This is a genomic window from Mesorhizobium vachelliae (assembly GCF_033977325.1).
GTDB lineage: Bacteria > Pseudomonadota > Alphaproteobacteria > Rhizobiales > Rhizobiaceae > Mesorhizobium > Mesorhizobium vachelliae.
Window position 1 is genome coordinate 55,024 of record NZ_JAVIIR010000003.1, and the last position, 110,639, is coordinate 165,662.

The 110,639-nt window shown below is 64.8% G+C and carries 111 protein-coding genes, 1 tRNA gene and 1 pseudogene (1 of these 113 running past the window's edge); 61 read left to right on the forward strand and 52 right to left on the reverse strand.

Going from position 1 to position 110,639, the window contains the following annotated elements:
• Positions 1-262: 262 nt before the first annotated feature.
• Genes RFM41_RS07065 through RFM41_RS07075 form a run of 3 tightly spaced genes read right to left on the reverse strand, consistent with a single transcriptional unit; the run spans position 263 to position 4,101 of the window.
• Positions 263-1,231 carry a substrate-binding domain-containing protein gene (locus tag RFM41_RS07065; protein WP_320247973.1) on the reverse strand — a complete coding sequence of 323 codons (969 nt, stop codon included), beginning with the start codon at positions 1,229-1,231 and terminating at the stop codon, positions 263-265.
• Between the two features lie 18 nt (positions 1,232-1,249).
• Positions 1,250-2,545 (reverse strand): ABC transporter permease, encoded by a 1,296-nt coding sequence (locus tag RFM41_RS07070; RefSeq protein ID WP_320247972.1) that lies wholly within the window; start codon positions 2,543-2,545, stop codon positions 1,250-1,252.
• Entirely contained in the window at positions 2,542-4,101 is a 1,560-nt protein-coding gene (locus tag RFM41_RS07075; RefSeq protein WP_430691521.1) for a sugar ABC transporter ATP-binding protein, read from the reverse strand. Before RFM41_RS07075 ends, RFM41_RS07070 begins: the two co-directional genes overlap by 4 nt.
• Positions 4,102-4,340: 239 nt before the next feature.
• On the opposite strand from RFM41_RS07075, the gene RFM41_RS07080 reads away from it, so the two are divergent.
• Together RFM41_RS07080 and RFM41_RS07085 are read left to right on the forward strand one after the other, a co-directional pair.
• A complete protein-coding gene (locus RFM41_RS07080) occupies positions 4,341-5,360 on the forward strand; it encodes a LacI family DNA-binding transcriptional regulator (RefSeq protein ID WP_320247970.1) in 1,020 nt (339 codons plus the stop codon).
• A gap of 124 nt (positions 5,361-5,484) precedes the next feature.
• The gene (locus RFM41_RS07085; protein ID WP_320247968.1) at positions 5,485-6,105 is read left to right on the forward strand and encodes a L,D-transpeptidase; all 621 of its coding nucleotides are present in this window, start codon (positions 5,485-5,487) and stop codon (positions 6,103-6,105) included.
• Here the strand turns inward: RFM41_RS07085 and RFM41_RS07090 are convergent.
• The 4 genes from RFM41_RS07090 to RFM41_RS07105 all read right to left on the reverse strand — a co-directional run bounded on the left by RFM41_RS07090 (position 6,098) and on the right by RFM41_RS07105 (position 10,073).
• Positions 6,098-6,904, reverse strand: coding sequence for an inositol monophosphatase family protein (locus RFM41_RS07090; protein ID WP_320247967.1), 807 nt, complete (start codon positions 6,902-6,904; stop codon positions 6,098-6,100). The genes RFM41_RS07085 and RFM41_RS07090 overlap by 8 nt on opposite strands.
• A 72-nt stretch (positions 6,905-6,976) precedes the next feature.
• Positions 6,977-7,975, reverse strand: coding sequence for an LLM class flavin-dependent oxidoreductase (locus tag RFM41_RS07095; protein ID WP_320247966.1), 999 nt, complete (start codon positions 7,973-7,975; stop codon positions 6,977-6,979).
• Positions 7,976-7,978: 3 nt separating this feature from the next.
• The gene (locus tag RFM41_RS07100; RefSeq protein WP_320247964.1) at positions 7,979-8,815 is read right to left on the reverse strand and encodes an arylamine N-acetyltransferase family protein; all 837 of its coding nucleotides are present in this window, start codon (positions 8,813-8,815) and stop codon (positions 7,979-7,981) included.
• Positions 8,816-8,903: 88 nt separating this feature from the next.
• Entirely contained in the window at positions 8,904-10,073 is a 1,170-nt protein-coding gene (locus RFM41_RS07105) for an AI-2E family transporter (RefSeq protein WP_320247963.1), read from the reverse strand.
• 242 nt (positions 10,074-10,315) lie between these two features.
• On the opposite strand from RFM41_RS07105, the gene RFM41_RS07110 reads away from it, so the two are divergent.
• The gene (locus RFM41_RS07110; RefSeq protein WP_320247961.1) at positions 10,316-10,879 is read left to right on the forward strand and encodes a carboxymuconolactone decarboxylase family protein; all 564 of its coding nucleotides are present in this window, start codon (positions 10,316-10,318) and stop codon (positions 10,877-10,879) included.
• A gap of 165 nt (positions 10,880-11,044) precedes the next feature.
• The gene (locus RFM41_RS07115) at positions 11,045-11,845 is read left to right on the forward strand and encodes a helix-turn-helix domain-containing protein (protein WP_430691520.1); all 801 of its coding nucleotides are present in this window, start codon (positions 11,045-11,047) and stop codon (positions 11,843-11,845) included.
• Between the two features lie 35 nt (positions 11,846-11,880).
• Here the strand turns inward: RFM41_RS07115 and RFM41_RS07120 are convergent, their stop codons facing one another.
• On the reverse strand, positions 11,881-12,930 hold the full coding sequence (locus RFM41_RS07120) for an LLM class flavin-dependent oxidoreductase (RefSeq protein ID WP_320247960.1): 1,050 nt from the start codon (positions 12,928-12,930) through the stop codon (positions 11,881-11,883).
• Between the two features lie 229 nt (positions 12,931-13,159).
• Between RFM41_RS07120 and RFM41_RS07125 the strand changes: the two genes are divergently transcribed.
• Positions 13,160-13,588, forward strand: a complete 429-nt coding sequence (locus tag RFM41_RS07125; RefSeq protein WP_320247958.1) for a DUF6481 family protein — start codon at positions 13,160-13,162, stop codon at positions 13,586-13,588.
• Positions 13,589-13,689: 101 nt separating this feature from the next.
• Here the strand turns inward: RFM41_RS07125 and sugE are convergent, their stop codons facing one another.
• Both sugE and RFM41_RS07135 read right to left on the reverse strand, forming a co-directional pair.
• A complete protein-coding gene (gene sugE / locus RFM41_RS07130; RefSeq protein WP_128258652.1) occupies positions 13,690-14,004 on the reverse strand; it encodes a quaternary ammonium compound efflux SMR transporter SugE in 315 nt (104 codons plus the stop codon).
• 194 nt (positions 14,005-14,198) lie between these two features.
• On the reverse strand, positions 14,199-14,324 hold the full coding sequence (locus tag RFM41_RS07135) for a hypothetical protein (RefSeq protein WP_095819016.1): 126 nt from the start codon (positions 14,322-14,324) through the stop codon (positions 14,199-14,201).
• 211 nt (positions 14,325-14,535) lie between these two features.
• Here RFM41_RS07135 and RFM41_RS07140 point away from each other — a divergent pair, with 211 nt between their 5' ends.
• On the forward strand, positions 14,536-15,486 hold the full coding sequence (locus tag RFM41_RS07140; protein WP_320247954.1) for a cation diffusion facilitator family transporter: 951 nt from the start codon (positions 14,536-14,538) through the stop codon (positions 15,484-15,486).
• 34 nt (positions 15,487-15,520) lie between these two features.
• Positions 15,521-15,924, forward strand: a pseudogene (locus RFM41_RS07145) (GFA family protein).
• 252 nt (positions 15,925-16,176) lie between these two features.
• Here the strand turns inward: RFM41_RS07145 and RFM41_RS07150 are convergent.
• A complete protein-coding gene (locus RFM41_RS07150) occupies positions 16,177-16,500 on the reverse strand; it encodes a hypothetical protein (protein ID WP_320247952.1) in 324 nt (107 codons plus the stop codon).
• Between the two features lie 179 nt (positions 16,501-16,679).
• Between RFM41_RS07150 and mbfA the strand changes: the two genes are divergently transcribed.
• On the forward strand, positions 16,680-17,663 hold the full coding sequence (gene mbfA, locus RFM41_RS07155; RefSeq protein ID WP_320247950.1) for an iron exporter MbfA: 984 nt from the start codon (positions 16,680-16,682) through the stop codon (positions 17,661-17,663).
• A 184-nt stretch (positions 17,664-17,847) separates the two neighbouring features.
• Here mbfA and RFM41_RS07160 read toward each other — a convergent pair whose 3' ends face one another.
• Both RFM41_RS07160 and RFM41_RS07165 read right to left on the reverse strand, forming a co-directional pair.
• On the reverse strand, positions 17,848-18,192 hold the full coding sequence (locus RFM41_RS07160; RefSeq protein WP_320247948.1) for an antibiotic biosynthesis monooxygenase family protein: 345 nt from the start codon (positions 18,190-18,192) through the stop codon (positions 17,848-17,850).
• On the reverse strand, positions 18,189-18,557 hold the full coding sequence (locus RFM41_RS07165) for an NIPSNAP family protein (protein WP_320247946.1): 369 nt from the start codon (positions 18,555-18,557) through the stop codon (positions 18,189-18,191). The genes RFM41_RS07160 and RFM41_RS07165 overlap by 4 nt, the downstream gene beginning before the upstream one ends.
• A gap of 169 nt (positions 18,558-18,726) precedes the next feature.
• On the opposite strand from RFM41_RS07165, the gene RFM41_RS07170 reads away from it, so the two are divergent.
• Positions 18,727-19,401 carry an ArsR/SmtB family transcription factor gene (locus RFM41_RS07170; RefSeq protein WP_320247944.1) on the forward strand — a complete coding sequence of 225 codons (675 nt, stop codon included), beginning with the start codon at positions 18,727-18,729 and terminating at the stop codon, positions 19,399-19,401.
• 350 nt (positions 19,402-19,751) lie between these two features.
• On the opposite strand, the gene ligD is transcribed toward RFM41_RS07170, so the two are convergent.
• Together ligD and ku are read right to left on the reverse strand one after the other, a co-directional pair.
• Complete coding sequence (gene ligD, locus RFM41_RS07175; protein ID WP_320247942.1) at positions 19,752-22,253, reverse strand: DNA ligase D; 2,502 nt, start codon at positions 22,251-22,253, stop codon at positions 19,752-19,754.
• Positions 22,254-22,265: 12 nt separating this feature from the next.
• The gene (gene ku, locus RFM41_RS07180) at positions 22,266-23,132 is read right to left on the reverse strand and encodes a non-homologous end joining protein Ku (RefSeq protein WP_320247940.1); all 867 of its coding nucleotides are present in this window, start codon (positions 23,130-23,132) and stop codon (positions 22,266-22,268) included.
• A 372-nt stretch (positions 23,133-23,504) separates the two neighbouring features.
• Here ku and RFM41_RS07185 point away from each other — a divergent pair, with 372 nt between their 5' ends.
• The 6 genes from RFM41_RS07185 (at position 23,505) to RFM41_RS07210 (ending at position 27,778) form a co-directional block, all read left to right on the forward strand.
• Positions 23,505-23,651, forward strand: coding sequence for a hypothetical protein (locus RFM41_RS07185; protein WP_108702809.1), 147 nt, complete (start codon positions 23,505-23,507; stop codon positions 23,649-23,651).
• Between the two features lies 1 nt (position 23,652).
• A complete protein-coding gene (locus RFM41_RS07190) occupies positions 23,653-23,778 on the forward strand; it encodes a hypothetical protein (protein WP_263649576.1) in 126 nt (41 codons plus the stop codon).
• Positions 23,779-23,829: 51 nt separating this feature from the next.
• Positions 23,830-24,276, forward strand: a complete 447-nt coding sequence (locus RFM41_RS07195; protein WP_320247937.1) for a thiol-disulfide oxidoreductase DCC family protein — start codon at positions 23,830-23,832, stop codon at positions 24,274-24,276.
• Positions 24,277-24,298: 22 nt separating this feature from the next.
• Positions 24,299-26,023: a saccharopine dehydrogenase family protein gene (locus RFM41_RS07200; RefSeq protein WP_320247936.1), complete on the forward strand. Its 1,725-nt coding sequence runs from the start codon at positions 24,299-24,301 to the stop codon at positions 26,021-26,023.
• A gap of 129 nt (positions 26,024-26,152) precedes the next feature.
• Complete coding sequence (locus tag RFM41_RS07205) at positions 26,153-26,524, forward strand: YciI family protein (protein ID WP_320247934.1); 372 nt, start codon at positions 26,153-26,155, stop codon at positions 26,522-26,524.
• 6 nt (positions 26,525-26,530) lie between these two features.
• Positions 26,531-27,778: an RNA polymerase sigma factor gene (locus RFM41_RS07210; protein WP_320247932.1), complete on the forward strand. Its 1,248-nt coding sequence runs from the start codon at positions 26,531-26,533 to the stop codon at positions 27,776-27,778.
• An 8-nt stretch (positions 27,779-27,786) separates the two neighbouring features.
• Here RFM41_RS07210 and RFM41_RS07215 read toward each other — a convergent pair whose 3' ends face one another.
• The 6 genes from RFM41_RS07215 to hrcA form a co-directional block, all read right to left on the reverse strand.
• Positions 27,787-28,410 carry a glutathione S-transferase family protein gene (locus tag RFM41_RS07215; protein ID WP_320247930.1) on the reverse strand — a complete coding sequence of 208 codons (624 nt, stop codon included), beginning with the start codon at positions 28,408-28,410 and terminating at the stop codon, positions 27,787-27,789.
• A 340-nt stretch (positions 28,411-28,750) separates the two neighbouring features.
• The gene (gene cysK, locus RFM41_RS07220; protein WP_320247928.1) at positions 28,751-29,731 is read right to left on the reverse strand and encodes a cysteine synthase A; all 981 of its coding nucleotides are present in this window, start codon (positions 29,729-29,731) and stop codon (positions 28,751-28,753) included.
• A gap of 189 nt (positions 29,732-29,920) precedes the next feature.
• A complete protein-coding gene (locus RFM41_RS07225; protein ID WP_320247926.1) occupies positions 29,921-30,538 on the reverse strand; it encodes a LysE family translocator in 618 nt (205 codons plus the stop codon).
• A 265-nt stretch (positions 30,539-30,803) separates the two neighbouring features.
• Entirely contained in the window at positions 30,804-32,138 is a 1,335-nt protein-coding gene (locus RFM41_RS07230; protein WP_320247925.1) for a PQQ-dependent sugar dehydrogenase, read from the reverse strand.
• A 102-nt stretch (positions 32,139-32,240) separates the two neighbouring features.
• On the reverse strand, positions 32,241-32,438 hold the full coding sequence (locus tag RFM41_RS07235) for a hypothetical protein (RefSeq protein ID WP_320247923.1): 198 nt from the start codon (positions 32,436-32,438) through the stop codon (positions 32,241-32,243).
• Positions 32,439-32,462: 24 nt separating this feature from the next.
• Positions 32,463-33,560 carry a heat-inducible transcriptional repressor HrcA gene (gene hrcA / locus RFM41_RS07240; RefSeq protein ID WP_320247922.1) on the reverse strand — a complete coding sequence of 366 codons (1,098 nt, stop codon included), beginning with the start codon at positions 33,558-33,560 and terminating at the stop codon, positions 32,463-32,465.
• A 197-nt stretch (positions 33,561-33,757) separates the two neighbouring features.
• On the opposite strand from hrcA, the gene rph reads away from it, so the two are divergent.
• The 4 genes from rph (at position 33,758) to hemW (ending at position 36,899) form a co-directional block, all read left to right on the forward strand.
• Complete coding sequence (gene rph / locus RFM41_RS07245) at positions 33,758-34,474, forward strand: ribonuclease PH (RefSeq protein WP_320247921.1); 717 nt, start codon at positions 33,758-33,760, stop codon at positions 34,472-34,474.
• 183 nt (positions 34,475-34,657) lie between these two features.
• On the forward strand, positions 34,658-35,068 hold the full coding sequence (locus RFM41_RS07250) for a VOC family protein (protein WP_320247919.1): 411 nt from the start codon (positions 34,658-34,660) through the stop codon (positions 35,066-35,068).
• On the forward strand, positions 35,068-35,730 hold the full coding sequence (gene rdgB / locus RFM41_RS07255; protein WP_320247917.1) for an RdgB/HAM1 family non-canonical purine NTP pyrophosphatase: 663 nt from the start codon (positions 35,068-35,070) through the stop codon (positions 35,728-35,730). The genes RFM41_RS07250 and rdgB overlap by 1 nt, the downstream gene beginning before the upstream one ends.
• Entirely contained in the window at positions 35,727-36,899 is a 1,173-nt protein-coding gene (gene hemW / locus RFM41_RS07260; RefSeq protein WP_320247914.1) for a radical SAM family heme chaperone HemW, read from the forward strand. Before rdgB ends, hemW begins: the two co-directional genes overlap by 4 nt.
• A gap of 245 nt (positions 36,900-37,144) precedes the next feature.
• Here the strand turns inward: hemW and RFM41_RS07265 are convergent, their stop codons facing one another.
• Complete coding sequence (locus tag RFM41_RS07265; RefSeq protein ID WP_320247912.1) at positions 37,145-37,333, reverse strand: hypothetical protein; 189 nt, start codon at positions 37,331-37,333, stop codon at positions 37,145-37,147.
• Between the two features lie 160 nt (positions 37,334-37,493).
• Between RFM41_RS07265 and rsmI the strand changes: the two genes are divergently transcribed.
• Complete coding sequence (rsmI, locus tag RFM41_RS07270; protein ID WP_320247910.1) at positions 37,494-38,384, forward strand: 16S rRNA (cytidine(1402)-2'-O)-methyltransferase; 891 nt, start codon at positions 37,494-37,496, stop codon at positions 38,382-38,384.
• Between the two features lie 51 nt (positions 38,385-38,435).
• A complete protein-coding gene (locus RFM41_RS07275) occupies positions 38,436-38,813 on the forward strand; it encodes a YraN family protein (RefSeq protein WP_320247909.1) in 378 nt (125 codons plus the stop codon).
• Positions 38,814-39,035: 222 nt separating this feature from the next.
• Here the strand turns inward: RFM41_RS07275 and RFM41_RS07280 are convergent, their stop codons facing one another.
• A complete protein-coding gene (locus RFM41_RS07280; protein ID WP_320247907.1) occupies positions 39,036-39,842 on the reverse strand; it encodes an undecaprenyl-diphosphate phosphatase in 807 nt (268 codons plus the stop codon).
• A gap of 318 nt (positions 39,843-40,160) precedes the next feature.
• On the opposite strand from RFM41_RS07280, the gene RFM41_RS07285 reads away from it, so the two are divergent.
• From RFM41_RS07285 to RFM41_RS07325, 9 genes are all read left to right on the forward strand, one after another.
• On the forward strand, positions 40,161-40,853 hold the full coding sequence (locus RFM41_RS07285) for a glutathione S-transferase family protein (protein ID WP_040986376.1): 693 nt from the start codon (positions 40,161-40,163) through the stop codon (positions 40,851-40,853).
• A complete protein-coding gene (gene queG / locus RFM41_RS07290; RefSeq protein WP_320247904.1) occupies positions 40,834-41,985 on the forward strand; it encodes a tRNA epoxyqueuosine(34) reductase QueG in 1,152 nt (383 codons plus the stop codon). The genes RFM41_RS07285 and queG overlap by 20 nt, the downstream gene beginning before the upstream one ends.
• Positions 41,986-41,998: 13 nt before the next feature.
• Entirely contained in the window at positions 41,999-42,901 is a 903-nt protein-coding gene (locus tag RFM41_RS07295; RefSeq protein WP_320247903.1) for an SDR family oxidoreductase, read from the forward strand.
• Positions 42,902-43,143: 242 nt separating this feature from the next.
• The gene (gene mepA, locus RFM41_RS07300) at positions 43,144-44,226 is read left to right on the forward strand and encodes a penicillin-insensitive murein endopeptidase (RefSeq protein WP_320247901.1); all 1,083 of its coding nucleotides are present in this window, start codon (positions 43,144-43,146) and stop codon (positions 44,224-44,226) included.
• 211 nt (positions 44,227-44,437) lie between these two features.
• Positions 44,438-45,457 (forward strand): glucokinase, encoded by a 1,020-nt coding sequence (locus tag RFM41_RS07305; protein WP_320247899.1) that lies wholly within the window; start codon positions 44,438-44,440, stop codon positions 45,455-45,457.
• Positions 45,458-45,589: 132 nt separating this feature from the next.
• The gene (locus RFM41_RS07310) at positions 45,590-47,461 is read left to right on the forward strand and encodes an ABC transporter ATP-binding protein (RefSeq protein ID WP_320247898.1); all 1,872 of its coding nucleotides are present in this window, start codon (positions 45,590-45,592) and stop codon (positions 47,459-47,461) included.
• Entirely contained in the window at positions 47,458-48,279 is an 822-nt protein-coding gene (gene dapB, locus RFM41_RS07315; protein ID WP_320247896.1) for a 4-hydroxy-tetrahydrodipicolinate reductase, read from the forward strand. Before RFM41_RS07310 ends, dapB begins: the two co-directional genes overlap by 4 nt.
• Positions 48,280-48,356: 77 nt before the next feature.
• Entirely contained in the window at positions 48,357-48,977 is a 621-nt protein-coding gene (locus tag RFM41_RS07320) for a 2,3-bisphosphoglycerate-dependent phosphoglycerate mutase (RefSeq protein WP_320247894.1), read from the forward strand.
• A gap of 132 nt (positions 48,978-49,109) precedes the next feature.
• Positions 49,110-49,194: transfer RNA gene (locus tag RFM41_RS07325), tRNA-Leu, on the forward strand.
• A 209-nt stretch (positions 49,195-49,403) separates the two neighbouring features.
• Here the strand turns inward: RFM41_RS07325 and RFM41_RS07330 are convergent.
• The 7 genes from RFM41_RS07330 to RFM41_RS07360 all read right to left on the reverse strand — a co-directional run bounded on the left by RFM41_RS07330 (position 49,404) and on the right by RFM41_RS07360 (position 57,190).
• Positions 49,404-50,138, reverse strand: coding sequence for a GNAT family N-acetyltransferase (locus tag RFM41_RS07330; RefSeq protein ID WP_320247892.1), 735 nt, complete (start codon positions 50,136-50,138; stop codon positions 49,404-49,406).
• Between the two features lie 117 nt (positions 50,139-50,255).
• Complete coding sequence (locus RFM41_RS07335; RefSeq protein WP_320319257.1) at positions 50,256-50,438, reverse strand: hypothetical protein; 183 nt, start codon at positions 50,436-50,438, stop codon at positions 50,256-50,258.
• A 223-nt stretch (positions 50,439-50,661) separates the two neighbouring features.
• Positions 50,662-51,417, reverse strand: coding sequence for a maleate cis-trans isomerase family protein (locus RFM41_RS07340; protein ID WP_320247888.1), 756 nt, complete (start codon positions 51,415-51,417; stop codon positions 50,662-50,664).
• 107 nt (positions 51,418-51,524) lie between these two features.
• Positions 51,525-52,766, reverse strand: coding sequence for a D-amino acid dehydrogenase (locus RFM41_RS07345; protein WP_320247886.1), 1,242 nt, complete (start codon positions 52,764-52,766; stop codon positions 51,525-51,527).
• A gap of 130 nt (positions 52,767-52,896) precedes the next feature.
• Positions 52,897-54,066, reverse strand: a complete 1,170-nt coding sequence (locus RFM41_RS07350) for a trans-sulfuration enzyme family protein (RefSeq protein ID WP_320247884.1) — start codon at positions 54,064-54,066, stop codon at positions 52,897-52,899.
• Positions 54,063-55,499: a pyridoxal-phosphate dependent enzyme gene (locus tag RFM41_RS07355; protein ID WP_320247882.1), complete on the reverse strand. Its 1,437-nt coding sequence runs from the start codon at positions 55,497-55,499 to the stop codon at positions 54,063-54,065. The genes RFM41_RS07350 and RFM41_RS07355 overlap by 4 nt, the downstream gene beginning before the upstream one ends.
• A gap of 350 nt (positions 55,500-55,849) precedes the next feature.
• Positions 55,850-57,190 (reverse strand): FAD/NAD(P)-binding protein, encoded by a 1,341-nt coding sequence (locus RFM41_RS07360; RefSeq protein WP_320247880.1) that lies wholly within the window; start codon positions 57,188-57,190, stop codon positions 55,850-55,852.
• Positions 57,191-57,890: 700 nt separating this feature from the next.
• Here RFM41_RS07360 and tauA point away from each other — a divergent pair.
• From tauA to RFM41_RS07400, 8 genes are all read left to right on the forward strand, one after another.
• Positions 57,891-58,904: a taurine ABC transporter substrate-binding protein gene (tauA, locus tag RFM41_RS07365; RefSeq protein WP_320247879.1), complete on the forward strand. Its 1,014-nt coding sequence runs from the start codon at positions 57,891-57,893 to the stop codon at positions 58,902-58,904.
• A gap of 211 nt (positions 58,905-59,115) precedes the next feature.
• Entirely contained in the window at positions 59,116-59,889 is a 774-nt protein-coding gene (locus RFM41_RS07370; RefSeq protein ID WP_320247878.1) for a taurine ABC transporter ATP-binding protein, read from the forward strand.
• Positions 59,886-60,746, forward strand: a complete 861-nt coding sequence (locus RFM41_RS07375; protein WP_320247876.1) for an ABC transporter permease subunit — start codon at positions 59,886-59,888, stop codon at positions 60,744-60,746. Before RFM41_RS07370 ends, RFM41_RS07375 begins: the two co-directional genes overlap by 4 nt.
• Positions 60,747-60,768: 22 nt before the next feature.
• On the forward strand, positions 60,769-60,954 hold the full coding sequence (locus RFM41_RS07380; protein WP_320247874.1) for a hypothetical protein: 186 nt from the start codon (positions 60,769-60,771) through the stop codon (positions 60,952-60,954).
• A gap of 186 nt (positions 60,955-61,140) precedes the next feature.
• Positions 61,141-62,112: a sulfonate ABC transporter substrate-binding protein gene (locus RFM41_RS07385; protein ID WP_320247873.1), complete on the forward strand. Its 972-nt coding sequence runs from the start codon at positions 61,141-61,143 to the stop codon at positions 62,110-62,112.
• A 76-nt stretch (positions 62,113-62,188) separates the two neighbouring features.
• Positions 62,189-63,346: an FMNH2-dependent alkanesulfonate monooxygenase gene (ssuD, locus tag RFM41_RS07390; protein ID WP_320247872.1), complete on the forward strand. Its 1,158-nt coding sequence runs from the start codon at positions 62,189-62,191 to the stop codon at positions 63,344-63,346.
• A complete protein-coding gene (locus RFM41_RS07395; protein ID WP_320247871.1) occupies positions 63,343-64,122 on the forward strand; it encodes an ABC transporter permease subunit in 780 nt (259 codons plus the stop codon). Before ssuD ends, RFM41_RS07395 begins: the two co-directional genes overlap by 4 nt.
• A gap of 8 nt (positions 64,123-64,130) precedes the next feature.
• The gene (locus RFM41_RS07400) at positions 64,131-64,931 is read left to right on the forward strand and encodes an ABC transporter ATP-binding protein (protein ID WP_320247869.1); all 801 of its coding nucleotides are present in this window, start codon (positions 64,131-64,133) and stop codon (positions 64,929-64,931) included.
• A gap of 45 nt (positions 64,932-64,976) precedes the next feature.
• On the opposite strand, the gene RFM41_RS07405 is transcribed toward RFM41_RS07400, so the two are convergent.
• Complete coding sequence (locus RFM41_RS07405; RefSeq protein WP_320247867.1) at positions 64,977-65,162, reverse strand: hypothetical protein; 186 nt, start codon at positions 65,160-65,162, stop codon at positions 64,977-64,979.
• Positions 65,163-65,472: 310 nt separating this feature from the next.
• Here RFM41_RS07405 and RFM41_RS07410 point away from each other — a divergent pair, with 310 nt between their 5' ends.
• The 4 genes from RFM41_RS07410 (at position 65,473) to RFM41_RS07425 (ending at position 68,657) form a co-directional block, all read left to right on the forward strand.
• On the forward strand, positions 65,473-65,832 hold the full coding sequence (locus RFM41_RS07410) for a septal ring lytic transglycosylase RlpA family protein (protein WP_320247865.1): 360 nt from the start codon (positions 65,473-65,475) through the stop codon (positions 65,830-65,832).
• Positions 65,833-66,175: 343 nt separating this feature from the next.
• Positions 66,176-67,453 (forward strand): polyhydroxyalkanoate depolymerase, encoded by a 1,278-nt coding sequence (locus RFM41_RS07415; RefSeq protein ID WP_320247864.1) that lies wholly within the window; start codon positions 66,176-66,178, stop codon positions 67,451-67,453.
• Positions 67,454-67,651: 198 nt separating this feature from the next.
• Positions 67,652-68,269: a transglutaminase-like cysteine peptidase gene (locus tag RFM41_RS07420; RefSeq protein ID WP_320247862.1), complete on the forward strand. Its 618-nt coding sequence runs from the start codon at positions 67,652-67,654 to the stop codon at positions 68,267-68,269.
• Positions 68,270-68,417: 148 nt separating this feature from the next.
• The gene (locus tag RFM41_RS07425; protein WP_320247860.1) at positions 68,418-68,657 is read left to right on the forward strand and encodes a hypothetical protein; all 240 of its coding nucleotides are present in this window, start codon (positions 68,418-68,420) and stop codon (positions 68,655-68,657) included.
• Between the two features lie 198 nt (positions 68,658-68,855).
• On the opposite strand, the gene RFM41_RS07430 is transcribed toward RFM41_RS07425, so the two are convergent.
• From RFM41_RS07430 to RFM41_RS07445, 4 genes are all read right to left on the reverse strand, one after another.
• The gene (locus RFM41_RS07430) at positions 68,856-69,218 is read right to left on the reverse strand and encodes a helix-turn-helix domain-containing protein (RefSeq protein WP_320247858.1); all 363 of its coding nucleotides are present in this window, start codon (positions 69,216-69,218) and stop codon (positions 68,856-68,858) included.
• A 112-nt stretch (positions 69,219-69,330) separates the two neighbouring features.
• Entirely contained in the window at positions 69,331-69,855 is a 525-nt protein-coding gene (locus RFM41_RS07435; protein WP_320247856.1) for a Smr/MutS family protein, read from the reverse strand.
• Positions 69,852-70,955: a murein transglycosylase A gene (mltA, locus tag RFM41_RS07440; RefSeq protein WP_320247854.1), complete on the reverse strand. Its 1,104-nt coding sequence runs from the start codon at positions 70,953-70,955 to the stop codon at positions 69,852-69,854. Before mltA ends, RFM41_RS07435 begins: the two co-directional genes overlap by 4 nt.
• Before the next feature lie 22 nt (positions 70,956-70,977).
• Positions 70,978-71,685: a Tim44/TimA family putative adaptor protein gene (locus RFM41_RS07445; RefSeq protein ID WP_320247853.1), complete on the reverse strand. Its 708-nt coding sequence runs from the start codon at positions 71,683-71,685 to the stop codon at positions 70,978-70,980.
• A gap of 204 nt (positions 71,686-71,889) precedes the next feature.
• Here RFM41_RS07445 and RFM41_RS07450 point away from each other — a divergent pair, with 204 nt between their 5' ends.
• Both RFM41_RS07450 and secB read left to right on the forward strand, forming a co-directional pair.
• Complete coding sequence (locus RFM41_RS07450) at positions 71,890-72,384, forward strand: FxsA family protein (protein WP_320247851.1); 495 nt, start codon at positions 71,890-71,892, stop codon at positions 72,382-72,384.
• 223 nt (positions 72,385-72,607) lie between these two features.
• A complete protein-coding gene (secB, locus tag RFM41_RS07455; protein WP_320247849.1) occupies positions 72,608-73,111 on the forward strand; it encodes a protein-export chaperone SecB in 504 nt (167 codons plus the stop codon).
• 367 nt (positions 73,112-73,478) lie between these two features.
• On the opposite strand, the gene dnaQ is transcribed toward secB, so the two are convergent.
• The 5 genes from dnaQ to RFM41_RS07480 form a co-directional block, all read right to left on the reverse strand.
• A complete protein-coding gene (dnaQ, locus tag RFM41_RS07460; RefSeq protein WP_320247847.1) occupies positions 73,479-74,183 on the reverse strand; it encodes a DNA polymerase III subunit epsilon in 705 nt (234 codons plus the stop codon).
• Between the two features lie 74 nt (positions 74,184-74,257).
• Positions 74,258-74,863 (reverse strand): dephospho-CoA kinase, encoded by a 606-nt coding sequence (gene coaE / locus RFM41_RS07465; RefSeq protein ID WP_320247845.1) that lies wholly within the window; start codon positions 74,861-74,863, stop codon positions 74,258-74,260.
• On the reverse strand, positions 74,863-75,696 hold the full coding sequence (locus RFM41_RS07470) for a shikimate dehydrogenase (protein WP_320247844.1): 834 nt from the start codon (positions 75,694-75,696) through the stop codon (positions 74,863-74,865). Before RFM41_RS07470 ends, coaE begins: the two co-directional genes overlap by 1 nt.
• Complete coding sequence (locus RFM41_RS07475) at positions 75,689-76,288, reverse strand: Maf-like protein (protein ID WP_320247843.1); 600 nt, start codon at positions 76,286-76,288, stop codon at positions 75,689-75,691. Before RFM41_RS07475 ends, RFM41_RS07470 begins: the two co-directional genes overlap by 8 nt.
• A 40-nt stretch (positions 76,289-76,328) precedes the next feature.
• A complete protein-coding gene (locus RFM41_RS07480) occupies positions 76,329-77,150 on the reverse strand; it encodes a pyruvate, water dikinase regulatory protein (protein ID WP_127237233.1) in 822 nt (273 codons plus the stop codon).
• A 401-nt stretch (positions 77,151-77,551) separates the two neighbouring features.
• On the opposite strand from RFM41_RS07480, the gene hemE reads away from it, so the two are divergent.
• From hemE to rho, 3 genes are all read left to right on the forward strand, one after another.
• Complete coding sequence (gene hemE / locus RFM41_RS07485) at positions 77,552-78,580, forward strand: uroporphyrinogen decarboxylase (RefSeq protein ID WP_320247840.1); 1,029 nt, start codon at positions 77,552-77,554, stop codon at positions 78,578-78,580.
• Positions 78,577-79,131 carry a protoporphyrinogen oxidase HemJ gene (gene hemJ / locus RFM41_RS07490; RefSeq protein ID WP_320247837.1) on the forward strand — a complete coding sequence of 185 codons (555 nt, stop codon included), beginning with the start codon at positions 78,577-78,579 and terminating at the stop codon, positions 79,129-79,131. The genes hemE and hemJ overlap by 4 nt, the downstream gene beginning before the upstream one ends.
• A gap of 253 nt (positions 79,132-79,384) precedes the next feature.
• Complete coding sequence (gene rho / locus RFM41_RS07495; protein WP_127230347.1) at positions 79,385-80,650, forward strand: transcription termination factor Rho; 1,266 nt, start codon at positions 79,385-79,387, stop codon at positions 80,648-80,650.
• Between the two features lie 82 nt (positions 80,651-80,732).
• Here rho and RFM41_RS07500 read toward each other — a convergent pair whose 3' ends face one another.
• The gene (locus tag RFM41_RS07500) at positions 80,733-82,748 is read right to left on the reverse strand and encodes a thioredoxin domain-containing protein (RefSeq protein ID WP_320247831.1); all 2,016 of its coding nucleotides are present in this window, start codon (positions 82,746-82,748) and stop codon (positions 80,733-80,735) included.
• A gap of 133 nt (positions 82,749-82,881) precedes the next feature.
• Between RFM41_RS07500 and mnmE the strand changes: the two genes are divergently transcribed.
• From mnmE to RFM41_RS07535, 7 genes are all read left to right on the forward strand, one after another.
• The gene (mnmE, locus tag RFM41_RS07505; RefSeq protein ID WP_320247829.1) at positions 82,882-84,189 is read left to right on the forward strand and encodes a tRNA uridine-5-carboxymethylaminomethyl(34) synthesis GTPase MnmE; all 1,308 of its coding nucleotides are present in this window, start codon (positions 82,882-82,884) and stop codon (positions 84,187-84,189) included.
• A 157-nt stretch (positions 84,190-84,346) separates the two neighbouring features.
• On the forward strand, positions 84,347-86,221 hold the full coding sequence (mnmG, locus tag RFM41_RS07510; RefSeq protein ID WP_320247827.1) for a tRNA uridine-5-carboxymethylaminomethyl(34) synthesis enzyme MnmG: 1,875 nt from the start codon (positions 84,347-84,349) through the stop codon (positions 86,219-86,221).
• Positions 86,218-86,859, forward strand: coding sequence for a 16S rRNA (guanine(527)-N(7))-methyltransferase RsmG (gene rsmG / locus RFM41_RS07515; RefSeq protein ID WP_320247825.1), 642 nt, complete (start codon positions 86,218-86,220; stop codon positions 86,857-86,859). Before mnmG ends, rsmG begins: the two co-directional genes overlap by 4 nt.
• Before the next feature lie 17 nt (positions 86,860-86,876).
• Positions 86,877-87,674, forward strand: a complete 798-nt coding sequence (locus RFM41_RS07520) for a ParA family protein (RefSeq protein ID WP_320247823.1) — start codon at positions 86,877-86,879, stop codon at positions 87,672-87,674.
• A 62-nt stretch (positions 87,675-87,736) separates the two neighbouring features.
• A complete protein-coding gene (locus RFM41_RS07525; RefSeq protein ID WP_320247822.1) occupies positions 87,737-88,630 on the forward strand; it encodes a ParB/RepB/Spo0J family partition protein in 894 nt (297 codons plus the stop codon).
• A 601-nt stretch (positions 88,631-89,231) separates the two neighbouring features.
• Positions 89,232-89,858, forward strand: a complete 627-nt coding sequence (locus tag RFM41_RS07530) for a DUF1326 domain-containing protein (RefSeq protein ID WP_320247820.1) — start codon at positions 89,232-89,234, stop codon at positions 89,856-89,858.
• A 31-nt stretch (positions 89,859-89,889) separates the two neighbouring features.
• Positions 89,890-90,672: a DUF2182 domain-containing protein gene (locus RFM41_RS07535; RefSeq protein ID WP_320247819.1), complete on the forward strand. Its 783-nt coding sequence runs from the start codon at positions 89,890-89,892 to the stop codon at positions 90,670-90,672.
• 92 nt (positions 90,673-90,764) lie between these two features.
• On the opposite strand, the gene holA is transcribed toward RFM41_RS07535, so the two are convergent.
• Positions 90,765-91,811, reverse strand: a complete 1,047-nt coding sequence (gene holA / locus RFM41_RS07540; RefSeq protein ID WP_320247818.1) for a DNA polymerase III subunit delta — start codon at positions 91,809-91,811, stop codon at positions 90,765-90,767.
• Positions 91,812-92,155: 344 nt separating this feature from the next.
• Between holA and RFM41_RS07545 the strand changes: the two genes are divergently transcribed.
• From RFM41_RS07545 to RFM41_RS07565, 5 genes are all read left to right on the forward strand, one after another.
• The gene (locus RFM41_RS07545) at positions 92,156-93,388 is read left to right on the forward strand and encodes a 3-methyl-2-oxobutanoate dehydrogenase (2-methylpropanoyl-transferring) subunit alpha (protein ID WP_320247816.1); all 1,233 of its coding nucleotides are present in this window, start codon (positions 92,156-92,158) and stop codon (positions 93,386-93,388) included.
• A gap of 2 nt (positions 93,389-93,390) precedes the next feature.
• Positions 93,391-94,404, forward strand: a complete 1,014-nt coding sequence (locus RFM41_RS07550) for an alpha-ketoacid dehydrogenase subunit beta (RefSeq protein ID WP_320247814.1) — start codon at positions 93,391-93,393, stop codon at positions 94,402-94,404.
• Positions 94,405-94,419: 15 nt separating this feature from the next.
• The gene (locus tag RFM41_RS07555) at positions 94,420-95,715 is read left to right on the forward strand and encodes a dihydrolipoamide acetyltransferase family protein (RefSeq protein WP_320247812.1); all 1,296 of its coding nucleotides are present in this window, start codon (positions 94,420-94,422) and stop codon (positions 95,713-95,715) included.
• A 235-nt stretch (positions 95,716-95,950) separates the two neighbouring features.
• Positions 95,951-97,348: a dihydrolipoyl dehydrogenase gene (lpdA, locus tag RFM41_RS07560; RefSeq protein ID WP_320247810.1), complete on the forward strand. Its 1,398-nt coding sequence runs from the start codon at positions 95,951-95,953 to the stop codon at positions 97,346-97,348.
• 288 nt (positions 97,349-97,636) lie between these two features.
• On the forward strand, positions 97,637-98,500 hold the full coding sequence (locus RFM41_RS07565) for a glycosyltransferase (RefSeq protein ID WP_320247809.1): 864 nt from the start codon (positions 97,637-97,639) through the stop codon (positions 98,498-98,500).
• 160 nt (positions 98,501-98,660) lie between these two features.
• Here RFM41_RS07565 and RFM41_RS07570 read toward each other — a convergent pair whose 3' ends face one another.
• Positions 98,661-99,770: a saccharopine dehydrogenase family protein gene (locus RFM41_RS07570; RefSeq protein WP_320247808.1), complete on the reverse strand. Its 1,110-nt coding sequence runs from the start codon at positions 99,768-99,770 to the stop codon at positions 98,661-98,663.
• A gap of 123 nt (positions 99,771-99,893) precedes the next feature.
• Between RFM41_RS07570 and RFM41_RS07575 the strand changes: the two genes are divergently transcribed.
• Positions 99,894-100,322, forward strand: a complete 429-nt coding sequence (locus tag RFM41_RS07575; RefSeq protein ID WP_320247806.1) for an Lrp/AsnC family transcriptional regulator — start codon at positions 99,894-99,896, stop codon at positions 100,320-100,322.
• A 225-nt stretch (positions 100,323-100,547) separates the two neighbouring features.
• Here the strand turns inward: RFM41_RS07575 and RFM41_RS07580 are convergent, their stop codons facing one another.
• Genes RFM41_RS07580 through RFM41_RS07600 form a run of 5 tightly spaced genes read right to left on the reverse strand, consistent with a single transcriptional unit; the run spans position 100,548 to position 106,753 of the window.
• Positions 100,548-102,575 (reverse strand): aldo/keto reductase, encoded by a 2,028-nt coding sequence (locus RFM41_RS07580; protein ID WP_320247804.1) that lies wholly within the window; start codon positions 102,573-102,575, stop codon positions 100,548-100,550.
• A gap of 58 nt (positions 102,576-102,633) precedes the next feature.
• Complete coding sequence (locus RFM41_RS07585; RefSeq protein ID WP_320247803.1) at positions 102,634-103,719, reverse strand: ABC transporter ATP-binding protein; 1,086 nt, start codon at positions 103,717-103,719, stop codon at positions 102,634-102,636.
• A gap of 11 nt (positions 103,720-103,730) precedes the next feature.
• Positions 103,731-104,567: a carbohydrate ABC transporter permease gene (locus RFM41_RS07590; RefSeq protein WP_320247802.1), complete on the reverse strand. Its 837-nt coding sequence runs from the start codon at positions 104,565-104,567 to the stop codon at positions 103,731-103,733.
• Positions 104,564-105,424, reverse strand: a complete 861-nt coding sequence (locus RFM41_RS07595) for a carbohydrate ABC transporter permease (RefSeq protein WP_320247801.1) — start codon at positions 105,422-105,424, stop codon at positions 104,564-104,566. Before RFM41_RS07595 ends, RFM41_RS07590 begins: the two co-directional genes overlap by 4 nt.
• Positions 105,425-105,484: 60 nt before the next feature.
• The gene (locus tag RFM41_RS07600; RefSeq protein ID WP_320247799.1) at positions 105,485-106,753 is read right to left on the reverse strand and encodes an ABC transporter substrate-binding protein; all 1,269 of its coding nucleotides are present in this window, start codon (positions 106,751-106,753) and stop codon (positions 105,485-105,487) included.
• A 106-nt stretch (positions 106,754-106,859) separates the two neighbouring features.
• On the opposite strand from RFM41_RS07600, the gene RFM41_RS07605 reads away from it, so the two are divergent.
• Positions 106,860-107,729 (forward strand): helix-turn-helix domain-containing protein, encoded by an 870-nt coding sequence (locus RFM41_RS07605; RefSeq protein ID WP_320248085.1) that lies wholly within the window; start codon positions 106,860-106,862, stop codon positions 107,727-107,729.
• 55 nt (positions 107,730-107,784) lie between these two features.
• Here the strand turns inward: RFM41_RS07605 and RFM41_RS07610 are convergent, their stop codons facing one another.
• The 4 genes from RFM41_RS07610 to RFM41_RS07625 all read right to left on the reverse strand — a co-directional run.
• A complete protein-coding gene (locus RFM41_RS07610; RefSeq protein WP_320247797.1) occupies positions 107,785-108,039 on the reverse strand; it encodes a DUF1344 domain-containing protein in 255 nt (84 codons plus the stop codon).
• Between the two features lie 156 nt (positions 108,040-108,195).
• Positions 108,196-109,575 carry a sensor histidine kinase gene (locus tag RFM41_RS07615; protein WP_320247796.1) on the reverse strand — a complete coding sequence of 460 codons (1,380 nt, stop codon included), beginning with the start codon at positions 109,573-109,575 and terminating at the stop codon, positions 108,196-108,198.
• A gap of 159 nt (positions 109,576-109,734) precedes the next feature.
• A complete protein-coding gene (locus RFM41_RS07620) occupies positions 109,735-110,412 on the reverse strand; it encodes a winged helix-turn-helix domain-containing protein (protein ID WP_320247795.1) in 678 nt (225 codons plus the stop codon).
• Between the two features lie 199 nt (positions 110,413-110,611).
• Positions 110,612-110,639, reverse strand: the final stretch of a protein-coding gene (locus tag RFM41_RS07625; RefSeq protein WP_320247791.1) for a COG4705 family protein. Its footprint extends 770 nt past the window's final position; only the last 28 of its 798 coding nucleotides appear in the window; its start codon lies beyond the right edge, outside the window; it ends in the stop codon at positions 110,612-110,614.

Genomic DNA, 110,639 nt, shown 5'->3' on the forward strand with positions numbered 1-110,639 from the left:
GGTAAGGGCCGGGAAGCGATCCCCCGCGCTTTGCGGCGGGAGCGGCGCGAGATCGCGCTATCGCATTGTTCCGGATCGCTTTTTTAGGAGAGGCGCCGTTGAGGGCGCGCGGATATGCCCTCCGGGACGTGCAAGACTTGCCCCAGCGGACGTGACTTTCGGTCGCGAAAGAACCGGAAATCCGTGTCGCCGCCATGGTTTTGGGAGCCCGGCGCTCGGGAAAAACCCTGCCGGGCGCGTGGCCCGGCAGGGTTGCAGGCTTTTAGAGCCCGTTGTCCTTGAGGATCTTGGCCGCATTCTCCTTGGTGACCTTTTCCGTCGGCAGCGTGATGGTCTTCTCGACCTTCTCGCCTTTGAGGAACTTGATCGCCTGGCGCAGGCCCTCGGCGCCCGGCGTCACATAGGTGAAGGTCGCCGTCAGCTCGCCCTTGTTCACCATCTGCACGCCTTCGTTGGGCAGGCCGTCGATGCCGATGAACTTGATGTCCTTCTCGCGCCCGACGTCCTTGGCCGCGAGATAGGCGCCATAGGCCATCGGATCGTTGTGGCCGTAGACGAGATCGATCTTCTCATTGGTCTTCAGCGCGTTGGCCATGATGTTATAGGCCTGGTCCTGCTTCCAGTCGCCCGACTGCTGGTCGAGCAGGTACTTGATGCCCGGCTCCTTGTCGGTGAACTCGTGGAAGCCGTCATGGCGGTCATGCGCCGGCTGCGTGCCCATGCCGCCCCAGATCTCGACGACGTTGCCGGCGGCCTTGCCCTTGCCGCCCAGGAGCTCGACGGCATATTCGCCCGCCGCCCGGCCGATCAGCTTGTTGTCGCCGCCGACGAACTGGGTGAAGTCCTTGGTGTCGACATTGCGGTCGAGCACGAAGACCGGGATCTTGGCGTCGATCGCCTGCTGCACCACGCCGGTGAGGCCGGCCGATTCCTTCGGCGACACCAGCAGCGCGTCGACCTCCTGGCGGATCAGGTTCTCGACATCGGCGACCTGCTTCTCGGTCTTGTCCTCGCCGTCGGTGATGATCAGCTCGACTTCCGGGTGCTTGGCGGCTTCGGCGATGATGTCCTTATTGAACTGGGCGCGCCAGGGTTCGATGGTCGTCACCTGAGAGAAGCCGATCTTCCACTTCTTGTCCTGGGCAAAGGCGTGGCCACTGGAAAAGAGAGCGGTCGTCGTCAGAAGTGCCGCCGCGAAGGTGGCGAGCTTCAGCATATCACGTCGTTTCATGGTCCTGTTTCCTCCGGATTATAGAGACGAGGTCTCCTGTGACGGCCGTTTTGCCGCGGCCGTTTCCTTTTGCGCCGTCCGTCCGCCGGGCAGGCGCAGATAGCTGAGAAAATCGCCGGCGTTGCGCTCCTGCACGAGCACGGTGCCGATGATGATCGCCCCCTTCAGCACCAGCTGAAGGTTCGAATTGATGTTGTGCAGCTGCAGGATGTTGGACAGCAGCCCGAAGATCAGCACGCCGCAGAAGGTGCCGATCAGGCTGCCGCGGCCGCCCATCAGGCTGGTGCCGCCGATGACCACGGCGGCGATGGCGTCGAGCTCCAGCCCGGCGCCGGCATCCGGCTTGCCTTGCCGGTATTGCGCGACGTAAAGCACCGCCGCGATGCCGGCGAGCAGGCCGGACACGGCGTAGGTGGCGATCTTGACGCGCCCGGCGGCGATGCCGGAGAGCCGGGCCGCCTCCTCGTTGCCGCCGATGGCGTAGACATAGCGGCCGAAGGGCGTGAAGCGCAGCACCGCGCCGTAGATCACGACCGCGCCGAGGAAGAAGAGGCCGGGCATCGGCACGACCCCGAACACCAGCGAGCGCAGTATCTCGAAGTCGGCGGTGGCGTTGGAGCCGGTATAGACCGGCAGCACCGCGTTGTTCTGGCCGGCGGTCAGCCGGGCGATGCCGAGCGCCGTCACCATCATCGCCAGCGTCACGATGAAGGGCTGCAGGCGGCCGGCGACGATGATGAAGCCGTTGATGGTGCCGAACAGGAGGCCGACGCAAGGCGCGACCAGCAGCACGCCGAGCACGCCGAACTTGGTCTCGACCTGCGGCAGCAGGTACCATAGCGAAAGGCAGCACAGCACCACGCCGACGACGCCCGGGATGACCAGCCCGCGCGCCTTGTCCAACCGCACCTCGCGGCCGGCTTGCGCGCCGGCGCGGGATTTCTCGATGTTGAGCAGGATGAAGCGCGTGGCGAGCGCGCCGAGGCAGAGAGCCACCAGCGCGGTCGTCGGCACGCCGAGTGCTGCCGACGGCGTGACGCCCGGCACTGTGAGCAGCATGGCGCAGACAACCGAGCAGATCGCCATCAGCGAGCCGACGGAAAGATCGATGCCGCCGGTCAGGATCACCGCCGTCATGCCGGTGGCGATGAGGCCGGTGGTCGACACCTGACGCAGCACGTCGAGCAGGTTGCCGTAAGACAGGAAGATATTGTTGCCCTTGGAGCTGATCGGCGAGCCGAACACGCCAATCAGGAAGATGGCGATCAGCCCCCAGTAAAGCTTGGTGCGGGAGAGAAGGCTGATGAGGCTCATACGGCAGGTCTCGCGGTCCGTCTTGGCGCGGCAAGCCGCATGATCGCTTCCTCGCTGGCATCGGCGCGGGATAGGATTCCGCGCTGGCGGCCTTCCGCCATGACCAGGATGCGGTCGGCCAGATGCAGGAGCTCGGGCAGTTCCGAGCTGATCACGGCGATCGCCAGCCCATCGCCGGCCAGCTTGAAGATGAGGTCGTAGATTTCGCGCTTGGCGCCGACATCGATGCCGCGCGTCGGCTCGTCGAGCAGAAGCACGCGCGGCCGCGTCGCCAGCCATTTGCCGATCACCACCTTCTGCTGGTTGCCACCCGACAGCGTGCCGGCGGCCTGCTCGATGCTTCCGCAGCGAATGCCGAGCGCGCTCACCGCCTCGCGCGCCAGGCCCTGCTCGCCCGAACGCGAGCGCAGGCCGAAGCGCGCCAGCGCGCCGACCAAGGGCAGCGCGACATTGTCGGTGATCGAGGCCTTGAGATGCAGGCCTTGCGTCTTGCGGTCCTCGGTGACCAAAGCGATGCCGAGCCGGCGGGCCTCGCGCGGCGAGCCGATCTCGACCGGCACGCCGTCGAGCTTGATCTCGCCGCCGGTGCGGCCATCGCTGGAGCCGAAAATCGCCTCCAGGATTTCGGTGCGGCCGGAACCCAGCAGCCCGCCTATGCCGAGAATCTCGCCGGCGCAAAGGTCGAAGCTGACGTCCTCGATCACCGTGCGCCAGCAATGCCGGTCCGGCTTCGACAGCGACAGGTCCCTGACCGAGAGCGCTATCCGGCCGCTGGGGCCGCGTTCGTGATCGGAGGAAGCCAGAAGGTCGCGGCCGACCATGGCCGAGATGATGGCGTCTTCGTTCAGTGCCGCCATGTCCTCGGTCAACACATGGCGCCCGTCGCGCAGCACCGTCACCCGGCTTGCCAGATGCATGACCTCGTCGATGCGGTGCGAGATGTAGACAATCGCGACGCCGCTAGCGGCGAGCTGGCGGATGATGCGGAACAGCCGCTCGCATTCGGCCGGCGACAGCGCCGAGGTCGGCTCGTCCATGATCAGGATGCGTGCCGACTTCGACAGCGCCTTGGCGATCTCGACCAGCTGCTGCTCGCCGACCCTCAGCGTGCCGACGCGTGCCTCCGGATCGAGCTCGATGCCGAGACGCTGCAGCAGCGCTTTTGCCGCGCGGCTGCTCGCCTTGCGGTCGACGACCAGCCCGGCGATCAGCTTTTCGCGGCCGAGGAAGATATTGTCGGCGACGCTGAGCTCGGGAACGAGGTTGAGCTCTTGATGGATGATGGCGATGCCGGCGTCCTCGGCGTCGCGGACGCCGGTGAAACGAACCGGCCTTCCGTCGACGGCAACAGTGCCCTCGTAATCCGTATAGACGCCCGAGAGGATCTTCATCAGCGTCGACTTGCCGGCGCCGTTCTCGCCCATCAGCGCATGCACCTCGCCGCCTCTGAGGTCCAGGCTCACATCGGACAGCGCGGTGATGCCGCCAAACCGCTTGGAAATGCCGGTCGCGCCCAGGACGACGGTTGGACCGTCGGCCGCCATGTTTTCCGTCATGATGGAGCCAGCGCGCTGCATGGCAAAGGACGGCCTCCCTCCGTCGTCTTCGATTGGTCGAACGCTAATCTAAACGTTTCGAATGTGTCAAGCGCCTATCTGTTAACTGAGGATTGATGCATTTCAATTCTTGCGAAAAATGGCGGCTTTACGTAGGTTCTGTCGAATAGGGGCGGCTAAACGTTTCGAAAATGACGGTGTCAGGGCGGAAAAAACAGCGGAAATCCACGGCGCCGACCATGCTGCACGTAGCCGAGGCGGCGCGCGTGTCGGTGGCCACCGTGTCGGCATTGCTGAACGGCACGGCAACCGTCAGTCCCGAGCTCACGCAACGCATCGAGCAGGCGATCCGCGACATCGGCTACAAGCGCAATGCCATTGCCCGCAGCCTGAAGATGGGCACCACCCGCACCATCGGGCTCACCGTGCCGCACATCACCAACCCGTTCTTCACCGATGTCGTCTCGGTCATCCAGCAGGCGTTCGACCGCGCCGGCTATGCCGTCATGCTGTGCTGCACCGACGAGGACTTGAACACGCAGGACGAACAGATCCGGCTTTTGCTCGACCGCATGGTCGACGGGCTGATCGTGGCGCGCGTCGGCGACGGCGGCATCCTGAAGGGCATCGTCGAGGACGCCAATGTGCCGGTGGTGCTGCTCGATCGTCTCTGCGAAGGCGTCGACACCGACGCGGTGGTGCTGGACAACCAGCGCGCCGTGTTCGACGCCGTCACCTATCTGATCCACCTTGGTCACCGCCGCATCGGCTACATCACCGGCACCTCCGACATATCGCCCATGCACGACCGCATGATCGGCTACCGAGAGGCGCTGCAGGCGGCCGGCCTGCCGGTGGCGGAAGAGCTCATACGCTCCGGCAATTTCCACGAGATCGACGGCTACAACGCCACCATGCAGCTCTTGTCGCTGCACGACCGGCCGAGCGCGATCTTCTCGGCGAACAATCCGATGGTGATCGGCACCATGAAGGCGATCCGCGACATCGGCCTCAGCTGTCCCGAGGACATTTCGGTCGCCTGTTTCGACGATTTTCCGTGGTCGGACGTGTTCGTGCCGCAGCTGACCACCGTGGCGCAGCCGGTGCAGGCGATCGGCGAGCAGGCGGCGAACCTCCTCCTCGACCGGCTGGCCGGCAATCGGGATGCGCCGCCGCGCAAGCTTGTGCTGAAGGGCCGGCTGATGATCCGCAATTCCTGCCGTCCGCTGGGCGCGCTCGCGCAGAGCGTCAGCGCGTAGCCGGGGCGCCGCGCCGGCCGACGATCAGCCGACCGGGACCACGGAAACCTTGGCAACCGAAGCATCCGGGATTAGGAATATGACGAGATGCGGCTGATCGCCGGCACGAGCGCCGGCTTGAGGCATGCGCGCGCAATCGGTCCTGATCGGGGTATTTGCCGGGATGCTCGCATTCTGCGGCTGCACCACCGGCGGTGCATTGCAGACTTCTCCCTCTGCCTATGGCGGCATCACCGACGCCGGTTTCCGCATCCCGCCGGTTCCGATCTACAAGGTCGACCAGAAGTTCCGTCGGCAGACGGTGGCTTACGCGACCGACGAAGCGCCCGGGACCATCATTGTCGATACAGGGGCGAAGTTCCTGTACTATGTGCTGGGAGATGGCCAGGCGATGCGCTACGGCATCGGCGTTGGCAAAGCGGGCTTCGAGTGGCATGGCACTGCGCATGTTGCGAGGAAGCGCGAATGGCCGGATTGGACGGCGCCGTCCCAGATGATCGTGCGTGAGCGCGATAAAGGCCACGTCATACCGGCCCATATGGAGGCCGGACTTATGAATCCGCTCGGGGCGCGGGCGCTTTATCTCTTCAACGAGAAGGGTGACACCGGATATCGCCTGCACGGCAGCCCCGAATGGTGGTCCATCGGCAAAGCCGTGTCGGCGGGCTGCATTCGCCTGATGAACCAGGACGTCATCGATCTCTACGACCGCGCCGATATCGGCACCAAGGTGATCGTTATGTAGACGCGGCGTTTCCGAAGGCTCCCGTGCAAAGCATGCGCAGCTTCGGGAAGATGTTCCTGCCGCCTGCGATCACTTGCGTTCCCTGGCGGATGACGGTCTTGGGGTCAGGCTTCAGCACCGTGCCGCCGGCCTCTTCGACCAGCAGCATGCCGGCCAGGCAATCCCAGGCGTTCATGTGCTCCTCGAGATAGCCGAGCAGCCGTCCGGACGCCGCATAGGCAAGCATCAGCGCTCCTGAAGCATTGCGGTAGAAGACGCCGCCCTCGCCCAATATCAAGGTGATGAGAATGACGACATTCTTGGTCGAGGCGCGGTTGGAGAGACCGGTGCCTACCGAGCCCTCGGACAACGACGCCGCATTGCTGGTCTTGATCGGCTTGCCGTTTAGGAAGGCGCCGCCGCCAAGGCGGGCGTAGAACGTCTCGTCGGTCGAGGGTTCGTGGATGACGCCGACCACCGTCTCGCCGTTCCTGGCACAGGCGATCACCACGCACCAGGCGGGAATGCCGCGCACGAAATTGGCGGTACCGTCGATCGGATCGATCACCCAGACATGACCGGTTGTGCCGGTGACCGCCGCATGCTCCTCGCCGACGATGCCGTCTTGCGGATAAGCTTCGGCGATCGCGGCGCGGATGAACAGCTCGACCTCGCGGTCGGCCTCGGAAACCAGGTCCTGATGGCCCTTGCTCTCGATGGTCAGATTGTCGAGGTCGCGAAAATATTTGAGCCCCAGCTCGCCGGCGCGCTGCGCCAGGTCGATGGCAAAATGCATGCGGTCGTCGAGGTCATGGGTCACGGGCAGGCTCGCGCTTGGGCAGGGAAGCCTGCCCTTACCAGACCAATATGTCAGGCAAAAGCCATGGCGCCGTCAGGCCGCCTTCGACATCGATTTGTGCACCTCGGCGAGGATCTCGAAGGAACGCACGCGCGCCGCGTGGTCGAAGCACTGCGCCGTCACCATCAACTCGTCGGCGCCGGTGCGGCGGATGAAGGCGTCGATGCCCTGGCGCACGGTATCCGGCGAGCCGACCACGGCGCAGGACAGCGCCTGGGCAAGCATGGTCTTCGCGACGGAATCGAGATCGCGGTCGTAATTCTCGACCGGCGGCGGCAATTGTCCAGGCCGGCCGCTGCGCAGATTGACGAAGGCCTGCTGCAGCGAGCTGAACAGAAGCTTGGCCTCGGCGTCCGTCGGTGCGGCAAAGACATTGAGGCCGAGCATCACATAGGGCTTGTCGAGCTGCGCGGAGGGCTGGAAGCGCGTGCGGTAGACCTCCAGCGCGTGGTCGAGCTCGGCCGGCGCGAAATGCGAGGCAAACGCATAGGGCAGGCCGAGCAATGCGGCGAGCTGCGCGCCATAGAGGCTGGAGCCAAGGATCCAGACCGGCACGCTCTGGCCTTCGCCGGGCACGGCGCGGATGCGCTGTCCCTCCTCGGCCGGCTGGAAGTAGCCCATCAGCTCGACCACGTCCTGCGGGAAATTGTCGGCGCTTTCGAGGTTGCGCCGCAGCGCCCGCGCGGTCAGCATGTCGGTGCCCGGCGCGCGGCCGAGGCCGAGGTCGATGCGGCCGGGGAAAAGCGCGGCCAGCGTGCCGAACTGCTCGGCGATCACCAGCGGCGCATGGTTGGGCAGCATGATGCCGCCGGCGCCGACGCGGATCGACTTGGTGCCGCCGGCGACATGGGCGATCACGACGGATGTCGCCGCGCTCGCAATGCCCGGCATGTTGTGGTGCTCGGCCAGCCAATAGCGCCGGTAGCCCAGGCGCTCGGCATGGCGGGCGAGGTCGAGCGAATTGGCAAGCGACTGCGAGGCGGTGCTGCCTTGCGCGATCGGCGACAGGTCGAGAACCGAAAGGTCCGTCATTGGTCAGGTCTCCACGATGCGTTTTTCCCGCAGCCTCGCCTCGAAGGCGGCGCGGTCGGGAATGACGATGGCGAGCTGGTTCTCCAGCACGTCGGCGAGCTCGGCGGCCGTCGGGATCTCGCGCTGCTCGCTGCGGCCGCCGACATGATGCGTCGACAGCCGGTTGTTGCGCAGCGCATGGCGCCGGTCGGGCAAAGCGAGCGCGGCCACCAGCGTCGACAGAAAATGCGAGCTTGGATGCGTCGAGAGGAAATGGCTGGCGACCCCGTAGTCGACCTCATAGGCCCGGCTCATGTCGAAACGGTAGAGCGTGCGCCAATCGCTGCCGACATCGGTGCCGCCGATGTCGGCCTGCAGGCGGAATTGTCCGCCGGTCTCGACGAGGCGGAAGGTTTCGTGCGGCGTCCGCTGCTCCAGCCCGGGTTCCAGAAGCAGCGGCGCCGTCAGCGTCAGGCCGCCGAAGCCGACATCGGCAATATAAGCGCGGCCGCCAAGCTCGATGCGCAGCAGCATATGGCTGCGCGCGGTGACAGCGTCATTCGGCTGGCCCCAGAGCACGCGGGCGGCAAGTCCGCCCACGGTGAAGCCCAGCGCCTTGAGCGCGTGCATGAAGATCAGATTGTGCTCGAAGCAATAGCCGCCACGACCCTGGCGAAAAATCTTGTCCTGCAGCGAAGCGACGTCGAGGCCGACCGAAACGCCCATCAAGGCATCGATGTTCTCGAACGGGATCGCCCGCGGGTGGACGGCGTGCAGCGCCTGCAGCGTGGCGAGCGAGGCGTCGGTCGGTCCGCCGTAACCGATGCGGGCAAAATAGCCATCGAGATCGAAGTCGCTCATTCAGGGACAGGTCCGGCTTGACCGGTCCGATATAGGCACTGGTCCCCGGTGTCGCAAACAATGGCCAAGGTTTGGGATTGGGCCAGCGTCAGGGCGTGGATTTGTGATTGTTTTCGGCGGGCTCGTCCTCGATGGCCATGGACTGTTGCGCCGCCAGGAAGTTGCCTACCGGGCTCAGGCTTTCGAAATGGTCGCAGAAAACCTTGATGACGACCAGCAGCGGCACCGCCATCAGCGCGCCGACGAAGCCCCACAGCCATGACCAGAAGGCGATGGCGATGAAGATCGCCACGGCATTGATCTCAAGGCGCCGCCCGACCACCGTCGGCGTCACGAACTGGCCTTCGACGACGTCGCACAACAGCACGAAGGCCGGCGCCAGCAGCGCATAGGCGATCGTGTCAAAGCTGATCAGGGCCATGATCGCAACGAGCACGATGGTCATCAGCGCGCCGACATAAGGCAGGAAATTGAGCAATGCCGCCGTCACGCCCCAGACCAGCGGGTTGGGCATGCCGAGCCCCCAGAGGCCCAGCCCGATCACCGTGCCCAAGCCGGCATTGATGATGGAGACCGTGAGCAGATAGTGCGAGATCTCGCGCTCGACGTCATAGACGACACGCAGCGCCCGCTTCTTCCGGGTCATGCTGGCGAAGGACTGGACGATCTTCTCATAGAACAGCGTGCCGGAGGCGAGCAGGAACAGCGACAGCACGAAGACGATGGTGATCGAGGTGCCGGCTTCCAGGATGTTGCTGGCCGCCGTGGACAGGATGCCGGACGGCGCGATCGCGACCTTCTGCACTCCCGGCTCCTGCGAGGTCTCGGTCAGCGCTTCCAGCTGATGCGCGAGATCCATCACCCGTTCGAGCGGCCGCCTGAACGGCGCCAGCCGTTCTGTCAGCTGCTGGCCGATCGAATAGGAGTTGTTGATGAGGTCGATGACCGGGCCGCTGAGCAGATAGCCGGCGGCGACGAAAATGAAGATCGACAGCAGCACCAGCAGCGTCGCCGAAGCAACCTCCGGGATGCCGCGCTTGCGCAGAAAACGCACGATCGGCGTCAGCGTCAGCGCCAGCAGGAAGGCGAGCACCACAGGCATGAAGAAGGCACGGGCGAAATAGAGCGCTGCGATCGTCATCAGAATGAAGATACCGATAACCAGCGACCGCATCAGGCGCATATCCGCCCGCGCCTCGGCGCGCGTGTCAGGGCTTTCGGCAACGCTCGCGCCCGAAGCGATCGGTTCGGCTTTCATCGGTTCCCCTTGCGGGCCCGCCACCCGGCAATGCATGGCAGGCGTCCGTTCGAAACGCGGGAGTTCCGGGCAAGGTTCCATGAGCCGGCTCATCGCTCATGCGGCCGCTATTACATGACGTGTAATTGAGCGGCCGGATCGGCCGGGCCTAATACGGACAGGCTTTCACGACGACAGAGCGAGAAAGCCGCGCGGCGAGAGCCTCGTCCGCGATCAATCCGATTTTGCAAGAGGACGTTACAATGCAAAGGTTCAACCTTCAGACGATCGGGTCGGCGCCCGAAAAATCCAGGCCTGCGCTCAAGGCATTGGAAGAGAAGTTCGGCTTTCTTCCGAACGTCATGGCGACGATGGCCAACAATCCGGTGCTTCTCAACGGGTTCGTCGCTGCCTTCGGCAGCTTTCACGGCGGCAGCTTCGACGAGATCGAGAAGCAGGTGCTGCTGCTGACCAACGCAGTCACCATCAAGTGCCCCTGGACCGTTGCCGCGCATTCGACATTCGCCATCGAGGATGGGATCGCCGAAAGCGAGGTCAACGCGATCCGCCAGGGCAGGCTGCCGAAGGACCCGAAATACGCCGCGCTGTCGGCGCTGACGAAGGCGTTGATCGAGAAAAAGGGAAACGTCGGCGATGCCGACATCGATGCGTTCACCGCGGCGGGTTATTCGAAGGCTCAGATTCTGGAAGTGGTGACCGGCGTCGGCGTTTCGACGATGGCGGCGACCACGACCAACATGGCGGGCACGCCGATCGAGGAGCGCTTCCGGGCGCAGGCCTGGTCTCCGGTCGCCGTGGCGGCCTGAGAGGCGTAAAAACAGAGACCTGGAGCACGACGCACTTCAGGGTGTTTGACGGCGCACGGATCGGCGACATCACTGCGCCGTCAAAACTTGGGCCGGGTTGAAGCGTATCGCGGCGACGATGCGCGAGGATTATGGATCATGAAACCGTCAAACCTCAGGACAGGCATGACGCCCGATCTGGGTGTGCTCTTGCGCTATTGGCGCGATTTGCGCGGCACAAGCCAGCTCGACCTGTCGCTTGATACCGGCATCTCCCAGCGGCAGATCAGCTTCATCGAAAGCGGCCGCAGCGTTCCGAACCGTGAGACCTTGATGGCCATCGCCCGGGCGCTCGACGTGCCTTTACGCGAGCGCAACACATTGCTGCTCGCCGCCGGCTATGCGCCGATGTTTTCCGAAAGCGCGTGGGACTCCGTGGAAATGAAAAACGTGACCGATGCCCTGAAGCGTATCTTGCGGCAGCACGAGCCCTTTCCGGCGGTGGTGATGGATCGCTACTGGAACGTGCTCATGGCCAATGACTCCGCGCCACGCTTTTTCGGCCGCTTCATCGACATGTCCGCCCGCCATGCACCGCGCAACATGTTGCATCTGATGTTCGATCCGAAGGGCATGCGTCCGTTCATTGCCAATTGGCCCGATGTCGCCAGGAGCCTGTTCGAGCGCATCTATCGCGAATCGATCGGCCGCGTTCTCGACGAGAAGACGAAGACGCTACTGGCGGAATTGCTCGCCTATCCGGATGTGAAAAGCGAGTGGAAAAATCCCGTGGCTCTGAGCTTCATGCCGGTCATTCCGCTAGGCTTCGTCAAGGATGGCAAGGTCCTCAATTACTTTTCGATGGTCACCACGGTGGGGACGCCGCAAACCGTCGCCGCCCAGGAGCTGCGCGTCGAGTGCATGTTCCCCGCCGATGAGGCGACCGAGGCGCTTCACACCGAATGGTGGCCGCCGGGCATCCCGTAACATCGACGGCCAGGCTTCGCGAACCGGCCTTCCGCTCAGGCGGCGGGCGCCGCGGCTTTGGCAGTCTCCTTGCGCACGATCGGCGCCACCTTGGTGCCGTAGAGCTCGATCGCCTTCATGATCTTGGCGTGCGGCATAGTGCCGATGGCCATCTGCAGCAGGAAGCGGTCGTTGCCGAAGATCTTGTGCTGGGCGACGATCTTTTCCGCCACCTGCTCGGGGCTGCCCACGAAGAGGGCCCCACCGGGACCCCGAGCCTGATCAAAATGGGCGCGCGAGGTCGGACCCCAGCCGCGCTCACGGCCGATGCGGTTCATCACCTCGGCCTGCGGCCCGTAGAAATCGTCGGCCGCCTGCTCGGTCGTCCCGGCGATGAAGCCGTGCACGTTGATGCTGGTGGCGAGGCTGGCCGGATCGGTGCCGGCGCGCTTTGCCGCCTCGCGATAGATATCGAACAGCGGCGCGAAACGCGCCGGCTCGCCGCCGATGATGGCTAAAGCCAGCGGCAGGCCGAGCACGCCCGCGCGGGCCGCGGATTGCGGCGTGCCGCCGATGGCGATCCAGATCGGCAGCTTTTCCTGCAACGGGCGCGGATAGACGCCGCGGCCGTTGATCGGCGCGCGCAGCTTGCCCTGCCACGTCACCTTCACCTGGTCGCGGATGGCAAGCAACAGGTCGAGCTTTTCGGCGAAGAGCTCGTCATAGTCCTCGAGATTGTAGCCGAACAGCGGGAAGGATTCGATGAAGGAGCCGCGCCCGGCCATGATCTCGGCGCGGCCGTCGGACAGAAGGTCGAGTGTGGCGAATTGCTGGAAGACGCGCACCGGATCGTCGGAGGAGAGCACGGTGACCGCGCTGGTGAGGCGGATGCGCTTCGTGCGCTCGGCCGCCGCGGCCAGCGCCACGACCGGCGCCGAGGCGGCATAATCGGGGCGGTGATGCTCGCCGAGGCCGAACACGTCGAGGCCGACCTGGTCGGCCAGCTCGATTTCCTCGACGAGGTTGCGCAAGCGCTCATGCGGACCGATCGCGCCGGGACCCGGCTCCGGGCTGACATCGGCGAAAGTGTAGAGACCGAGTTCCATCTGGTTTATCCTGAGGTGCCCATATGGGTGTTGCTTGTCGCCAGTAGAGGTAGCCATCTACCGTTCTGCCCGCCAGAGGTGCGATCTGTGAACAGTGCATCGCGCGTTGCCGGCCGTATCCCTGCGGCAACAAGCCCGGATTTTTCATGGCTGGCATACCGTTTTGGCGCTTGAACTCGCCGCTTTCGCGCGTATGTAAGCGTCGCGAATAGACTGCAGGGAAGTGCACTTGGCTATCTACAGGGAAAAAGACATTTTCGAGCGGCGCAATGCCGCGAACGAGGCAAAGAAGGCGCTCTTGGAGCGCTTCAAGGCAAAGCCGGCGGCGGATGATCCGGCCGTGCTGGCCCGCCAGGCCGAACGCAAGGCTATCCTCGAGGCCCGCGCCATCCGCGAGGCCGAAAAGGCAAGACTGAAGCAGGAAAAGCTGGCGCGTGAAGCAGCCGAGAAGGCCGAGCGCGAGGCGATTGCCGAAGCGGCGCGCCTTGCGGCGGAAGCGGCGGCGGCCGAAGAGGCCAAGCGCCGCGAGGCTGAGGAAGCCGAGCGCATCGCGGTCGAGCTTGCCGACGAGGCCGCGCGCAAGGCCAAGCGTGACGCACGCTATGCCGCCCGCAAGGCACGTGTCGGCAGGACGCCTCCGGGCTTCTCCGCCCGCTAAGTTCGGGCCCGCTAAGTTCGGGCCCACCGAGTTCGGGTTTGCCGGAAAATAAAGTCAGGGTCGCCGAAAGCGGCCCTGAACGCGTTTGTGCCTGGAAATGCTCAGGCGACCAGCTTCAGGCCGACGATGCCGCAGACGATCAGACCGATGCAGGCGAGCCGCACAGCGGTCGCCGGTTCGCCGAGCAGCCAGATGCCGAGCAGCGCCGTGCCGACGGTGCCGATGCCGGTCCACACCGCATAGGCCGTGCCGACGGGCAGCGTCTTCAGCGCCAGACCGAGCAGGCCGAGGCTGACGATCATCGAGGCGATGGTAAGAAGGGTCGGCAGCGGTCTGGAGAAGCCGTCGGTATATTTGAGGCCGATCGCCCAGCCGATCTCGAACAGGCCGGCGAAGAAAAGAAAGATCCAGGACATCAAAGCGCTCCGTCATTCCAGCATCGTGAGATGCTGGGTGTGGCGGGTCGTCCCGGCCGGTTCTGAGGGGAAGCGAGGCCGTCCTCGCCCCTTTGATATAGGGTGCCCTTTCCCCCGATCAACAAAACACCGGCAGCATTGTCATGCCGCCGGTTCAAGCCTTCATTGAGCCGGGTTCGACCGGATCCGGCCGCTTACTTTTCCTTGATGCGCATCGCCTTGACCGGCGGCGCCTTCGGAGCCGGGGCCGCGGCGGGCTTTTTCGCGTCCTTCTTCGGCTTGCGGGCTTCCTTGCCCGCCTTCATCGCACCTTTAGCCATGATTCGCTCCTCCGATTGTGGACGTGCAAGTGAAACAAGAGAAATGCTGGACCGCAAGAGGCTGTGCCGCTTTGCGAAGCCGGCCGGCCGGCTGTCAACCGATTTTCCGGGCGCGACGCCGGTGCGAAACCTCGCATGGGCTGGCGCATTGTCTGTGGAGCTTCACCGGGCGGGGCGCTAAGCTCGGGCTCGGCGGCAGGTCGGAGATCGGATGGCGGGACATAGCGGATCGAGACGAGTGATCTACGCCGCTCTTGCCGGCAATTTGGCGATCGCGCTCACCAAATTCGCGGCAGCGGCCTTCACCGGCTCGTCCGCCATGCTGTCGGAAGGCGTGCATTCGCTGGTCGACACAGGCAACGGGACGCTGCTCCTCTACGGCATGCGCCGCGCCGAGCAGCCGCCCGACCGCACCCACCCGCTCGGCCACGGACGCGAGCTCTATTTCTGGAGCTTCATCGTCGCGCTTCTGGTGTTCGCGCTCGGCGCCGGCGTGTCCTTCTACGAGGGCGTCATCCACATCATGGCGCCCGAACCGGTCGTCAACGCCAAGGTCAACTACATCGTGCTTGGCCTCTTCGAGGGCAGCTCATGGCTGGTCGCGCTGAAGGAGTTTCGGCAGCAGAAGGGCAGGCAAGGCTGGTTCCAGGCGGTGCGCCGCAGCAAGGATCCCAGCGTCTACACGGTGCTGTTCGAGGACAGCGCCGCGCTGCTCGGGCTCATCGTCGCCTTCGCCGGCATCCTGTCCGCCGAACTCCTGGAGATTCCCGAGCTCGACGGCGTCGGCTCGATCGGCATTGCGATCATTCTCGGGGCGACGGCGGTCTTCCTGGCGCGCGAGAGCAAGGGGTTGCTCATGGGCGAGCCGGCCTCCCCGGAAGTGCAGCGCCAGGTTCTGGCGATCGCCGAGGAGGATCCGGCGGTGCAGCGGGCGAACGGCATATTGAGCGTCCATATCGGCCCCGAGGAGATCGTCGCGGGCTTGAGCATCGAATTCGAGGATCATCTCACCGCGCCCGAGATCGAAGCCTGCGTCGAGCGCCTGGAGGCAAGGCTCCAGAAGGAAATGCCGCAAATCTCCAAGCTCTTCGTCAAGCCGCAAGCCACTGGCACATGGGAGCAGCGGCGAAAGGCTATCGCCGAGGCTTCCGACGGGAGTTAGGTTGAACGCAGCGAACTTTATGAGGAGACAGGCGATGAAGATCGACGGCGGATGCCATTGCGGCGCGATCACCTATGAGGCGGAAGTCGATCCGGAAAAGACCTCGATCTGCCACGCACGGACTGCCAGCAACTGACCGGGACGGCCTTTCGCGTCTCGGTGCGGGTGCCGGAGGAAGACTACCGCATCACCAAGGGCGAGCCGAAGGTCTATATCAAGACCGGATCAAGCGGCGCAAAGCGGGCGCAGGGCTTTTGCGGCGATTGCGGCTCGCATCTCTATGCCACCTCGGTCGGCGATGGGCCGAAAGTCTACGGAATCAGGGTCGGCACGTCGCGCCAGCGCGACCAGCTGGTGCCGAGGACGCAATACTGGCACCGCTCCGCGCTGCACTGGCTGCCGGAATTCGAGGGTACCAGGGTGGTCGAGGAACAGTAGGGCTACGCGGTCGGAGAAGGCTGCCCTGAAACCTGGGGAATGCATTCCGGGAAAAGTGTGAGCGGTGGGGCTCGGGGTTCGCCGTAGCCTTCCGTCTGGAATGCATCAAAAGCAAAGAGATAGAGCGGTTAGCCGTTTTCGTGAAACGGTAAACCGCTCCAGCAGGAGTCCGCTGTCGCTTGTTGAGCGTGTCGACAGGCGCCTGTGCATGATGTTGAACCGCAAGGCGGACAGAAGCGCAGGACCGCCCCTTCACCCCAAGAGCGTCTTCGTCCTTTTGTTGCCGCCCAGCTTGCGCCAGGTGTTGAAGCGGTGGGTGGCGGCGGCGAAGGATATCTTCATCTGCTGGGACACCGTGTAGCGCGACTTGCCTTCGTCGAACATGCGGTAGCAGCACTCCGCACCTTCCTCGGTCAGCTTGCCGTCCGGCGTCTTGTTGTGCGGATTGGCCGGGTCGAATTTTTCGAGCTGTTCCTCGACAAGACCTTTCAGGCGCAGCAGGTCGGCCTCGATGCTGGCGATGAGATCGAGAACCGGTTTGGCGTCAAATGCGTGCGGTGGCTTCTTGTCCGTCATGCCGGGCTTCCTTCAATTTCGGTTGTTGCCAGTTTATATAGGCTAACATTTGGTGATAATGAAGGGTCGACCGGGTAACGCAGGATCACTCTTTCGCGCGCGGAACCATGCCGTTCGCAATTGACGTTGGCCAGCCAAGATCCTAGTTTAGAACTATTCTAAACTAGAGTGATCCCATCATGCTTTCCCGTGTTTTCGGCTTCGGCCGCCGTTCCTTCGATTCGCTGTCGGAGCAGGAGATCCTGGCGCTGGCGATCTCTTCCGAGGAGGATGACGGGCGCATCTACCGCGCCTATGCCGATGGCCTGGCGCAGGACTTTCCGCAATCGGCAAAGGTGTTCGAGGCGATGGCCGAGGAGGAGGACGGCCACCGCGACTCGCTCATCGAGCTTTACCGCAAGCGCTTCGGCGAACGCATCCCGCTGCTGCGGCGCGAGCACGTCAAAGGCTATTTCGAGCGCAAGCCCGACTGGCTGGTGAAGCCGCTCGGCATCGAGCATGTGCGGCGGCAGGCCGAGGAAATGGAGCGGCAGGCCTATCGCTTCTATGTCGAGGCGGCCAAGCGCACCACCGATGCCTCGACGCGAAAGCTGCTCGACGATCTCGCCGTGGCCGAGCAGGGCCACGAGAGCTCGGCGCACGAACTGGAGCAGGAGCATGTGCCGGGCACGGTCAAGGTGGAGGAGGCGAGCGCCGAGCAGCGCCAGTTCATCCTCACCTATGTACAGCCCGGCCTGGCCGGATTGATGGACGGGTCGGTGTCGACGCTGGCGCCGATCTTCGCCGCCGCCTTCGCCACCCATGCGACATTCCAGACCTTCCTCGTCGGCCTCGCCGCCTCGATCGGCGCCGGCATCTCGATGGGCTTCACCGAAGTCGCCTCCGACGACGGCAAGCTGTCGGGGCGCGGCTCGCCGATCAAGCGCGGCCTCACCGTCGGCATCATGACGACGCTGGGCGGGCTCGGCCACGCGCTGCCCTATCTCATCCCCTATTTCTGGACGGCGACGATCGTCGCCGCGGTCGTGGTGTTCTTCGAGCTCTGGGCGATCGCCTTCATCCAGAACCGCTACATGCAGACGCCCTTCTGGCGCGCCGCCTTCCAGGTGGTGCTGGGCGGCGCGCTGGTATTCGGGGCGGGCGTGCTGATCGGGAATGCTTAGGAGCCGGCGCCCGCCTTCTCCCCTTATGGGGGGCGCGTCAGCGCCGAGACGGATGAGGGGTGCTCCAGCGGAGTGAGACGTCGGCAAACTTGCCATGTCCTCGGGCGTCGCCAAGCTGGAACACCCCTCACCCGTCGCCTTCGGCGACACCTTCTCCCACAAGGGGAGAAGGGAGAGCCGCGCTTCATCCATTCACCGCCCTGCTATCCACCGGCGCCTCTCGCCTTTCCGTCAGCCCGTAGTCGCGCACGACATGGGCGATACGCAGACGGTAGCCGGCAAAGATTCCATCGCGACCGGTCCGCTGCGCCTGCCGGTGCTCCTCGGTATTGCGCCAGGCTTTCACTGCTTCCTCGTCGCGCCAGAAGGACAGCGACAGCACCCGCTTCGGGTCGGTGAGGCTCTGGAAGCGCTCGACCGAGATAAAGCCGTCGATACTCTCGAGCAGCGGCTTGAGTTCGGCGGCGATGCCGAGATAGGCGTCCCGCTTTCCGTCCGCCGGCTCGACCTCGAAGATGACTGCGATCATGCTTCGATCCCTTCCTTCACGACCACGTTCGTCTGGAACATCTGCCTCGGGCCATGCGGTCCGGACACCAGCTTCAGGAAGACGCGATCCTCCTTCAGGATGAACTTCTCGCGTCGCGCGAATTCGTAGTTTGCCTTGCCGGCCGGGTCGGCGGCAAGCCGGGCGCGATAGGCTTCGTAGGCGGCGAGGCTCTCGATGTTGTAGGCGGCGTAAGCCGTCGTGGCCGAGCCTTCATGCGGGGCATAGTAGCCGATCAGGTCGGCGCCGCAGCGCGGAATGGCCTGGCCCCAGGCGCGCGCATATTGCTCGAAGGCCGCCTTGCCGAACGGGTCGATCTCGTAGCGGATGAAGCAGGTGATGGTCATATCGGTCTCCTCGTCGGTTGGCTCCGAACATCGATGCTTCGACCGCGATCGAAACATCGCTGGCGCGGATGTGATAGGCATTCTCCTGTCAGGAGTATTTGCCCGGGCTGCTTGAGATGGTCTCAGAATAATGCTTCCCTGACAGGAATGCTTCGAGAAGGATCGAACCATGCGTGAAGGACCGGATATCGCCCGCATCGCCAGCCTAGTCGGCGACCCCGCCCGCGCCAATATGCTCACCGCGCTGATGGGCGGCACGGCGCTGACGGCGTCGGAACTGGCGCTGGAAGCCGGCGTGTCGTTGCCCACCGCTTCCTCGCATCTGTCGAAGCTGATGGAGGGCGGCTTGCTCACCTTGGCGAGCCAAGGCCGCCACCGCTATTACGGGCTTGCCAGCCCGCAAGTGGCCGGCATGATCGAGGCGATCATCGGCGTCGCCGAGGCGGTCGGCCCCAAGCGTGTGCGGCCCGGCCCGCGCGACGCGGCCATGCGCGTGGCGCGCGTCTGCTACGATCATCTCGCCGGCGAGCAGGCGGTGGCGATGCTCGACCGGCTGTTCGACAAGAAGCTTTTGCTGCGTGACGACAATGAGATCAGGCTCTCGTCATCCGGCGCGGCGCATTTTTCCGCGCTCGGCATCGAGACTCACGCCAAGGCACGGCGGCCGGTGTGCCGCGCCTGCCTCGACTGGAGCGTGCGGCGCTCGCATCTCGCCGGCACGCTGGGCGCCGCCATCCTCGACAAGATCATCGCCGAGAAATGGGCGCGGCGCGAAAAGGACAGCCGCGCGGTGGTGTTCTCGCCTGGGGGAAGGCGGGAGTTTGAGCGGGTGTTTCTCTCCTGAGCGGACAATTTCGCGCTGCTGGCGGGATAGCATGGCGCATGCATTGTCTATGTAGCGCTGGTCGACCCCCACTCCGGCTCGGCTTCGCCGAGCCACCTCTCCCCCGATCGACGGGGTAGAGGAAGGAGCCAAGCTTTTTGCTGTCGACGCTCGTCCAGCAACGCTCCCTTCCTTTCCCTCCGGAGGGGGGAAAGGTGGCGCTGCGAAGCAGCGACGGATTGGGGGAACCATGTGGCAATCAAGCCTTACGTCGATCAGTCGCGCCAGTCACAGAAGATGTGTGCATAGCGTAGCCGCTTGGGAGGGATGGCCGGCAGGGCCAGAGGGGTGCTGTCCCTCGGCGCTGGAGACTATCCCCTTTTCAACGCCTTCCCCAGCTTGAAGAAATCCTTCCACGGATCGGCCTTCTTCAGCTCGCCCAGCGTCGTCTCATCGCCAAGCGGAAAGGCATTCGGCGCCAAGCCCTTCTCAAGCTCCGGCCAGGTCACCGGCATCGACACCGTCGCACCCTTCTTGGCGCGTGAGGAATAGGGCGCGACCGTGGTCGAGCCGCGGCCGTTGCGCAAATAGTCGACGAAGATCTTTCCGGTGCGCGCCTTCTTCGACAGCGTCGCGGTGTAGCGGTCGGGCGCCGCCTGCTCCAGCGCTCGGGCGAAATCATGGGCGAAGTCCTTGACCTCGTCCCAGTCCGCCGAGGGCTTCAGCGGCACCAGCACGTGATAACCCTTGCCGCCTGAGGTCTTGACGAGGTTCGGCAGCGACAGCTCGTCGAGCTGCTTGTGGATGTCGACCGCCGCTTCGCGCACTTTGGCGACATCGACGCCTTCGTCCGGATCGAGGTCGAAGATGATCTGGTCCGGCTTTTCCAGCTCATCGATCGTCGAGCCCCAGATATGGACCTCGACCACGCCGTATTGGACAAGCGCCGCCAGCCCATCGAAGTCCTTGATATAGAGGATCTCCTCGCCGTCGGTCGGATCCTTCATCCTGGCGATCCTGTCGCTCATGCCGGGCGAGGCGTGTTTCTGGAAGAAGCGCTGGCCGTGGATGCCGTCCGGCGCGCGCACCAGGCTCAGCGGCCGGTTGACGACGAACTGCTCCATGCGCTGCCAGACCAGCGCGTAGTGATCGAGCAGGTCCTGCTTGGAGACTTTTTCGTCGGGCCACAACAGCTTGTCAGGATGCGAGAGCTTTATCGATGTCATTGCCGTTCCGGCCGAGGGTTTCGGCGCGGTCTTCGCGCTCGATTTTGCCCCGGTTTCCGCTTTCTTCGGCTTTTCCTGCACGACTTCCTCCGCCGGCTTGTCCTCGCGAAGCCCCTGGAACGAGGCGTGGCGGATTATACGGTCGGATGTCCAGCTGCGGAACTCCACCTCGCCGACAAGTTCCGGCTTGACGAAGGTGAGGCCCTTGCCCTTGGGCACGGCGGCCGAGAAGGGCGAGGCCCTCGCGGTGAGCCCGTCGAGCTTCTTTTTCAAATCCGTCAATACCTTGCCGGAAAAGCCGGTGCCGACGCGGCCGGCATAGTGCAGCTTGCCGTCCTCATAATAGCCGACGAGAAGCGAGCGCACGCCGCGCCCCGTCTTGTCCGAGGGCAGATAGCCGCCGATGACAAATTCCTGGCGCAGCGTGCATTTCGACTTGATCCAGCTGAGCCCCCGCCCGCTGCGATAGAGCGCGTCGGCGCGTTTCGACACGACGCCTTCCAGACCCATGCGGCAGACATGCTGCAGCATGACCTTGCCCGGCTCATGGAAGTGATCGCTGAAACGCAGCGCCGAGCCTTCAGGCTGCTCGCCGAGCAGTTCGGCCAGCGCCTGCTTGCGCTCGACCAACGGCTCGCGGCGCAAATCCTCGCCATCGAGCCGCATCAGATCGAAGACATAATAGACGAAGCGGTCGGCGCGGCGGGCCGACAAATCGGCCTGCAGCAGCGGGAAGGACGAAGCGCCGCTGTCGGCCAGCACCACGACCTCGCCATCGATGATGGCGTCCCGGCACTTCAATTTGGCCAGCGCGGCGGTGACCGGCCCGTCGAATTTCTCCGTCCAGTCGAGGCCGGCGCGCGTCAGCAGCCTGACCTCGCTGCCAGCGATCTGCGCCTGCATGCGGTAGCCGTCGAACTTCACCTCGTGCAGCCAGTCGTCGCCGCCGGGTGCTTCCTTCTCCAGCGTCGCCAATTGCGGCTCGATGAATTCGAGACGCTTGGCCTGCCGGGCTTTGACCTTGCCGGTGGCCGGCCTGTTCGATTGCCAGACCTTCGGCTTTTCGCCTCTGGCAGCCTTGCCTTCGCCGACCTCCTCGATGGTCAGGCCGGACTTCACCGATTTCGGCTCCTCTTCGAGAACATCCTCGCCAGGCCGGGCGGCGGCGTCATCGGATTTGATCAGCAGCCAGTTGTCGCGCTTCTCGCCGGGGCGGGGCCTCAGCCTGACCAGATGCCAGCGGCCGTTGAGCTTGTGGCCTTCGAGCTCGAAGTTGATATGGCCCTTCTTCATGCCCTGGGCCGGGTCGCCATCCGGCGTCCATCTGCCTTCGTCCCAGACGATGACCGAGCCGCCGCCATACTGGCCCTTCGGAATGGTGCCTTCGAAGGACGCATAATCGATCGGGTGATCCTCAACATGCACGGCCAGCCGCTTCTCATGCGGATCGAGGCTCGGGCCGCGCGTCACCGCCCAGCTCCACAAGACCCCGTCATGCTCGAGGCGGAAATCATAGTGAAGCCGCGTGGCGGCATGCTTCTGGACGACGAAGATGCCGCCGCCCTGCTTTTGTTTGCCGACCTTGCCGGCCGGCTCGGCGGTTTTCCTGAAATCGCGCTTGGCGTGATATTGCTCGAGGCCGGCCATGCCACCACTCTCCTATGCGGATTTGCGCTTCGACGCGGACGTTTTGGCCTTCGGCCGCGGCGCCGTTTTCTTGGATGAAGATTTGTCGGCTTTGCCGCCGCCTTCCGCGTTGAGGCTCCTCTTCAGCGCGTCGAACAGGTTGACCACGTTGGACGGCTTGGGCGGCGCCTTGGCCTTGGGCGCCTTCCTGCCGGCCTTCTTGGCGCGGATCAGCTCGAGCAGCGCTTCCTCGTAGCGGTCGTCGAATTTCGACGGATCGAACTTCGTCTTCTTGCCGTCGATGATGTGCTGGGCGAGGTCGATCATCTCGTCATCGGTCTTCGTCGCCTTGATGCCCTCGAACACCGTCGCCGGCCGGCGCACCGTGTCGTCATAGCGCAAGGTGGTCAGCACCATGCCCTTGCCGAGCGGCTCGATCACTACGGGACGCTCGCGCTGATAGAGCACGATGCGCGCCAGTCCCGCCATCTTCCTGGCCGCCATCGCGTCGCGGATGACGGCGAAGGCCTCTTCGGAGACCTCGTCGGTCGGTGAGACGTAATAAGGCGTGTCGAGGTAGATCTGCTCGATCGAGGATTTCTCGACGAAGCCGTCGAGGCTCATCGTATGCGAGGATTCGATCTCAACCGCCTCGATCTCGTCCTCCTCGATATGGACGAATTCGCCGTCGCTCACTTCATAGCCCTTGATCTCGTCGCCCTCCTCGAGCGGCTTGCCGGTCCCGGCATCGACATAGATGCGCCTGACGGTGTTGCCGGTCTTGCGGTTGAGGATGCGGAACGAGACTTTCTCGGCATGGGTGACGACATTGGTCAGCTCGATGGCGCATGTGACCAGCGACAGTTTGAGATAGCCCTTCCAGGCCGGGCGTGGTGCCATTGTGAGCTCCTGGGCAAACTCCTGCGGCGAGCGCGACGCGATCTTACCGCAACGGGCGGAGGCTTGCTCGGGTTCCGGGAGGAACGGATCCGTGCCGCTGACGGCGAGCAATGAAATTTCGCGGTGCGGCCCGAACGTGAAACAGAAGCGCGGCCAAGCGACATCGGAACGAAACATATGTGATGCAAAAGTCACACGGAACGGAATCGCGACGAAAGGCACCGAAAGACCGCGAATCAGCCGCAATCCGGCCACGATGCAACGACTTTCGGACCAGAAATTAACATCACGTTCACCGACTATTCACGCCTCGACGCTATGCTCTCGAACAATTCGGACGGGACATCCGAAAGCGGGACAGGGACAGGTAAAATGAACTTCTGGAACCACATCGCCGGGTACGCCGCCGCCATTCGCGAATTCGTCGCGCCGACCTATCGGCCGGAGCGCTACTACATGCGCGGCCCGGGTCCGGCTTGCGCGCGCCGCGGTAACTCGCTGGGCGTCAGCGCGAACTGACATGACCCGCCTACGCGCCCACCACAGCCGCATCTGCCGGCCGGCCGCCGACCAGCGCGCCACCACCTATCGCGCCGAGCGCCTCGTGCTCGCCGCCAACTGGCGTGCGACAACGCCGCGACTTTGACGCCGCCGCCAGCTGGCTTAGTGTCTAGAGGCACAAGCAGCAGGGGCCGCGATGATCGACCTGCCCGAACGTCCTGATTTCCCAAGCCAGGCCTATGACGCAAGCCAGCCGCTGATCGTTTTCGACGGCGTCTGCGTGTTCTGCTCGGGCTTCGTCCAGCTCATCCTCAGGCTCGACCGGGAAAAACGCTTCCGCTTCGCCACGGCGCAATCGCCGCTGGGCGAGGCGCTGTTTCGCCGGCACGGCCTGCCGACCGACGATTACGACAGCAACCTCGCCATCATCGACGGCGCCGCCTTCACCAAGCTCGACAGTTTCGTCGCGGTCATGGCCGCGCTCGGCTGGCCATGGCGCGCGGCGAAGGCGCTGCTCATCCTGCCGCGGCCGCTGCGCGACTGGCTCTACGACCGCGTCGCCAGGAACCGCTACGCGCTGTTCGGCCGCAAGGACAGCTGCGAGATACCGTCCGCCGAACTGCGGCAGCGGCTGGTCGGCTAGAGCGTTCGGCGGGGAGCGGCGGATGAAGCTTCTGATCGTCGGCGGTTACGGCACCTTCGGCGGACGCATCATCCAGCTCCTGGAGAATGAGCCGCGCCTCGAACTCATCGTTGCCGGCCGATCGCTCGCCAGGGCCGAGGCTTACTGCAATGCGCGAGGCACGACCAAGGCCAGGCTGGTGCCGGCGACGTTCGACCGCGACGGCGATCTTGCCGCGCAACTTGCCGCCATGCCGCCCGACATCGTCGTCGACGCCAGCGGTCCGTTCCAGGCCTATGGCGAGGGTCGATACAGGCTGGTCGAAGCCTGCATCGGCGCACGTGTTCATTATCTCGACCTCGCCGACGGCTCGGACTTCGTCGCCGGGGTTTCCGCCTTCGATGCGGCTGCGACGGCGGCCGGAATCGTCGTGCTCTCCGGCGTGTCGAGCTTCCCGGTGCTGACGGCGGCGGTGGTGCGGCGCCTTTCGGCCGGCATGGCACGCGTCGAGGGCATTCGCGGCGGCATCGCGCCGTCGCCCTTCGCCGGCGTTGGCGAAAACGTCATCCGCGCCATTGCGGGCTATGCCGGCCGGCCGGTGCGGCTGCTGCGTGGCGGCAGGTCGGCCGAGGGTTATCCGCTCACCGAGCAGATGCGCTATACGATCGCGCCGCCCGGGCGCGTACCGGTGAGGAACACGCTGTTCTCGCTGGTCGACGTGCCGGATTTGCGCGCGCTGCAGGCGCTGTGGCCGGAAGCGAGCACGATCTGGATGGGCGCCGGCCCCGTGCCCGAGCTGCTGCACCGGGCGCTGATCGGCCTGGCCTGGCTGGTGCGCGCCGGCCTGGTGCGGTCCCTGTCTCCGCTGGCACCGCTGATGCACTGGGCGACCAACCGGCTGTCCTGGGGCGAGCATCACGGCGGCATGTTCGTCGAAGTCGAGGGGGCGGACGAGGCAGGCAGGCCGGTCAAGCGGTCCTGGCACCTGTTGGCCGAAGGCGATGACGGGCCGCTGATCCCGTCCATGGCGGTCGAGGCGATCATCCACAAGGCGCTCGACGGCCGCATGCCCGCGCCGGGCGCGCGAGCGGCGACGCGCGACGTCGAGCTGGAGGACTATGAAAAGCTGTTCGCGGGAAAGACGATCCACACCGGCTTCAGGGACGACACCGAGAAGGGGAAGGCGCTCTATCCCGACCTGCTCGGCGATGCCTGGAAGAGCCTGCCGGCAGAGATCCGCGCCATGCATGACGGCACGGCGATGGCGGATGGATACGCCAGCATCGAACGTGGCAGCGGCATGCTCAGCCGGCTTGCCGCGCGCGTGGCCGGCTTCCCGCCTGCTGCCGCCGATGTCCCCATCAAGGTGCGTTTCGTTACCGACGGGCAAGGCGAGACCTGGATCCGCACATTCGGCGCGCACAGCTTTTCGAGCCGGCAGTTCGCCGGACGCGGCCGATCGGAGCGGCTGCTTTGCGAACGCTTCGGCCCGCTCGTCTTCGCCATGGCGCTGGTCGTCGACGGCAACCGGCTTCGGCTCGTTCTGCGCCGCTGGAGCTTTCTCGGCCTGCCGTTGCCGATGTGGCTTCGCCCGCGCTCGGACGCATACGAAACCGTGGAGGACGGCCGCTTCCGCTTCCATGTCGAAATATCGCACCCTGCGGCCGGGCTGATCGTGCGCTATCGTGGCTGGCTGGAACCAGCCTTTAGCGAGACGCCCAAGACAGAGGCGCCCAAGACAATTGCGCAACCTGTCCCGGCGGAATGACAAGCGAGAGGCGGCCTTGCATGGATTGCGGCAAGTGAGAAAATTTTCGACCACCTGTCGAAATCGGCCGATGCCGCACGACATAGGCCGGCACGCGACGATGCTGCCTTTGAGAAACGGGAGAAGACCATGCGATACATGCTTTTGATCTACAATGACGAAGCCGCGATGGCGAACGCTCCGAAGGAGCAGACCCAACAGACGCTGGCGGCCTACGGCGCCTATACCGAGGCGCTGAAGAAATCCGGCGCATACATTGCCGGCGAGCGGCTGCGCCCGACCCAGGCCGCCACCTCGGTGCGGCTGGCCAGCGGCAAGACCAATGTGCTCGACGGCCCCTATGCCGATACCAAGGAGCAATTGGCAGGCTTCTACATGATCGAAGCGGCCGACATCGACACGGCCATCGAATGGGGTGCGCGCTGTCCTGCGTCCTCGACGGGAACGGTAGAGGTGCGGCCGATCTGGGAAGTGGCAGAGTACGTCGCCGCCGCGGAGTGACCCGCGATGGATGATCGCTCGGAGATCGCGCGGGCGGCGGCGGAAGCGGCCGCCCGGCGCAGCTACGGCAAGCTGGTCGCGTGGCTCGCCGCGCGCACACGCGACGTCGCCGGCGCCGAGGACGCGCTGGCCGACGCTTTCGCCGCCGCACTCGAACGCTGGCCACGGACCGGCGTGCCCGCGCAGCCGGAAGCCTGGCTGCTCGCCGTGGCGCGACGGCGCGACGTGGACGCCGTGCGGCGGCGGCTGACCGGCGAGGCGGCGCGCGATCACCTGAAGCTGATCGCCGAAGAGATGGAGGCGCGCATGAACGGCGAGGAGCTGCCCGACGACCGGTTGCGGCTGATGTTCGCCTGCGCCCATCCGGCGATCGAGGCCAGCGTGCGCGCGCCGCTGATCCTGCAGACGATCCTCGGCTTCGACGCCGCGACGATCGCCTCGGCCTTCCTGGTTTCGCCGGCGACGATGGGCCAGCGGCTGGTACGGGCCAAGGCGCGCATCCGTGAGACCGGGATCCCGTTCCGCGTGCCGGAGCCGGCGGAGCTGGGCGAGCGGCTGGGCGCGGTGCTGGAGGCGATCTACGCCACCTTCGCCGAAGGCTGGTCGGACCCGACGGGCACCGATACCAGGCGGCGTAACCTCGCCACCGAGGGCATCTGGCTCGGCCGGCTGGTCGCCTCGCTGATGCCGGAGGAACCGGAGGCGCTGGGACTCCTGGCGCTGATGCTGTTCGCCGAGGCGCGCCGCTCGGCGAGGCGCGGCCCGGATGGAGACTTCGTGCCTTTAGCCGAGCAGGATGTCGCGCTCTGGGATGACAGCCTGATCGACGAGGCGGAAGCCTTGCTGGTGCGCGCCGCGCAAAAGGGAATCATCGGCCGCTACCAGCTGGAGGCCGCCGTGCAGTCCGCCCATACGGCACGCCGGCGCGGCAGCGGCACGGACTGGGCGGCGATCCGCCAGCTTTACGACGCGCTGCTGGCCGTGGCCGGCTCGCCGGTGGTGGCGATCAACCGCGCGGTGGCGATCGCAGAAACCGAGGGCGCGCCGGCCGGGCTGGCGGCGCTCTACGTGCTGGGCGAGGACAAAAGGCTGCAGGACTACCAGCCTTATTGGGCCGCCCGCGCCGGGCTGTTGGCCAGACTCGGCAACATCAAGCAGGCGGCAGAGTCTTATGACCAGGCGATCGGCCTCGAGCGCGACCCGGCGCTGCGGCGCTTCCTGCAGGGCGAGAAGGCGAAGCTCGTCAGGAATTAAGGTGAGGTCTAAGCCCACATCTCGTGCGATGCGTTCAGCTTGCGCATGAGCTCGTTCTCACGCAGCCTCGCCCACAGGCGTTCGATGTTCGGCCAGGCGGCGCGCGCCTTCTCGACCTCGGGATGCCAAGCTACCAGCATGACGAGGTAGATGTCGGCAAGCGAGAGGCTCTCGCCGGCCAACCAGTCGCGGCCGGCCAGTGCCCGGTCGAGAATCGCAAAGCCGCGATCCATCTCGGTGACCGCCGCCTTCTTCACCGCCTGCACGCCTTCGCCATCGGCGGTGTAGCGATGCGCGTAATAGAGCCGCAGCACCGCCGGGTAGAGCACCGATGACATGAAGGCCATCCAGCGCAGGAAATCGGCGCGGCCGGGCGAGCCCGCCTCCGGCGCGAGGCCGGCCCGCGGATGGCGCTCGGCGAGCAGGATGCAGATTGCCGCCGATTCGGTCAGCGAATGACCGTCGGGCAGCGTCAGCGCCGGCACCTGGTTCAGCGGGCTGATGGTAAGGAAGGCCGGATCGGCCGTTTCCTTCTTCGGCACGTCGATTTGCTCGAAGGGCACGCCGGCCATGGCGAGCGCCGCCTCGACGACGAAGCCGCCGCTGCCCGGGCGCGTATAAAGCTTGTACATCAAAAATCCTCCCGCCGGCCGATTGGGGCCGGCGGCGATATGAGCCGGAAGCGGCGCCCGCCTCAAGCCGGGCAGCGCCTGCCACGGATGCTTTTTGAACAGTCCAGTTCGAGGGCCGCCACGTAAAGGTCGGCTACACCGGCGGGACAGCGCCCCCCTCTGTCCTGCCGGACATCTCCCCCACAAGGGGGGAGATTGGCCGTCGCGTCCGCTTTCGCCAATCTTCGACGCTGTAAAATCGAGCTAGGGGCCGAAGCTGCTAATCTCCCCCCATGTGGGGGAGATGCCCGGCAGGGCAGAGGGGGGCGCGAAGGATCTCGGCGCTTTGGTTTTCGATCGCCTAGGCGCCCAGCCCGTCGAACAGGATGGTCGAGAGATAGCGCTCGGCGAAGGAGGGGATGACGACGACGAGGTTCTTGCCCTTGTTCTCCGGCCGCGAGCCGACGACGATGGCCGCCTGGAGCGCTGCGCCCGACGAGATGCCGACCGGCACGCCTTCGAGGCGGGCGACGAGACGGGCATTGGCGACCGAATCCTCGTTCGAGACCCTGACGACCTCGTCATAGATCGAGGTGTCGAGGATTTTCGGCGCGAAGCCGGCGCCGATGCCCTGGATCTTGTGCGGGCCGGGCTGGCCGCCCGACAGAACCGGCGAGGCTTCCGGCTCGACCGCCACGACCTGCAGCGAAGGCTTGCGCTTCTTCAGCACCTGGCCGACGCCGGTGATGGTGCCGCCGGTGCCGATGGCGGAAACGAAGATGTCGACCTCGCCATTGGTGTCGTTCCAGATCTCCTCGGCCGTGGTGCGGCGGTGGATTTCGGGATTGGCCGGATTCTCGAACTGCTGCGGGATGATGGCGTTGGGCAGCGTCGCGGCAAGCTCGTCGGCCTTGGCGATGGCGCCCTTCATGCCTTTCGGGCCCTCCGTCAGCACCAGCTCGGCGCCGAGCAGCGCCAGCATCTTGCGGCGCTCGACCGACATCGTCTCCGGCATGGTGAGGATCAGCTTGTAGCCCTTGGCGGCGGCGGCGAAGGCGAGCGCGATGCCGGTGTTGCCGGAGGTCGGCTCGATCAGCGTCGTCTTGCCGGGCGCGATCTTGCCGGCCTCCTCCAGCGCCTCGATCATGGCGACGCCGATACGGTCCTTGACCGAAGCGATTGGGTTGAAGAATTCGAGCTTCGCCAGAAGGTTGGCGACGATGCCCTTCTCTTTGGCGAACTTGTCCAGCCTGACCAGCGGCGTGTCGCCAATCGTCTCCGTGATCGAATTGAAGACGCGGCCGCGGCCGGGCACGCGCGCGGAGGTGACGGGCTTGTTCATTGGTTTCGCTCCCAAGGCAATGGCACAGGCTGACAGAATAGGGCTTTCAGCCGCGCAAGATAGGCCGAGGCTGGAAAATATCCGAGTGGGGCGATTGCTCAAAAGCGCCCGCGACCGGAAATGCATTTTCCGAAATGCCCCGATTTCGGAATGGCTTGGCCGAGATCGGGGACCGGTTGAGATTGGAGCCTACTGGCGCGCCGCAATGGCGGCCGCCGCGCCCATCATGAAGCCGGCGGCGGTGCGGTTCAGCGCCTTGAGCGCGCGCGGCGATTTCAGGAACCAGCGCGCCTTGGCCGCCAGCGCCAGATAAGGCACCAGCACCACGAACAGAACCACCACGGTGAGCATCGCAAGAATGGCGTAGTCGGCAAGCGTGATCGTCTTTACGTCGACGATCGTCGGCGTGATGGCGAGGTAGAAGATCATCGTCTTCGGGTTGCCGAGCGTCACCGTCAGCCCTGCGATGAAGCTCGACACCAGCCCGCCCTTGGCCTTCCGCGCCTCGACGGTCTCGGGCGTGATGCCGCTGGTCCAGAACCGCCAGGCAAGGAAGGCGAGATAGGCGACGCCGGCCCATTTGATGGCGAGGAAGACCATGCCGAAGGTCTGGGCGACGAAGGCGAGCCCGAGCACCACGGCGGTGAGATAGGTAAGGTCGCCGAGCATCAGGCCGAACGACATGGCGAACGAGGACCGGAAGCCGGAGCCGAGCGCGCGGGCGACCAGCGCCGTGACGCCGGGGCCTGGAATGGCGGCGGCGACGCCGAGCGCGGCGCTGTAAGCGAGGAATCCTGTGAGCGTCATGGTTCTAGCCTGGGATCAGGACGCGTCTATTGCACGAAACGGAACGGGAATGAATTCGCCTAGGCCGGATTCGTTTGCGCCAGCCCCCTCATCCGACCGCTACGCGGCCACCTTCTCCCCGAGGGGTCCCCGAGGGGAGAAGAGGTTGGCGCCGGCGCTTATCTGCTCCTCTCCCCTTGGGGAGAGGTCGGATTGCCCCGAATTGCAGTTCGCAATTCGGCTGGCAATCCGGGTGAGGGCGAGCCCGCTACAGCTCGACCGGGAGCTACCCTTTATAGCTAATGCGCCAGATGGTGCCGTTGGCGTCCTCGGTGAGGATCAGCGCGCCGTCCTTGGCCACGGTGACGCCGACCGGCCTGCCCCAGACCTCGTCGTCGGACAGGACGAAGCCGGTGGCGAAGTCTTCGTATTCGCCGGTCGGCTTGCCGTCCTTGAATCTCAGCCGCACCACCTTGTAGCCGGTGCGCTGGCCGCGATTCCATGAGCCGTGCAAGGCGACAAAGGCGTCGCCGTGGTAATCGGGCGGAAAGCTGTCGCCGTCGTAGAAAGCGATATTGAGGGGGGCAGAATGGGCCTGGATGACCACGTCCGGAACGGTCGCCTTGCCGGCAAGGTCGGGTCGGGCACCGGCGTGGCGAGGATCCTCGTTGGCGCCGATATAATACCAGGGCCAGCCGTAAAAGGCTCCGTCCCGCACCGTCGTTGCGTAGTCGAACGGTACATTGTCGCCGAGCCCGTCGCGCTCGTTGACGACGCACCAGAGAGCGCCGGTGCCTGGCTGCACCGTCATGCCCGAGCAATTGCGCAGGCCAGTCGCGACGACGCGACGATTCTTTCCGTCGGGATCGAAGGCAAGCACGTCGGCCCGGCCTTCCTCGGAATCCCAGGCAGCGCCGAGCGGCATGGACCTGGCCCATGCGTCGATGCCGCCATCCGGTTTCGCCGCCATGCCCTCGGCCACATTCGTTTCCGACCCCACCGAGACATAGAGCGTCTTGCCGTCCGGCGAAAACGCGATGTCGCGGGTGCCATGGCCACCCGTGGGAATGCCGGAGACGATGACCTCCGGATCGTCGGAGGCTTTGAGATCGCCGTCGTGATAGGCAAAGCGGACCACGCTATCGGTGTTGGCGACATAGACCCATTGCGGCTTGTCGCCAGGTGGATAGAAGGCGATGCCATAAGGCTGGTTCAGATAATGCGCGTACTTCGCCTCCTGGGCCGGTTTGGCGCTATTGCCGGCAAGGCGATAGACAAGGACCCGATCCTCGTTGCTGTCGGCGACGAACAGGTCGCCATTGGGCGCAACGCGCACGACGCGTGGGTTGGGGAGGCCGGAGGCGATCAATTCGGCCGAGAAGCCGGGCGGCAGGACCGGCGCGGAGCCTTCGGGCCGGTCCGCAACGCCGGTGCTATTGGACGCGGATTTGGTGAGATAGGGCTTTTGCAGATCGCCGGGCTTGATCAGACGGCGGACGCCCGGCCTGTCCGCCTTCCAGTCGCCGAATGCATCCTTGCCAGTCAGCACCGGCGATTGCTGCGCGAAAGCGCTGGTGGCGGCAAACAGGGCAAGACCAGCAAAACCGACGATCCGGATCATGCTTCCTCCTTGGCGCCGGCAAGCCAGCGCCTCACACAGGGTTGAGGGTATTGGGTGGCGCCACGAAACAGAAGCTTGCGCACGCGGGTTTGAGCGCCGAGTTCAGGCCTCCTCGGCATCCAGGTCATCGTCGAGGCGCTGTTCCAGCTCGACGAGGTCGGCCGGCAAGGGCAGGCCCATGGCGCGCAGCTCGCGCAATTTCTCGCGCAGCTGCTCCTGGATCTCGTGCTCGTCCCCGGGCTGGTTGATCATTTCCTGAAGCAGGAGGTCGATCTGGGCCTTGATTGCTTCCAACGCCATTTTTCTTGCCCTCCTTCCGGTATGCTATCTGAGCATCCGCGAAATCAGCTGCGCCGTATAGTCGACCATCGGTACTATGCGGGCGTAGTTCAGCCTGGTCGGGCCGATGACGCCAAGCGCGCCGACGACGCGGGCGTCCTTGTCGCGATAGGGGGCGACGACCAGCGACGAGCCGGACAGCGAAAACAGCTTGTTCTCCGAGCCGATGAAGATGCGCACGCCCGGCCCTTCCTCGGCGAGGTCGAGCAGCTGCAGCAGCCCGTCCTGGGTTTCCAAATCCTCGAAAAGGTGACGCAGCAATTCGAGATCGGCCTGGGCGGTGACGTTTTCCAGCAGGTTGGCGCGGCCGCGCACGATGAGACGCGCCGGCAGGCCGCTTTCGGCGCCGGCCCAGACCGCGAGGCCTTTCTCGACCAGATCCTGCGATAGGGTATCGAGGGCGGATTTGGTCTCGTCCTTGATGCGGGCGATCTCGACGCGCGCCTCGGCGAGCGTGCGGCCGCGTATATGGGCATTGAGGAAATTGGACGCCTCATGCAGTTGCGAGACGGTAATGCCGGCCGGCAGGTCGATGACGCGGTTCTCGACGTCGCCGTTCTGCGACACCAGCACGGCAAGCGCCTTGGCGGGCTCGAGCTGGATGAACTCGATGTGCTTCAGCGCCACCTCGTTCTTTGAGGCGAGCACGAGGCCGGCGCCGCGCGACATGCCGGACAGCATCTGGCTGGCCTCGGTCAGCATATGCTCCAGCGTCGCGCCCGAGCCGGAAGCGCGGACCTGCGCCTCGATGACGCGGCGCTCCTCGTCGGACAGATCGCCGAGCTCCATGAAGGCGTCGACGAAGAAACGCAGTCCGATCTGGGTCGGCAGGCGGCCGGCCGAGACATGCGGCGCGTAGATCAGCCCCAGATGCTCGAGGTCGCTCATGACGTTGCGGATGGTGGCGGGCGACAGCGAAGAGGGCAGGATGCGCGACAGGCTGCGCGAGCCGACCGGCTCGCCGTCGCGCAGGTAAGAATCGACGATCCGCCGGAAAATATCGCGCGAGCGCATGTCGAGTGACTGAAGTGCTGGCGACTGAAGCCCGGGACTCTGGGACGTCGGATCGACTGGTTTGTTCATTCCGGCGAGAAACCTCCTGCCGAAAGATATAGACTTAAGCCACAGCGGCGCAACCCGGTGCCGCGTTCGCGGTCACCCGGTGCCGTGTCTGCGGTCACGGCGCCGTGTTTGCGGTTACCGACCTGTTTTCCTTTGCGCCATGCCGCTCATGCGTCTACAAGCCGCCGACGAATCCGGGAAGAACAGAAAGAGCCTCGATGCGCCCCTCCAAACGCCAAGCCGACGAAATGCGCGCCATCTCCTTCGAGCGCGGCGTGTCCAAGCATGCCGAAGGCTCGTGCCTGGTGAAATTCGGCGACACGCATGTGCTTTGCACGGCGAGCCTTGAGGAGAAGGTGCCGGCCTGGATGCGCAATTCCGGCAAGGGCTGGGTGACTGCCGAATACGGCATGCTGCCGCGCTCGACCGGCGAACGCATGCGGCGCGAGGCCTCCGCCGGCAAGCAGGGCGGCCGCACGCTGGAGATCCAGCGGCTGATCGGCCGTTCGCTGCGCGCCGTGGTCGACCTGCAGGCGCTGGGCGAGCAGCAGATCACCGTCGACTGCGACGTGATCCAGGCCGACGGCGGCACCCGCACGGCCTCGATCACCGGCGGCTGGGTGGCGCTCTACGACTGCCTGCGCTGGATGGAAGCACGCCAGATGGCCAGCGTCGCCAAGGTGCTGAAGGACCATGTCGCGGCGATTTCCTGCGGCATCCATGACGGCCAGCCGGTCATCGACCTCGATTATCTTGAGGATTCCTCGGCCGGCACCGACGCCAATTTCGTCATGACCGGCAAGGGCGGCATCGTCGAGATCCAGGGCACGGCCGAAGGCGAGCCTTTCTCCGAGGAGCAGTTCGCGGCGCTGATGGGGTTGGCGAAGAAGGGTATTTCGCGGCTGGTGAGCCTGCAGCAGATGGCGGTGGCGTAGGTTTCGAATGCCGAGCCTAGGCACCCCTCTCTGGCCTGCCGGCCATCTCCCCCTCAAGGGGGGAGATTGGGTGTCACACCGGCTTTCGCCAATCTCCAGCGTTGCAGAACGCGCGGCGGCGTCGAAGCTGCCAATCTCCCCCCCTGAGGGGGAGATGCCCGGCAGGGCCGAGAGGGGGGCCTCATGATGCCCTCTGCGATTTTGGAATCGGCACTCTACGTCACAGACCTGCATGCTGCGGAAGCGTTCTACCGCAACATCATCGGCCTCGAGGCTCTGGGCAAGGTCGAGGGCCGGCATGTCTTCTTCCGCTGCGGCGACGGCGTGCTGCTGCTCTTCAACGCGGAGGCGACGAAAATCCCGCCGGCGCCCGACGCCAGGCTGAAAGTGCCGCCGCACGGCACGGCCGGCGAGGGTCATCTTTGCTTTGCGGCAACCGCTGATGAGATCGCCGCATGGCGCAAGCATCTCGCAGCCAAGAACATCGCCATCGAAAGCGATTTCGAATGGCCGCAGGGCGGGCACTCGATCTATATCCGCGACCCGTCGGGCAATTCGATCGAATTCGCCGAGCCAAGGATCTGGGGCCTCTGATGCATTCTTTGAATGGAAAGAAGATCGTCGTCGCCAGCCACAACCAAGGCAAGTTGCGCGAGTTCGCCGACCTGATGGCGCCGTTCGGTTTCGAGGCGAAATCGGCCAAGGAATACGGCCTGCCCGAGCCCGACGAGACCGGCATCACCTTCGAGGAGAACGCCTATATCAAGGCCTTCGCCGCCGCCAAGGCGACCGGCCTGCCGGCACTGTCGGACGATTCCGGTCTTTGCGTCGATGCGCTTGACGGCGCGCCCGGCGTCTACACCGCCAACTGGGCCGAGAAGCCCGACGGCAGCCGGGATTTCGGCATGGCCATGCAAAAGACGGAGACGGCGCTGCAGGAAGTCCGCGCGACCGAGCCGGCGCAACGCACCGGCCGCTTCGTCGCCGTCATCTGCCTCGCCTTCCCGGATGGCGAGGCCGAATATTATCGCGGCGAGGCCGAAGGCACGCTTGTCTGGCCGCCGCGCGGCACGCTCGGCTTCGGCTACGATCCGGTGTTCCTGCCCAACGGTTTCGACAAGACATTTGGCGAGATGAGCGCGCAGGAAAAGCATGGCTGGAAGCCCGGACAGGCGACGGCGCTTTCGCATCGTGCCCGCGCCTTCCAGAAATTCGCGCAAGCAAGATTGGACTTGGCGCGATCAGGACCCGTATGAGCGCAGTGACGATACCGCTCGACCGCAGCCCCGGCTTCGGCGTCTATATCCACTGGCCGTTCTGCGCGGCCAAATGCCCTTATTGCGACTTCAACAGCCATGTCCGCCACCAGCCGGTCGACCAGGAGCGTTTTGCCCGCGCCTTCGAGGCGGAGCTTGCGACCATGCGCGACCGCACCGGACCGCGGGAGGTGACCAGCATCTTCCTCGGCGGCGGCACGCCGTCGCTGATGAAGCCGGAAACGGTCGGCGCGGTGCTGGAAGCGGTGGCGAAGAACTGGACCGTCCCGGCGGGCATCGAGGTGACGCTGGAGGCCAATCCGTCCTCGGTCGAGGCCGAGCGCTTCCGCGGCTATCGCGCCGCCGGCGTCAACCGCGTCTCGCTCGGCGTACAGGCGCTGAACGACAAGGACCTGCGCTTCCTCGGCCGGTTGCATAATGTCGAGGAGGCGCTGCATGCGATCGGCCTCGCCCGCGAGATCTTCCCGCGGCTCTCCTTCGACCTGATCTATGCGCGGCCCAGCCAGACGCCGGAGGCGTGGGGCGCGGAGCTGGAGCAGGCGATCGGCTATGCCGTCGACCATCTTTCGCTCTACCAGCTCACCATCGAAGAGGGCACGCCCTTCCACGCGCTTTACGCGGCACGCAAATTCACGCTGCCCGACAACGACCATGCGGCCGACCTCTATGCGCTGACGCAGGAGGTGACGGCGGCGCATGGGCTGCCGGCCTATGAGATTTCCAACCACGCGCAGCCGGGCGCGGAAAGCCGGCACAATCTGACCTATTGGCGCTACGGTGAATATGTCGGCGTCGGTCCGGGCGCGCATGGCCGCTTCGTCGAGAACGGCCGCCGCACCGTTACGATAGCGGAAAGGATGCCGGAGACCTGGGCCAACCTGGTCGAGGCCAAAGGGCATGGCGTCACCGGCGGCGAGATTCTCACGCGCGCCGAGGAAGCCGACGAATTCCTGCTGATGGGACTCAGGCTCGCCGAGGGCATCGATCTGCAGCGCTACGAGGCGCTGTCGGGACGCGGCCTTTCGAGCGCAAGGCTCTCGGTGCTGCAGGAGGAAGGGCTGGTGGCGCCGGTCGGCAATGCCAGGCTGCGCGCCACGACGGCGGGGATGATCGTGCTGGATGCTGTGGTGGCGGATCTGGCCAGGTAGCATTCCACCGGGGTCGTGGAACCATGACGTCGGCGGGACAGCGCCCCCCCTCTGGCCTGCCGGCCATCTCCCCCACAAGGGGGGAGATCAGACTTCAGGCCGGCTTTCGCCAATCGCCAGCGTCAGAAGGATGCGCAGAGCGCCGAAACTGCCAATCTCCCCCCTTGTGGGGGAGATGCCCCGGCAGGGCAGAGGGGGGCGCGAAGGATCGCTGCCTACGATGACGGGGCGTGCTACTCGCCCACTCAGGCGTCGTGCTTCTGGCGGTGCTTGCCGCGGGTCTTCTCGCCATGCGCTTCACCGTCGCGGACCTGCTTCTGGTCGGCCTTGTCGCGACGGATGCCGGGCTGGGCGGCGATCTGATGTGGGGGGATGCCCTCGCGGGCGGTCTTGCTTTCAAGTCGGCTGATGAAGATGTCGAAGCGATTGGGCATCGTTCGGTCCTGCCTCCTCCCGGGGAATCAGGGTTTAAATTTGCCGTTGCCGGTTTCGTTCCGCACTGTGGCAAAGGCATGGCGGTTTCCTTACATCGACCTCACGTTTTGCAACGGGGCGTCAGCCATGCGAAACAGGATGGATTGTGAGGGGCATCCGGTGACCGGCGACAAACGCAGTTATCTGATCGGACAGAGCGAGATCGCGGCGCGGCCGCTTGCACCCGCGCTCTATCTGGTGGCGACGCCGATCGGCAATCTGGCCGACATCACGCTGCGCGCGCTGGAGACGCTTGCCGCCGCCGATGTCGTCGCCTGCGAGGACACGCGCGTATCGCGCGTGCTGCTCGAGCGCTATGGCATCCGGCGGCGCACCACCGCTTATCACGAGCACAATGCGAGCGAGGCCGGACCGAAGCTGATCGAGGCGCTGGCGGCCGGGCAGAGCGTGGCGCTGATCTCGGACGCCGGCACGCCTTTGGTTTCCGACCCCGGCTACCGGCTGGTCGGCGAGGCGCTGGAGCGCGGCATCCGCGTCGTGCCGGTGCCGGGACCCTCGGCCGCGCTCGCCGCGCTCACCGCTTCCGGCCTGCCCTCCGATGCCTTCCTGTTCGCCGGGTTCCTGCCCGTGAAGACCGGGCAGCGGCTGACCAAGCTGGAGACGTTCAAGCCGGTGCCGGCGACGCTGATCTTCTTCGAATCGCCCAGACGGCTGGCCGAGACGCTTCATGCCATGGTCGAAGCGCTGGGCGGCGCGCGCAAAGCCGCGATCGGCCGCGAGTTGACCAAGGCCTTCGAGGAGATGCGCACCGGCACGCTGGCCGAGCTGGCAAACCATTATGCGGCGGCCGACACGCCGAAGGGCGAGATCGTCATCTGCGTCGGCCCGCCGGAAGCAACGGAAGACGAACCGGCCGATATCGACCGTCTGCTTTTGTCGCTTGCCGCCGAAATGCCCGCATCGAAGGCGGCGGCGGAAGCAGCGAAGATGACCGGCGGGCAGAAGCAGGCGCTTTACCGGCGGCTCCTGGAGCTGAAGGACGGACCATGATCCCAAAAAGTGGAAACCGGTTTTTGGAAAAGATCATGGTCAAACAAAAAGATGGCTGAACGCACGGCCGGCCATCGTCGCAAAGCCTATCGGCGCGGCCATCGCGGCGAGTGGCTGGCGGCGCTGGCGCTGATGCTGAAAGGCTACCGCATCCTTGCCCGCCGCCACCGCACCAGGCTAGGCGAGATCGATTTGATCGCAAGGCGCGGCGACCTCGTGCTGTTCGTCGAGGTCAAGGCGCGCCGTACGCTTATCGAGGCGATGGAAGCGATCGGCCGTGAATCGGAGCGCCGTATCGAGGGCGCCGCGGATATCTGGCTGTCACGCCAGCCGGATTATGGCAGGCTTTCGATGCGTTTCGACATGGTGGCGGTGCTGCCGTGGCGCTGGCCGGTGCATGTCGAGAACGCGTTTTATGGACGGAATTGAGGTCCGCTCAACGGCGATAGGCTGGCGGGACAGCGCCCCCCTCTGGCCTGCCGGCCATCTCCCCCACTGATCAGATGGCGCCGTCGCTTTCGCCAATCGCCCGCGTTGCAGAAGTCGGCGGGGCGCCCAAGCTGCCAATCTCCCCCCAAGTGGGCGAGATGCCCGGCAGGGCAGAGGGGGCGCGAAGGAACTCGACGTTGCGCAGGTGAGCAACCCAGGCACTCACCCCCAAACCATCAGCGCCACCAGCCCAACTGCGCCCACCACAAGCCGCCACCAGCCGAACAGCGCGTAGCCGTTGCGCGAGACGTAATCGAGCAGGAAGCGCACCACGAAGAGCGCGGTGACGAAGGCGGCGATGAAGCCGACGGCGATGATCGGCAGGTCGGCCGAGGTCAGCACGTTGCGGTTCTTGAAGAGGTCGAAGGCGAAGGCACCGACCATGGTGGGCATGGCGAGGAAAAAGGAGAATTCGGCTGCTGCGCGCTTGTCGACGCCCATCAGCAGCGCGCCGACGATTGTAGAGCCCGAGCGCGATGTGCCGGGGATCAGCGACAGGCACTGGAACAGGCCGATCTTCAGGTAAAGGCTGGTCGGGAATTGCTCGACGTCGTGATGCACCGGCTTGAAGTTGATGCGGTCGACGACGAGCAGCACCACGCCGCCGATGATCAGCATGATGCAGATCAGCCTGGGCGATTCGAACAGGATGGTCTTGATGAAATCATGCGCCAGCGCGCCGATGACCGCCGCCGGCAGGAAGGCGATCAGGATGCCGATGACGAAATGCCGGGTCTGCCGGTCGCTCGGCAGCTTGATCAGCATCTGCCAGAGCTTGCTGAAATAGACACTCAAAATGGCCAGGATGGCGCCGAGCTGGATCAGGATCTCGAAGGCCTTGCCGGTAGAATGAAAGCCGAGAAAATGGCCGGCGAGCAGGATGTGGCCGGTCGAGGACACCGGGATGAATTCGGTCAGGCCCTCCAAAAGCCCAAGCAGCAGCGCTTCGACGATGGTCTGGCTTTCCATGGCAACCTCAGGATTTCGGGGATAGCTGGAGACACGGCTTGCTTGTCACGGCGCGGAAGTCCCCCTATAGGTCGCAACACCGTGACGGCCGCATGACGGGCCGCCAAGACTTACCGGCGCGGGTAACGATTCGCCAGTGTGGCAATCCGGAATTCGCCGCACCTGGGAGCAGTGCACTGTGCGAATTCCGGATTCTGAGCCACACTGTCAACTTTAAGTTTTAGTGTGGTTTGGATTTGAAGTTCCTGGACGCTGATGCCATTGAGGGTACAGGAACTTCAAATCCACCACACTAATGCGCCCTATCATCGCGGAATCATGCTGACGCTTTTCCATCATCCCATGTTCGCCACCTGCCGGTTCGTCCGCCTCGCTTTCGGCGAGTATGGCGAGGAGCTGGCGCTGATCGAGGAAAAGCCGTGGACACGGCGCAAGGAGTTTCTGGCGCTGAACCCGGCCGGAACGCTGCCGATCCTGCTCGCCGAAGGCGACGTGCCGATCGTCGGCGCCATGGTGATCGCCGAATATCTCGACGAGACGCGCGGGGTTCTGAAGCGCGACAAGCGGCTGTTCGCCGAGGACCCGATGCAGCGCGCCGAAATCCGCCGGCTGACCGACTGGTATCTGGCGAAGGCGGAAAGCGAAGTGACGCGGCATCTGGTGCGCGAGCGCGTATTGAAGCCCGTCATGCCGGAAACCGCCGGCGGCGGCTCGCCGGATTCGGCCGCGATCCGCGCCGCGCGCGCCAACATCCGCCAGCACATGAAATACACGAACTGGCTTGCCGGCACGCGCCATTGGCTGGCCGGCAACAAGGTGACCTATGCCGATCTCGCGGCCGCGGCGACGCTTTCGGTGCTCGACTATCTGGGCGAGATCGACTGGCGCGAGCATGGCGCCGCGCGCGAATGGTACACGCGGGTGAAATCGCGGCCATCGTTCCGGCCGCTGCTCTCCGACCGGGTGCGCGGCCTGTCGCCGGTATCGCATTATGCGGACCTCGACTTCTGAAAAACTGCGCGCGCTGATCGACGCGGAGGCGCGCCGCGCCGGCTTCGAGGCGGTCGCCGTGACCCGGCCGGACGCGATTCCGCTGGCGCCTGCGCGCTTGGCCGAATTCGTCGCCGACGGTTTCCACGGCTCGATGGCGTGGATCGCCGAGACGCTTGAGCGCCGGGCCGAGCCCTCGACGCTGTGGCCCGAGGTGCGCTCGATCATCGTGCTCGCCATGAATTACGGCCCGGACCGCGATCCGCGCGATGTCCTCGCAAAGTCCAACCGCGGCGCGATCTCGGTCTATGCGCAAAACCGCGACTATCACGAGGTGATGAAAGGCCGGCTGAAGGAGATCGCCGGCAAGATCGTGGCGAAGGCGGGCGGCGACGTGAAGGTGTTCGTCGATACGGCACCCGTCATGGAGAAGCCGCTGGCGGAAGCCGCCGGGCTCGGCTGGCAGGGCAAGCACACCAACCTGGTCAGCCGCGCGCATGGCTCCTGGCTGTTCCTCGGCACGATCTTCACCACGGCCGAGCTGGAGCCGGACCAGGCCGAGATCGACCATTGCGGTTCCTGCCGCGCCTGCCTCGACGCCTGCCCGACCAATGCTTTCCCGGCGCCTTACCGGCTCGATGCGCGGCGTTGCATCTCCTACCTCACCATCGAGAACAAGGGGCCGATCCCGCGCGAGTTCCGCGAGGCGATCGGCAACCGCATCTATGGCTGCGACGACTGCCTGGCCGCCTGTCCGTGGAACAAGTTCGCCAGCGCGGCTTCGGAAGCGAAGCTTGCCGCGCGCGAGGATTTGCGCGAGCCGCCGCTGTCGGAGCTGCTGGCGCTCGACGATGCGGCATTCCGCACCTTCTTCTCCGGCTCGCCGGTCAAGCGCATCGGCCGCGACCGTTTCATCCGCAACGTGCTGATCGCCGCCGGCAATTCGGGCGACGCTGCGCTAACGCCTATTGTGCGCGGCCTGCTGAGTGACGCCTCGCCGCTGGTGCGGGGTGCGGCAATCTGGGCCCTGTCGCGACTGCTCTCCGGCCGCGAATTTGGCGACCTTGCCGCCAACGCGTCAAAGACCGAGACGGATGCAATGGTCCGCGAGGAATGGCTGGCGACCTTGGTAAGTCCGGCGAAGGCCGATTGATGGGGGTTCATCGATGACCGAAAGACGCTTCTTCATCTTCGGCGCCGGCTATTCGGCCAAGGCTTTCGCGCGAGCCAACGCGCAATCCGCGCCGATCTCCGGCACGACCCGGGCGCCGGAAAAATTCGACATGCTGCGAGCGGCCGGCATCGCGCCCCTGCAATTCGACGGCGCGCTGTCGCCCAAGCTCGGCGATGCGCTTGCAAGGACCACGCATTTGATCGTCTCGGTCGCTCCAGACGAAGCCGGCGATCCGGTGCTCAATGCCGTCGGCGAGGCGCTCAAGGCAAGGATGCCGGCGCTCGAGTGGATCGGCTATCTCTCGACCGTCGGCGTCTATGGCGACCATGGCGGCGCCTGGGTGGACGAGACCAGCGACTGCCGGCCGGTGTCGAAGCGCTCGGTGATGCGGGTGGCGGCCGAGCAGGAATGGCTGGCGCTTGGCCGGGAGACCGGCAAGCCGGTGGCGATCCTGCGGCTTTCCGGCATCTATGGGCCGGGCCGCAACGCGCTGGCCAATCTCGAGGACGGCACGGCGCGGCGGCTGGTCAAGCCGGACCAAGTGTTCAACCGCATCCATTGCGACGACATCGCCGGGGCGCTCTGGCTTCTGGCCGGAAACAATCTCGGCGGGATCTTCAACGTCACGGACGACGAGCCGGCGCCGCCGCAGGACGTCGTCGCCTACGCCGCCGGTCTGATGGGCGTCGCCCCGCCGCCGGAAATTCCTTTCGAGACCGCCCAACTTTCGCCCATGGCGCGGTCTTTCTATGGCGAGAACAAGCGCGTCGCGAATCAGGCGATCAAGGCGGCCGGCTACCGCTTCCGGTTCCCGAACTACCGGGTGGCGCTGGAGCGGATGTGGGCCGAGGGCAACTGGCGGGACGGAGAGCCGCGCAGCCCGATCAGAGCATGATCCCGAAAAGTGGGAACCGGTTTTCGGAAAAGGTCATGCTCCAATAAAGAGTTAGATCAGGATGACGATTCAACGAATCGTCATCCTGATTTGGCGATGATGCCGAAAGTGTGAAGCGGTTTCGGACGACACCGTCCTCCACTGCCTTGATCGATGCTGGACGTGCGCGTGGTATGATTCGTTCCTGGCCGGGTTCGCCCGACCGCGCGGCAAACGGATAGACTGGAGAGGGACCCAGCCTGATGAATTTGCGATCGCTGCCTGACCGCAAACCGTTCCTGACCGCCGCGCTGGCGCTGGTGGCGCTCGCCGCGCTGGCGGCTGTCGCCATTTCGGCCGAACCCCGCGCCAAGGAGCTGTTCGGCGCCCGAAAACTGCCGGCCGTGGCGCCTGCCCAATCCTTCGGCTTCTACTCGAAAGGCTGCTTCACCGGCGGCGTGGCGCTGCCGATGGACGGCCCGACCTGGGAAGTGATGCGCCCGTCGCGCAACCGGCGCTGGGGCCATCCGGCGATGATCGCGCTGATCGAGAAGCTTTCGCGCGACGCGGTGGCCGATGGCTGGCCGGGGCTTCTGGTCGGCGACGTCTCGCAACCGCGCGGCGGACCGATGATGACCGGCCATGCCTCGCACCAGATCGGACTCGACGCCGACATCTGGCTGACGCCGATGCCGAGGCGGCCGCTGACCATGGCGCAGCGGGAATCGATGAGCGCGACGCTGATGGTCGACGAAAAAACGCATCTGGTGAAGGACGCGCTGTGGACGCCGCAGCACACCAGGCTGCTCAAGCGCGCGGCGAGCTATCCGGAGGTCGAGCGCATCCTGGTCAATCCGGGCATCAAGAAGAAGCTCTGCGACACCGTCACCGGCGACCGCTCCTGGCTGCGCAAGATCCGGCCGTTCTGGGGCCATGACTATCATTTCCACATGCGCATCGGCTGCCAGCCGGGCTCGCCTTTCTGCAAGGCGCAGGAAACGACGCCGGATGACGATGGCTGCGGCAAGCCGCTGGCCTGGTGGTTCACCGAGGAGCCGTGGCGGCCGAACAAGAACCCGGACGCGCCCAAGGCGCGCGACCTGTTGACGATGGCCAATCTGCCGAAGCAATGCTTGGACGTTGTCAATGCGCCGGACGCGCCCTCGCTAGAGGCGGTGACCTATCATGGCGGCAGCGCCGCCGCGGTCGCCGTGGCCGAACCGCAGCCGACCGGGCCGGCGGAAACCATCTCCAGCGGCAACGCCGCTATGCCCGCGGCTGAGAGCGCCTTCGCGCCGACGCCAAAGATCGGCATTCCGCTGCCAAGGCCTAGACCTGGGAACTAAGGCGTTTCACCGTTCACGGAAACGGCGCAACGCCCTATCTCTTGCTTTGACGCAATTCCGGACGGAAGGCTATGCGAAGACGCCGAGTCCAACCGCCGACACTTTTCCTGGAATTGCTCTACGACGCAAGCGGGCTTCCCCTTTGTGGGGTCATGCGCTAGTCAATCGATTGAAACGGCGCGATGGCGCCGCAACGAGGACGATCAAGAGCATGACAGGCGAAGACGAGAAGGGGCTGCGGTTTCCGGTCCTGATCGGCGACATTGGCGGCACCAATGCGCGCTTCTCGATCGTGCTCGACGCCAACTCGGAAGCGACTGAGCCGCATATCGTCCAGACCGCGAATTTCAAGACCATCGACGAGGCGATCCAGGCAGCGGTGCTCGATCGCTCCTCCGTCCAGCCGAACTCGGCGGTGCTGGCGATCGCCGGACCGGTCGACGGCGACGAGATCCCGCTCACCAACTGCCCCTGGGTCGTGAAGCCCCGGCAGATGTTCGCCAATCTGGGCCTGAGCGAGGTCGTCGTGCTCAACGATTTCGAGGCGCAGGCGCTAGCCGTGGTGGCGCTCGGCGAAGAGCATATGGAAAAGATCGGCGGCGGCACGCCGGAGCCCAATGCGAGCCGGGTCGTGCTCGGCCCCGGCACGGGTCTTGGCGTCGCCGGGCTGATCTATGCGCTCAACCACTGGATCCCGGTGCCGGGCGAGGGCGGCCACATGGATATCGGCCCGCGCACGCCGCGCGACTTCGAGGTGTTCCCGCATATCGACAAGCTGGAGGGGCGCATCTCCGGCGAGCAGATCCTGTGCGGACGCGGACTGGTCAACGTCTATCGCGCCGTGGCCAGGACGGACGGCAAACCAACGCCCTTCACGACGCCGGCCGAGATCACCGCGGCCGCGCTCGCCAAAACCGATCCGGTGGCCGAGGAGGCGCTGGCGCTGTTCGTCACCTGCCTCGGCCGCACCGCGGGGGATCTGGCGCTGGTGTTCATGGGCCGCGGCGGCGTGTTCCTCACCGGCGGCATCGCGCAAAAGATCGTGCCGGCGCTGAAGGAAGGCAATTTCCGCGCCGCCTTCGAGGACAAGGCGCCGCACAGCGCGCTGATGCGCGAAATGCCGGTCTATGTCATCACCCATCCGCTGGCGGCGCTGCTCGGGCTCGCCGCCTATGCCAGGACTCCCTCGCTGTTCGGCGTCAACACGGCGGGACGGCATTGGCGGGCGTGATCGCGCCCGGGGTTCGGCTGGCGATCGGCCGCCGCGACGAAGTTTCGCCATAGGCAAGCCGTAGCCGGGGCGCTAAGAGGGGTGCCAAATGCGGCCCATCCGACACGCGGAAAACCACGAAGCGCCCCTGATTTGACTGTCCAGACTTCCCTCAAACTGAAAGTCCAGCCTGCCGAGGTCAGCGCGGTGCTGCGCCGCATCCTGGCTGAAAACGGCAAGGAATACCGCTGGACCTATGTCGTCGCCATCGCCTGCCTGCTGATCGTTTCGGGCACCACCGCCTTCACGGCGTGGATCATGGCGCCGATGATCAACCAGATCTTCTACGAGCGGCGCAGCGACATGATCGTCTGGATCTGCGCCGGGTTCATGGGCGCCTCCCTGTTGCGCGGCTTCGCCGGCTACGGCCAGGCGGTGGCGCTGGCCAGGATCGGCAACAATCTGGTCGCCCGCTACCAGAAGCGCAGCTTCGACCACCTGATGAAGCTCGGCGTCAACTTCTTCAACGAGACCCGTTCCGGCCGGCTGGCGGCGCAGGTGAACGAGAATGTCGGCGGCATTCGCGACCTGCTGTCGCTGACGCTGACCTCCATCAGCCGCGACGCGGTCTCGCTCGTCGCCCTTATCGGTGTGATGATCTACCAGGATCCGGTGTTGTCGCTCAGCTCGCTGCTGATCGGGCCGCCGCTGATCTGGGCCGTCGTCTACATCACCCGCCGGCTGCGGCGGATCAACCGGGAATCCGTGCTGATCAACTCGCGACTGAACGGGTCGGTGCAGGAGGCCACGCAAGGCATCGCCATCGTCAAGGCCTTCACCCTGGAAGACGAGCTGGCGCGCCGCATCGGCATCATGGCCGATACGGCCGAGCAGCGTAACAACAAGATCGCCCGCGTCGCGGAGCGGCTGTCGCCGATTTCCGAGATCCTGGGCGGCCTCGCCATCACCGCCGTGCTTGCTTATTCCGGCTATCGAGCGCTGGTGCTCGGGCAGCCGCCGGGCGCGGTGTTTTCCTTTATCACCGCGCTGATCATGGCCTACGACCCGGCAAGACGCCTGGCGCGCACGCAGGTCGGTATGGAGCGCGCCCTGGTCAACGCGCGCATGATCTACGAGCTGCTCGACCTCGAGCCGAAGCAAGGTGACGCCCCCGACGCGGTCGAGGCGAAGATCACCACCGGCGAGGTGCGCTTCAACGATGTGACGTTCGGCTACAATGCCGACACGCCGGTGCTGCGGGACCTGAGCTTCACCGCCGCGGCCGGCAAGGTCACGGCCATCGTCGGCGCCTCGGGTGCCGGCAAGTCGACGATGGTGGCGCTGCTGCAGCGCTTCTACGACGTCGACAAGGGCTCGATCGAGGTCGATGGCCAGGATATCGCCAAGGTGACCAAGCACTCGCTGCGCCAATCGATCGCCTATGTGGCGCAGGCGCCTTATCTGTTCGAAGGCACGATCCGCGACAACATCCGCTATGGCCGGCTGTCGGCCACCGACGCAGAGATCGAGCAGGCGGCGAGACAGGCGGCGGCCGACGAGTTCATCCGCCAGCAGCCGGAAGGCTACGACACGCCGGTGGGCGAAGGCGGCGTGACGCTGTCGGGCGGCCAGCGCCAGCGCGTGTCGATCGCGCGCGCCATTGTGCGCCAGGCGCCGATCCTTTTGCTCGACGAGGCGACCTCGGCGCTCGACAACGAGGCCGAGGCGCGCGTCCAGGAAGCGCTGACCCATGTGATGGAAGGGCGCACGACGATCGTGATCGCGCACCGGCTTTCGACGGTGGTCAATGCCGACCACATCATCGTGCTGGAAGAGGGGCGGCTGGTCGAGGAAGGCACGCATGCCTCGCTGATGGCCGACCCGCACAGCGTCTATGCCCGCTTCCACCGGATCCAGGGCAAGAAGGGGCTGGGGCTTGTCGACGACGTCAAGGCAAGCCAAACTTCGGCCCAAACTCCGGCGCCGCGCAGCCGCGCCAAGAAGACCGTCAGGAGAAGCGCATGAGTGAAGCCGGCGATATGGGCCTGGTGGTGGTGGGCGCCGCCGGCCGCATGGGCCAGACGCTGATCCGCGCCATCCACACCATGCCCGGCGCGCGCGTCGCCGCCGCGATCGAGCGGCCGGACTCGGCCCATCTCGGCAAGGATGCCGGCGAGCTCGCCGGCGTCGGCATCATCAACGTGCCGATCGTCGACGATCCGCTGCCGGCCTTCGCCAAGGCCGACGGCGTGCTCGATTTCACCGCGCCTAGCGCAAGCGTCGAATTCGCCGGCTATGCGGCGCAGGCCCGCATCGTCCATGTCATCGGCACCACCGGCTGCTCGGCCGAGGACAACGCGAAGATCGCCGCCGCCGCGCGCCATGCCACGATCGTCAAATCCGGCAATATGAGCCTCGGCGTCAACCTTCTGGCGGTGCTGGTCGAGCAGGCCGCCAAGGCGCTCGACCCGGAGGATTTCGACATCGAGGTGCTGGAGATGCACCACCGGCACAAGGTCGACGCGCCGTCCGGCACGGCGCTGCTGCTCGGCGAGGCGGCGGCCAAGGGACGCAGCATCGATCTTGCCGACAACAGCGTCAAGGTGCGCGACGGCCATACCGGCGTGCGCAAGACCGGCTCCATCGGCTTCGCGACGCTGCGCGGCGGCTCAGTCGTGGGCGACCACAGCGTGATCCTTGCCGGCACCGGCGAGCGCATCACGCTGTCCCACCATGCCGAGGACCGGGCGATCTTCGCCCGCGGCGCGGTGAAAGCCGCGCTTTGGGCTCGTGGCAAGAAGCCCGGGCTCTATTCCATGCGGGATGTGCTCGGACTTTCCTGACACAAGCCTGAAGCATTTCCTTCTTACGCAGTTCCGTACGAAACCGTTGGAATTGCTCAAACCCCAGAGGAGCTGACATGTCGGGAACTCTCGTGCTCGTGCGCCACGGCCAGAGCGAATGGAACCTGAAGAACCTGTTCACCGGCTGGCGCGACGTCGGGCTGACCGACCAGGGCACCGCCGAGGCGCTTGCCGCCGGCGAGAAGCTCAAGGCGCGCGGCCTGAAATTCGACATCGCCTACACCTCGGCCTTGAAGCGGGCGCAGGTGACCTGCCAGCATATCCTCGACGTCGTCGGCCAGAGCGGCCTGAAGACGATCCGCGACCAGGCGCTCAACGAGCGCGACTATGGCGACCTTTCCGGCCTCAACAAGGATGACGCGCGCAAGAAATGGGGCGAGGAGCAGGTGCATATCTGGCGCCGTTCCTACGACATCGCGCCGCCCGGCGGCGAAAGCCTGAAGGACACCGGCGCGCGCGTTTGGCCCTATTACCTGCACGAGGTGCAGCCGCATGTGCTGCGCGGCGAGACCGTGCTGGTCGCCGCGCACGGCAATTCGCTGCGCGCGCTGATCATGGCGCTGGACGGCAAGAGCGGCGAGGAGATCGTCAAGCTCGAGCTCGGCACCGGCGTGCCGATCGTCTACAGGCTCAACGCCGATTCCAGCGTGGCGAAGAAAGAAGTGCTGGAGGGGTGAGCGCAGGGAAGCCCCCGCCGCTGGTTTCGCCAATCGCCAGCGTTGCAGGAAGGGCGATGAGGGGCGGCGCCAGCACCGACGAAAAAAGCGCGTTGACACATATCGTTTGCCCGCTTACATGAGCGCCCACCAGCCCAGATGGCGGAATTGGTAGACGCGCACGGTTCAGGTCCGTGTTCCGCAAGGAGTGGAGGTTCGAGTCCTCTTCTGGGCACCATCCTTCGCTCTTCGAGCTTCGGATGGCAGGCCATCCCGGAGTTCCAAGAGCGAAGGGTTGGCACTATTCATCCCGACTGCCAACGGGATTTCCCAGATTTACGATGTTTGCGATTAGGCGCAGCCTCCGAGCTTCGTCATTTAAGGGCGAAGCTCCGTCGCCTTAAAGCATGTCTCCCGAAAGTGAGAGCCGGTTTCGGGAGACATGCTTTAGTTGCCTTCACTAATCCGCAGGCTGGCCGCCCGAAGCCGGAGACCGAGGCGGGAAGCGACGCGTTGCGATGCGACATTGCCTCGGTCCGTGCTGTAGAACAGGGCGCGGGAACGCAGCGCCGGCAATCGGGACCATCCGGCTGTCGCGCTGGCGGCAAGGCCTCGACCCCTGAAGGCTTTCACAGTCGCCAGGCCGAGCTCGGCGCCGGCGTCCGCCAGCCGAGCCGCAAAGGCGATGGAAGCGACGTCCCCGCCGACGAGAGCCGCACACCATGGCGCCCAAAAGTCCGCCGCCTCACGGAAGCCGAGTTCGGACAGGCCTTCCGGCACTCCTTCCGCCTTCCACGACCGGATCATGGCCTGGCCATCCTCGGAGTCGCTGCTGACAAGCTGCGCTCCGTCGGGATACGAGTGCCCATGCGGCAGATCATAGATCAAGCCAAAATTGTGCCGCGCATGGTTGCCGCCGCCGAGGAGCGCCAGGTAACGCTCAAGGTGTCGTGGTGTTGCAGGGTGCGTGAACGGCGGCTCAGAGGCGAGGAGTCCTTCGAGCTCGTCCGCCAGGTCTTCAGGCAGATCGGTATGCACCCCGAAGACGTTGCCGGACGCGCAGCCCGCCAACCAGAGCCGTGGTCCCGGTGAACAATCAGGATCGTTCTCGCCGGCAATCCGTCCGTCACGGCTCAGTCGAAACAGCGTGCGATAGTCCGCACGAAGCCAGTCAACAGTCATCCAGCACAGCTTAACGATTCGACGACGCGCGTCCAGCGTCGGCTTTGAACGTGCGCGCGATCCCGCCTCTGTCGAGTGAAAGCGCTCATTATATGAAGCCGCCGGTCAGCCGACCGGCTATTTCACCGAGCTTGTCACCGTCGGATCGACGGCGTCGGGCACGGATTTGCGCTCATTGCCGGCCAAGGTGCCGATGATGAGGAGGCTCAGCACAACCGGCACAAACAGGATGGCGACGCGCGCCTGCACGTAAAAGATGGCACGCCATTCATTTCGCTTCTCAGGGCTGTCGTTCATCATGCTCGCTCTGTGGTGCCTCCCGGCGAGGGGACATAGAGACGAAGCGTTAAACATCTCCTTCCGATTCGGTTAACGGGGCATAGGAAAGCAAATGTCGTCCTTCGCTGCCTGAGGCCAATCGCTTGTGGCGGCGCTGGCCCCCGCTCCGTCTCGGCGCTGCGCGCCGATCCACCTCTCCCCCACTTTGTGGGGGCGAGGAACCCAAGCTTGTCAAAGCAGCCTCTCAAACAGCTTTCAGCGCAAACAGCCTTCCACCGGCCGGCACGACATCGTCGATGCCGGCGAGGCGCAGGCAGTGCCAGGCCATGGCGTGGTTGGAGGAGGTGACGGGAATGCCGATGCGCCGTTCCAGCTCCGCCACCGCCTCGGCGACGCGCAGGCTGGTGCAGGAGATGAAGATCGCCTCGACGCCCGGCACTTGCGCCATACGCTCGGCCGCCGCCTCGATCGAGGCGAGTGAGATGCGGGCCGCCTCGCGGTCGTCACGGCGGTCGAAGGTGGCGACGGCTGATATGTCGAGGCCGCGACCGGTGAAATAGCGAACCAGGCCCTGGTTGATCTCCGGCGCATAGGGCGTGAGCAGGCCGATACCCCTGGCGCCCAATGCCTTAAAGGCGGCAAGCGCGCCGGTGACCGGCGTGGTGCAGGCGACGCCCGGCCGCGCCTTGCGGATCTCGGCGAAGACGGCCTCCTCGCCGAGCGTCATGGTTGCCGAGGTGCAGCCGAAGCCGACGACGTCGAGCGGGATGCTGGGCAGGATGAGATCGACGGTGGGCGCGATGCGCGGCCCCATGGCGCGTAGCGTTTCCGGCGTGATGTCGTTGTCGTTGAAGAGCCGCGCCTCGTAGAAGGCGACGCCCGGAATGCGCACCAGCGCGCGGAACTCATGCTCCAGCGTCTGGTCGGTGGCGAGGATCGCGAGCCCAATCGCCGCGCGAGAGGCAAGGCCGCCGTCGATCTCGGATGGCAGTACGCCCAAGTCGACAGGCTTGGGGTCAACAGGTCCCGATGATTGAGGGCGGGTGGCAGCCGCGCTGACAGACATGGCATTCCCTTTCCTGGTCGATCCCCTGCGGGATCATGCTCTCAGTTCAAAAGACCGTCCATGGAAATAGCCGGCTTGCGGCCGGCGATCAGGTCGGCGGTGATGCGGGCCGAGCCATGCGACATGGTCCAGCCGATATGGCCGTGCCCGGTGTTGAGGTAGAGGTTGCGCAAGCGACGCTGGCCGAACTCGGGCAGGTTGTTCGGCGTCATCGGCCGCAAGCCCGCCCACATCTCGGCGCGGTCATAGTCGGCGCCTTCGGGATAGAGCTCCTCGGTCACGCCTTTCATGAAAGCGAAATCGGCAGGCTTGTGGCTGGTGTCGTAACCGGCGAATTCCGCCGTGGCGGTGACGCGCAGCCGGTCGCCGAAGCGGGAGACGGCGACCAGATTGTGCTCGTCGATGGCCGCGATGGTCGGCGGCGCCGGGCGGTTGCCGACGGGAATCGTCAGCGAATAGCCCTTGATCGGATAGATCGGCAGGCTGATGCCGACCGTCTTGGCGATCAGCGGGCTGTAGGAGCCGAGCGCCAGCACATAGGCGTCGCCCTTGACGCTTCCCTTGTCGGTCAGCACCTCGGTGACGCCGTCGCCTGATGTCTCGATGCCGTTGATGGTGGTGCCGGTGCGGATCTCGCCGCCACGCTCGACCACCTTGGCGGCAAGCGCCCGGGTGAATTTCGCCGGGTCGCCGGTCTCGTCGGTCGGGCAATGGATGCCGCCGGCGATCTTTTCCCTGGCGGAGGCGAGCGACGGATCGAGCGTCACGATGGCGTCGCGATCGAGCACCTTGATCAGCTGGCCGTCCGATTCGAGCAGCCGCATATGATCGACGCCTTTGTCGAGCGCCTGCTGGCTGCGATAGAAATAGAGGATGCCGCGGTCGTTGCGATCGTATTCGATCTGCTCATCGGCGACGACCTCCTGCAGAACCGATTGCGAATAGGCAGCGAGGCGATGCTTGAGCAGCGTGTTGCGCCTGGCCTTCTCGGCCGTGCATTCCATCAGGAACAGCCACGACCAGCTGTAGAGCCGGGGATCGGCCGAGAGCCTGAAGCGCAGCGCCTGATCCTTCAGCACCAGCGATTTCAAAAGGATCATCGGCGCCTTGGGCGAGGACCAGACGAAGGAATGGCCCGGCGCGATCATGCCGGCATTGCCCCAGCTGGTCTCGGCGGCGACCTGGGGCTGGCGCTCGAGGATGACGACCTCGTGCCCGTCCTTCTGCAGCTGATAGGCGGTGGTGACGCCGACAACGCCGCCACCCAACACGATCACACGCATGGCGCCTCCGGAGCTCGCTAAGCTGGCTCACTGTAAGGTGTAAGCTGCAGTCTGCAATGGCACACATGCGGAGATGTCGGCGGGACAGAGGGGGGCGCGAAGGATCACCACCCCCAGCGAATGGCGGAGGCTAGTGCGCCAACGCCTGCTCCAGATCCGCGATCAGATCATCCCCTTCCTCGATCCCGCACGACAGCCGCACCAGCGAGTCCGTAATGCCGATCGCGCCGCGCTTCTCCGCCGGGATCGAGCCGTGCGTCATCAGCGCCGGATGCTCGATCAAGCTTTCGACGCCGCCCAGGCTTTCGGCGAGCGTGAAGAGCTGCGTGCGTTCGAGGAAGCGTTTCGTGCCGGCAAGGTCGCGGTCGAGGTCGACCGAGATCATGCCGCCGAAGGCATGCATCTGCTGGACCGCGATGGAATGCTGCGGGTGGCTGGCGAGGCCGGGATAGATGACCCGGCGGACATCTTTTCGCGTCTCCAGCCATTGCGCTATTTTCAGGCCATTGGCCGAATGGCGCTCCATCCTCAGCGCCAGGGTTTTTATGCCGCGCAGGGCGAGGAAACTGTCGAACGGGCCGGAAATGGCGCCGATGGCGTTCTGCAGGAATTTCAGCTGGTCGGCGAGATCCTTGTTGTCACCGACCACCGCGACCCCGCCGACCATGTCGGAATGGCCGTTGAGGTATTTCGTCGTCGAATGCACGACGATGTCGATGCCGAGCTCCAGCGGGCGCTGGATATAGGGGCTGCAAAAGGTGTTGTCGGCGACGGTGAGCAGCCCCTTGCGCCTGGCGAGTGCCGCGACCGCTTCGAGATCGACGATGCGCAGCAGCGGGTTGGTCGGCGTCTCGACCCAGAGCAGCTTCGTCTCGGGGCGGATCGCGGCCTCGACCGCTGCGAGGTCGGTGAAGTCGGCGAAGCTCACCTCAAGGCCGGCGGAGCGCTTGCGCACCCGCTCCATCAAGCGGAACGAGCCGCCATAGATGTCGTCGGTAGCGACGATATGGGCGCCGGAATCGAGGAGCTCTAGCACCGTGCCGATCGCCGCCAGGCCCGAGGCGAAGGCGAAGGCCTGGCTGCCGCTTTCGAGATCGGCGACCGCGCGTTCGAAGGCGAAGCGCGTCGGGTTCTGGCTGCGGGCATATTCAAAACCCTTGTGCACGCCGGGCGACTGCTGGCCATAGGTGGAGGTGGCGTAGATCGGCACCATCACCGCGCCGGTCAGCGGGTCATGGCTCTGGCCGCCATGGATGGTGCGGGTGGAAAAGGCCAGGCGGTTCTTGCCGTTTGCTGTCATTTTGCGCGGCGCCTCAGATGGTTGATCAGGTCGATACGGGTTATCAGGCCGATGAACTCGTCGCCATCGAATACGATGGCGACCTCGTTGCGATCGAAGACAGGCAGCAGCGCGTCGAGCGTCTGATTGGCCTGCAGCGTGTGCAGGTTCGACGTCATGGCCGTGCGCACCGGCGCGTTGAAACGGTCCCAGCGGCCGTCATAGGGGCCGTCGACCTTGGCCAGGATGTCGCTTTCGTCGACGATGCCGACCAGCCTGCCCTCGTCCAGCACCGGCAATTGCGAGACATCGGAACGGCGCATGCGGCCATAGGCGTTGAGCAGGCTTTCCTGCGGCCCGACGGTCACGATGTCGCCGGTGCGCGGCGAGCGCATGACGAGGTCGCGCAGGTCGCCATGCTGTTCCTGGTCGGCAAGGCCCTGCTCGGCCAGCCAGATATCGTCGAAGACTTTCGACAGATATTTGTTGCCGCTGTCGCAGACGAAGGTGACGACGCGCTTGGGCACCGTCTGCTCGCGGCAATAGCGCAGCGCCGCCGACAACAGCGTGCCCGACGACGAGCCGGCGAGGATGCCTTCCTTCGACAGCAGATCGCGCACCGCCAGCATGCTTTGCTTGTCGGTGATGGAATAGGCCTTTTTCACCAGCGAGAGATCGGCATTGGGCGGCACGAAATCCTCGCCAATGCCTTCGACCGTCCAGCTGCCGGCCTCCTCCATCTTGCCGGTCTTGATCAGCGGCGCCAGCACCGAGCCGACCGGATCGGCGAGCACCATCTCGGTCTTTGGCGAATGTTTCGCGAAGAAGCGGCCGAGCCCCGTCAGCGTGCCACCGGAGCCGACACCGACCACCACAGCGTCGACGTCGCCTTCGAGCTGCGAAAAGATTTCCGGGCCGGTCGTCGTCTCATGCGCCATTGGGTTGGCGGGATTGGCGAACTGGTTAGCATAGAAGGCGCCGGGAAGCTCGGCGGCGATCTTCTCGGCCATGTCCTGGTAATATTCGGGATGACCCTTGCCGACATCGGAGCGGGTCATGCGCACCTCGGCGCCCAAGGCGCGCAAATGCTGGATCTTCTCGCGCGACATCTTGTCGGGCACGACCAGGATGATGCGGTAGCCTTTCGGGATGCCGACCTGGGCGAGCCCGAGGCCGGTGTTGCCGGCCGTGGCCTCGACGATCGTGCCGCCACGCTTCAACTTGCCCGCCTTCTCAGCGGCGTCGATCATCGACAGCGCGATGCGATCCTTGATCGAGCCGCCGGGATTCTGGCTTTCGAGCTTGATGAACAGCCGGCACTTGCCGGTGTCGAATCTGGTCAGCTCGATGATCGGCGTCTGACCGATCAGGTCGAGCACCGAGGCGTAAGGCGGGCGAAGTCTCGACAGGTTAGTATGCGCGCCGTCGGGCGCCGCTTTTGTCTGCTCGCTCATCTTGAGTGCTCCATCGAAGCAGTTCGAGGCGGATGTTGGCAATCTCGCGCGGGTGGCCGCGGGAATCCATTCCGGTTTCGCGGATCGCGCGCCCTGTCTTTTCCAGCCCTTTTCATCAGGAAAGAAGATAGATCGTGCCAATCCGGCGGCGAGTGGAGGAATGGAATTTCACGGGCGCAGTTAATCTCCCCCATCGAGGGGGAGATGTCGCCGAAGGCGACAGAGGGGGTCGCCGCGCGTGAAGCGCCGACCTCCTTTTGCAACAGGCCAGGCCGAGCCCGGTCGGACCGACCCCCTCTGCCTGCCGGCCATCTCCCCCTCGAGGGGGGAGATTATGCCTCGACGACAACTCACCCCAGCAGCTGCTTGCCTAGCTTCGCACACTGCACCCGAATATCCGGAATGGCGTCGATCTCGAAGAAGGTGCCGCGTGTCAGCGGACCGACGGCGAGCAGCTTCGACGACACCGTGCCGTCGGCGGCGATCAGCTCGCATTTGGCGGTGACATCGAGGCCGAGACGCAACGGATCGGGACGCGCCACGCCGCGCTCGAGCAGCGAGCGCACGACGCCATTCGACGTCCTCGAAATGTCGCGGGCGATGCCCATGCAGTCATAGAGGCGGGCGATCTCCAGGGTCTCGACATCCTGCGTGCCGCGCGGCTGGATTTTTACCACGAAGCCATCGTTCGGTTCTATGTCCACCACCCGCCCTGCGACGAGGCGGATGCGGCCCGAGCGGACCGCTTCGGTGACGCGCTGATAGACTTCCGGCGCCATGCGGTGGCGGTGGATGTCCCACCAGGCCTTGGTGTGCTCGACGAAGCGGCGCTTGGCCGAGGACGGCCAGTTCTGCCAGATCGTCTGGTTGAAGGGCCTCAGGCCGTCGACCACGTCGCGCCAGTCGCCGCCGGCCTTCTGGGTTTCGCGGATCAGATTGCGGAACCAGGCGACGAAGTAGGAAAGCTGGGTGCCGAGCGGGATATCGGCGATATCGAGCTTGATGGGGTTGCCCTTGCGATGCGGCGACGGCAGCAGGCCGCGCCGCGATACCGCGACGATGGCGCCACGATGGCCGCGCTGCTCGAGCGACAGGAAGGCGTCGACCATGCTCAAGCCCGTGCCGAGCAGCAGGACCTGGGCTTGCGGATCGAGCGCGGTATCGGCCTCCGTTCCCATACGGATGGCATGGCCCTGGAAGGCGCCGGGCTGCTCGTCATGGCCGGTGGCCAAAACGGCGAGATGCGCGACGACGCTGGTGCCGTTAGCCAGGGCCACCTCGACGCCTGCCGGCGTCGGCGAGATCGACAGGCTCTCCTCGCGGATCAGCCTGAGACGCCCGGTCTCGCGCTCGCGTTCCTCCAGGCCTTCGAGCACCTCCTGCAGATAGCGGGCATAGAGGCTGCGCGGCGCATAGAACGGCCCCTGGTCCGGCTTGGCAAGACCACGCTCCAGAACCCAGCGCGCGAAATGGGTCGGGTCATCGGCGTAAGCGCTCATTCCGGAGGCGTTGACGTTGAGCACATGCGCCGAAAGCAGCGTCGAATAGGCCATGCCCTGGCCGAAATGCGGCCGCTTCTCGATCAGCGTGACTCGCAGGTCCGGATTTGGCGATTTGAGCAGATGCGCGGCCAGCACGACGCCGCTGGCGCCGCCGCCGACAATGATGATGGAGTTGCCGCGTCCAACCATGACCGATAGCCGAGAACGTGACGGAGCGATCAGCGCGCGGCAGTTGCCGCGGGCGACCTCGGCCGCAAGCCACGAACGATCGCCGGAACGGTCTTCAGAAGGTCGCGCATCGTTCTCTTACTCCCAATGTTGACAAGATTACTATACTAAGCGACCCGTACACGAAACGACGGTTCTAAATCGACTGCCTTTTGAAGCATGGATTTGCCGAAACCGGGTGACAGGAGGATTTTCGTTCAGCCTGGGACCGGCGGCCCATCTTCCTTCGACATTCCAGGGCGGAGCGACGCGAAGCGGCGCGCAGACTCTGGAATCCATGCCGTGACCTTAGCGAGAGATGCAACGGCAGAGAATAGAACCCCTATCCAACCCCGCTGAAACATAGATCTGCACCGCAGCGCCGCTTCTATGTCACGGCATGGATTCCAGAGTCTGCGTGCGTCGCTTCGCTCCTTGCTCCGCCCTAGAATGATGGGTGGAGGGACGGCTCCGCCAACCGACAAGGAGAACTCAAGGGCGCGGGTTGCGGTCACGTCCGCCTGCGCCCGCCGCGACCGTCCTTTTGCGCTTCCGCCGACGGTACCCGGCGACACTTTTCCAAGAAAGCGGCCTTGGTTGGAAGGATTTAACTCTACAAACCCGATAGAATTAACAGACGATAGAAAGGCAATCCAGTTTCAGGGGTTTATGGAGCCTTTCAATGTCAATCCTTTCAAGACGCATCCTGCTTCTGTCATCGGCGGCGCTTACGGCCGCCGCCCTGCTCGGTCCGGCCAGCGCCGAGGATCTCAAGATCACCATCGGCTACCAGACGGTGGTCGAGCCCTCGAAGGTGCCGCAAGCCGACGGCGCCTATGAAAAGGCGACCAAGGCGGCGATCGACTGGCGCAAGTTCGATTCCGGCGCCGATGTCATCGCCGCGATCGCTTCCGGCTCGGTCGATATCGGCTATGTCGGCTCGAGCCCGCTGGCCGCGGCCGCCAGCCGCGAATTGCCGATCGAGACCATCTTCGTCGTCGGCCTGATCGGCCCGTCCGAAGCGCTGGTCGCCCGCAACGGCGCCGGCATCGAGAAGGTCGCCGACCTCGCCGGCAAGAAGGTTGCCGTGCCGTTCGTCTCGACCACGCATTACAGCCTGCTCGCGGCGCTGAAGCATGAAGGCGTCGACCCGAAGTCGGTGCAGATCCTCAACCTCAGGCCGCCGGAGATCGCCGCCGCCTTCGCGCGCGGCGACATCGACGCGGCCTATGTCTGGGATCCGGCGCTCGGCCAGGTGAAGACGTCCGGCAAGGTGGTGCTGGACTCCTCGCAGGTGGCTGCCTGGGGCGCGCCGACCTTCGACGCCTGGATCGTGCGCACCGATTTTGCCGAAAAGCATCCCGAGGCCGTGCGCGACTTCGTCAAGGTGACCGGCGAAGCCTATGCCCAGTTCCTCGCCAAGCCGGACGCCTGGTCGGTGTCCTCGCCGGAAGCGGGCAAGATCGCCAAGCTCACTGGCGCCAAGCTGGAAGAAGTGCCGGAGCTGCTCAAGGGCTATGTCTTCCCGTCGCTCGAGGAGCAGGCTTCGGACAAGTTCCTCGGCGGCGCGACCGTCAAGGCCGTCGCGGCGACGTCCGCCTTCCTCAAGGAGCAGGGCAAGGTCGACGCCGTGCTGGCCGACTATTCGAAATATGTGACGGCGAAATATGCCAGCGAGGCGCTTGCCTCGAACTGAGCTTTCTCAATGCAATCCCTGGAAGGATGACCGCCTTTCCGGGGATTGTTCGGAAGCGCGGCGCCTTCTTCCCTGGCCTTGCGCTTGCCTGCCCCGAAGCCGCTTACGAGGCGCGACTTCGGGGCAGGCGCCCTTCTCCTTTAACGCAATTCCGGACGGAAACGGTTTCACGCGCTTCCTGGAATTGCTTGGCAGCAGAGGCCAGAGCCCAATGCCGCATCTCATCCTCGACAAGGTCAGTGTTCATTATGACGGCCAGCCGGCGCCGGCGGTCGAGCGCGTTTCGCTCGACATCGCTAAGGGCGATTTCGTCGTGCTGGTCGGCCGTTCCGGCTGCGGCAAGACCTCGCTGCTCAACGTCGCCGCCGGCCTGGTCGAGCCCGCTGGCGGCCTGGCCGCGGTTGGCGGCCGACCCATCACCGGGCCTGGATCCGATCGCGCCGTGGTGTTCCAGAACGATGCGCTGTTCCCGTGGCTGACGGCGCGGGAAAATGTCGCCTTCGCGCTCAGGCTGCGTGGCGTATCCGCCGACAAAAGAGCGCGCCGCGCCGACGAATTGCTGTCGCTGGTCAAGCTCGGCGATGCCGGCGACAAGCGCATCTGGGAGCTTTCCGGCGGCATGCGCCAGCGCGTCGGCCTTGCCCGCGCGCTCGCCGCCGAACCCGAATTCCTTCTGCTCGACGAGCCGCTCGGCGCGCTCGATGCGCTGACGCGCGAGCGCATGCAGACGACGCTGCTCGATCTGTGGGCCGCCGCCCAGGTCGGCGTGCTGATGGTGACGCACGGCATCGAGGAGGCGCTGGTTCTGGCCACCCGCATCGTCGTGCTGGCGCCGGGACCCGGGCACGTCGTGCGGACCTTCGAAACCCATTTCGGCCGCCGCTACGCCGCCGGCGAGCCGATCCGCGCGATCAAGGCAGATCCCGCCTTCGCCGCGGCCCGCGCGGAGCTGACCGACTCGATCTTCGAAGGAGAGGCGGCATGAGCGTGAGCACCTATAGCGAAAGGCCCGTCGCGAAGGCCGGCGAGAATGACGGGTTTTCCGTGCCATGGTCGCGGCCGCGGCCAAAACGGGCGGTAATTTCAGCAAGGCTGGTCAGCGCGATCACCATCCTCGTGCTGCTCGCCGCCTGGACCGCGGCGGCTTCGCTGCAACTGGTATCACCGGTCTTCCTGCCCACACCGGCCGCGGTCTGGGCCAAGTTCGTCGTCGTCGCCCGCGACGGCTTCGTCGACGCAACGCTGCTCCAGCACATCCTCGCATCGCTCTGGCGCGTCTTCGCGGCGTTGGTCGCCGCGATCGTCGTCGGCGTGCCGGTCGGCCTCGCCATCGGCATCAGCCGGATCGGGCGCGGCGTGTTCGATCCGCTGCTCGAATTCCTGCGGCCGATCCCGCCGCTCGCCTATCTGCCGCTGATCATCATCTGGTTCGGCATCGGCGAGCCGTCGAAGATCCTGGTGATCTCCATCGCCATGCTGGCGCCGGTGGCGCTGTCGACCGCCGCCGGCGTGCGCGGCGTTTCGCGCGAACGCGTCGACGCGGCGCGCTCGCTCGGCGCCACCCGAGCCCAGGTCATCCGCCATGTGATCCTGCCCAGCGCCCTGCCTTCGATCCTCACCGGCCTGCGCATCGCGCTCGGCGCCGGCTGGTCGACGCTGGTCGCGGCGGAGCTGGTCGCTGCGACGCGCGGCCTCGGCTTCATGATCCAGTCGGCGGCGCAGTTCCTGGTCACCGACGTGGTGGTGATGGGCATACTGGTGATCGCGATCATCGCCTTCGCGCTCGAATTCGTCATCCGCCGGATCGAGCGCGTGCTGGTGCCCTGGGCGGGGCGGGAATGAGCTCAAGCGAAGGAGAAGGACGATGACCCATTCCACCGCGGTGCTGTTCGCGCATGTAGGCACATGGCTGTTGCGTCTGCCGCCGAGCGACAAGCGTCCGCAGGACGAGCCAAAATCGCCGACGCCGGTGCTGCTCGCCGGCGAACGCGACCGCCTGCCGCCTCGCGACGAAAGCTTTTACTGGGCCTGGCAATACTGGTCGCAGTGATCGGGTCGCAGGAGCATTCCTCATTCTGCGCGAGGCGCTGTGTGGCCGCTTGGCGCCGCTTGTAGAAAATGATTCCGATTTGCGCCGCGAACTCGCAAGATCGTTTCTCTACTAGCTTTATAGATTTACCTAGCCTGACCCTATCCCAAACGGCCCGGCAATTCGGGACCAACGAAGGAGAGGGTCATGCTCAATCTGACGAGACGGGCTTTCGGCGCAGGCCTGCTGGCAGTGGCGGCCTTTGCCGCATCCTTTGGGACCACATCCTTCGGCGCCGCTGCGGATGATCTCAAGGCGTTCAACATCGGCTACCAGAAGACCGGCCTGCCGGTGATCGCCAGGCAGCAGCAGATCATCGAAAAGGCGCTGGCCGACAAGGGCGTCACGGTGAAATGGGTCGAGTTCACCGCCGGCCCACCGCTGGTGGAAGCCTTGAATGTCGGCGCCATCGATGTCGGCTGGACCGGCGACGCGCCGCCGATCTTCGGCCAGTCGGCCGGCGCCAACATCGTCTACGCGGCGGCGCTGCCTTCCAATGGCGATGGCGAGGCGATCTTCGTCAAGCCGGCCTCGCCGATCCAGTCGCTGGCCGATCTCAAGGGCAAGCGCATCGGTGTCGGCAAGGGCACCAGCGCGCACAATCTTCTGGTCGCGGCGCTGGAAAAGACCGGCATCCCGTTTGACCAGATCACGCCGGTCTATCTGAGCCCGGCCGACGCGGCCGCCGCCTTCGCCAGCGACCAGATCGACGCCTGGGCGGTATGGGATCCCTTCTTCGCCATCGCCGAGACCCGTTACCAGCCGCGCGTGCTGGCCCGTTCCAGCGACGTGCTCAAGGTCAACACCTATTTCCTCGCCAACAAGGATTTCGCCAAGGCGCATCCGGATTTCATCTCGACGACGATCGCCGCGCTCGGCGAGGCGGCGAAATGGGCCGACCAAAACCGCGACAAGGTGGCCGAGGCGCTGCATGAGGTGACCGGCGTGCCGCTCGACGCGCAGACGATCGCCGCCAACCGCTCCAAGTTCGGCATCTACCCGATCACCGACGAGATCGTCGCCGGGCAGCAGGCGACGGCCGACCGCTTCTTCAAGCTTGGGCTGATCCCGAAAGCCGTGCGGATATCCGACGCCGTCTGGACCGCGCCGGGCAACTGATTTTGCTTCCACGGCGTCGGGCGGGAAACGCCCGGTGCCGCCCTTGTTTTCGACCGTCTTCTCCCGGGTGCCAGCCATGACCGCATCATCAAGCCCGCTCGATTTCTTCTGGTTCATCCCCACACATGGCGACGGTTCCTATCTCGGCACCGAGAAGCAGCAGCGTCCGCCCGAATTCGGCTACTTCAAGGAGATCGCACAGGCGGTCGACCGACTGGGTTTCCCCGGCGTTCTCTTGCCCACCGGGCAGAACTGCGAGGATTCCTGGATCACCGCCACCGGCCTCGCGACGCTGACCGAAAGGCTGAAATTCCTCGTCGCGCTGAGACCCGGCGTGACACTGCCGACCTTCGCGGCGCGCCAGACCGCGGCGCTCGACCGGCTGAGCAACGGCCGCCTGCTGCTCAATGTCGTGGTCGGCGGCAATCCGACCGAGCTTGCCGGCGACGGCGTGTTCCTGCCGCATGACGAGCGCTATGCACAGGCGCAGGAATTCCTCACCATCTGGCGCGGGCTGGTGTCGGGCGAGCGGGTGAATTTCGACGGCAGATACTACCGCGTCGAGAACGGTCGCCTCGATCTCTTGCCGCTGCAGGAGCGGCCGCCGCTCTATTTCGGCGGCTCTTCCGACGCCGGCCAGGAGCTCGCGGCCGACCTCGTCGACATGTATCTGACGTGGGGCGAGCCGCCGGCGCAGGTTGCGGCAAAGATCGCCTCGGCGCGCGAGAAGGCGGCGCGGCGCGGCCGCGGGTTGCGTTTCGGCATCAGGCTGCATTTCATCGTGCGCGAGACCGAGGACGAGGCCTGGCGCGCCGCCGAACGGCTGATCAGCCATGTCACCGACGCGCAGATCGAGAATGCCCAGGCGCGCTTCCTCAAGGAGATGGATTCGGTCGGGCAGCGGCGCATGGCCGAACTGCATGGCGGCCGACGCGACAAGCTCGTCGTCTCGCCAAACCTTTGGGCCGGCGTCGGCCTGGTACGCGGCGGCGCCGGCACGGCGCTGGTCGGCACGCCGGAGCAGATCGTCGAGCGCATCCGCGAATACCAGGCGATCGGCATCGACACCATCATCGGCTCCGGCTACCCGCATCTCGAGGAAGCCTACCGGGTGGCCGAGCTCCTGTTCCCGCGGCTCGGCCTCGGCACCAGCCGGCTCAAGGCGCACAAGGACATCGCCAACGAATTCACGGTCGGCTTCCACGGCGCCGGCCGCCTGCAGGCGGCGTCATGAGCCTGGCCACGCGCCTCGCCCGCAACGGCGCGGCCGGCTGGCTGCTGCCGGCGGCAATCATCGCCGGCTGGGAAGCCGCCGCACGCGCGGGCTTGATCCCGGCCAATGTGCTACCGGCGCCGAGCGCGGTGGGCGAGGCGTTCTGGCGGCTGACACTGTCGGGCGAGCTGGTCCGCAACATCGGCGTCTCCACTTTGCGCGCGCTGTTGGGCTTCGCCATAGGCGGCTCGATCGGTTTTGCGCTCGGCCTCGCCAATGGATTGTCGGCGCTGAGCCGCGGCCTGACCGACACGACGCTGCAGATGGTCCGCAACATCCCGCATCTGGCGCTGATCCCGCTGGTCATATTGTGGTTCGGCATCGATGAGGAGGCGAAGCTCTTCCTGGTGGCGCTCGGCGTCTTCTTCCCGATCTATGTCAACACGCTGCTCGGCATCCAGAGCGTCGATCCGCAGCTGGTTGAGATGGGCCGCGTCTACGGGCTGGACCGGCGCGCTTTGTTCTTCCGCGTGATCCTGCCCGGCGCGCTGCCCTCGATCTTCGTCGGCCTGCGCTATGCGCTGGGCATCATGTGGCTGACCCTGATCGTCGCCGAGACGATCTCGGCCAGCTCTGGCCTCGGCTACATGGCCATGCAGGCGCGCGAGTTCCTTCTTATCGACGTCGTGGTGCTGTCGATCCTGATCTACGCGCTTCTCGGCAAGCTCGCCGACAGCCTGGCCCGGCTGCTCGAGCGCCTGTCGCTCGGCTGGCATCCAGCCTTCCAGAAAGGGTGAGAACAAAGATGCCGGCCGCCACCCTCACCGCCGCACGGTCCATCGCCTCCACGCCAGCGCATGCCCGGGCGATCGGCTCGGTCGAGGGCCGCCGGGCCTTCGCGTTCAAGGATGTGGGAAAACGTTTCGGCGACAAGATCGTGCTCGACGGCATCAGCCTCGACGTGCGGGCCGGACAATTCCTGGCCGTCATCGGCAAGAGCGGCTGCGGCAAGAGCACGCTGCTCCGGCTGCTGGCCGGGCTCGACCGCCCGAGCAGCGGTTCGCTGAGCTTCTCAGGCGAGGACGGCCACAGCCGCACGCGCTTCATGTTCCAGGAACCGCGCCTGCTGCCCTGGATGAGCGTGGTGAAAAATGTCGAGATCGGCCTGACCGGCATCGCGGGCGGCACTGACGCCAGGCAGCGGGCGCTTGCCATGCTGAACGAGGTCGGGCTCGCCGACCGCGCCGACGAATGGCCGTCGGTGCTGTCGGGCGGTCAAAAGCAGCGCGTGGCGCTTGCCCGCGCCCTGGTCGGCCAGCCGCAGATCCTGGCGCTGGACGAGCCGCTCGGCGCGCTGGACGCGCTGACCCGCATCGAGATGCAGCAGCTTCTGGAGCGCATATGGCTCGACCAGAAGTTCACCGCCGTGCTGGTGACGCATGATGTCGGCGAGGCCGTTGCGCTCGCCGACCGCGTCGTGGTGATCAGTGCCGGCAGGATCGCTCTCGACCTTATTGTGCCGGTGGCCCGGCCCCGCCGGCATGGTTCGGCCGAGCTAGCAGAGATCGAAGGCGCTATCCTGGACCATCTGTTCGGCCGCCGTTGAGCGCGGCGGCGGCCGCCCGCGGCAATCACAAGATCACATGCAAGGTCAGATGCGCGAGCGGCTCGCCCAGCGCAGCCCGACAATGCCGGCCAGCATGGTGATGAGGCCGATATAGAGCCACTGCGTCTGTCCGGTCATGAAGCTGCCCTTGACGAGACCGAGGCCCTGCAGCGACCACAGCGCACCCAGCCCCAGCACAATCAGCGCCAGCACAAACCTGATCAATCGCATCGGCTGGACCCTCTCCAAAAGTCGATCCTGAACGGCAACGGGGACGCAACAAAAGAAGCCGAGGAATCGAAATAGTTCGGTTCCTCTGTACTGCAAATTTTGAGGACCGATCTTGCCCGGGACGTCCCGGATGTCGGTCCGATATTCATTAAGAATACGCCTCTCCGGCTCCAGAAATATCATGACAAACTGTTTCGCGGCGACTCTAAACGTGTGCCGCCGCCATGGAACCGCCAGAAGGTTGCCGCATTTCCCGCCTCATTCGGCACTTAGGCGGGGCTTACTCGATCAACGGAGCCACCCCCAAAACATGAAGAAAACCAACCGGACCGCGCTTGTCGCGGTAACGATAGCGGCTGGCCTGATGGCTGGCGCGTCGTCCGCCTCCTCCGCCGCGCAGTGCGGCCGCGCTTCCTGGTATGCGCTGCATTCCAGGACCGCCTCAGGGGAACGCATGAACCCCTCGGCATTGACCGCCGCCCATCGCTCCCTGCCCTTCGGCACCAAGCTCAAAGTCACCAACAAGTACAACGGCCGCAGCGTCATCGTGCGCATCAATGATCGCGGTCCGTTCGTGAGGGGACGCATGCTCGATCTGTCCCGCGGCGCCGCCAGCCAGCTGGGTTTCATCGGTTCGGGCCACACCGCCGTCTGCATGGCGCGCGTCTGATCCGGCTCCAAGTAACAAGGAGCATGGCGCCGTCCGAAGACCGCGCTTTTCGCCACCATGTTCTAGCCGTCACACCACGATCCAATGCGAGCCCTCAAGGGTTCCGGATCGTGGCCGGTGTCCGGGATGAGGGGCCGGACACATATCCTTCACATTTCGGCAGCGCACATTGAGCCGGCTCCGGCTCCAACGGCTGATTTTCAACAGTTTGGACCAAAGAGGCATTCGTCAGACAAAATGACGTATTGCATCGCAACAATATCTTGTTAACCTCGCCGGGAGACATTCAAGGCTCGGCGCTGTTCGTCGTCCTTTTGGTCGTCGGACGGCAGCGGGGTTCTCGATGTTCTACCAGCTCTACGAAATGAACCATGCGGCGCTGCAGCCGGCCCGCCTCTATGCCGACGCGGTGCGGCTCTTCTATTCCAATCCGCTCAATCCGATTTCCCACACCCCCTTCGGCCGCTCGGTGGCTGCGACCGCCGAACTCTTCGAGCGCACCACACGTCGCTACGGCAAGCCGCAATTCGGCCTGGACAAGACCGTGGTTGACTGGAAAAACGTCGCGGTCACGGAAAAGACGGTCTGGTCGAAGCCCTTCTGCAACCTCATCCGTTTCGAGCGCGCGCTGCCGGCCGGCCGCAAGCCCGACCCGAAGCTTTTGATCGTGGCGCCGATGTCGGGCCATTACGCGACGCTGTTGCGCGGCACGGTCGAGGCGATGCTGCCCCATGCCGACGTGCACATCACCGACTGGGTCGATGCCCGCATGGTGCCGGTATCGCAGGGCAGCTTCGATCTCGATAGCTATATCGACTATGTCATCGACATGTTCCACGCGCTTGGCCCCGACACGCATGTGATGGCCGTGTGCCAGCCTTCGGTGCCGGTACTGGCGGCGGTGGCGGTGATGGAGAAGCGCGGCGATCCCTTCGTGCCCTCCACCATGACGCTGATGGGCGGCCCGGTCGACACCCGCCGCAACCCGACCGCGGTCAATCTCCTGGCCGAGGAGAAGGGCATCGACTGGTTCCGCGACAATGTCGTCATGCAGGCGCCGTGGCCGGTGCCGGGCTTCGGCCGCGAGGTCTATCCGGGCTTCCTGCAGCTTTCTGGCTTCATGAGCATGAACCTCGATCGCCACATCATCGCCCACAAGGACTTCTTCATGCACCTTGTGAAGCATGATGGCGACAGCGCCGAGAAGCACCGCGACTTCTATGACGAATACCTGGCGGTGATGGACCTGACGGCGGAGTTCTACCTGCAGACGGTCGATACTGTGTTCGTACGCCACGCTCTGCCGAAGGGCGAGATGACGCATCGCGGCGAGCCGGTCGATCCGAAGGCGATCCGCAACGTCGCGCTGCTGACCATCGAGGGCGAGAACGACGACATTTCCGGCCTCGGCCAGACTCAGGCCGCGCATGACCTTTGCGTCAACATTCCGGCCGACAGGCATGCGCACTACATGCAGCCGGCCGTCGGCCACTACGGCGTCTTCAACGGCTCGCGCTTCCGCTCGGAAATCGTGCCGCGTATCGTCGACTTCATTTCCAGCTATGGCCGCCAGCACCGGGTGGCGACAAAGCCGAAGCTGGTCCGTTCCGCAAAAAGCTAGGTCGGCGCTTGCCCGGCGCCCATGTTTTGCGCTGGCAGGTCGCATGGCTTTGGTGATTGGCCGGGACGACTCTGTTGCGAAACTGCCGCTCGCGGACCGCGCGGGTAACCATGCCGTCAAACGGACCGCCGTCTCTAATTGACACGGACTGTAAATCGCCTTTAACGTTTCGTTAATAAAAACAGGGCGGCGGGGGCAATGACTTCCTCAGCGATGACGCGGATTCTGCGTTTGTGTGCAGTCGCAGGGCTAGCGATCTCTGCGCACTGGGCAGTTCCCGCCTGGGCGGCGGGCGCGATGGCCACGGGCGGCCTGACCTCGCAGCCGATCGGCCACTATGATTTCTGCAAATCGCATCCGGACGAATGCAACATCCATCCGGTCGATCTCGAGCCGGCCAAGATGACGGATGGCCTGTGGCGCCGGCTGATCAATGTGACCGCCAAGGTCAACGCCGACGTCAAGCCGATGAGCGATCTCGATCACTACGGCAAGGACGAAGTCTGGGCCTATCCGGATGACGGCTATGGCGATTGCGAGGACTATGTGCTGGAGAAGCGGCGCCAGCTCTATCGCTTGGGCATGTCGCTGGCCGACCTCCTCATCACCGTCGTGCGCAAGCCGGATGGCGAAGGCCATGCGGTTTTAACCGTGCGCACCGACAAGGGCGACTATGTGCTCGACAATCTGACCGACAAGGTCAAGGCCTGGGACGCGACCGGCTACCGCTTCCTCAAGCGCCAGGCAATCGACAACACCGGACGCTGGGTCTCGATCCGCGACGGCCAGGCAGTGCTTGTGGGCTCGGTGCAGTAGGCTGGGCCGGGCGCCCTGCTTTTCTTCGCGAGGCGCTCCGCTACGTCCGCTGCGGGTGCCTCCGAAAGTTTTCAAGCAACTCCATGAACCATTTCCGTCCGGCCAGCGACACACGGCCGTGGACTGAAACTCAACATGGAGAATTCAAATGACTGCTTTTCTGCGAAACACCTTCCTCGCCGCCGTCGCGGTATCAGCGCTGACCGGATCGGCCCTGGCGGACGAGACCTATAAAAGCTGTGCCAAGACCAATCTCAATGATCTGTGGAGCGGCCGTTGCTGCGGCACCGACTCCTCGACCTGTCTGGGTGGTGGCAACGGCGGCCGCGGTCACGGTGACAATGGCGGCCGCGGCAGCACGAACGGCGCCGGCGCCGGCAAGCCCTGATTCCAGGGAATGAGGGCACGGCGCAGCACACGGAAGCGCCGTCATCATCCCATGACGGAGCAAAGGAGCGAAACGACCCATTCCGCGGCGCAGAATGACCTCTGTTCTGCGCCGCCTCCTCGGGTCTGCGCACCGCTCCGCCCGTGGAAGACGAAGTTCGGGTGCTTCAGCTAATCCCACCCGTTCTCATCCAGGCAATTATCGCCTCAGCGCTGCCCGGACCAACGCGGTGATTTTCCGCAATTGCGCCTCATCGAGCCTCTCGATGCTCTCCGCCAGAAGGTTGGCCAGCTCGGTCGCCGCCGGCGACAGGCCGGACGTGTCTATCCTGACCCTGGGATGCGAGCTTTCGGCGAGGCGGGCGAGGTCTTCGGCGTCGTCCCAGATGATGTTGAAATAGCCGATGATCTTCTGGATCAGCGTCCAGGTCGGCGCGCCACGGCGGCCGTGCTCGAGCGCCGACAGATAGGCGGCGCTGACGCCGATGGCCTCGGCCATCGCCTTCTGGGTGACGCCGCGTTCGGCGCGCAGCGCCCTGAGCTTCTCACCGAACGGGGTCATCTGGATCGGTTCACCGCATCACGGAAGCGGCGAACCGCTCCATCTCTTTGTTTTGACGCAATTCCGGACGGAAAACCGCTACGCACTTTTCCTGGAATTGCTCTGGGCGTTCTCACGGACGTATCCGCCGCAGTCGCACATAGAGCGCGCCCGAGCCGCCATGGTTGCGCGCTGCATGGTCGTGGCTGGAGACGAGATGCCGGAAGGCCGGCGTCGACAGCCAGGCCGGCACGGCGCGGCGCAGGATGCCGTCGCCGCCGGAGGACGAGCCCTTGCCGGTGATGATCAGCACGTAGCGGATGCCGCTGGCATGCGCGCGGTTGAGGAAGGTGAGCAGCAGCGAATAAGCCTCGTCCTGCGTCATGCCGTGCAGGTCGACGCGGCCTTCGATAGGCAGCCGGCCTTTCTTCAGCTTGTGCAGCGTCTGGTCGTCAAGCGAATGCGCGACATGCGGCGTCTTCGGCTTGGTCGCCAAGGCCGGAACGCCATTCGCGGCAGGCCGCGGCGGCTCCGGCTTGGGCTCGACGATGTCGGGGATCTCGACGGCGGTCTTGCCCTTGAGCGGCCGGGCCGAGCGCGCCACCAGATTCCACAGGATGCGATCGTCGTCGCTGAGGTGATCGTCGCGGCGGCTCACCGGCGCGCTCCATCCAGAAGCGCACGCGGAACCAGCGCATAGAAATCCGCCGCGTCGCGGACCACGCCGGCAATCTCGCCGGCAGCGTCGCCGGAGCCGGCGAAAAGGTCGCCGCGCGCGGGTCCGGTGATGGCCGAGCCGGTGTCCTGGGCGATCATCAGCCGCCGGAACGGTTTTTGGTCGAAAGCGGTAAGCGTCGGCGCGTCGATATAGAAAGGCGTGCCGAAAGTGTGCAGCAGGCGGTCGACCGCGACCGAGCGCCCGGGCGTCAGCGGCACCTTGGCGGCGGCGATGGGCCCAAGCGCCGCATCGTCGACCGCGGCCTCGCGGAAGAAGATGTAGGAGCGGTTTCGCCACAGGATCTCGTCGATCCGGTCAGGATGCGCCTTGAACCAGGCGCGGATCGACTGCATCGTCACCTTTTCCAGCGGGATCTCGCCGAGATCGCTCAAGATCTTGCCGGGGCCGGTGAAGCGCTGGCCGGACTTGGCTGCGTAGGTGACGCGGGTGAGCCTGCCGTCGGTCATCTTCAGCCTAGCTGCGCCCTGGACATGGATGAAGAAGGCGTCGACCTTCTCAGCAAGCCAGGCGATTTCGAGATTTTTGCCGGCGAGCGCGCCGCGCTCGATCGCGCCGCGGTCGAAATATTCGACCGGAGCACCATCCGTCCGGCGGGCGAAGGCCAGATAGGCATCCATGCCGGCCGGTCGGTTGCCGTCGTCGATGTCGATCAGGTCGGCGGGGCGCGACAGCAGCGGCACGGCGAACCGTTCCGTCCTGACTGGCGAGGCCTCGACCTCGGGTTCGTAAAAGCCGGTGACGAGACCCGAGCCATTCTCGGCCTTCACCAGCATCGGCACGAAATGCTGTTCGAAGAAGGATCGCGCTTCCGACCGATCCGGCGCCGAAACGGCGCGCGCCCCGGCATAGGCTTCGGCAAAAGCATAGAAATCGACGCCGAGCGATCCGGTTCGATAAGGTTTTATCGGAGCATGGAAAGCGGAGCGGCGAAACGCGGCGAAGGCGGCGAGATGGTCGTCCTCATCCCAGCCGGGCAAGTCACTGAAAGACTTCTCGCCGAATGTGGAAGAAAGCGGCACGACCGAGCCCCGCCGCTAGAAATTAATCTTCTTCTTCGGTGGCGACGAGCTTCCAGTTCGGGTCGCGCGAGCGTGTGTCGCGGGCGAAGGTCCAGACATCCTTGACCTCCGCCACCGTTTCCGGATCGCCGTCGATGACGGCGCCGGCCTTGTCGCGGGTCGCCGAGATCAGCTCGGAGACGATGCGCAGCGTGATATGCGCTTCCGAGCCCTTCATCTCCGCGGCGACGATGTCGGCCTTGTCGATGCCGACGAAGGAGGACTGGATCTTCTCCGATTTCGCCTCGCGTTCGCCGATCGCGGCGACGAAGCCGTCATAGACTTCGCGCGACAGGAGATTCTTCAGCGTCTTGCGGTCGCCATCGGCATAGGCCATGACGATCATCTCATAGGCCATCTTGGCGCCGTCGACGAAGGTCTTGGGATCGAAGGACGGATCATTGTCCTTGATCGTGCGCAGGCCCTTGTTCAGATCGGTGTCCGGCTTGGCGAAGGCGTCGATCTCGGCATAGGTTTCGGGCGCCGCCTCGCCCGGCATGCGCTTGCGCGGCAAGGACACGACATTTTCAGGCTTCTGCGCCGTATCGGCCTCGCGCGTGCGGCTGGCGGAATAGGGATCGAAGGGCGGGCGCTCGTTTCCGGTGCGACGTCCAAGCACGTTGCGCAGCTGGAAAAAGATCACAACCGCCGCAATCAAAAAGAAAATCGTGCCGAAGTCGAAGAAACCCATATTTTCCGCCAACTCGAACCCTGTCCTTGCCGGACCGGCGTAACCCCCTCGGGGACCGCGGTCGCATAGCGTTCAACACCCAAAGCATATAGAACGGCAGGCGCTATCATTCAAATCAAAGGCAGCCATACCTATGTAAAGGCGCCAAGGCCAGCGGTGATTGTCCGCGGGCGCCGCAAAAGAAGAAAGCGATCGGTCGAGACTTTGCGCATTTCGTTCATCCCGTTGTTCCTGCTCCTGCTGCCGCTTCTGGAGATCGCCGGCTTCGTCGTCGTCGGCCGCGAAATCGGCGCCTTGGCGACGGTCGGGCTGGTTATCCTGTCCAGCGTCGCCGGCAGCCTGTTGCTTCGGCATCAGGGTTTCGGCGTCATGGCGCGGGTGCGGACAGAGATGGATGCCGGCCGCGACCCCAGCCGCCAGCTCGCGCATGGCGCGATGATCGTGCTGGCGGCGATCCTTTTGATCATCCCTGGCTTCATCACCGACATCTTCGCCATTCTGCTGTTGCTGCCGCCGGTGCGCGACTTCGCCTGGCGCCAGCTCAAGAACCGGATCGTCATGGCGACCAGCTTCTCGAGCGGCTTTTCGGCTCGCCGGCGCGACACTGTCATCGATCTCGACGACAGCGACTATTCGCGCGACGACTATCCGAACCGGCCGGACCACAATTCGCCCTGGCGGCGGCTGAAGAACGATTAAAAGCGCCTCGCGTCGGAAACGGATTCGCGCGACGCGCCTTAAATCCTTGTTTTGGTGCCTGTCGTTTTCGCAAAACCGCTGCGCACTTTCGGGCGACATGCATTAGTCCCGGACCTGTCGCCCAATGGAGGCGGCAAAACTTGTTTTGTCCGGCAGGCCATGGTAGCGAACCCGCGATTTCAATCCGGTCAGCAATGCTGCCCAGGCAAAAGGACTAAGGCTCATGGCCAGCAACGATGACGCCGCGACCGGCGCCGCCAACGGCAACGGCACCCAGAACCAGCCCTCGCTCAATGTGCTTGCGCAATATGTGAAGGACCTATCCTTCGAAAGCCCCGGCGCGCCGAACTCGCTGCGCGGCCGCGACAAGGCGCCGGGCATCGCCATCAATGTCAACGTCAACGCCAACCCGCTTTCGGACAAGCAGTTCGACGTCAACCTGACGCTGAACGCCAAGGCTTCCTTCGACCAGGAAGTGCTGTTCAATGTCGAGTTGGTCTATGGCGGCGTCTTCGCCATCTCGGGCTTCCCGCAGGAGCACATGCTGCCGCTGCTCTTCATCGAATGCCCGCGGCTGCTGTTCCCCTTCGCCCGCCAGATCATCGCCGACGCCACCCGCAATGGCGGCTTCCCGCCGCTGATGCTCGACCCGATCGACTTCGCGCAGATGTTCCAGCAGAGGATTGCCGAGGACCAGGCCGCGGCCAGCAAGACCCAGGTGAGCTGAGGCTAACCAGCGCCACACGGCATAGAGAGCCCGGCTTCGCGCCGGGCTTTTTTGTTGGAGACGTCGGCGGGACGGCGCGCCCCCTCTGGCCTTGGCCACCTCCTCCTCAAGGGGAGATCAGATGTCGCCCCGGTTTTCGCTAATCTCGCACGTCGCAGGAAAGCGCCAGCGGCGGAGCTGCTAATCTCCCCCCATTGGGGGGAGATGCCCGGCAGGGCAGAGGGGGCCGAAGGATCGCCACTTTGGCCAGAATTCTGCGCCGTTGCGCTCTACGGCAGCGGTCACGGCATGGATACTCGGGTCAAGCCCGAGTATGACGACGTCACAGGGGGTTTCGGCTAATCTCCGATGTGGGCGCCGAAGGCGCTTAACCAGCCGCCACTTTCAGCCACAGCGCTTTCTCACCCAGCGTCGAAACCAGCCCGGCATGCGCCGCGCGGTCGGCTTCGCTCAGGCGCGGCGGCAGGGCAATGGGTCGGGGGCCGATCGAGATGTCGATGTCGGCCACCTCGCCGGCGCCGTTCATCTGCACGGCAACAGCTTCCAGCACCAGCGCCGCCTGCTTGCCGCCGATGAGCTCGATATAGACCTCGGCCAGCAGTTCGGAATCGAGCAGCGCGCCGTGCTTGGTGCGGCGGGTGTTGTCGATGCCGTAGCGGCGGCAGAGCGCGTCAAGCGAGTTCGGACCCATCGGATGCTTGCGGCGCGCGAGCGCCAGGGTGTCGATGATGCGGCCGGGATCGATTGCCGGATGGTCGAGCCGGCTATACTCGAGGTTGAGGAAGGCAAGGTCGAAGGTGGCGTTGTGGGCGATCAGCTTTGCGCCGTCGGTGAAGGCCAGCCACTCCTCGACGATTTCGGCGAAGGTCGGCTTGCCGACCAGGTCGGCGGCGCTGATGCCGTGCACGGCCTGCGCCTCGGCGTGGATCGCGCGGCCTTGCGGATTGATGAATTTGTGGAAGGTGCGGCCGGTCGGAAAACGGTTGACCAGCTCGACGCCACCGAGCTCGATGATGCGGTCTTCGCGCAAATCGAGGCCGGTGGTTTCCGTATCGAAGATGATCTCACGCATTCGAATCAATCCGCTCCAAGGAGCAGAATCACAAACCAGAACAAAATGGCAATGGGGACTGCTGTCAGCGGACGTCAGGAACCATCCCGGTCCGACTTATCTCCCGTCAATTCGCCGATGACGGCCTCGACCGCTTTTCGCGCCGCATCGAAGCCGTGCCCGGTGTCAATGATGAAATCGGCCTTGCGGCGCTTTTCGGCGTCGGGCACCTGCTTGGCGAGGATCGATAAAAACTTCTCCTCGCTCATACCAGGCCTGGCGAGCACGCGCTCGCGCTGGATTTCGGGCGACGCGGTGACGACCACAACCTTGTCGACGCGGTTTCGGCCGCCGGTTTCGAACAGCAACGGGATGTCGAGCACGGCGAGCGGCGCGCCGGCGGCGCGATGTTTGGCCAGGAACGCATCCGCGTCCGCGCGCACCAGCGGATGGATGACCGCCTCGAGCTTCTTCAGCGCGGCCGGATCGCCGAGCACTTTTCCGGCGAGCTTCACGCGATCGACCACGCCCGCCTGCGTCGTGCCCGGGAAGGCCGCCTCGACCAGGGGAGCCGCCTTGCCGGAATAAAGGCGATGCACCGTCTCGTCCGAATCATGCACCGGCACGCCGGCCTCGGCGAACATCTTGGCCGTGGCGGACTTGCCCATGCCGATCGATCCGGTGAGGCCGAGCACGATCATCAATGGCCCTCGATGTCAGCGACGATCATGCGCCGCAATTCGGGCGTGACTTCCGGCTTCCTGCCGAACCACCGCTCGAAACCGGGCACGGCCTGGTGCAGCAGCATGCCGAGCCCATCGACCGTCTTCAGGCCGCGCGCCCTGGCGGCGGCGAGCAAAGGCGTTTCCAGCGGCACATAGACAATGTCGGTGACGATGGCGTGGTCCGGCAACGCGCCAGGATCGGCGGCCAAGGTTTCATTGCCATGCATGCCGAGCGAGGTGGTGTTGACGAGCAGGCCGGCATCGCCAAGCAGCTCGCCGAGCGCATCGGCGCCATGCGCCGAGATCCCGGCGCCAAAGTGGCGCCCCAGTTCCTCCGCCCGGGCGACCGTCCGGTTGACGATGCGGATATCCTTCACCCCGCGCGCCTTCAAGGCATGGATGACCGCGCGGGAGGCACCGCCGGCGCCGAGCACCACGGCCGGGCCATTGACCGCCCATCCAGGCGCATATTGGTCGAGGTTGGCGGCAAAGCCGTAACCATCGGTGTTGCCGCCCCACAGAAGGCCATCCTCGAACCACAATGTGTTGACCGCGCCGATCGCGTCGGCCGCGTCATCTCGGCGGGCGACGCCGGCGAAAGCCGCCTCCTTGTGCGGGATGGTGACATTGCCGCCGCGAAAACCATTGTCGCCAAGCGCTTTCAGGAAGGACGCGAAATCATCCGGCGCGACATCGATCGCTTCATAGCTGCCGTCGATGCCGTATTGCTTGAGCCAGTAGCCGTGAATCTTAGGCGAGCGCGAATGCGCGATCGGATGTCCGGTGACGAAGGCCTTTTTCTCAGCCATCGATGGCTCCCAGTTCGCGCAGCTCCTTCAGCACCGCCAGCAACGGCAGGCCGACGATGGTGAAATAGTCACCCTCGATCTTCTCGAACAGCTGGATGCCTTCGCCCTCGACCTGATAGGCGCCGACACTGGACAACGCCTTGGCGCCAACCCGGGCCAGATGCCGGCCAATGAAGGCGGGATCGAGCTTGCACATGGTGAGGCTCGCGACACCGACATGGCGCCACAGCACCTCGCCATCGCGGCAGAGCACGGCGGCGCTGTTCAACTGATGCGTCTTGCCGGACAAGGCCAAGAGGTGGCGGCGCGCGCCTTCCATGTCGGCGGGCTTATGAAAGACCTCGTCGCCCAGCGACAGCGTCTGGTCGCAGCCGAGAACCAGGGAGCCTAGCCTGCGCTCGCTGACCTCAGTCGCCTTGGCCTCGGCCAGGATCGACGCGACATCCTCCGGTGAGGCGCCGCTGTCCTTCAGCGGAGCCTCGAGCGCGCGCTCGTCGACATCAGCCGGCACCGCCTCGATGTCGAGGCCGGCATTGACCAGCATCGCCTTGCGGTACGGACTGCCCGAAGCGAGGATGATTTTCTCGGTCATGATGTTTCGCCATCGCGTCCCGGTTGATCGGGGCAATGGGTTATCTGTTCTTGCCCCGCAGGGCAACGATGGCCGCCGCTGTTTCCTCGATGGAGCGGCGGCTGACGTCGATCATTGGCCAGCCATGCCTGGTGCAGAGCTGGCGGGCATAGGCGAGCTCCTCGTTGATGGCGGCGCGATCGACATAGTCGGTCGGCACGAAGGCGGCGCTGTTGCCGAGGATGCGGTTCTGCCTCACATGCGAGATGCGCTCGGCCGTGGCGACCAGACCGACGACCAAAGGCGTCTTGGCGGCGATCAGGCTTTCGGGCAGCGGCACACCGAGCACGATCGGGATGTTGGCGGTCTTGATGCCGCGATTGGCAAGATAGATTGAGGTCGGCGTCTTCGAGGTGCGCGAGATGCCGATCAGCACGATATCGGCATCGTCCATATTGGCCGGCAGCTGGCCGTCATCATGCTCCATGGTGAAGTTCAACGCATCGATGCGGCGGAAATATTCGGCGTCGAGAACATGCTGGGCGCCGACGCGGCGGCCGGCCGGCGTGCCGAGATAGGACTGGAAGACGGCAAGCACCGGTTCCAGCACCGAGACGCAAGGCAGCCCCATCGCCGCGCAGCGCTCATCGATTGAGCGCGCCAGCTTCTGATCGACCACCGTATAGAGAATGATGCCGGGCTCCTCCTCGATATCCTCGAAGACCTTGGCGATCTGCTTTTCCGTGCGGATCAGCGGATAGATATGCTCGATGGCGCGCGCATCCTTGTATTGCGCGGACGCCGCGCGGCCGGCCGCCAGCAGCGTTTCGCCGGTGGCGTCGGAAATCAGATGCAGATGGAAGAAGCTCTGAGGTTTGTTCACAGGGGATGGGTCCAGGCTGTGGGCAATTGTGGACAAGGCTGGATGGGAAAGCCTCGGGTAAAAAAGCGAGTGTATCAGATGGCCGCTTGTCCACAATTCGACCCGCTGTAGGCTTTGTCGCGGCGCTGGGGACAAAACCGGGGATCAACTTTTCTTGGCCGATTTCGTCCACAGAGCTAAACGCGGAGCGGGATAGAACAAGCTTTTGACTCGAAAGGCTGAATCCGCATCGTCCCCAGATCCCTCCAAATTGCGAAACGGAGTACGCGACAATATGCTGACTGGCCTTTTCGAGCCGCAGGCTGGACAGGTCGCAACCATCACAACCAACAGACTCTTAGAATCAGAAGACTCTTTTAAAATAGATATTTGATTTGAAGGACTGGAGAGGGCAGCGCTGGATGGCTGGGAAACGGATCGTGCTGGACGTCCTCAAGGGCGAGACGGTTTCACCGCCGCCGCTCTGGATGATGCGTCAGGCGGGCCGCTATCTTCCCGAGTATCGCGAGACCAGGAAGCGAGCGGGATCCTTCCTCGATCTCTGCTACGATCCGGACCTCGCCGTCGAGGTGACGCTGCAGCCGATCGAACGCTTCGGCTTCGATGCCTCGATCCTGTTCTCCGATATCCTTGTTGTGCCCAATGCCTTGGGACGGGATGTCCGTTTCGAGGAGGGCCGCGGGCCGGTCCTGAAGCCGATCACGGCGCCGGAGATTTCGGCGCTGAACGGCGAGATGTTTCACGTGAATCTCGAACCGGTCTACGAGACCGTGCGCCGGCTTCGCGCGAAGCTGCCCGACGAGACGACGCTGCTCGGCTTCTGCGGCGCGCCCTGGACGGTGGCGACCTATATGATCGCCGGGCACGGCACGCCGGATCAGGGCCCTGCCCGGCTTTTCGCCTATCGCGAGCCCGAGGCTTTCGGAAAGCTTTTGAGGACGCTCGCCGATCATTCGGCCGCCTATCTCATCCGCCAGGTCGAAGCCGGCGCCGATGCGGTGCAGATCTTCGATTCCTGGTCGGGCGTGCTGGACGAGCCGTCTTTTGAGGCCTTCTGCGTCGAGCCGGTGGCAGAGATCGTGCGGCAGGTGAAGGCGGTCCACCCGAACGTGCCGGTGATTGGCTTTCCGAAAGGAGCTGGCGAGCGTTATCGCGACTACAGGAGGAAGACCGGCATCACCGGGCTTGGCCTCGATTGGACTGTGCCTTTGTCGATGGCGAAGGAATTGCAGCGCGACGGTGCGGTGCAAGGCAATCTCGATCCGCTGCGCCTGGTCGCCGGCGGCAAGGCGCTGGCCGAGGGCGTCGATGCCATTTTGAGGACTTTGGGTGGCGGGCCGCTGATCTTCAATCTCGGTCACGGCATCACGCCGGAAACGCCGGTGGCGCATGTGGAGGCGATGGTGAAAATGGTGAGGAGCCACCGATGAGCGACGTGAGCAACGAGAACAGCGCGAGCAGTGAAAACACCACGGGCCAGGCGATGAGGCGCATGGTGATCGGCATTGTCGTGCTCGTGGTGCTGACGGCGCTGCTCTATTTCGTGGCTGGCGACGGCTTCTATCCCTGGGCGAAGGCGATCCATGTGATCGCCGTCATCTCCTGGATGGCAGGCATGCTCTATCTGCCGAGGCTGTTCGTCTATCACGTCGATGCCGAGAAAGGCTCGGTGCAGTCCGAGACCTTCAAGGTGATGGAACGGCGGCTGCTTAGGGGGATCATCAATCCGGCGATGATCGTGACCTGGGTGTTCGGACTTTGGATGGCCTGGAAGATCTTTCATTTCGAAGGGGGCTGGCTGCACGCGAAGATCGCGTTGGTGCTGGTCCTGTCGGGCCTGCACGGCTATCTCGCCGCGGCGGTCAGGAAATTCGCCGAGGACAAGAACGAAAAACCGGCGAAGCACTGGCGGATCGTCAACGAGATCCCCACATTGTTGATGATCGTCATCGTCATCCTGGTCATCGTGAAGCCGTTCTAGATCAGGAGCGTGGTCTTTTCCGAAACCGGTTCCCGTTTTTTAGCCACGCAGACCTCCGGTTCGGGATCACGCTTCAGCTTCCCCCGACCCAGCCAGGATCCGCAAAAGGCGGCTTGCTCTTTCAGGCGACCGACGATAAAAGACGGGTCTTCCTTCCCGTCATGCGCCGCCCCCTTTACTCGCTTTCGGCCGCGCCCGGCATTTGTCGTATTCAGCCGATTTTTCTCCCCAAAGCCTACCCAGAGTCTATCTAATGCAAGAAATGAAACTCGCAGAGTTCAAGAACAAGAAGCCCCCAGAGCTGATCGCTTATGCCGAATCGCTTGAGGTCGAGAACGCCAGCGTGATGCGCAAGCAGGAGCTGATGTTCGCGATCCTGAAGAAGCTCGCCGCCCAGGATATCGAGATCATCGGTGACGGCGTGGTCGAGGTGCTGCAGGACGGTTTCGGCTTCCTGCGCTCGGCTAACGCCAACTACCTGCCGGGTCCCGACGACATCTATATCTCGCCGTCGCAGATCCGACGCTTTTCGCTGAAGACCGGCGACACGGTCGAAGGACCGATCCGCAGCCCGAAAGAGGGTGAGCGCTATTTCGCGCTGCTCAAGGTCAACACCATCAATTTCGACGATCCCGAAAAGATCCGGCACAAGATCCACTTCGACAATCTGACGCCGCTCTATCCGACCAAGCGGCTGAAGATGGAGGTCGACAATCCGACCTCCAAGGACATCTCACCGCGCGTGATCGACCTGGTCGCGCCGATCGGCAAGGGCCAGCGCGCGCTGATCAACGCGCAGCCGCGAACCGGTAAGACGGTGCTGATGCAGAACATCGCCCACTCGATCACCGCCAACCATCCGGAATGCTATCTGATCGTGCTTCTGATCGATGAGCGTCCTGAGGAAGTGACCGACATGCAGCGCTCGGTGAAGGGCGAGGTGATCTCCTCGACCTTCGACGAGCCGGCCGCCCGCCACGTGCAGGTCGCCGAAATGGTGATCGAGAAGGCCAAGCGCCTGGTCGAGCATGGCCGTGACGTCGTCATCCTGCTCGATTCGATCACCCGTCTCGGCCGCGCTTACAACACTGTCGTTCCGTCATCCGGCAAGGTGCTGACCGGCGGTGTCGACGCCAACGCGCTGCAGCGGCCGAAGCGCTTCTTCGGCGCCGCCCGCAACATCGAGGAAGGCGGCTCGCTGACCATCATCGCCACGGCGCTGATCGATACCGGCAGCCGCATGGACGAAGTCATCTTCGAAGAGTTCAAGGGCACCGGCAACTGCGAAATCCAGCTCGACCGCAAGGTAGCCGACAAGCGCATCTACCCGGCGATGGACATCCTGAAGTCCGGCACCCGCAAGGAAGACCTGCTTGTGCCGCGCGCGGACCTGCAGAAGATCTTCGTGCTGCGCCGTATCCTGGCGCCGATGGGAACGACCGACGCGATCGAGTTCCTCATTGACAAGCTCAAGCAGACCAAGACCAACGCGGATTTCTTCGATTCGATGAATACGTGATTAGGCTACCCCTCCCCGTTGTGGGAGGGTCGGCTCGCGAAGCGCTCCCCCCTTCTTTTTCTTGTGGGAGAAGGAGAACGCGCTATCGCCGCAACAACTTCTCCAACTCACCCGCATCCGTCACCACCGGCAGGCACACTTGCCCGCTGCAGAACCAGGCGCCTGCCTGGTCCGTCGGCGGCAGCACACCGCCCGGCAGCAACAGTCGATTCGCTTCCGAACCAATCGGCACGACGATATCGATCCGGCGGTGGTCGGGATTCCGATTCGCAACCGGAACGAGGCTTGGGGAATCCGGCCTATCTACAATGACGAGCTTGAATGGCTCGAGCGCCAGCGCACAGGCATTGACGATGCCGGCCTGGCCATAGGCCTGTTGCGATGCGCGACCCATGGCGTGCTCGGCGGTGGTCCAGCCCTTTTCCCAGATGTCGACCTCACCGGTGAGCGACGACAGCCGCACCAGCGCTTCGACGATCTGGCTGGTGGCGGAAGGAATTGCCTCGTCGACATCGCCGCGAATGCGGATCGGGACGTCGCCGCTGTCCGACGCCGTCAGCCAGTAGCCGGTCTTGTCGCCGTCTTGGTGCCAGCGGTCGAGCTCGCCGATGAACTGCCGGGCGCGATCGGAATAGGCGGGATCGCCGGTCGCCTCGAACAGCGCAATCGCCGCGTTGGTCATGGCGGCATAGTCGCTGGACAACGCGGGAAAAAGTTTCTTCGCGCCAAGCATGGAGTGCGGCAGACGGCCGTCCTGGCTCGCCTCGACGATATGGCCGAAAGCCCTGGCCGCGGCCTCGATCCAGTCGGGTCTGCCAAGTGAGCGGCCCCCTTCGGCGAGTGCCGTGATCATCAGGCCGTTCCAGTCGGTGAGCGCCTTGCCGTCGCGGCCGGGCCTGACCCGCTGTTCGCGGACAGCGAGCAGCTTCGCTCTCAGTGGCGCGAGCTGACCATAGTCGGCAATGCCCTGGCTTTGCTGCGCCTCGTTCTGGCGGATGATCGGCTTGCCTTCCCAGCCATGCGGGGCTGCCAGCTCGAAATAGCGGAAGAAGGTCGACGCATCGTCGCCGAGGGCTGCCTCGATCTCCTCGCGGTTCCAGGTGTAGAAAAGCCCCTCCTCGCCGTCGCTGTCGGCATCGAGGCTGGCGGCGAAGGCGCCACCGTCGACCCGCATCTCGCGCAGCAGCCAGTCGACAGTCTCTTCGATTCGCACCCGGAACAAGCCGTTGCCGGTGGCAGCATAGGCCCAGTTGCACAGGCGGATCAGCTGGGCATTGTCGTAGAGCATCTTCTCGAAATGCGGCACCAGCCATTCGGCGTCGGTCGAATAGCGGCTGAGGCCGCCACCGACATGATCGTAGATGCCGCCGGCAAGCATTTTTTCGAGGCTGATGAGCACGGCGTCGCGATGGTCCGCCTGGCCGTCGCGCAGCCAGGACAGCCAGAGCGTGTGCATGAAAGGCGCGTTGGGAAATTTCGGCGCGCCCTTCAAGCCACCGAGATCGCGGTCGATCATGCCGTCGATGCGGCTGGCGAGATCGGCCAGCGTATCCCGGTCAAGTACCGCCTTGCCCTTTGCGCCGGCCAGCCGCTGCTCGACATGGGCGGTCAGCCCGTCGGCGCTTTCGGCGAGGTTCTGCTGCTTTTCGCGCCAGGCCTTGTCGACCGCTTCCAGCACCTGGATGAAGCCCGGCCGTCCGTAGCGCGCCTCGCGCGGAAAATAGGTGCCGCCCCAGAAAGGCTTGCCGTCGGGCGTCAGGAACATGGTCAGCGGCCAGCCGCCCTGCTCGCCCATGGCATGAAGCGCCGCCATATAGATCTGGTCGATGTCGGGACGCTCCTCGCGATCGACCTTGATATTCACGTAGAGCCGGTTCATGACGGCCGCCACCGCGTCGTTCTCAAAACTTTCATGGGCCATCACATGGCACCAGTGGCAGGCGGCGTAGCCGATGGAGAGCAGGATCGGCCGCCCGAGCTCTTTCGCTTCGGCAAGGGCCGCGGGCGACCAGCCGCGCCAATGAACAGGATTGTCGCTGTGCTGCCGCAGATAGGGGCTGGCTTCTTCGGCAAGCAGGTTTTGCGCGGGCAAGGTCACGATGGGCGGCTCGATTCGGGTTTGATTTGGCAAAGGCTGGAGCATGAGGCCGAAATGTGTGGAGCGGTTTTCGGCCGACATGCCCTATCTTTTAATCTAGGCGGTTGGGCAGGTCCGGCAAATGGTTTCCCTGATGGCTTCGAAGGATTCGATCGTAGCGCTTTCCAGCGGCCGCCTGCCCGCCGGCATTGCGGTCATCCGTATTTCCGGCCCCAGGACTCGATTCGTGGTCGAAACGATTGCCGGATCGGTTAAGGGTCGGTTTACCAATTTGCGGACACTCAAGGCGGCTGATGGCTCGACGATTGACCATGGGCTTGTCCTGTTCTTCCCAGGCCCCGGCAGCTTCACGGGCGAGGACGTCGCCGAATTCCAGGTCCATGGCAGCCGCGCTGTCGCGGCCAAGCTGCTGGACACCATTACCGGCCTCGAAGGCGTCAGGCACGCCGAGCCCGGGGAGTTCACCCGGCGCGCCTTTCTCAACGGCAGACTGGATCTGGTGGAGACGGAAGCTCTGGCCGATCTGGTCAATGCCGAGACGGAGGCGCAGCGGCGCTTCGCCTTGCGCAACGCCGAAGGCGCGCAGAGTGAGCTCTACTCAAGCTGGCGCCGCCGGCTGATCCATGCGCGTGCCATGATCGAGGCGGAAATCGACTTCGCCGACGAAGAGGATGTGCCTGGCTCCGTTTCGGAAGCGGTCTGGTCCGACGTGGCCGCGATGGCTGGCGAGATCGAACGACACATCGAAGGGTTCAAGGCCGCGGAGATCATTCGTGAGGGTTTCGAAGTCGTGATCCTTGGCGCGCCGAATGCCGGCAAATCCAGCCTGTTCAATGCGTTGGCGAAGCGGGAGGCGGCGATCGTTACCGACGAACCGGGCACGACGCGCGACCTGCTCGAAATTGTCATGGACCTCAATGGGCTGAAGGTGCGGCTCGTCGATACGGCCGGGCTGCGTGCGGCGGCGGGCAAGGTCGAGTCGATCGGGATCGAGCGGGCGCGCGCCAAAGCGGAGGGGGCGGATCTGGTCCTGTTGCTGGAAGACATGGCGGACCCGGTTTCTGTCGAGAGTGTACCGAGCGGGGCTGCGCTGTTGAGGGTCGGAACCAAATCGGACATCGCTGACAGCGGCGTTGAGGGCTATGATGTAGCGATCTCATCCAGGGATGGCAGCGGCCTGGACCAGCTTCTGGGCGAGATCGGGGTCCGCGCCGCCACCGCGGTTGGCGACGCGGGTGACGTCCTGCCGTCCAGAATGCGCCATGTCGAGTTGCTTAGGGAGACGACGGATTTCCTCGGGGCGGCGCTGTCGGGACAAAGCCAGGAGTTGCGCGCCGAGGAGTTGCGGCTGGCGGCCGAGCGCCTTGGCCGCATCATCGGCGCCGTCGATGTCGAGGACCTTCTTGATGTCATCTTCTCGCAGTTCTGTATTGGTAAGTGATTCACGTGAAACACGGGCGGGGCCCCTATCCGCAATGATTCACGTGAAACACCGGATGGAGCGCGGGTCGATGTTTCACGTGAAACGCCTTCGTCCTTGACAGCGGGCGATAGCGAGGACATGTGTCGGGCAATCTCTGAAAGCGGATTCTTGGAAAATGACCGATCACTATGATGTGGTGGTGGTGGGCGGCGGCCATGCCGGTTGCGAGGCGGCCAGCGCGGCCGCGCGCGCCGGCGCCAGGACCGCGCTGGTGACGCTGCGCTTCGACACGATCGGCGTCATGTCCTGCAATCCGGCGATCGGCGGTCTCGGCAAAGGCCATCTTGTGCGCGAGATCGACGCCATGGATGGGCTGATGGGTCGCATGGCGGACGCCGCCGGCATTCAGTTCCGCCTGCTCAACCGTCGCAAGGGTCCGGCTGTGCGCGGGCCGCGCACCCAGGCCGACCGCAAGCTCTATCGCTTGGCCATGCAGGAAGCGATTCGGCAGCAGAACAATCTCGTCGTGATCGAGGGTGAGGTTCTCGATCTGGTGCTCGAGGACGGTCGCGTCGCGGCGGTGCTGGTTTCCGGCGATCGGCGGCTGGCCTGCGGCGCCGTGGTGCTGACCACCGGCACCTTCCTGCGCGGGCTAATCCATATCGGCGAGAGGAAGATCGTCGCCGGCCGCATGAACGAGCAGGCCAGCATGGGGCTGTCGGCGACCATGAGCCGCGCGGGCTTCCAGCTTGGCCGCCTTAAGACCGGCACGCCCCCTCGCCTTGACGGTCGCACCATCGACTGGGCTTCGCTGGAAAGCCAGGCGGCGGACGAGGATCCGGTGCCGTTCTCGCTGATGACGGACGCCATCGCCAATCCGCAAATCCATTGCGGCATTACCCGCACCATGCCGGCGACGCACGAGATCATCCGCGTCAATCTCGGCCGCTCGGCCATGTATTCCGGCTCGATTGAAGGTGTGGGGCCGCGCTACTGTCCGTCGATCGAGGACAAGATCGTCAAGTTCGGCGACCGAGAAGGCCATCAGATCTTCCTCGAGCCGGAGGGGCTCGACGACAACACCGTCTATCCGAACGGCATCTCGACCTCGCTGCCTGAGGATGTGCAGCTCGAGATCCTGAAAACCATTCCGGGGCTCGAAAGGGCGACCATGCTGCAGCCGGGCTACGCGATCGAATATGACCATGTCGATCCGCGCGAGCTGAAGACGACGCTGGAGACGAAGCGCGTCACCGGTCTGTTCCTGGCCGGACAGATCAATGGCACCACAGGTTACGAAGAGGCCGCCGCCCAAGGGCTGCTCGCCGGCATCAACGCGGCGCGCAAGGCTTCGGCGAGCGAGCCGGTCGTGCTCAGCCGCACCGAGGCCTATATCGGCGTGATGGTCGATGACCTCACCAGCCGCGGCATCGCAGAGCCCTATCGCATGTTCACCTCGCGCGCCGAGTTCCGACTTTCGCTGCGCGCCGACAATGCCGACGAGCGGTTGACGCCGCTGGCCGAAAAGCTCGGCATCGCGTCGTCGGAGCGGCTGCGGCGTTTCGGCGGCATGGCGCAGAAGCTGGATGGGGCCCGTGCCTTGGCCAAGTCCGTTACCTGGACGCCGAACGAAGCCGCGCGGCATGGGCTGGAGATCAACAGGGACGGCGTGCGGCGCTCGGCTTACGAGCTACTCGCGCATCCGGGCGTCGACATGGCCTGGCTGACCCGCGTTGAGCCGCGCTTTGCCGCGCTCGACCCCAAGACGGCGGAGCGGCTTGAAACGGAAGCGAAATATTCAGTTTACCTCGATCGCCAGCAGGCCGATGTCGCGCAGATCAGGCATGAGGAATCGCGGCTCATCCCGGAGGGTATCGACTTCTCCGATGTGCCGGGTCTGTCGAACGAGCTGAAGCAGAAGATGAAGACGCGTCAGCCGCGCTCGATCGCCGACGCGCAACGCATGGAAGGCATGACGCCTGCGGCGCTTGCGATCATCGTGGCGCATGTCCGCAACGCTGAGCTTGCCGCGCGAAGGTCTGTGGCGTGAGTGCGGATGCCTGGGCGGACCTGCAAAAAGCAGCGGGTCCGGTTTCACGTGAAACATTCGAGCGGCTGCAGGCCTTCGAACAGCTGTTCCTGAAATGGAACCGCAGCATCAATCTGGCGGCGCCTTCGACGCTGGACGATGTCTGGCGCCGGCATATCCTGGACAGCGCACAGCTCGCGCGAATCGCGCCCGCAGCAACACGCTGGGTCGACCTCGGCTCAGGCGGCGGGTTTCCCGGACTGGTGCTCGGCTTCCTGCTGGCAGAGCGTCCGGGCGCCTCGATCGACTTGGTCGAGAGCAACCGCAAGAAGGCGTCGTTCCTGCAATCCGTCACAGGGCAGTTCGATCTGCCCGCGCGGGTCGTGGCCAGGCGCATCGACGACAGCTATGCGCTTGTTTCCGCACCGGAAATCGTCACTGCACGGGCGCTGGCGGCGCTCCCGGACCTGCTCGATCTGGCTGCGCCCTGGCTGACCAAAGAGGCGCGTGCGCTCTTCCATAAAGGCCGGGATTACCGGGCCGAAGTGGAAGAAAGCACTCACCGCTGGGCCTTCGATCTGGTAGAACATTCGAGCATGACCGACCCACATGGCGTCATCCTCGAAATCACCGACTTGCGCCCGGCGAAACAGCAATGAATTACTGGCATAGGCCCATGAGCACAGCACCGCGTATCATCACTGTTGCCAACCAGAAAGGCGGCGTCGGCAAGACGACGACCGCCATCAACCTGGCCACGGCGCTGGCCGCGATCGGCGAGCGCGTGCTGATCGTCGATCTCGATCCGCAGGGCAATGCGAGCACCGGGCTCGGCATCGACCGCAAGGACCGCACGGTCTCGTCCTATGATGTGCTGACCGGCGAGCTCGAGTTGGAGCAGGCCGCCGTGCCGACGGCGGTGCCGGGCTTGTCTATCATCCCCTCGACGCTCGACCTGCTCGGCATCGAGATGGAAATCGCCTCGGCGCCCGATCGCGTGCTCAAGCTGCGCAATGCGCTGCGCGCCGCGGCCGAACGCTCGGCGCCGTTCGGCTATGTGCTGATCGACTGCCCGCCCTCGCTCAACCTTTTGACTTTGAATTCAATGGCGGCAGCCGATTCCGTTCTCGTGCCGCTGCAATGCGAGTTCTTCGCGCTCGAAGGTCTCAGCCAGCTGCTGGAAACGGTCGAGCAGGTGCGCAACAGCATCAATCCGGACCTCACCATCCAGGGCATCGTGCTCACCATGTATGACGGCCGCAACAATCTCGCCAACCAGGTGGTGCAGGATGTGCGCACCCATATGGGCGACAAGGTCTATGAGACGATCATCCCACGCAATGTGCGCGTCTCCGAAGCGCCGTCCTACGGCAAGCCGGCCATCCTCTACGATCTGAAATGCTCGGGCAGCCAGGCCTATCTGCAGCTCGCCTCGGAGGTGATCCGGCGCGAGCGCAAGCTGCGCGCCGCCTGAGGGTTCGCTTCGCGGCCTCGGTTAATCAGCCAATTCGATTCCGAAACGATCTGGACACTATAATGAGCGAAGACCAATCAAGAAAAAGACTGGGCCGTGGCCTCGCGGCGCTGATCGGCGAAATCGACCGTCCGGCGGCGCCGGAAAAGCCAAGCGCGGTGGTGGCGGCGGACGGCAAGGTGCCGATCGAGTTCGTCAGCCCGAACCCGAAGAACCCGCGCCGGCATTTCGGCGATGCCGAGCTCACCGACCTTGCCCAGTCGATCCGCGAGCATGGCGTGGTGCAGCCGGTCGTGGCGCGCCCCTCGCCGTCGCAGGCCGGCCGTTACGAGATCATCGCCGGCGAGCGGCGCTGGCGGGCGGCGCAGCGCGCCGGCCTGACCGAGATCCCGCTGATCGTGCGCGACGTCAACGACCGCACCGCGCTGGAGCTGGCGATCATCGAGAACGTGCAGCGCGCCGACCTCAATCCGGTCGAGGAGGCGCAAGGCTACCAGCAGCTCATCGACGAGCACGGCTATACCCAGGCCGATCTCGGCCAGGTGATCGGCAAGAGCCGCAGCCATGTCGCCAACACGCTGCGTCTGCTGAAGCTGCCGCCCGTCATCCATAGCATGCTGGTCGACGGCGATCTGTCGGCTGGTCATGCCCGCACGCTGGTCACCGCCGAGGACCCGGCCGGGCTTGCCAAGCGCATCGTCAAGGAGGGGCTTTCGGTGCGCCAGGCGGAAGCGCTGGCGCAGATGCCCGCCGGTCCGACGCCGGCCAAGGCGAAGTCCGCCCCGAGCGCGCCCGAGAAGGACCCCGACACGCTGGCGCTGGAAAAGCTGATGACCGACACGCTCGGCATGATCGTCAGCATCGAGCACAAGGGCAAGGGCGGCACGCTCAAAGTGGACTATCGCTCGCTAGAGCAGCTCGACGAGCTCTGCCGGCGGCTGAAGGACGAGCGATAGACGGCTGGAGCACCACGGTATTTGGCTGTAGTTGAGGCTTTGGCTTAAGGCTGGAGCCTGATATATCGGTGATAGACGACGAAGCGCTGGCGAGACGCCGGCCTTTTTGTTGGCGGCGATGGCGCGAGGCAATGGGGCGGGAGCTGCTAATCTTCCCCTTTGAGGGGGAGATGGCCGGCAGCCAGAAGGGGTCGCCACGCATAGGTCGCCGACGTGGCCTTCGTCTTGGGGTGCGCCGGCGCTCCACGCGCAAGGACCCCCCTCTGTCGCCTTTGGCGACATCTCCCCCTCGAGGGGGGAGATTAGCCGCGCAGCCCGAGCCTCGCTCTCCATAGCGATGTCGATCGGCGTCTGCGCGGCAAGCGCCTCGGCTAGGTCCGCTGTGGGTCCATATGCTCGCCGGCCTTAGCCGGTCACCGGCGGCGATGCCTGCAACTTGACAGTGCCGGCCATCGGCGTAACCTGCATTAGATACAGCTAAACTATATGCCCTGGCGTGCCGAGCAGTCGCGATGTCGGGCTATATGCCGTTCCTGCGATATGGACGGCGCCACCTCGCCAAAGCGATCCGCTGATACGCCTGACACAATGGGAGGTGTAAATGGCAGTCAGCTGGCAATTGTCTGGAAGCTATTTCGAGAATTGCAGCTGCGATGTCGTATGTCCTTGTCTGCTGTCCACCAATGCGCAGCTGACATCGAAGCCGACGAAAGGCGTTTGCGACGTCGCTTTGGTCTTTCACATCGATAAGGGCAACTTCGGCGACGTTCGATTGGACGGGCTCAGCGTCGCGATGGTCGCTCAGACGCCAGGTCCGATGGCGGAAGGCAATTGGACGGCGGCGGCCTATATCGACGACCGTGCGGATGACCGGCAAACGGAAGCGCTGGGCGCAATCTTTACCGGCGCCGCTGGTGGGCCGATGGCTGCCTTTGCGCCGATGATCAGCACCAATCTTGGGGCCAGGAAGGCACCGATCAGATACCAGGTCAACGACAAGAAGCGGTCGGTAGAGGTTGTCGGCGTGATGCAGCTGGCGGTCGAGCCGTTGCCGACCATGCGCGCGGACGGTGAGATGTGGGCGGCAACTGGCCATCCCGTCAATCCCGACTGGCTCGGCCTGGCAATGGGACTGGAAGGCAATACTTTCAGCGACCATGGCATCAGTTGGGATAATTCCCGCCGAAACGCGCACTACGCCCCGATCAATTGGTCCGGCCAGCAATAGTCCTTGCACGCGTGGCCGGGCGGGCTCGCCCATGACGCTGACATTGCAGCGAAACATCATTCTCGCGCTGCTGGTTGCGAGCGCCGCGGCGTCGTGGACCGTGCTCATCCGGCAGCAGATCGGCATGGGCGCGGGCATGGAAATCGGCTCGCCCACCATGGGCATGACGGCGCCGCTGTTTCTTGCCGTCTGGATCGTCATGATGATTGCCATGATGTTTCCTACGGCCGCCCCGGTGATCCTGACGTTTCACCAGGTTCAAGCGGCCAAGCGGGGGCGCGGCGGGACTTTCGTATCCACCTGGGTGTTCGTGGCCGGCTACATGCTGGTCTGGAGCGCGATCGGGGTTCTCGCCTTTGCCGGCGCGGCAGGCGCGGAGATGCTCGGCGAACGGATGGGAATGTCCACCGCGACCGCTGCCCGCATCGGCGGCGTGCTGCTGATGGTTGCGGGCGCCTATCAGCTCTCCCCGTTGAAGGATATTTGCCTGGCCAAATGCCGCACGCCGATCGGTTTCATCCTGACCTCATGGCGCGACGGCCGTTGGGGCGCGGCGCGCATGGGTATCGAGCACGGGGCCTTTTGTCTCGGCTGCTGCTGGCTGCTGTTTCTCGCTCTTTTTCCTCTCGGGATGATGAATGTCGCCGCAATGGCCGTGGTCACGTTGCTGATCTTTGCGGAAAAGACCCTCCCGTCGGGAGATCGGATAGCCAAGGTTTCGGGAGTGGCCCTCCTCCTTTACGGCGCGGCGGTGCTGGTCTTTCCACAGGCGCTTCCGACCTTCCAGCCCGCGGGCACGATGATGATGAACTGATCAGGAAGGGCTCGGACGCGAAGGCGTTGGCGCTTCACGCGCGGCGACCCCCTCTGTCGCCTGCGGCGACATCTCCCCCTCAAGGGGGGAGATCAGCCCCGTTGCCCCAGCCTGGCGCTTTCGATTGCGATACCGAGCAGCGCCTGCCTGGCCAGCGCCTCCGACAGGTCCGGCCGTTTGCGCGTTTGCAGCACTGCCGTCTGCAGCCGGCCGAGCGCGCGGCCGAGCGCTTCGACATTCCAGCGCTCGAGCGTCTTTTCCACCAGCTTGCGGCGCGAGAAGAAGACGGGCGGCCGAGCGCCGGCGACGACCGACGCGGCGTTGCGGCCGCCGCTCTCCATCTGGCCGCGCATCACCTGGATCGCCTGCAGTTGCCGCATCGCCGAGGACAGCACCAGGAAGGCATGGCCGCCAGACTGGCAGTGGCGATTGAAGGCGATATCGAAGTCGCCGACCTTGCCGTCCAGCATGGCGTCGACCGCAGCGTCGAAGGACGCGCCGGAGACGTCGCCTGACAGCGCGTTGACGTCGTCGACGTCGATTTCCTTTCGGCCGTGCGCATAAAGCACCAACTTCTCGATCTCGCCGCGCGAGGCGAGGCGATCGCCGCCGAGGTTACGGCGCAGCGCCTGCCTGGCGTCCAGCGTCATCGACATGCCGGCCTTGCGCAATTCGTCGTCAATCACCGTATCCAGGTCGCGGGCTTCATCGGCATAACAGGGCAAGGCGATGGCGTTGCCGGCGGCCTCGACGATGGCGCGCAAGCCGGTGCCTTTCTTCAGGTCGCCGGCTTCGATGAGGATGATGGCGTCGCGCGCGGGCTCGGCGGTCAGCGCCTTGATGTCATCGGCCAGCGCTTTCTGGCCGCTGGCGTTGCGCACCCAAAGCAGCCGCCGGTCGGAAAACATCGGCACGGTGCGCGCCTCGTCAAGCAGCCGGCCCTCGTCGCGGTCGACCTCCGCGCCGTCGAGCTTCACCACCGAGAAGGGGTCATCGAGCGGCAGCCCGGTTTTCGCGGCGAAAACCTTCGCACGCTCTGCGACCAGGCCGCGGTCGGGGCCGTAAAACAGGACGATTGCCATGGAGGGATCTGGCCTCGCCAGCCACGAATCGACCTCATATCCTTTCTTCTGTGCCATGCGCGGTGAGTTAGCATGAGGCGGGGTCGGAGTGAACGGAGAAGCGGCGCCAGCTCCTTCCCTTCTCCCACAAGGGGAGAAGGGAAGGCCGCGCACGGCCTCAACCTCTCAATTGCATTATATGACGGCAATCGCCGCCCAAACTTCCGCCAAATTGCGCGCCGGCCGAAAACATCGACAAGAAATTTCGCCGCCATATCTGCATCTTGGCGCCTGCGTGCCGCATCGGCTTCCCGAGGCCGGCGGCCGGAGAGGAAGGCCATGCCGAGATCCGGCGAATTGGCACTGGTCTGGCGGCGCGGATGTGCAAAGATCGCACCGGCAACATTGGAGGATGTGAGCGTATGGCCGATGCTGGAATGTTGCGCTTTCACGTGCCCGAGCCGGAGGTTCGGCCCGGCGGCACGCCCGACTTCTCGAATGTGACCATTCCCAAGGCCGGATCGGTGCCGCGTCCGGAGATCGATGTCGATCCGCGCACCATCCGCGACATGGCCTTCTCCATCATCCGGGTGCTCAACCGCGCTGGCGAGGCCGTCGGGCCATGGGCCGGGCTGCTCAGCGACGAGGAGCTGCTCGACGGCCTGCGCCACATGATGACGCTGAGGACCTTCGACGCGCGCATGCAGGTGGCGCAGCGCCAGGGCAAGACCTCCTTCTACATGCAGCATCTGGGCGAGGAGGCGGTGAGCTGCGCCTTCCGCAAGGCGCTCAAGCCAGGCGACATGAATTTCCCGACTTATCGACAGGCAGGTTTGCTGATCGCCGACGGCTATCCGATGGTCACGATGATGAACCAGATCTACTCCAACGAGGCCGATCCGCTGAAGGGAAGGCAGTTGCCGATCATGTACTCCTCGAAGGAGCACGGCTTCTTCTCGATCTCCGGCAATCTGGCGACGCAATATATCCAGGCAGTCGGCTGGGCGATGGCCTCGGCGATCTCCAACGATTCGCGCATTGCCGCGGCCTGGATCGGCGACGGCTCGACGGCGGAGTCCGATTTCCATTCGGCGCTGGTCTTCGCCTCGACCTACAAGGCGCCGGTCATCCTCAACGTCGTCAACAACCAGTGGGCGATCTCGACCTTCCAGGGCATCGCGCGCGGCGGCTCCGGCACGTTTGCCGCGCGGGGACTCGGCTTCGGCATTCCTTCGCTGCGCGTCGACGGCAATGATTACCTCGCCGTCCATGCCGTGGCGAAATGGGCGGCGGAGCGCGCGCGCGCCAATCTCGGGCCGACGCTGGTCGAATATGTCACCTACCGCGCGGGCGCGCATTCGACGTCGGACGATCCGTCGGCCTACCGGCCGAAGGCGGAATCGGACGCCTGGCCGCTCGGCGATCCGGTGATCCGGCTGAAGAACCACCTCATCCACAAAGGCGTCTGGTCTGAGGATCGCCACACCCAGGCGGAGGCCGAGATCCTCGAAACGGTGATCGCGGCGCAGAAAGAGGCCGAGAGCCACGGCACGCTGCATGCCGGCGGCAAGCCGTCGACCCGGGACATGTTCGAAGGCGTTTACGAAGACATGCCGCCGCATCTGAGGCGGCAACGCCAGCAGGCGGGGGTCTGACCATGCCCAGGCGTACCATGATCGAGGCGATCCGTGACGCCATGGACGTGTCGATGGGGCGCGACGAGCGCGTCATCGTCTATGGCGAGGATGTCGGATTCTTCGGCGGCGTATTCCGCGCCACGCAAGGCCTGCAGGCCAAATACGGCAAGAACCGCTGCTTCGACGCGCCGATCAGCGAATCCGGCATCGTCGGCTCGGCCATCGGCATGGCCGCCTACGGGCTGCGGCCCTGCGTCGAGGTGCAGTTTGCCGACTATGTTTATCCGGCCTACGACCAGATCGTCTCGGAGGCGGCTCGGTTGCGTTACCGCTCGAACGGCGACTTCACCTGCCCGATCGTGGTGCGCATGCCGACCGGCGGCGGCATTTTCGGTGGCCAGACGCACAGCCAGAGCCCGGAAGCGCTGTTCACCCATGTCTCCGGCCTGAAGGTCATCGTGCCCTCCAATCCGCACGACGCCAAGGGGTTGTTGATCGCGGCGATCGAGGATCCGGATCCGGTGATCTTCCTCGAGCCGAAGCGGCTCTACAACGGCCCGTTCGACGGCCACCACGACAAGCCGGTGACGCCCTGGTCGAAGCATGAGCTGGGCGAGGTCGCCGACGGCCACTACACGATCCCGCTCGGCAAGGCGGCGATCCGCCGACCGGGATCGGCCGTCACCGTGCTTGCTTACGGCACGATGGTCTATGTGGCGCAGGCCGCGGCCGAGGAAACCGGCATCGACGCCGAGGTGATCGATCTGAGGACACTTCTGCCGCTCGACCTCGACACCATTGTCGCCTCGGTGAAGAAGACCGGGCGCTGCGTCGTCGTGCATGAGGCGACGCTCACCTCCGGCTTCGGCGCCGAGCTGGTCTCGCTGGTGCAGGAGAACTGCTTCTACCATCTGGAAGCGCCGGTGGCGCGGGTCGCCGGCTGGGACACGCCCTATCCGCATGCGCAGGAATGGGACTATTTCCCCGGCCCGGCGCGGGTCGGGCGCGCTCTCGTCGAGACCATGGAAGCTTAGAGCGGGGAGGCTCAGTTGGGCGAACACATCATCAAGCTGCCCGATGTCGGCGAAGGCGTCGCCGAGGCCGAGCTCGTTGAATGGCACGTCAAGGTCGGCGATCTCGTGCGCGAGGACACGGTTCTCGCCGCCGTCATGACAGACAAGGCAACCGTCGAAATCCCCTCTCCGGTCGATGGCGAGATCCTGTGGCTCGGCGCCGAGATCGGCGACACGGTGGCGATCGGCTCGCCGATCGTGCGGCTGAAGGTAGCCGGCGAAGGCAATGTCAAGGCCGCTGCCGAGACGGCGCCGCAGGTGAAGGCAGCAGCTGAGCCGGCCGAAGTAAAACCGGCGCCGGCCGCGCCGAAACCGGCACCAAAGCCGGCGGAGGTGCCGAAGGCCGTCGTCGCGCCGAAGGCGACGCGTCCTGCCTCCGTCTCCGGCGCGCCACGCGCGGAGGGCGAGAAGCCGCTCGCCTCACCGGCCGTCCGCCTGCGCGCGAAGGAGGCCGGTATCGATCTGCGCCAGGTTCCGGGCAGCGGCCCGGCCGGGCGCATCAGCCATGAGGATATCGATGCGTTCGTCGCGCGCGGCCCGCAAATCGCCCGCGCCACCGGGCTCACGCGGAAGGACGGCGTCGAGGACATCAAGGTCGTCGGCCTCAGGCGCAAGATCGCCGAAAGGATGTCGCTAGCGAAATCGCGCATCCCTCATATCACCTATGTCGAGGAGATAGACGTCACGGCATTGGAGGAATTGCGCGCTACGCTGAACAAGGAGAAGCGGCAGGACCGTCCCAAGCTGACGCTCCTGCCCTTCCTGATGCGGGCTATGGTGAAGGCGATCACGGAGCAGCCGAACCTCAACGCGCTATTCGACGACGACGCCGGCGTCATCCACCAGCATGAGGGAATCCATATCGGAATCGCCGCGCAGACGCCGAACGGGCTGGTGGTGCCGGTGGTCAAGCATGCCGAGGCGCGCGACCTGTGGGACTGCGCCACGGAAGTCAACCGGCTGGCCGATGCGGCCAAGGCCGGCACGGCGAACCGCGAGGAGCTTTCCGGCTCGACCATCACCATCACCTCGCTCGGCGCCATGGGCGGCGTTGCGACCACGCCGGTGATCAACTATCCGGAAGTGGCGATCGTCGGCGTCAACAAGATCATGGTGCGGCCGGTCTGGGACGGCACGCAATTCATCCCGCGCAAGATGATGAACCTGTCGTCGAGCTTCGACCACCGCGTCATCGACGGCTGGGATGCCGCGGTGTTCGTGCAGCGGATCAAGGCGCTGCTCGAGACGCCGGCGCTGATTTTCGTGGATTAGAGGGCGGGTCGATGGAGATGACGGCGGGACAGCGCCCCCCTCTGCCTTACCAGGCATCTCCCCCACAAGGGGGGAGATCGACTATCGCCGCGGCTTTCGCCAATCACCGGCGTTGCAAGAATGAGCGAAGCGCTGGAGCTGCCAATCTCCCCCCTCGTGGGGGAGATGTCCGGCAGGACAGAGGGGGGCGCGAAGGAACGCTGCGGCACGTTCCCTGGGATCGAAGGGCGACAACATGAAAGAAATCTCCTGCAAGCTGCTCGTCATCGGCGCTGGGCCGGGCGGTTATGTCTGCGCCATCCGCGCGGGGCAGCTCGGCGTCGATGCGGTCATCGTCGAAGCGGGCAAGCCGGGCGGCACCTGCCTGAATGTCGGCTGCATCCCGTCCAAGGCGCTGATCCATGCGGCGGAGGAGTTCGAGAAGATAGCGCATATCGCCGGCGGCAAGGATCCGCTCGGCATCAAGGTCGCCGCGCCGACGCTCGATCTGGCCCGCACCGTCGCCTGGAAGGACGGTATTGTTAGCCGGCTTAACAGCGGCGTCGCCGGACTGTTGAAGAAAGCCAAGGTCAAGATCGTGCAGGGCTGGGCGACATTCCGGGACGGTAAGACGGTCGAGGTCGAAACCGAAACCGGCACGCAGGTCATCCGCGCCGAGACGGTGGTGATCGCCACCGGATCGGCGCCGGTCGAATTGCCGTTCCTGCCTTTCGGCGGTCCGGTGATCTCGTCGACCGAGGCGCTGGCGCTTAGCGAAGCGCCGAAGAAACTAGCTGTTGTCGGCGGTGGCTATATCGGGCTGGAACTCGGCATGGCCTTCGCGAAGATGGGATCGAAGGTCACCGTGGTCGAAGCGCTGCCGAGGGTGCTCGCGCAATATGATGCCGAACTGACCCGGCCGGTTCTGAAGCGGCTCGGCGAGCTCGGCGTCGAGGTGATGACGGGCGCGAAGGCCAAGGGGCTGTCGACCAAGGGCGATGCTTTGCTCGTCGAGACGGCCGACGGCAAGAACCCCAAGATCGCCACCGACAAGATCCTGGTTACGGTCGGCCGCAAGCCGCTGACCGAAGGCTGGGGGCTGGAGCAGATCGACCTCGACAGGGCCGAAAAATTCATCCGCATCGACGACCAATGCCGTACTTCCATGCGCGGCATCTACGCCATCGGCGACGTCACCGGCGAGCCGATGCTGGCGCATCGCGCCATGGCGCAAGGCGAGATGGTGGCCGAGATCGTCGCCGGCCACAAACGAAGCTGGGACAAGCGCGCCATCCCGGCGATCTGCTTCACCGATCCGGAGCTGGTCACGGCCGGCCTCTCACCGGAAGAGGCGAAGGCCCTCGCTGGCGAGATCAAGATCGGCCAGTTCCCGTTCGCTGCCAACGGCCGGGCGATGACCAAACAGCGCGAGGACGGGTTTGTCCGCGTCGTGGCCCGCGCGGACAACCATCTTGTGCTGGGCATCCAGGCGGTCGGGCAAGGCGTGTCGGAACTGTCGGCGGCGTTCGGCCTGGCGCTGGAAATGGGCGCCCGGCTGGAGGATATTGCCGGCACGATCCATGCGCATCCGACGCAGGGCGAGGGTTTCCAGGAAGCGGCGCTTAAGGCGCTGGGCCACGCGCTGCATATCTAGCTCCCCCACAAGGGGGGAAGGAAAGGGCGGCGCCGGCATTCACCACCGGGCCTCAATCAAAGGCGAGGCATCGTCCCCGGCTTGAAACAACAAACGCACGAGCCGGTCGCCCCCCACTCCGTCGAGCTTCGCTCGACACCTCCCCCCGGTCGACGGGGGAGAGGAAGGGCGCGAACCCACTCAGCCCGCTAGCTGACCCTATCCATGAATGCTCGCACATGGATAGTATGGCGCTTCGTGCTCATTGTTGCTATGGCCGGCTTTCAAGATTTGTCGCCGGCATTTGGCATGGTTCTGAAGAAGTATATTACGATTCGCTACAATACAGCCGCGGGGTTCAAGCCAAGCCAATGGAACGGCAAGGGACGAGTCAATCTCGATCCTGTCTGGCTGGTCGAAAGGCTAGCGCTGTTCGACAATTATTGCGCTCCCTCGCTGGAAGCGCAGTCGCTGAAGGATTTTACGGTCCTGATCGCGTTCGATGCTGACACGCACGAGAATTATGTATGCGCCGTCTGCAACTGCATTGACGGCATCGAGGTAAAGCCGATCTTGGTCGAGGCCGGCGAGGACCACGGCGCCCGGTTCAATGCGTCCGTTCAAGAAGATAGCGATGCGGAGTTCGTGTCGCTGACGCGGCTGGACAGCGATGACGCGCTTGCGCCGAGCTTCATGGAGCGGATCGACCACTTCGCGCGTAGGGAGATCGAAAGGAGGGCGGTCGACGAGCAACCCCTCTATATCGCCTTTCCGAACGGCCAGAATTTCGACACGGCGACCGGCCGCTATACCAACCATGAATATGCCATGTCGGCTTTCGGCACTCTGGTCGAGAAAAGATCGCCTGCAATGAAAGGTGTCTATAGCGACCATCACCAAAAGATGGCGACGCGCTACAACACGATCGTCGCGCCATCGAAGGATGCCCAATGGTGCATCGTCATCCACGACAACAATGCAGCCAACATTCTTAGAGGCGAGCCGACCGAGGCGCCGTCGTTCCGAGTGGGCCGGCTGGGCGCCGAGGCCAGGCGTCCGGCACTTGCCAGAAGAGAGGGACCGCCCCCGGCGGGGAGATCCGCCAAGGCTTCGCGAACCGTCGGAAATCTCATCCGATTCCTGTCGGGTCGGCCTATAAGCCTGCGCAAGTAGGGCGAGGGCGCCGGGTGGCGCGCTTCATATTTAGAGAGGGTCGCCTCACGTAGAGCGCCGGCGCCGTCTGGCGTTAGGGAAAGCGCTAGCGCTCTTCGCGCTAGGACCCCCTCTGACCGCTTCGCGGCCATCTCCCCCTCAAGGGGGGAGATTAGACAGCTCACCCCGCCAGCCGGCTCACCATCTCGTGCTGAGCGTAGGCGCGACCGAAGCGGTTGGCGAGGAAGGCGTCGAGCGCGATGTCTTCCTGGCGCACGAAACCCTTTGCCGGCAGCGAGCCGTCGGCCAGCATATCGAGCACGGCGCAGATGCCGGAGGCTGTGGTGATCTGGATGGCGCTGCGCACGAGGTTGCCGACGCGCTGCGAATAGATCTTGTTGGCGTAGGTCTCCTGCAGCAGGCGGCCGTTGCGGCGGCCCGAGACGGTGACGAAGACGATGACCACGTCCTGCAGCGTCGACGGCAGGGCGCTTTCAAAGATGTCCTTCAGCACGTCGCGACGGTGGCGCAGCCCCAGGTCGTTGAGCAGCGCCTTCATGATCGCGGCGTGGCCGGGATAGCGGATGGTACGGTAGTTCAGCGTGCGCACCTTGCCCTTCAGCGTCTCGGCCAGAGTGCCGAGGCCGCCGGAGGTGTTGAAGGCCTCATAGGTGACGCCGTCGAGCGAGAACTCCTCGCGCTCCTCAAGCGGCGGCACCTCGATCAGCTCGCCCTCGACGATCGCCTCGCAGGGCTCGCAATATTCGTTGATGACGCCGTCGGTGCTCCAGGTCAGGTTGTAGTTTAGCGCATTGGAGGGATATTGCGGCAGCGCGCCGACGCGCATGCGCACGCTTTCCAGCGTGTCGAAGCGGCTGGCGAGGTCGTTGGCGACGATCGAGATGAAGCCCGGCGCCAGGCCGCATTGCGGAATGAAGGCGCTTTTGGCGTCGCGCGCCAGTTCCTTGACGCGGCGGGTCGAGACGACGTCCTCGGTGAGGTCGAGATAATGCACGCCGGTCGCGGCGGCCGCCTCGGCGATGCGGGTGGTGAGGTGGAAGGGCGCGGCGCTCAGCACGGCGAACTTGCCGGCGAGCACCTTCTCGAGCTCACCGGTGGCGGCGATGTCCAGCTCCTGGGTCTCGACGCCGGCCGGCAGTTCAGCGGCGGCAAGCTGGGCGGCCGAGCGGTCGACGAGCGTGACGCGGTAGTCGCCCGAGGCGCTCAGCATTTCCGCGATGGTCGAGCCGATCTTCCCGGCGCCGACGACAACGATGTTCTTCATGATCAATTCCCCGCAATTTCGATTTGGGCCAATTCGCGGGAATCATCGCAGCTCGCCTGTCGAAAGGAAGCGTGGAATCTGGCAATATGAAGCAGAACTTTGAACGATCTGCCGAAAGGTTTCGTCGAAATGATCACTGAAGCCGAACAAGCCCTGCTCACTTTGTTGCGCGCCAATGCGCGGGCCTCGACCGCGGAGCTTGCGCGCCAGCTTGGGGTTTCGCGCACGACGGTGCAGAGCCGCATCGAGCGGCTGGAGCAGCGCGGCATCATCGCCGGCTATGGGGTCAGGCTGTCGCCGGACTATGAGCAGGGGCTGGTCAAGGCGCATGTGCTGCTCACCGTCACGCCGAAGCTAGCCGACAAGGTGGTGCGCAGCCTCGAAGCGATGCCGCCGGTGCGCACGGTGCATTCCGTCAGCGGCAATTTCGACATGATCGTCATCGTCGACGCGCCGTCGATCCGGGATCTCGACGCGCTGCTCGACAAGATTGGGGCGATGGAGGGGGTGGAGCGGACGTCGTCGTCGATTATTCTGTCGACGCGGGTGGATCGGTGAGGCCATTTGGAGATGCTGGCGGGACAGCGCCCCCCTCTGTCCTGCCGGCCATCTCCCCCTCAAGGGGTAGATTGGCAGCTTCGCTGACGACGCTTCTCCTGCAACGCTGGCGATTGGCGAAAGCCGGCGCGCAGTCTGATCTCCCCTCCTTGTGGGGGAGATGCCCGGTAGGGCAGAGGGGGGCGCGAAGGAACGCGACGTTTCCTTTTTAGCGCCCCAAGCAGCCTAAGCCCTTCTCCTCTCCGGGCCCTCGTCCAGCCACGCCACATCCTCGGGCGTCAGCTTGATATCCAGCGCCTTGAGACTGTCCTCCAGCTCGTCCAGCGTGCGCGGGCCGATCAGCGGGACCGAGGGGAAGGGCTGCGCCAGGACATAGGCCAGCGCGACATGGATCGGGCTCTTGCCGAGCTTGCGCGCCAGCTCGATCGCGCGGTCGCGGCGGCCGAAATTCTTTTCCGAATACCAGACCCGCACCAGCTCCTCATTGTCGGTCCGATCGCGGCCGGCGCGCTCGGTGAAGAAGCCGCGGCCCTGGCTCGACCAGGCGAAGTTCGGCATCTGCCTTGCCGTCAGCCAAGCCTTCCAGGCATCGGTCGAGGAGGTGATGCAGCCGGGCCAGATCGGTTCCAGCATCTCGGCCAGCGAGAAATTGTTGGAGAGCGCGCCGGGCCGCTGCCTGCCGTTCTTCTCGGCATAGGCAATGGCCGCATCCATGCGCTCCGTCGTCCAGTTTGAGCCGCCAAACAGGCCGCGGATGCGGCCGGCCCTAGCCTCGGCGTCCATCGCGTCGACGAATTCGTCGACCGGCACGTCCGGATTGTCGCGATGCATGAAATAGATGTCGACATGGTCGGTCTGCAGCCGGTCGAGCGATTGCGCCAGCTGCTTGGCGATCACATCGGGGTAGCAAAGCGGCGAATGCGCGCCCTTGGCGATGATCACCGATTGCTCGCGCACGCCGCGATTCTTGAGCCATTGGCCAAGCAGTGCCTCGGTGTAGCCGGCGCCATAGACAAAGCCGGTGTCGAACAGGTTGCCGCCGGCTTCGAAATAGGCGTCGAGCAGGATCGAGCCGGAGGAGAAGCTGCGGAAATCCTCGAAGCCGAGCGCCAGAACCGAGGCCTGGCGCGGCAGGTCCGGAATGGCGCGCTTGGGAATGGCCTTGCCGTCGGTGCGCAGCGACCGGCCGGAAAGCGTGGTTACGCGCTTAGCCGGCTTTTCGATCTCGTATTCCAGGCCGGCAGCATGGCGCCATTTGTCGAGGACGCGCAGCGTGCCGAGGCTGTCGGCCCAGGACATGCCCGGCCAGGCGAACTCCTGGCGGCCGGCAAGGATCGCTTCACCGGCGGCATCGACTTCGAAGGAATAGAGGTGGCGGGTCTCGCCGAGGCTAATCACTTCGCGAGCCGCCCCGGACCTGATCACCTCGATCCGGCCCGGTCCGACATCGCGGTTGCCACCGGCGAACCAGAAATCGGGCACTTCGATCCGGCCTCTGGTGCCGAGGATGCGCAGCACATTGTCCTGGTCGAGCGAGATGCTGCAGGAGACTTCGGCAACGATGCCATTGGCGAAGGTGAGCAAGGCCGAGGCCCATTCGTCGACGCCGGACTGGCCGAGATGGGCGGCACCCACGACCTTGTCGGGCTCGAGGAAAGGCTGTCCCACGGCAGCACCCGCGATCAGCCGCGCCATCGACACCGGATAGCCGCCGACATCGAGGATGCCGCCGCCGGCAAGCTCATTGGCGTAGAGCCGATGCTCGGGCATGAAGCGCGGCATGGCGAAGCCGAAGCTCGACTTGATCATGCGGACTTCGCCGATGGCGCCGGACTTGATCAGCTCGATCAGCTGCCGGGTCTGCGGGTGCAGCCGGTACATGAAGGCTTCGCCGAGGAAAGTGCCGGCCTTGCGCGCGGCATGCATCATGGCGTCGGCTTCGAAGGCGGTGAGCGCCAGCGGCTTTTCGCACAAGACATGCTTGCCGGCTTCGGCGGCCTTGATCGCCCATTCGGCATGACCGGGATGCGGGATCGAAATGTAGACGGCGTCGACTTGTCTGTCGGCAAGCAGCGCCTCATAGCCGTCGAGGATGCGCGCGCCCGGAAAGGTCTCGGCAAGGCCCGGCTTGGCCGGATTGCGGGCGCCGAGCGCCACCAGTTCGCCGGTGCGTGACCCCGCCACGCCGCCGGCAAAGGATTTGGCGATGCTGCCGGGTCCGAGGATGCCCCAGCGGATTTTTCCAGATGTCATGTCGAATTCTCCATGGGTCGCCGCCATGCCTGGCATGCCGGCAAAGAAAATGTGCGGGTCAGCGGATCCTCGCGCCCTTCCTGTCGAAGAGCAGCGCGCGTTCCGCCTTGATCGAAACCGTGAAATGATCGCCGCTGGCGCGCTGGCGGGAGGCCTCGCGCTCGACGATCAATTCCTCGGGTCCGGCATTGGCATAGACGTAGCTGACCGAGCCGAGATGCTCGGCGACGTCGGCCTTGACCGGGATGTCGCAATCACCTTCGCCAGCCTCGAAGAAATGTTCCGGCCTGACGCCCAGCACGACATCGGCGCCGACGGAGGGAAAAGCGTCGCAGAGTGGCTTGCGCAATCTGGCGCCGCCATGATTGACGAGCTCGATGGTCGCGGTGCTGTTCGACGTCTCCACGACCTTGGCGCTGAGGAAATTCATCTTCGGCGAGCCGATGAAGCCGGCTACGAAACGGTTGGCCGGGTCGTCATAAAGATCGAGCGGCGCGCCGATCTGCTCGACATTGCCGGCCTTCAGCACCACGATCCGGTCGGCCAGCGTCATCGCCTCGGTCTGGTCGTGGGTCACATAGATCATGGTGACGCCCAGCTCCTTGTGCAGGCGCGAGATCTCGACCCGCATCTGGACTCTCAGCTCGGCGTCGAGGTTGGAGAGCGGCTCGTCGAAGAGGAACACCTGCGGCTCGCGCACGATGGCGCGGCCGATGGCGACGCGCTGGCGCTGGCCGCCGGACAATTGCTTCGGCCGCCGCTGCATCAATTCGTCTATGCGCAGGATTTCCGCCGCGCGCTTCACCCGGCGGTCTGTATCGGCTTTCGGATTGCCGTTCATCCGGAGGCCGAAGGAGAGGTTCTGCTCGACCGTCATATGCGGGTAGAGCGCGTAGGACTGGAACACCATGGCGATGCCGCGATCGGCCGGCTCGATATCGTTCATCACCTTGCCGCCGATGGCGATGTCGCCGCCGCTGATGTCCTCCAGGCCTGCGATCATCCTGAGCAACGTCGACTTGCCGCAGCCGGAAGGGCCGACGAAGACGACGAACTCGCCATCGGCGATGTCGATGTTGGCGCCGTGGACGACCTCGAAGCCGCCGAAGCGTTTGACGACATTGGTGAGGGTGACGGCCGCCATCGCGCTCCTTCCTACTTGACCGCGCCGGCCGCGATGCCGGCGATGAAATGACGCTGCAACAGCACGAAGACGATCAGCATCGGCACCGTCAGCATGACGGCGCCGGCCATGATGCCGCCCCAGGAAACCTTGGTCAGGCCGACCAGCGTGCCGAGCGCCACCGGCGCGGTCATCGCGCCGGGCTGGCTGTTGATCAGCAGCGGCCAAAGATAGTTGTTCCACGAGGCGAGGAAGAGGATGATCGCCAGCGCGGCCAGCATCGGCCGGGCCAGCGGCAGCGCCACGAACAGGAAGATGCGCCATTCCTTGACGCCTTCGACGCGCGCCGCGTCGAACAATTCCGCGGGCATCATCGAGAGGGCCTGGCGCATGAACAGCACGCCCAGCGAATTGAAGAGCGGCGGCACGATCAGCGCGATCCAGGTGTTGGCCAGGGCGAAGTCGCGCGCCACCATGATGAATTGCGGGATCAAGACCACCGCATAGGGAAGCGTGATGGTGCCGAAGATGATCGCCACCACCGCGCCCTTGCCGTGGAACTCGTAGCGCGCCAGCGCCCAGCCGGCCATCGAGGTAAGCAGCACCGAAAGCACCGTATAGGTCACCGCCACCGAGACGGAGATGCCGACGGCGCCGACGAAATTGGTGCCGCTCTGCAGATTGTTGAAATTGTCGAGGAAGGAGTTGTGCGGCAGAAGCTCGATGCCGGGGCTGAAGATGCAGTTGTCGGGCATGGTGGAAAACACCACCATCATCCACAGTGGGAACAGCCAGACCAGCGCCAGCGGCGTCAGGAAGAGATGCAGCAGGATGCTGCGCCCCAGCCTTGCTTGAGAGCGCGAGGTCATTTCGGCTCTCTCATCAGCCAGAGCTGCACCAGGGTAATGGCGATCGCCAGCCCCGCCATGGTGTAGGCGATGGCCGAGGCATAGCCGAAATTGAGCGAGCGGAAGCCCTGGCGGTAAAGCAGCAGGCCAAGTGTTTCGGTGCCGCCGCCCGGTCCGCCGCGCTCGGTGATCAGGAACGGCTCGGTGAAGAGCTGCATGGTGCCGATTATCGACAGCACGGCGCAAAAGACGATGACGGGCTTCAACAGCGGCAGGGTGATGTGGAAGAACTGCTTGACCTTGCTGACACGGTCGAGCGTCGCCGCCTCGTAGACGTCCTCCGGAATGGACTGCAGGCCGGCGAGGATGATGATGGCGTTGTAGCCGGCCCAGCGCCAGGTCACCGCGATCATGATCAGCGCCATGGCCGGCGTGACATTGGAGAACCAGTCGATCTTGGCCAGGCCGACGCTCTCCAGGAGCTTGTTGACGATGCCGAAATCGAGGCTGAACATCAGCCGGAAGACGGCCGAATAGGCGACCTCGCCGACCACGACCGGGGCGAAGAAGGCGAAGCGGTAAAGGCCGCGTGCCTTCAACAGCGGCGAGTTCAGAAGCACCGCCATGACAATCGCCAGCGAGATCATCACCGGCACCTGGATGACCAGGATCAGCAGCGTGTTCTTCAGCGCGTTGTAGAAGGCGGGGTCGCCGATCAGGCGGCCCCAGTTGAAGGCCGGCGCGAAGCGCCAGGGCACGGTGCGGGTCGCCTGGAAGGAGATCAGGAAGGACGAGATGATCGGCCAGATCCAGAAAATGGCGAAGATCAGAAGATAAGGCGTGAGGAAGCGATACGCCGTGGCGTTCTGCGTGCGCATTGGCTTCCTCCTTTCTCTGTCTCTCCCTTCTCCCCCTGGGGGAGAAGGGAGAAGCAGCGCCTACTTCACCGGCAGGCCGGTCGCGGCGGCGATCTGCTTGGCGGCGTCGTCGAGCGCGGCCTTGGCGTCGGGATAGCCGTTGGCCAGATATTTGGTCTGCACGGCGCGCAGGATGATCTCGGCATCGCTCTGGAACTGCGTGCCGCGGCTCGGCACCACCTTGGGTAGCGTCGCCAGGATATCTTTCCACACCGCCTGGTCGCCCCAATAGGGCTGCCCCTGCGCGACATAGGGATCGTCGAGCGCCGAGACCAGCGACGGCACCAGGCCGAAATCCTTCAGCATGGTGATCTGGCCCTCATTGGTCTCCAGCGTGTATTTCAGATAGGCGTAAGCCGCTTCCTTGTTCTTCGAGGCCGAGGTGATGGCCAGGGACGAGCCCCCGAGATTGGCGGCGCGCGGGCCGTCGGCAGTCAGGCTCGGCATCAGGTAGACGCCCCATTTGCCGCTTTCCTTCGGCGATTCGGTGCGGATCGTGCCCTCATACCAGCCGCCATAGACCTGGCTGGCGACGGTGCCGGCGGTGTTGTTGGTGATCTTGGTCGACCAGTCGGCCGACGACACGATGCCGGCGTCCTTCATCTCCTTGACCTTGGTCATGGCGTCGACGCATTTCGGCTCGGCCACGGTGATCGACTGGCCGTCCTCGGCGAAATAGCCGCAGCCCTGCTCGTTGGAGATCATGCGGAAGAATTCGGTGTCGCCGTTGAAATCGGCATTGGTCATCGACACGCCCGGATTGGCGGCCTGGATCTTCTTGCCGGCGGCGATGAAATCGTCCCAGGTCTTGATCGAGGCCGGGTCGACGCCTCCCTTCTCGTAGAAGTCGCGGCGGTAGAAGACAGCCACGGGGCCGGAATCCCAGGGCATGGCATAGGCCTTGTCGCCGACCTCGAGCTCGGTGCGCTTGAAATCGGGGAATTTCTTCTGGTCCTCCGCCGTGTAGCCCAGCGTGTGCAGGTCGACGAAGCAGTCGGGGAACTGGCTCCAGTAGTTCTCCGCCTCGCCGTTCTCGATCGAGACGATGTCGGGCAGGCCGACGCCGCCGGCCGCGCAGCCGGCGATCGATTTGTCATAGGTCGGCTGGTTGCCGAGATCCTGAACCGTGACCTTGATGTTGGGGTATTTCTTGTTGAAGCCCTCGACCGTTGCCTTCAGCGACGAGGCGGCGATGTTCCAGCTCCAGATGGTGATCTCGCCGGACTGCGCCAGGGCGGGGCCGGAGCCCAGGGCAAGCATAAGCGCGGCGCAGGTCAGTGTAGTGCGCATTGAAATCCTCCCATTTCATTTGCTCTCTCACTGTGAGCGTGGCTAGACTATGCGGCGCGGAAGGCTTGTCCCCGTCGAAGGGAATAAGAAGTTGGCGGAAAGTAAGATGCCGGAGCGTCCGTTCTACCAGCCTGGCGCGAGCAGCGTCGAAGGACTGCCGCTCATGCTGCAGATGTTTCACAACCACCCGCTGGTGATGCTGAAGCCGCACTGGCATGCCCAGGTGGAGGTGAATTTCATCGTGCAGGGCTCGGTGCATTACCGCATGGCCGAGCACGAGATCGCGCTCTCGGCTGGCGAGATGTGCCTGTTCTGGGGCGGCCTGCCGCACCAGATGGACGACCTCTCCGACGATGCCGTCTATGCCGGCGCGCATCTGCCGCTGGTGCATTTCTTCCGCCTGCATCTGCCGGCCGACATACGCCACAGGCTGATGACCGGGTCGACGCTGGTGACCAACGCCACCGACCAGTCCGACAACGACAATTTCAAGCGCTGGAACGAATATGCGCGCTCGGGCGATCCAGCCAAGGCCGAGCACGCCGTCAACGAGCTGCTGCTTCGGCTCGAGCGGGTGCGCTTCGAGCCTTACCGGCTGGTGCCGGAAAGGGTGGCCGGGCAAGGCGCCGGCAATGCGTTCGACCAGCAGTCCTCGCGCAATGTCGGGCGCATGTGCGATTTCATCGCCGAGAACTTCCTCTATGACATCGACTGCGTGACCATCGCCGCGGCCGCCGACATCCATCCCAAATACGCGATGAGCCTGTTCAAGAAATCGACCGGCATGACGCTCAACGAATATGTCAACCTGCTGCGCCTGAGCTACGCGCAGGCGCTTCTGATGCATGAGGACGCCAATGTGCTGAGGGTCGCCATGGAATCGGGCTTCGGCTCGCTCAGCGCCTTCAACAAGTCGTTCCGCAAGCTCGCCGGCATGTCGCCTTCCGATTTCCGCCGGGCGGGCGCCGCGCGGTAAAATGGTCGAATGAGCGATCGCCGGCAGAGAAAACCCTGCCGGCGTGATTGCCAGCTCACTTGGCCGGCTGGACGGCCGAGACCATGAGCTTGCCGGCTTTGGCGGAATAGGTGACGGTTACTTTTTCGCCGACCTTCAGGGTCTCGACCTCGATGTTCTCGGGCAGCGCGAAAGTCTTGCCGTCGCTCAGCGTGAAGGAATCGCCCTTCTTGTCGACGCTGGCGATGGTGCCGCTTGCCGCCTTGGCATAGGCCCCGGTCGCGGAGGCGAGAGCAGCGATCGCTGCGACTGCGATGACGGATTTTTTCATCGTCTTTCCTTTCTTCTTGAGGTTGCTGACCCGAACCCTGTCGGGTCGCGCTCCCGGTCTGGCGGGAACAATGCAAGCCTAGAGACCGGAGTTTTCGTGCGGCTGGCAGGGGTTATACAAATGCGTAAGGCGGCCCGCCGGGGTTCGGGGTCCGCCTCAGGCCATCGGCGTTCGCACGGCGGGAAGGCTGATGGTCACGCCCAGGCCCGGATCGCGGTCCTCCAGGACGATGGCGGCCCCGTGCAGGTCGGCCACCGCCTTGACGAGGCTCAAGCCCAGGCCGCTGCCCGGCGTCGTGCGGCTGGCATCGAGCCGGTAGAGCCGGCGGAACACTTTTTCGCGCTCCTCGGGAGGAATGCCCGGGCCATTGTCGCGGACATGAATGAGGACATGGCCGCCTCCCCCGGTCACCGAGAGCTCGATCGCGGTGCCCGGCGGGCAATGCCTGAGCGCGTTCTCGACCAGATTGGCCAGCATTTGCATGAGCAGGTCTCGGTCGCCGTGCACATACCATTTCGTACCTGGAACGATCATTGTCGACAGGGACTTGCCGTCGTCCTCGGCGACATCGGCATAGACTTCGCCGATGGTCTCGACCACCGGACCGACATCGAGATCGACAAAGCGGGCCTTGCGGGCGCCGGCCTCGATCTGGGCGATGCGCAGAAGCGCGTCGAAGGTGCTGTTGATCTGCTGGCTCTCGGCGCGGGCGTCGGTGAGCTCGGTCGAGACGTCCTCGCCCGACACCGTCTTGTCGGCCGCGGATTCCAGGATCATCTGCAGCCGGTTGAGCGGCGTCTTGAGATCATGGGCGATGTTGGCGCTCACTTCGCGCATGCCGTCGACCAGGGCCGACAGGCGGTCGAGCGCCGCATTCACCTGGGCGGAGACGGCGTCGATGTCGTCGCCACTGCCGATCAGCGGGATGCGCGCGTCGAGCCGCCCATGCGAGACGTCGTCCATGGTGCTGGCGATGCCGTCGAGGCGCCGCTGGACGCGCGAGGCAAGCACGGCGCCGCCGGCGATCGCGAGGCCGGTGATGAAGAGCGTCGCCCAGCCGAAGCTCATCAACACGATCGTTTCGAGCTCCTCGGTTTCCGAAAGCGAGAAGGCGACCGTCAGATTGTTGTCGCCGACCTTGCCTGAGTAGGCGCGATACTCGGTACCGGGCGGCACACCCGGCAAGTCGACGGCGAACATGGAAAAGCCGTCCGGCAGGCCGGAAGCGGTGAAATCCCCGGCGAGGCGGTTGCCGTCCTTGTCGGTGAGGGAAAAGATCCCGTCCTTGTCCTGACTGAACTGGGCATGGTCCCTCACGGCGGTGGTGAGATCCTCCTCGTCGCTCTCGGCATAGGTCGCGGCGATCAGGGAGTAGGTCTCCTTGATGGACTGATCGAGCTGCTTGGCAAGCGAGGCGCTCATCAGTTGGTAGACGACCGCGCCGGACAGGATGAAGGCCAGCAGGAACAGGAAGGCGAAGGTCAGTGCCAGCCTGAACGGCGTGCTGCGCAGCAGGTTGGAGCGCGTCTCGCTCATCGCAAACCCATGACCGGCGACGCGCCGATCCCGCAGCCGCGCATGCGTTCAAACCTCCCGTGGCAATTCCAGGAAAAGCGCATGGCGGATCTCCGTCCGGAATTGCGTGAAAACAGAGAGTTAGAACAGGTCGGCCAATCTATCAAATGCCGAACCGCTTCAAGCTGGAATATGCAGGCTGTAGCCGGTGTTGCGCACGGTGTGGATCAGCGGCACGTCGAAAGGCCTGTCGACCTTGGCCCTGAGCCGGCTGATATGCGTCTCGACGACGCTGGTCTTGGGGTCGAAATGAAAATCCCAGACGCGCTCCAGCAGCATGGTGCGGGTGATGACGCGGCCCTCGCCGCGCATCAGCACTTCGAGCAGGCTGAATTCACGCGGCTGCAGGTCGATCGGCTGGCCCTGCCTTGTCACGCGGCGCTGGATCAGGTCCATCTCGAGATCGGCGACGCGCAGCGCCGTCTTCTGCTCCTGCGCCGCCGGCCGGCGGCCGAGAGCGTTTATGCGGGCAAGCAGCTCGGAAAAGGCGAAGGGCTTGACCAGATAGTCGTCGCCGCCCGCTTCGAGACCCTCGACGCGGTCGTCGACGCCGCCGATCGAGGTCAGGAAAATGGCCGGCGTGCGGATGCCGGCGGCGCGCACCGCCTTGATCATCGAGAGGCCGTCGAGGCCGGGCACCATGCGGTCGGCGATGATCACGTCATAGGCGTTGCGGGTCGCGGCGAAGAGGCCGTCATGGCCGTCGCGCAGCAAATCGCAGACATGGCCGGCCTCCGTCAGTCCCCTGACGATATAGTCGGCGGTTCTCGGATCGTCTTCAACAAGCAGAAGTCGCATCGCCCCGTGCTGTCCTTGCCGCCTCAACCTCACCGGCATGGTAGCGCCGGCTGCGGCTTTTTCTAGGCCGGCCTCTATGTCCTCGTTTGACGCGGTCCCGGAGGGAAATCCCGTGCCACCCGCTGCTCGAATTGCTCTAACCATCTGTTTTTACGCGCTGCCGGAGCGAAGGCCGCAACACATTTTTGCGAGAAGCATTTTAGTCGAGCAGGGCATGCTCGTCTTCG

Excerpts from the sequence above, each read along its gene's own strand:
- RFM41_RS07065 (WP_320247973.1), bottom strand. The coding sequence starts at position 1,231 with ATGAAACGACGTGATATGCTGAAGCTCGCCACCTTCGCGGCGGCACTT.
- RFM41_RS07070 (WP_320247972.1), bottom strand. The coding sequence starts at position 2,545 with ATGAGCCTCATCAGCCTTCTCTCCCGCACCAAGCTTTACTGGGGGCTG.
- RFM41_RS07075 (WP_430691521.1), bottom strand. The coding sequence starts at position 4,101 with ATGACGGAAAACATGGCGGCCGACGGTCCAACCGTCGTCCTGGGCGCG.
- RFM41_RS07080 (WP_320247970.1), top strand. The coding sequence starts at position 4,341 with ATGCTGCACGTAGCCGAGGCGGCGCGCGTGTCGGTGGCCACCGTGTCG.
- RFM41_RS07085 (WP_320247968.1), top strand. The coding sequence starts at position 5,485 with ATGCGCGCGCAATCGGTCCTGATCGGGGTATTTGCCGGGATGCTCGCA.
- RFM41_RS07095 (WP_320247966.1), bottom strand. The coding sequence starts at position 7,975 with ATGACGGACCTTTCGGTTCTCGACCTGTCGCCGATCGCGCAAGGCAGC.
- RFM41_RS07100 (WP_320247964.1), bottom strand. The coding sequence starts at position 8,815 with ATGAGCGACTTCGATCTCGATGGCTATTTTGCCCGCATCGGTTACGGC.
- RFM41_RS07105 (WP_320247963.1), bottom strand. The coding sequence starts at position 10,073 with ATGAAAGCCGAACCGATCGCTTCGGGCGCGAGCGTTGCCGAAAGCCCT.
- RFM41_RS07110 (WP_320247961.1), top strand. The coding sequence starts at position 10,316 with ATGCAAAGGTTCAACCTTCAGACGATCGGGTCGGCGCCCGAAAAATCC.
- RFM41_RS07115 (WP_430691520.1), top strand. The coding sequence starts at position 11,045 with ATGACGCCCGATCTGGGTGTGCTCTTGCGCTATTGGCGCGATTTGCGC.
- RFM41_RS07120 (WP_320247960.1), bottom strand. The coding sequence starts at position 12,930 with ATGGAACTCGGTCTCTACACTTTCGCCGATGTCAGCCCGGAGCCGGGT.
- sugE (WP_128258652.1), bottom strand. The coding sequence starts at position 14,004 with ATGTCCTGGATCTTTCTTTTCTTCGCCGGCCTGTTCGAGATCGGCTGG.
- RFM41_RS07135 (WP_095819016.1), bottom strand. The coding sequence starts at position 14,324 with ATGGCTAAAGGTGCGATGAAGGCGGGCAAGGAAGCCCGCAAGCCGAAG.
- RFM41_RS07140 (WP_320247954.1), top strand. The coding sequence starts at position 14,536 with ATGGCGGGACATAGCGGATCGAGACGAGTGATCTACGCCGCTCTTGCC.
- RFM41_RS07150 (WP_320247952.1), bottom strand. The coding sequence starts at position 16,500 with ATGACGGACAAGAAGCCACCGCACGCATTTGACGCCAAACCGGTTCTC.
- mbfA (WP_320247950.1), top strand. The coding sequence starts at position 16,680 with ATGCTTTCCCGTGTTTTCGGCTTCGGCCGCCGTTCCTTCGATTCGCTG.
- RFM41_RS07160 (WP_320247948.1), bottom strand. The coding sequence starts at position 18,192 with ATGATCGCAGTCATCTTCGAGGTCGAGCCGGCGGACGGAAAGCGGGAC.
- RFM41_RS07165 (WP_320247946.1), bottom strand. The coding sequence starts at position 18,557 with ATGACCATCACCTGCTTCATCCGCTACGAGATCGACCCGTTCGGCAAG.
- RFM41_RS07170 (WP_320247944.1), top strand. The coding sequence starts at position 18,727 with ATGCGTGAAGGACCGGATATCGCCCGCATCGCCAGCCTAGTCGGCGAC.
- ligD (WP_320247942.1), bottom strand. The coding sequence starts at position 22,253 with ATGGCCGGCCTCGAGCAATATCACGCCAAGCGCGATTTCAGGAAAACC.
- ku (WP_320247940.1), bottom strand. The coding sequence starts at position 23,132 with ATGGCACCACGCCCGGCCTGGAAGGGCTATCTCAAACTGTCGCTGGTC.
- RFM41_RS07185 (WP_108702809.1), top strand. The coding sequence starts at position 23,505 with ATGAACTTCTGGAACCACATCGCCGGGTACGCCGCCGCCATTCGCGAA.
- RFM41_RS07190 (WP_263649576.1), top strand. The coding sequence starts at position 23,653 with ATGACCCGCCTACGCGCCCACCACAGCCGCATCTGCCGGCCGGCCGCC.
- RFM41_RS07195 (WP_320247937.1), top strand. The coding sequence starts at position 23,830 with ATGATCGACCTGCCCGAACGTCCTGATTTCCCAAGCCAGGCCTATGAC.
- RFM41_RS07200 (WP_320247936.1), top strand. The coding sequence starts at position 24,299 with ATGAAGCTTCTGATCGTCGGCGGTTACGGCACCTTCGGCGGACGCATC.
- RFM41_RS07205 (WP_320247934.1), top strand. The coding sequence starts at position 26,153 with ATGCGATACATGCTTTTGATCTACAATGACGAAGCCGCGATGGCGAAC.
- RFM41_RS07210 (WP_320247932.1), top strand. The coding sequence starts at position 26,531 with ATGGATGATCGCTCGGAGATCGCGCGGGCGGCGGCGGAAGCGGCCGCC.
- RFM41_RS07215 (WP_320247930.1), bottom strand. The coding sequence starts at position 28,410 with ATGTACAAGCTTTATACGCGCCCGGGCAGCGGCGGCTTCGTCGTCGAG.
- cysK (WP_320247928.1), bottom strand. The coding sequence starts at position 29,731 with ATGAACAAGCCCGTCACCTCCGCGCGCGTGCCCGGCCGCGGCCGCGTC.
- RFM41_RS07225 (WP_320247926.1), bottom strand. The coding sequence starts at position 30,538 with ATGACGCTCACAGGATTCCTCGCTTACAGCGCCGCGCTCGGCGTCGCC.
- RFM41_RS07230 (WP_320247925.1), bottom strand. The coding sequence starts at position 32,138 with ATGATCCGGATCGTCGGTTTTGCTGGTCTTGCCCTGTTTGCCGCCACC.
- RFM41_RS07235 (WP_320247923.1), bottom strand. The coding sequence starts at position 32,438 with ATGGCGTTGGAAGCAATCAAGGCCCAGATCGACCTCCTGCTTCAGGAA.
- hrcA (WP_320247922.1), bottom strand. The coding sequence starts at position 33,560 with ATGAACAAACCAGTCGATCCGACGTCCCAGAGTCCCGGGCTTCAGTCG.
- rph (WP_320247921.1), top strand. The coding sequence starts at position 33,758 with ATGCGCCCCTCCAAACGCCAAGCCGACGAAATGCGCGCCATCTCCTTC.
- RFM41_RS07250 (WP_320247919.1), top strand. The coding sequence starts at position 34,658 with ATGATGCCCTCTGCGATTTTGGAATCGGCACTCTACGTCACAGACCTG.
- rdgB (WP_320247917.1), top strand. The coding sequence starts at position 35,068 with ATGCATTCTTTGAATGGAAAGAAGATCGTCGTCGCCAGCCACAACCAA.
- hemW (WP_320247914.1), top strand. The coding sequence starts at position 35,727 with ATGAGCGCAGTGACGATACCGCTCGACCGCAGCCCCGGCTTCGGCGTC.
- RFM41_RS07265 (WP_320247912.1), bottom strand. The coding sequence starts at position 37,333 with ATGCCCAATCGCTTCGACATCTTCATCAGCCGACTTGAAAGCAAGACC.
- RFM41_RS07275 (WP_320247909.1), top strand. The coding sequence starts at position 38,436 with ATGGCTGAACGCACGGCCGGCCATCGTCGCAAAGCCTATCGGCGCGGC.
- RFM41_RS07280 (WP_320247907.1), bottom strand. The coding sequence starts at position 39,842 with ATGGAAAGCCAGACCATCGTCGAAGCGCTGCTGCTTGGGCTTTTGGAG.
- RFM41_RS07285 (WP_040986376.1), top strand. The coding sequence starts at position 40,161 with ATGCTGACGCTTTTCCATCATCCCATGTTCGCCACCTGCCGGTTCGTC.
- queG (WP_320247904.1), top strand. The coding sequence starts at position 40,834 with ATGCGGACCTCGACTTCTGAAAAACTGCGCGCGCTGATCGACGCGGAG.
- RFM41_RS07295 (WP_320247903.1), top strand. The coding sequence starts at position 41,999 with ATGACCGAAAGACGCTTCTTCATCTTCGGCGCCGGCTATTCGGCCAAG.
- mepA (WP_320247901.1), top strand. The coding sequence starts at position 43,144 with ATGAATTTGCGATCGCTGCCTGACCGCAAACCGTTCCTGACCGCCGCG.
- RFM41_RS07305 (WP_320247899.1), top strand. The coding sequence starts at position 44,438 with ATGACAGGCGAAGACGAGAAGGGGCTGCGGTTTCCGGTCCTGATCGGC.
- dapB (WP_320247896.1), top strand. The coding sequence starts at position 47,458 with ATGAGTGAAGCCGGCGATATGGGCCTGGTGGTGGTGGGCGCCGCCGGC.
- RFM41_RS07320 (WP_320247894.1), top strand. The coding sequence starts at position 48,357 with ATGTCGGGAACTCTCGTGCTCGTGCGCCACGGCCAGAGCGAATGGAAC.
- RFM41_RS07330 (WP_320247892.1), bottom strand. The coding sequence starts at position 50,138 with ATGACTGTTGACTGGCTTCGTGCGGACTATCGCACGCTGTTTCGACTG.
- RFM41_RS07335 (WP_320319257.1), bottom strand. The coding sequence starts at position 50,438 with ATGATGAACGACAGCCCTGAGAAGCGAAATGAATGGCGTGCCATCTTT.
- RFM41_RS07345 (WP_320247886.1), bottom strand. The coding sequence starts at position 52,766 with ATGCGTGTGATCGTGTTGGGTGGCGGCGTTGTCGGCGTCACCACCGCC.
- RFM41_RS07350 (WP_320247884.1), bottom strand. The coding sequence starts at position 54,066 with ATGACAGCAAACGGCAAGAACCGCCTGGCCTTTTCCACCCGCACCATC.
- RFM41_RS07355 (WP_320247882.1), bottom strand. The coding sequence starts at position 55,499 with ATGAGCGAGCAGACAAAAGCGGCGCCCGACGGCGCGCATACTAACCTG.
- RFM41_RS07360 (WP_320247880.1), bottom strand. The coding sequence starts at position 57,190 with ATGGTTGGACGCGGCAACTCCATCATCATTGTCGGCGGCGGCGCCAGC.
- tauA (WP_320247879.1), top strand. The coding sequence starts at position 57,891 with ATGTCAATCCTTTCAAGACGCATCCTGCTTCTGTCATCGGCGGCGCTT.
- RFM41_RS07370 (WP_320247878.1), top strand. The coding sequence starts at position 59,116 with ATGCCGCATCTCATCCTCGACAAGGTCAGTGTTCATTATGACGGCCAG.
- RFM41_RS07375 (WP_320247876.1), top strand. The coding sequence starts at position 59,886 with ATGAGCGTGAGCACCTATAGCGAAAGGCCCGTCGCGAAGGCCGGCGAG.
- RFM41_RS07380 (WP_320247874.1), top strand. The coding sequence starts at position 60,769 with ATGACCCATTCCACCGCGGTGCTGTTCGCGCATGTAGGCACATGGCTG.
- RFM41_RS07385 (WP_320247873.1), top strand. The coding sequence starts at position 61,141 with ATGCTCAATCTGACGAGACGGGCTTTCGGCGCAGGCCTGCTGGCAGTG.
- ssuD (WP_320247872.1), top strand. The coding sequence starts at position 62,189 with ATGACCGCATCATCAAGCCCGCTCGATTTCTTCTGGTTCATCCCCACA.
- RFM41_RS07395 (WP_320247871.1), top strand. The coding sequence starts at position 63,343 with ATGAGCCTGGCCACGCGCCTCGCCCGCAACGGCGCGGCCGGCTGGCTG.
- RFM41_RS07400 (WP_320247869.1), top strand. The coding sequence starts at position 64,131 with ATGCCGGCCGCCACCCTCACCGCCGCACGGTCCATCGCCTCCACGCCA.
- RFM41_RS07405 (WP_320247867.1), bottom strand. The coding sequence starts at position 65,162 with ATGCGATTGATCAGGTTTGTGCTGGCGCTGATTGTGCTGGGGCTGGGT.
- RFM41_RS07410 (WP_320247865.1), top strand. The coding sequence starts at position 65,473 with ATGAAGAAAACCAACCGGACCGCGCTTGTCGCGGTAACGATAGCGGCT.
- RFM41_RS07415 (WP_320247864.1), top strand. The coding sequence starts at position 66,176 with ATGTTCTACCAGCTCTACGAAATGAACCATGCGGCGCTGCAGCCGGCC.
- RFM41_RS07420 (WP_320247862.1), top strand. The coding sequence starts at position 67,652 with ATGACTTCCTCAGCGATGACGCGGATTCTGCGTTTGTGTGCAGTCGCA.
- RFM41_RS07425 (WP_320247860.1), top strand. The coding sequence starts at position 68,418 with ATGACTGCTTTTCTGCGAAACACCTTCCTCGCCGCCGTCGCGGTATCA.
- RFM41_RS07430 (WP_320247858.1), bottom strand. The coding sequence starts at position 69,218 with ATGACCCCGTTCGGTGAGAAGCTCAGGGCGCTGCGCGCCGAACGCGGC.
- RFM41_RS07445 (WP_320247853.1), bottom strand. The coding sequence starts at position 71,685 with ATGGGTTTCTTCGACTTCGGCACGATTTTCTTTTTGATTGCGGCGGTT.
- secB (WP_320247849.1), top strand. The coding sequence starts at position 72,608 with ATGGCCAGCAACGATGACGCCGCGACCGGCGCCGCCAACGGCAACGGC.
- dnaQ (WP_320247847.1), bottom strand. The coding sequence starts at position 74,183 with ATGCGTGAGATCATCTTCGATACGGAAACCACCGGCCTCGATTTGCGC.
- coaE (WP_320247845.1), bottom strand. The coding sequence starts at position 74,863 with ATGATCGTGCTCGGCCTCACCGGATCGATCGGCATGGGCAAGTCCGCC.
- RFM41_RS07470 (WP_320247844.1), bottom strand. The coding sequence starts at position 75,696 with ATGGCTGAGAAAAAGGCCTTCGTCACCGGACATCCGATCGCGCATTCG.
- RFM41_RS07475 (WP_320247843.1), bottom strand. The coding sequence starts at position 76,288 with ATGACCGAGAAAATCATCCTCGCTTCGGGCAGTCCGTACCGCAAGGCG.
- hemE (WP_320247840.1), top strand. The coding sequence starts at position 77,552 with ATGGCTGGGAAACGGATCGTGCTGGACGTCCTCAAGGGCGAGACGGTT.
- hemJ (WP_320247837.1), top strand. The coding sequence starts at position 78,577 with ATGAGCGACGTGAGCAACGAGAACAGCGCGAGCAGTGAAAACACCACG.
- rho (WP_127230347.1), top strand. The coding sequence starts at position 79,385 with ATGCAAGAAATGAAACTCGCAGAGTTCAAGAACAAGAAGCCCCCAGAG.
- mnmE (WP_320247829.1), top strand. The coding sequence starts at position 82,882 with ATGGCTTCGAAGGATTCGATCGTAGCGCTTTCCAGCGGCCGCCTGCCC.
- mnmG (WP_320247827.1), top strand. The coding sequence starts at position 84,347 with ATGACCGATCACTATGATGTGGTGGTGGTGGGCGGCGGCCATGCCGGT.
- RFM41_RS07520 (WP_320247823.1), top strand. The coding sequence starts at position 86,877 with ATGAGCACAGCACCGCGTATCATCACTGTTGCCAACCAGAAAGGCGGC.
- RFM41_RS07525 (WP_320247822.1), top strand. The coding sequence starts at position 87,737 with ATGAGCGAAGACCAATCAAGAAAAAGACTGGGCCGTGGCCTCGCGGCG.
- RFM41_RS07530 (WP_320247820.1), top strand. The coding sequence starts at position 89,232 with ATGGCAGTCAGCTGGCAATTGTCTGGAAGCTATTTCGAGAATTGCAGC.
- RFM41_RS07535 (WP_320247819.1), top strand. The coding sequence starts at position 89,890 with ATGACGCTGACATTGCAGCGAAACATCATTCTCGCGCTGCTGGTTGCG.
- holA (WP_320247818.1), bottom strand. The coding sequence starts at position 91,811 with ATGGCACAGAAGAAAGGATATGAGGTCGATTCGTGGCTGGCGAGGCCA.
- RFM41_RS07545 (WP_320247816.1), top strand. The coding sequence starts at position 92,156 with ATGGCCGATGCTGGAATGTTGCGCTTTCACGTGCCCGAGCCGGAGGTT.
- RFM41_RS07550 (WP_320247814.1), top strand. The coding sequence starts at position 93,391 with ATGCCCAGGCGTACCATGATCGAGGCGATCCGTGACGCCATGGACGTG.
- lpdA (WP_320247810.1), top strand. The coding sequence starts at position 95,951 with ATGAAAGAAATCTCCTGCAAGCTGCTCGTCATCGGCGCTGGGCCGGGC.
- RFM41_RS07565 (WP_320247809.1), top strand. The coding sequence starts at position 97,637 with ATGGTTCTGAAGAAGTATATTACGATTCGCTACAATACAGCCGCGGGG.
- RFM41_RS07575 (WP_320247806.1), top strand. The coding sequence starts at position 99,894 with ATGATCACTGAAGCCGAACAAGCCCTGCTCACTTTGTTGCGCGCCAAT.
- RFM41_RS07580 (WP_320247804.1), bottom strand. The coding sequence starts at position 102,575 with ATGACATCTGGAAAAATCCGCTGGGGCATCCTCGGACCCGGCAGCATC.
- RFM41_RS07585 (WP_320247803.1), bottom strand. The coding sequence starts at position 103,719 with ATGGCGGCCGTCACCCTCACCAATGTCGTCAAACGCTTCGGCGGCTTC.
- RFM41_RS07590 (WP_320247802.1), bottom strand. The coding sequence starts at position 104,567 with ATGACCTCGCGCTCTCAAGCAAGGCTGGGGCGCAGCATCCTGCTGCAT.
- RFM41_RS07595 (WP_320247801.1), bottom strand. The coding sequence starts at position 105,424 with ATGCGCACGCAGAACGCCACGGCGTATCGCTTCCTCACGCCTTATCTT.
- RFM41_RS07600 (WP_320247799.1), bottom strand. The coding sequence starts at position 106,753 with ATGCGCACTACACTGACCTGCGCCGCGCTTATGCTTGCCCTGGGCTCC.
- RFM41_RS07605 (WP_320248085.1), top strand. The coding sequence starts at position 106,860 with ATGCCGGAGCGTCCGTTCTACCAGCCTGGCGCGAGCAGCGTCGAAGGA.
- RFM41_RS07610 (WP_320247797.1), bottom strand. The coding sequence starts at position 108,039 with ATGAAAAAATCCGTCATCGCAGTCGCAGCGATCGCTGCTCTCGCCTCC.
- RFM41_RS07615 (WP_320247796.1), bottom strand. The coding sequence starts at position 109,575 with ATGAGCGAGACGCGCTCCAACCTGCTGCGCAGCACGCCGTTCAGGCTG.
- RFM41_RS07620 (WP_320247795.1), bottom strand. The coding sequence starts at position 110,412 with ATGCGACTTCTGCTTGTTGAAGACGATCCGAGAACCGCCGACTATATC.